Here is a 115,343-nt window from a genome sequence, read left to right as displayed (position 1 = left end):
GGTCCGCGGGGGGCAGAACGGCATGGGTGCCAACAAGCTGGGCAATCACCCCGCCTCGGTCAATGTCACCGGCCAGCACCACAGGCAGATTGGCGGCCTCGGCAAAGCCCATATTGGCGATGTCGCCTGCGCGCAGGTTGACCTCTGCTGGGCTGCCCGCGCCCTCCACCAAAACCAGATCCACGTGTGATTTCAAGCGGTTGAAGCTTTCCAACACCTTTGGCATCAGGCTGGACTTCATCTTGCCGTAATCGCGTGCGCGCAGGGTTGTCAGCCGCTCGCCCTGAACCACAACCTGTGCCCCGGTGTCCGTTTCCGGCTTCAACAGCACCGGGTTCATATCCACAACCGGGTCCAGCCCGCAGGCGCGCGCCTGCAAGGCCTGCGCCCGGCCAATTTCTCCGCCATCCACGGTGACGGCGGCATTGTTTGACATGTTTTGCGGCTTGAAAGGGGCCACGCGCAACCCGCGTTTCACAAAGGCGCGTGCCATTCCTGCGACCAGCATGGATTTACCGACATTTGAGCCTGCGCCCTGGATCATGATGGATTTTGTCATGCCTGATCCATACGGCGTTTCCTTCGCGCTGCCCAGCCCTTTGACGACAGGCAAAAGAAGGAAGACGACAAAAGAAAACGCATCCCCAAAGGGATGCGTTTTTCAGCGCTGAAATGTGCAGCGTGATCAGGCGGCTTCAGCCGCCATTGCATTGCGTCGTTCGCTTTCTTCACGCGACAGCGCAACCGAGGTCCGGATGCCTTTGCCAACAAAGTCCATGAGGCCTTTGACCACACGTTCATTGGGATCAATGCCAGCACAGCTCAACACTTCGCGCCCGTCGCGCGACCGTGCCCAGCGGGCAATCTGATCCGGCCCATTGCCGTATTTCTTGTCGTCAGCAATCGCATCATCGAGGGCAGCCAGAACAACGGCAGCAAAAAGTTTGCGCGCGCGGTTGCCCTGCTCGTGGTTGAATGCGGTACCGTCTACGGAATCCAACATGGTGATCCTTTTTTTGTTATTGCTCTTGCGCTCCCAAGGCGTTCGGCCAATATGGCGTTTTCGCCGCGATTCGGTATCCCTTGAGGCGCATGGCTGCCATGTTCCTGTTGCATGGCTGTTACCTTTCCTTCACCAATTCAGCACCGTTTGATGGGTTCGGCCCTGAACACGCACTCCGTAAGATATCGTTGTCTTGCAAGGGCAAGACCGCCAAGATATAGGTGCTTTCCAACGGATAACAACCTTTAAGGGTCAATTAACATGCCCAAGATCAACGGCAATGAAATCCGCCCAGGCAACGTGTTGGAACACAATGACGGGCTGTGGGCGGCGGTGAAAGTCGACCATGTGAAACCCGGCAAGGGGGGCGCTTTTGCACAGGTCGAACTGAAAAACCTGCGCAATGGGTCCAAGCTGAACGAGCGGTTCCGCTCTGCCGATAAGGTGGAACGCGTGCGTCTGGAGCAAAAAGACCAGCAATTCCTTTATGAAGATGACGGGATGCTGATCTTCATGGACACCGAAACCTATGAGCAGAACCAGATCCCGTCCGATCTGCTGGGGGAACGTCGCCCGTTTTTGCAAGATGGCATGACCATCGTAGTGGAATTTTACGAATCCGAAGCGTTGAACGCGACCCTGCCGCAGAAAGTGACCTGCACCATTGAGGAAACCGAGCCGGTGGTGAAGGGCCAGACCGCAGCCAATTCGTTCAAACCGGCGCTTTTGGACAATGGTGTGCGCGTGATGGTGCCGCCTTTCGTGGGCACCGGCGAGGCGATTGTGGTGAACACCGAAACCATGGAATATGCGGAACGCGCCTAAGCTGCGTTTGCGATATGTCTAACGGGGGCAGGGCCATGTGCTCTGCCCTTTTTCTTTGAGGCCCCGATGACCACGATCCTGTTCAACAAACCCTTTAATGTCCTGTCGCAGTTCACCGACAAGGGGACCGAGGGCAGTGCGCGCGAAACCCTGTCGGATTACATCGACATTCCCAAGGTCTACGCGGCGGGGCGGCTGGATCGGGACAGCGAGGGGCTGTTGGTTCTGACCGACAATGGTGGTTTGCAGGCCAAGATCGCCAATCCTAAATTCAAGCTGGAAAAGACCTATTGGGCGCAGGTTGAAGGCATCCCGGACGAGGCGGCGTTGGCCGCGCTCAGCACCGGTGTTGATCTCAAGGACGGGCGCACGCGGCCCGCCAAAGTGGCGCGGATCGAGGAACCAAAGATGCTGTGGCCCCGCACGCCGCCCATTCGCGAACGCAAATCGGTGCCGGATTGCTGGATCGAACTGACCATCCGTGAAGGCAAAAACCGCCAGGTGCGGCGGATGACGGCGGCGGTCGGGCATCCGACGCTGCGGCTGATCCGGTATCGCGTGGGGGACTGGACGCTGGATGGCATCCCGTCGGGGCACTGGACCCATGCGCCGCACCGCCCGCAGTTTGGCGGAAACCTGTGACCCTGCCGGGGCTTGACCTTGATTGGGACCAGGCCCGCGATCACACGGACATCAGGACGGCGCGTCGCCGGACCACGACACCCGGACCCCGGCCGCTTCCATATCCGGGCCCGCGCGGTCAAATCGCAGATAGGCAATGGCGTGGGTGCCGGATTGCGTAAACAGCGTGCCCACGGATTTACCGTCCAGGGTGATCTCAGATCCCACCGGGGCCGATCCGTTGACCGTCACCTGAACAAGCCCCTTGCGCAGCTCGGTTTTGTGCTTCATCCGCGCGGTGACCTCTTGCCCCACGTAACAGCCCTTGCGGAAATCCACGCCGTTCAGCCGTTCAAACCCGGCCTCCAGAATATAGGTGTCGGGGCCAAGTTCGATGCCCGAGGCGGGGATCACATGGGCCACGCGCGGGGCGTCCCAATCCACCTCTTGCGAGGGGCGGCCATCATAGCTGCGCCAGCCCATGTCAGGGTGACGGGGATCGGCAAAAGCGCCGTCCACTACGGGGCCGATGCCGCGCGACGGCGTGATGTCGGTTGCGTCGATCTGCACATCCGAGCGTAGGCGATACATGTTCAGGCGCTGCACCAGACCCGGTGCGATCGTGCTGTCCACGTCCATAAGGATCGCGTCCCGGTCGGGGGCCAGGAAGAAATCGGCCAGATATTTGCCCTGCGGGGTCAGGATCGCGGCATAAACCAGCCCGTGATCGACCCCCGTCACGTCATTGGTGACGAGGTTTTGCAGAAACGCGACACGGTCGGAACCAGTCAGGCGAAGAACAGTGCGAGGCATGGGAGCTCCTTTTACGTGCGACCAAAGCCGAACAGGCGTTTCAGGCTAAACTTGCGCGGCTTTTCCGACTTGGCAAGGGCACGTTGTTTTTCTGCGGCGGCGTCTTCTGCGGTGGGGCCGCTGTCCCTGAACTGCAACGCGTGCAGCTGAGCATAGATGCCTCCGCGGGCCAGCAGCTCGTCATGGGTGCCTTGATCCACCACTTGGCCCTGATCCATCACCACAATTTTGTCCGCGGCCTGAATGGTCGAAAGGCGGTGGGCGATGACCAGCGTGGTGCGGTTTTCCGACAGCTCGTCCAGCGCCTCTTGCACCAGCTTTTCCGATTTCGCATCGAGCGCAGAGGTGGCTTCGTCCAAGAGCAACACCGGGGCGTCGCGCAAGATTGCGCGGGCAATCGCAATGCGTTGACGTTGACCGCCTGACAGGTTCGATCCGCGCGGACCGGCCGGGGTATCAAGCCCCGCCTCCATGCGCGGCAGGAAATCGGCCACATGCGCGGCTTTCAGAGCGTGATCCAACGCGGCCTGATCCACATCTTCGCGCCCCATCAGGATATTGTCGCGCAGCGTTTCGTCAAACAACAGCGCCTCTTGGCTGACCACCGAATAGAGCGCGCGCAGTTGATCGAGCGGAAGCGCGGTGATGTCCGCATTGCCCACGGTGATCGCGCCCTCGTCGGCGTCGGCCAGACGGGTGAGCAGGTTGAAGACGGTGCTTTTCCCCGCGCCAGAGGCCCCCACAAGCGCAGTGGTCTGTCCGGCCTTGGCGACAAAGCTTGCGCCCCTCAGAACCGGCGTGTCGCCGTAAGAGAACCGCACGTCGTTCAGCACGATATCAGCTTGGCGTGCGGGGCCGGACAGTAGTTTTGGCTCCGCCGGTGACAGGATTGTAGGCCGCGTGTTGAACACGTCACGGATCCGTTCAAGCGAGGCCAGCGCGGCCTGCCACGCCCCCGACACTTTGCCCAAGTTGCGCATCGGGTCAAACACCAGCGCCATGGCGGTGAAGAAGGACATGAATTCGCCGACGGTTTTCTCGCCCGAGACGATTTCGAACCCGCCATAGACCAGCACGCCAAAGAACCCGGTGGCGGCGATGATATCGACCATGGCAATGATGGCCGCCTGGTTGGCCTGGCTTTTCAGATGCAGCTTGGCGAAAAGGCCAATGACACCCGTCACGCGACCCTCTTCGCGCTGTTCGGTGCCGGCCAGTTTGACCTGATTGATGCCGTGGAAAATCTCGTCCAGCCGGGTCGAGATCTGCGCGGCAGAGTTGCGGCTGTCGGCGGTGGTTTTGCGCACCTTTTTTTGCAGGATCTCCATCGGGATCACCAGAACCGGGGCGGCGGCCACGGCGATCAGCACCCACAACCAGTCAATCCAAAGCGCAACCCCCAGAAGCGCGAGCAGAGACACCACGTCCCGGGCAACGGCGGCCAGAACCACCTCCCAGATTGTGGCAATCGCCTGCGCGTCGCCTCGCACCCGTTCCATCAAGGTGCCGGGGGAATTGTCGCGAAAATAATTGCTGTCGAGCGTCAGCATATGCGCAACCATGTCAGATTGCAGGCGTGCAGCGACCTGTTGGCCCACATAAACCATCAAAACCTTGTGCCCAAAGGCGGAAATGGCGCGCACGATAAAGATCCCCGCCACCAGCGCAGCCACCAAAATGATCGACCCGGAGGTGCCGCCGGAAAAGGCCTGATCAAACATCGGCATGATCATGTAGCTCAGCCCACCAAGCGCCAGGCCTTCGGCGGCCATCAACATTACCGCACAGATCAGCGGCAGGCGATAGGCACGCAGGTATCCTCGCCACAGCCAGCGGATCATCGGGTCGCGCAATGTCTCACTCATCCTCGTCGCCTTTTGTCTTGCCGCGTTTGGCGTTGAACGAGGCGGTCAGGGCCTCTGGGTCATAATGGTCGCGGATCCAGTCGCGGATCGGCATCGGGTCGGTTTCGATATGTTCGGCATAGGCGGCGATCAGATGGTCCAGGATCCCGGCCTTGGACCAGTGTTGATGGGCATATTTAATCGACAGCTGCTTGGCGGCTTCCTCGACCGGGGCGCCCATATAGTCGATCATGTAAAAGGCTGCGGCCAAGCCGGTGCGATCGGCCCCCGATTTGCAGTGCAGCAGCATCGGCTTTTCCACCTCGTCCATCAGGCGAAAGAGCTCCAGATAGGTCTCGGCAGGCAGTAATTCGCGCGCCTGAAGCGGCAGGTCATAAAGCGCCATCCTGTATTCCGCGCAGGCTTCTTTTTCAAAGAGGTAATAGGAATAGATATCCGGGCCGCGCAGGTTGATGACGGATTTGATGCCAATCTCGGCCAGCTTGGGAAAATGCACCGGGTCCGGTTGGTTTGACCGCCACGTGTCCGGGGACAGTTGATACCGGTTGGGCAGGATGCGGCGCAAAAAGGCGTGATCGACAAGGTTGTTGTGCTTGCGCGCGGCGCGCCGCCCTTCGGGGGTGGAAATATCCATACCAAAGCCACGTTTCCACGCGCGTTCCTTGGCTTTGATCTTGGCATATAGGGTCGACAGCATCGCGCGCTCCGCAAACTTTATTATGGGTGTATCGTCAATACAGGGGGCAGACAAGCAGACCGCCAGATTGACCCGCGCCTAGGACGCGGCCCGCGCTTCAGAAAGCGCCTTGGGCAGGGCTGCGGCAAAAGCATCCAGATCTTCCGGTCGTCCGGCGGAGACACGGATACAGCGATCCTGTGGCGCGGCAAACGGCATCCGCACAAAGATGTCCTGTTTGATCAGCGTGGCCACGACGGCTTTTGCAAATGCCCCATCCTGCCCGCAATCAATCGCCACGAAGTTGGTGGCGGAGGGCAGGGTGGTCAGCCCGTTTGCCGCGGCGATCTCGTCGATCCGCCCCCGCGCCTCGGCGACATTCTGAATGGTCTGGCGCAAATAGGCCTGATCCTGCAATGCGGCCAGTGCGCCTGCCTGGCTGATCCGACACATGCCAAAATGATTGCGGATCTTGTTGAAAGCCGTGATCAGATCAGCATGGGCAATCGCGTAGCCGACCCGCGCGCCTGCCAACCCGTAGGCCTTGGAAAAGGTGCGAAACCGGATCACGCGGGGATCATTGGGCGCCAAGGCCGGGGCCATGCCCTCGGGGCCGAACTCCACATAGGCCTCGTCCAACACCAGAAGACAGCCCTCGGGCACCGCCTCGATCATCGCCTGAACGCGTGCCGCATCATGCCAGCTGCCCATCGGGTTGTCGGGGTTGGCCAGATAGACCAGTTTCGCCCCAACCTCTGCCGCCTTGGCAATCAGCGCCTCCGGGTCTTCGTGATCTCCCGCGTAGGGCACGGTCGCCAACTCACCGCCAAAGCCCGCCACGTGATAGTTGAAGGTCGGATAGGCCCCTTGTGAGGTCACCACCCGGTCGCCCGGCCCAATCTGCAGCCGCACCAGATAGCCCAGCAACCCGTCGATGCCTTCGCCAACCATGATATTGTCCGCGCTTACGTCGTGATGCGCCGCCAGCGCGTGGCGCAGATCATGGCTCTCGGGGTCGCCATACATCCACGCCTCCCCCGCCGCCGCCTGCATCGCGGCAATCGCTTTGGGCGAGGGGCCAAACACATTTTCATTGGCCCCCAAACGCGCCACGAACGCGCGCCCTCGCGCGCGCTCCTGCGCCTCCGGGCCTACAAAGGGAACAGAAGCCGGCAGGCTGTCGGCAAGCGGGGTCAGTCGGGCATGTCTCTTGGTCATACCCCTGTTAGAGCAGTCGTCTTTGTCTCATACAAGCCCTGCTTTCCTCTTGCGCTAAATACCTTGGGGTGAGCCTCAAGGAGGCGAGGGGCAAAGCCCCTTTCAAACAAAAAAGCCGGGCGCATGGCCCGGCTTTCTCGCGTTGTCTTTGACACTTAGTCGATTTCCTTCAACCGCTCCAGCGCGGTTTTCAGAACCTCTTCCTCCGCCTCGCGCGCGTCCAGATTGGCGCGGGTTTCCGCAACCACTTCCGCCGGAGCGCTCTCAGCAAATTTCGGGTTCTTCAGCCGCCCGCGCAGCCCGCCCAATTCCTTGGCCAGCTTGCCCAGCGTCTTTTCAAGCCGCGCGATTTCCTCGTTCACGTCGATGATATCGGCCAGCGGCAGGGCAAAGGTTCCGCCGTCCACAGCCACGGTGATACAGCCTTTGGGCAGATCGGCCATTTCGGTGATGCTGTCGACCCGCGCCATGCGCTGCACCAGCCCGATGTTTCCGGCAAGCGCTTTGCGCCCGGCCGCGTCCAGTTCCTGCTGGATCACCGGGATTTTCAACCCGGCAGGCACGTGCATCTGCGCGCGGGCAGAGCGGATGTTTTCAATCAGCGAAATCACCCAGTTCATCTCGCGCGCTGCAGCCTCATCCACCAGTTCTGCACCATATTCCGGCCAATCGGCGTGGATCAGCATCTTCGGACGTTCCGTAATCTGGCCCCACAGCTCTTCGGTCACAAAGGGCATGATCGGGTGCAGCAGGATCAGGCATTGGTCGATGACCCAGGCCATGGTCGCGCGGGTCTCGGCCACCACCGCCGCGTCGTCCGAGTTCAGAAGCGGTTTTGAGAATTCGACATACCAGTCGCAGACCTTGCCCCAGACATAGGCATAAAGCCCCTGTGCCGCGTCGTTAAACCGATAGCTCGCCAGCGCCTCGTCCACATCCGCGCGGATCTTGGCGGTTTCCGAAATGATCCAGCGGTTCACGGTTTGCGTGGCCGTTGCCGGGTCAAAGTCCGGGCTGGGTTTGCATTCGTTCATCTCGGCAAACCGGGCGGCGTTCCAGATCTTGGTGCCGAAATTGCGATAACCCGCCACGCGGTCCTTCGACATTTTCAACACGCCCCCGATCGAGGCCATGGCGGTGTTGGTAAACCGCAGCGCATCGGCGCCGTATTCGTCAATGATGTCCAGCGGGTCGATCACATTGCCCGTGGTCTTGGACATTTTCTTGCCCTTCTCGTCACGGACAAGCCCGTGCAGATATACCGTATGGAACGGGTTTTTGCCGCAAACCGCCTGTGACATCATCATCATCCGGGCGACCCAGAAAAAGAGGATATCCTGCCCGGTGATCAGCACGTCACCGGGGAAATAGGCGTTCAGCTCGTCCGTGTCCTGCGGCCAGCCCAGCGTGCCAAAGGGCCACAAGCCAGATGAGAACCACGTATCGAGCACGTCCGGGTCGCGCCAGACCGGATAGACCAGCTTGGTTGGGTCCTGCTCCATTTCGTATTGCGCCAGCGCCTCGGCAAACATGTGGATCGCGGCGGCGCGGTCTTCCACTTCCACCACGCGTGCGGCGTTCAGGGGCGTGGGCAGCCCGGCCAAACCCTCTACGAATTTACCGGCCACCTCGTCAAAATGCGCGGCACAGGCGGATTTTTCATGACCCGGCAGGAAATCCTGCTCCAGCATCAGGCGGCCCATCTCGACAATGTCGATCGCCCCGTCCTGTTCATCATCCACGAACCCATTGGCCGACAGGTCAAACCCATACCAAACCGGCACCTGATGCCCCCACCACAGCTGGCGGGAAATGCACCAGGGTTCGATGTTTTCCAGCCAGTGATAGAAGGTCTTCTCGCCGCTTTCGGGCAGGATCTTCACCTCGCCCGACCGCACCGCATCCAGCGCGGGACCGGCGATTTTTTCGGCATCCACAAACCATTGGTCGGTCAGCATCGGTTCGATCACCACCTTGGAACGGTCGCCAAACGGCTGCATGATCGGTTTGTTCTCAACATGGGGCACGGTGCCGGTGATATCTTCCCCATCCACCTCAACGGTTTGGGTGATCATCACGGCCAGCCCTTCGGCGGTGATCTGATCCACCACCAATTTGCGCGCTTCGAACCGGTCGAGGCCACGGAATTCATCCGGCACGAGGTTCATGGCGGCGATCTTCGCCTCGTCAAACCCTTCCTCGCCATTGGCAATGCGCTGGGCAATCTCGGCCTCTTCGGCATAGGGGCGACCATCCGCGCGCATGTGTCCACGCGTATCCATCAGGCTGTACATCGGGATGCCGCCGCGTTTGGCGACCTGGTAGTCGTTGAAATCATGCGCGCCGGTGATTTTCACCGCCCCCGAGCCGAAATCCTTGTCGGGGTATTCATCGGTGATGATCGGGATCAGGCGACGATGTTCTTTCGGGCCCACCGGAATTTCGCAAAGTTTTCCGACGATGGGCGCGTACCGCTCATCCGACGGGTGAACGGCCACCGCCCCGTCGCCCAGCATGGTTTCGGGCCGCGTGGTGGCGATGGAAATGTAATCGCGCTCTTCCTCAAGCACGACATTCCCGTCCTCGTCCTTTTCGACATAGGTGTAGGTGGCGCCGCCCGCGAGCGGGTATTTGAAGTGCCACATGTGACCGGCCACTTCGATGTTCTCCACTTCCAGATCAGAAATGGCAGTTTCGAAATGCGGATCCCAGTTGACCAGACGCTTGCCGCGATAGATCAGCCCCTTGTCATACATATCGACAAAGACCTTCAGAACCGCGTCGTGGAAATTGGCCGAGTTTTCATGTCCCACACGCGGGTCGCCCGGCGCGCCTGCCATGGTGAAGGCGTTGCGCGACCAGTCACAGGTCGACCCCAGACGTTTCAGCTGTTCGATAATGGTTGAGCCATATTGACCCTTCCATTCCCAAACCTTCTCAAGAAACGCTTCACGCCCCAGATCACGGCGTCCTGGCAGGCCCTTTTCGGCCAGCATCTTTTCCACCTGCAATTGGGTGGCGATGCCCGCGTGGTCCTGACCGGGCTGCCACAGCGTGTTAAACCCACGCATCCGATGCCAGCGGGTCAGGATATCCTGCAGCGTGTTGTTGAACGCATGGCCCAGATGCAGCGCACCCGTCACATTGGGCGGCGGGATCATGATGGTAAAGCTGTCCGCACCGGGGCGCGCATTTGCACCCGCCTTGAAGGCGCCCGCCTTTTCCCAGGTTTCGTAAATCCGTGCCTCAGAAGCAGCGGCGTCGAAGGTCTTGTCCATGGCCATAAGATTACCATCCCGTCATTTCACGTGTTGGAACTGGTCTTAACCGCCTGGTGGTAAAAGGGGAAGGGGGCGCAGGCTCGCCTGGCCCCTTCGCCTCTTTTTTCTTGCTTCAAATACCTTGGGGTGCGCGCGTCCCGCGCGAGGGGCAACGCCCCTTATGTCACCACATCCGGCCCCGGGCGTCCGGATCTTGTTTTGATCTCGGTGATCTCTTCACAGGCGGCAATCACATCGGCCAGCGCTTCCTGCGCATCGCGGGTATGATCCCCGTCCGGCCCTTCATAACTTTCCAGATAGACCCGAATGGTCGCCCCTTCCGTTCCCGTGCCGGACAGGCGCAACATGACCCGCGCGCCGCCTTCGAAGCTCACCATCAGACCCTGCCCATGGGTGGTGCTGCCATCCACCGGATCGGTGTAGGAAAAGCTCTCCGCCCCAGACACGGTCAGCTCGGCAAAGCTCTGACCGGGCAGAGAGGTGAAGCGCGCTTCCAGATCTGCCATCAAAGCGTTTGCAATACCCGCATCCACCGCTTCGTAATCATGACGCGAATAGTAATTGCGTCCGAACCGCGCCCAGTGATCGGCAACGACCTCGGCCACCGATGTTTTCCGCACCGCCAAGATGTTGAGCCACAACAGCACCGCCCACAGCCCGTCTTTTTCGCGCACATGGTCCGAACCGGTGCCGGCACTTTCCTCGCCACAGATACTGGCGCGGCCCGCGTCCAGAAGCGTGCCGAAGAACTTCCAGCCGGTGGGTGTTTGAAACGCCTCAACCCCCATCGCCTCGGCCACCCGATCAGACGCGCCCGAGGTGGGCATGGACCGCGCGATCCCCTTGATCCCGCTGGCATATCCCGGCGCCAGATGCGCGTTGGCCGCCAGAATGGCCAGGCTGTCCGAGGGCGTGACATAGATGCCGCGCCCCAGGATCATGTTGCGATCGCCATCCCCATCCGAGGCTGCGGCAAAATCCGGCGCGTCGTGCCCCATGACCAGATCCACCAAGGGTTTGGCCCAGACCGGGTTCGGATCGGGATGTCCGCCGCCAAAATCTTCGCTTGGCACGCCGTTTAGAACGCTGTCTGCAGGGCCCCCCAACCGGTTCACCAGGATCTTGGTGGCATAGGGGCCGGTGACCGCATGCATGGCGTCAAAGCGCAAGGTGAACCCATTGGCAAACAGGCTGCGGATCGCGTCGAAATCAAACAGCTCTTCCATCAACGCGGCGTAGTCTTCCACCGGGTCGACCACCTCGACTTCCATCGCGCCCAAGCGGGTGGTGCCACAGAGATTGATCGCCGGGGCAGGGGCGTCGATCAGGTGATATTCAGTGATGCGCTTGGTTTCGGCCACAATCGCCTCGGTCACCGGCTCCGGTGCGGGACCACCATTGGCGATATTGTATTTCACCCCAAAATCCCCGTCTGGCCCGCCGGGGTTGTGGCTGGCGGACAGGATGATCCCGCCATCAGCACCGCGTTTGCGGATCAGATGGCTGGCCGCCGGGGTCGACAAAATGCCGTCTTGCCCGACAATCACCCTGGCCACGCCATTGGCCGCTGCCATGCGCAGGATGGTGGCAATGGCCGGGGCGTTGAAAAACCGCCCATCGCCCCCCAGCACAAGGGATTTCCCCTTGGCGTCGATGGCGTTGAACAGGGACTGGATATAGGTTTCCAAATAGCCCTTTGATGCAAAAACAGCGGTTTTCTTGCGCAGCCCCGACGTGCCGGGGACCTGCCCCTCAATCGGGGAGGTAACTTGGGTGGAAATGGTCATGGAATGCCAGGTCGTTTGGATGAATGAGCTTTTGCGGGGACCCTACCCCAAACGGTCGATCCGCGTCGAGAGGTGGATCAGGCTTTCCGATCCTTTCACCCCGTCAATTTCGCCAATCACATCCAAAGCCGCGTCCAGATGGGCGGTGGATGACGCGGTCAGTTGCAGCACCATGTCAAACCGGCCGGACGCCGTGTGCGCGATTTCTACCTGTGGAAGTGTTTTGAGGCGCGCCACAACCGCAGCAGCGGAACGGGGTTCAATTGAAATCAGCACCGTGGCTCGAATCATGTCCCCGCGTGCTGCATCGCCCAGCTTCAACGCGTAACCCGCGATGATTCCCTTTTCTTCCAGGCGTTCGATCCGCGCCTGCACCGTTGAGCGCGCAAGCCCCAGGCGCCGTGCCAGCGTTGCCACCGGCATTCGGGCATTTTGTTCCAGCTGCGCAATTAGTTCACGGTCTGTGTCGTCCATTTGCCACCTATATCCGTCATTTCGCCCGTTAATTATCGTCAAATCGTTCGATGTGACACTAGCAATTGACGGGGCGGATCGGAATAGTAAATAGACCACCTCGCGCGAAAGGACGGATATGAGCAAACAACCCTTCATTTGGACCACAGCCCTGTCACATCTCAGGACAGAAGCCCCTTTGGGGCCGGTGATGTATTTTTCGCCCACCGTGCTGCAGGCCACGGCGCGCCGGTTCATGGCCGGGTTCGAAGGGTTGGTGACCTATGCGGTCAAGGCCAACGACACGCCGGTGGTGTTGGAAAATCTTGTGGCGGCGGGGCTGAAGGCCTTTGATGTGGCCAGCCCCGCGGAAATGCGCGCGCTGCGGGCCGTATCGCCTGACGTGGTGATGCATTACAACAATCCGGTGCGCAGCCCGGATGAGATCGCCGCGGCGGTCGAGCTGGGCGTGGCCTCTTATTCGGTGGATTCGGTCAACGAGTTTGAAAAACTGCGCGCCCGTGTCCCTGCCGAAGGGGTTGAGATTACCGTGCGCCTGTGTCTGCCGGTGGATGGGGCCGCCTATCATTTCGGCGAAAAATTCGGGGCGGATCCGGAAAAGGCCGCAGATCTTTTGAAACGTGTGAAAGCGGCGGGTTTCATCCCGTCGATGACCTTTCACCCCGGCACCCAATGCGCCGATCCGAAGGCCTGGGTGCATTACATCGAAACCTGTGCGGACATCGCCGAAGCATCTGGCGTGCGCCTTGCCCGTCTGAATGTGGGCGGAGGCTTTGCCTCGAACCGGGGTGTGGTGCCGGATCTGGAAGCGATCTTTGCTGCGATCCGCGCGGCTGTGAAAACCAGCTTTGGCCCGGATGCGCCGCTGTTGGTCTGTGAACCGGGCCGTGCGATGGTGGCCGAAGCGTTCACGCTTGCCACCCGCGTCAAAGCGATCCGTGACAATGGCGATGTGTTCCTGAATGACGGGATCTATGGCGCGCTGGCCGAAGCGCTGCAAATCGGTACGATAGATCGCCTGCGGGCCCTGCGCCCGGATGGAAGCGCCCTTTCCGGGCCGGTCTCGCCGCGTGTGCTTTACGGCCCGACCTGCGATTCCATCGATCGCCTGCCGGACCCGATGCCGGTGCCCGATGCGATGGTCGAAGGGGATCTGATCCTGTTTGAGGGCATGGGGGCCTATTCCATGGCCACGGTCACCCGGTTCAACGGCTACGGTGCCATTGAGCTTGTCACGGTGCAGGAACTGGCGTTCTGATTGGCGTGTCCTGCGCGACCGACGGGGCCGAGATCAGGTCATTTTCATGATGATACAGGTGGTGGAGCCGGTCGCATAAAGCCGCCCGTCTTCCACCCCGCGCAGCTCTCCCGTAGCGACGCCGGTTGACCGCCCTGCATGTTGCGTGATGCCGATGGCCTCTACTTCGGTCCCCGGGCGAATGGGGCGTACGATATTCACCTTGTATTCCAACGTGGTATAGACCGATCCCCGTGGCACCTTGGTCATCACGGCGCAGGCCATGCAACTGTCCAAAAGTGTGCCATACCAGCCGCCATGCACCGTGCCCATCGGGTTGCAATGGTCAAATTCCGGCGTGCCGCGAAATACAACTTTGCCGTCTTCGACCAGATGCAAAGCGTAGTTCAGACTGACAGAAATCGGTGGGCGGGGCAGGGTGCCTGCGAGCATGCCCTGCATGAATTCCAGCCCTGAAATCCGGGTCAGCTCCTCGCCGGTCAAAAGCTCTTCCATGGATGTTGCGGTCTGCATGTTGCCCTCGTGATCCCGTCGCCGCATCAGGGTGCGATCGACGGGGGGGAGAGGCAAGTGTGACGCAGCGGCGTTTTCGGTCAACTGAAACCGGGCGGGGCGGGGACTGGCAAAACAAAGGGCGCGGCTGTGTCGCATAAAGCACCGCGCCCCTTGCCGGGAAAGCCATGTTTGCCCATCACCCGGGCGTGCGGCCGTCAGGCCACATTTTGCAGCTGCACTTTCGGTGTGACGCCCAGTGCATGACAGACTTCGCGCGTCAGGGCGGGTTTGTTCAGGGTGTAAAAGTGCAGATCCTGCACCCCTTCGTCCATCAGGTCGGAACAGAGTTCGGTGCACAGCGCGGTGGACAGCAGCTCTTCGCGCCCGTCCCGCTTGGCCTTGGCGAAAGCGTCATCCAGCCACTTGGGCACCTGGGTGCCACAGCGGGCGGCGAATTTCTTCACCCCGTTCCAGTTCTCGATCGGCAGGATGCCCGGAATGATCGGCACGTTGATCCCGGCCGTCACGCAGGCATCGCGAAAGCGCAGGAAGGTGTCTGCCTCGAAAAAGAACTGGGTGATCGCAGAGTTCGCCCCCGCATCGACCTTTTTCTTCAGCCAATCCACGCATTCCTGCAGATTGTCGGCCTCGGGGTGGGGTTCGGGATAGGCACCGACACGGATATGGAAATCACCCGCATCAGACAGCGCTTCCACCAGCTCGACCGAGCTTGCAAACCCGTCTTTGTGGGCGGTGAAACGGTCAGACCCTTTGGGCGGGTCACCGCGCAGGGCAACAATGTCGGTGACGCCCAGCTTGGCGTAGTCGCGGGCGATTTGAAGGGTCTCTTCGCGCGAGGCGTCCACGCAGGTCAGATGCGCAGCCACGTTCAGCCCATATTGCTTGTGAATCACCCCCACCGCGTCATGGGTCAGATCGCGGGTGGTGCCGCCTGCGCCATAGGTGACGGAGACAAAATTCGGGTCCATCGGGGCCAGATCGCGCACGGTGTCCCAAAGGCGCCAGCTCGCTTCAAGCGACTGCGGCGGGAAAAACTCGAAAGAGATATTCGGCGTGGTCATTTTGGCCTCACAAATGGTGGTCTTTGTTGGTGCAGCCCTTGTGCCGGATTTTGATTTGTGAGACAAACTCATAATTCTCACGAAGAATATGAAAGCTGCACATGTATCTGGAATTTCGCCATCTGCGCACCATCCGCGCCATTCACCAAGCGGGCAATCTGGCCCGGGCGGCGGATATGTTGCACATCACCCAATCGGCACTGAGCCACCAGATCAAGGGGTTGGAGGAGCAGGTGGGGATGGAACTGTTTCATCGCCGCACCAAGCCGATGAAGCTCTCTCCCGCGGGCATGAAACTGTTGCGCCTGTCCGAACGGGTATTGCCGGAAATCGCCGCCATTGAGGAAGAGTTCCGCGCGCTGCATGAGGGCCGGTCGGGGCGTCTGCACATCGCCATCGAATGCCATGCCTGTTTTGATTGGCTGTTTCCGGTGCTGGATAAATTGCGTCATGCCTGGCCCGAAGTGGATCTGGACATCCGACAACGGCTGGCCTTTGACGCAATGGAAGCCCTACGCCGCGAAGAGGTGGATTTCGTGATCACTTCGGATCCGGTGGAGCTGCCCGGGATCACCTTTTCCCCGCTTTTTGATTACGAACCACGCTTTGTGGCGGCCGCCAACCATCCTCTGGCCGCGCGAGATTTCATCGAGGCCGAAGATTTCGAAGAAGAGATGGTTCTGACCTATCCGGTGGATCGCGCCAAAAGTGACCTTTTCTCAACCCTGCTGACCCCAGCGCGGGTGGAACCGCGTGCCGTCAGACAGGTCGAGATGACCGAGGTGATCCTGATGCTGGTGGCCGCAGGACGGGGTGTGGCGGTAATGCCCGACTGGGTGCTGCGCTCGGTCAAATCCAACCCGGATTACGTGACCAAACGCCTGACCCCCAAGGGCCTGTCAAAACGCATGTACGCGGCCACCCGCGAAGAGGATACGATGGTGCCCTTCATGGCGCATATGATCCGTTTGTGCCGGTCGGAGCCGGTAAAATTGCAGCGATAAACCCGATGTGACGCAAAATGCATGGCCCCTATGCGTTTTTCGTAGCCGATTCAGCATAAGAAAACTTGGCAACGGGCCGCGCAGGGCTTATACGCGCGTTCTGATACAAAGGAGCCCTTCCCATGCAGTTCAGCGCCAACCTCAACGTGATGATCAAAGCCGCCCGCAAGGCTGGTCGCAGCCTGGTGAAGGATTTCCGCGAGGTTGAGAACCTTCAGGTGTCGATGAAAGGGGCCGGTGACTTTGTCAGCCGCGCGGATATCGCTGCTGAAAAGATCATTCGTGAAGAACTGATGGAAGCGCGCCCCAACTATGGTTGGCTGGCCGAAGAGGGCGGCGAAGCGGAAGGCAAGGATCCGACCCGACGCTGGATTGTCGACCCGCTGGATGGCACCACCAATTTCCTGCACGGTCTGCCGCACTGGGCGATCTCGATTGCACTGGAACACAAGGGCGAGATTGTTGCCGGGGTGATCTTTGATGCCGCCAAGGACGAAATGTTCATGGCCGAAAAAGGGGCAGGTGCATGGCTCAATCAAAGCCGCCTGCGCGCCTCTGGCCGCTCGCGCATGATCGAAAGCCTGTTTGCCACGGGTTTGCCTTTTGGGGGCCGTTCTGATCTGCCGGAAACCCTGCAGGACTTGGCTCGCCTGCTGCCAGCAACTGCTGGTGTGCGCCGCTTTGGGGCCGCTTCGCTGGACCTCGCCTATGTGGCGGCGGGGCGTTACGACGGGTTCTGGGAACGCCGCCTGAACGCCTGGGATCTGGCGGCCGGTCTGGTGATCGCCAAGGAAGCAGGTGCCCTGGTTGAACCGATTGACCCGGCGGGCGACATCCTGTCGGATGGTGAAGTGATCGTCGCCAACGAACCAATCTTTGAAAAGTTTGCCACCGTGATCCGGGGCTGATCACAGTGACAGGCGGTCCAAAGCGCACCTACCGCATTATTTCCAACCCATCACCACAGTTTTGTCGCAATTGCCCGGCAAAACAGTTGCATGGAACAAGTGTATAATCATTTCACCCGATTTCGCAGTTTTCAGCGAGATGAAGATGGCGCAACCACGGTCGATTGGGTCGTGTTGACGGCAACAGTTGTATTCCTCGGCATGGGAGTGACTTTTGTCGTAAACGCGAATATTCCCGGTCTGGCCCACAAAACCAGTTCCGTGATCGCCAATCAACCGTTGGGTGAGTGACGCCCGACTTCAGAAAATCGTCAGTGTGCGCCGAAAGCGTTTCGACTTATTGTTGAGATACAATACTGCGGCGAAACGATCGAAACCCATTGATGTTGCGGGCGTTTTGGAAACAACGTCTGACTCAGGTTTGTCTCGAAACGCTTTCGCTCACTTTCGTTTGCCCCGGGTCACACCGGGAATACGGCTTTGTTGAAACTGATAGTGGGCCACCGGGTGATCCGGGTGCCCCTGCGTGATGCGCCAGTAATCCGGTCCCCCCAGACGTCGCCAATAGGGCAGCATCGCCAGGAACCCCACGACAAACCCGCCAATATGCGCCCAATAGGCCACGCCGCCTTGCGCGCCGATGCTGGCGACGCCGCCCCACAGCTGTAGCGCAAACCAGATCAGCAGCATGACCCAGGCGGGAAAGGGGATGATCTTGAAGATGATCACGATGATGAACAGCACATCCACCTGCGCGCGGGGAAACAGCAAAAGATAGCCGCCCATGATCCCGGCAATGGCACCGGATGCCCCCACAATGGGCACGGTGCTGCCCGGGTCGGCCAGGATCTGCACCAGCGACGCCCCGATCCCTGCGGCCAGGTAGAATAGCAAAAACCGCACATGGCCGAGAATATCTTCCAGATTGTCGCCGAAAATCCAGAGAAACAGCATATTGCCGGCGAAATGCAAAAACCCGCCATGCACGAAGATCGAGGTCACTAGCGTGTCCAGACCGTCCCCCGCCAACACAAATTGCGGCACGGCACCCCAAGTGTAATACACCGCGGCCAACGCGCCTTCATCGCCGCGCAGCGGCCACATGGCCAGAAACACAATCAGGTTCAGCCCCATAAGGGCAAAGGTCACGTAAGGAACACGCAAGGACGGGTTGTGATCTCGTATCGGCAGCATGGGCCGATACGAGAGGTTTTTTTGAGCAAGGTCAAGCCTTTGCGCGCGCTTCTTCGGCCTGTTGCGACGACAGCTGCAAAAGCTCGGCATTTCCGCCCGAGGCGGTCAGATCGACACAGAGGTGGCGTTCATGCCAGACGTCATTCACCGTGACGGGCCCGGTGATCAGCGGCAGAATTGTGCCTTTGCGCGCGGCCAGCGCCCTATCATAAACGCGGGCCTGATCTGCATCGCCGTCCCAGATCGCCCCGCCGATATCGGTGCGGGTGGTCAGCTCAGAAGGCGCGATCCCTTCAGCCAGTTCCGCCTCGCCACCCAAAGCGCGCACCGCCTTGGCTTGCCCCTCGGCATTCGGCCCGAGACAGAGGATGGTCGCGCGTTTGTGCATGGTCAGGCGGTTCAGCTCGCCGGTCGGGCCGGGCAATTGTTGTTCCATAACCTCGGGGGCGGTGCCGGTCTCGGCGGGGTGGCTGAACCGTTTGAGGTACAGCGGCCCACCTGCCTTGGGGCCCGTGCCCGAAAGCCCTTCGCCCCCAAAAGGTTGCGAGCCGACAACCGCGCCAATCTGGTTGCGGTTCACATAAATATTGCCCGCGCAGACCCGCTCCGCCACATGCTGCACCCGCGCGTCAATCCGCGTGTGCAGGCCGAAGGTCAGGCCATATCCGGTGCCGTTCACCGCATCAATCACCTTGTCCAGCGCGTCTGCCTTGAAGGTGCACAGATGCAGAACAGGGCCAAAGATTTCTCGCTCCAGATCGGTGATGCTGTCGATCCTGATAATCACCGGCGGCATGAAATGCCCCTTCGCGGGGGCGGTGCCTTCATAAATCACGCGGCCTTCGGCGCGGGCGGCCTCCACATGAGCGCGGATGCCGGCGAGGGCCTCGTCGTCAATCACCGGACCGATGTCGGTGGACAGGTCCCAGGGGTTGCCCATCACCATTTCTTCGGTCGCGCCGATCAGCATGTCGGTCATCGTTTTGGCCACGTCTTCCTGCACGTAAAGGCAGCGAAGCGCGGAGCAGCGCTGACCGGCGGATTGGAAGCTCGACGCCGTGATGTCACGTACGGCCTGTTCCGGCAACGCGGTGCTGTCGACGATCATCGCGTTCAGACCGCCGGTTTCGGCGATGAACGGCGCGCCGGGGTCAAGATGTTCGGCCATTGAACGGCGGATGATCTGTGCCGTGTCCGTGCCACCGGTGAAGGCCACGCCATCCACGCGGGCATCCGACGTCAGTGCCGCGCCCACTGTGGCGCCATCGCCGGGCAGAAGTTGCAGCACCTCGCGCGGCACCCCGGCCTCGTGCAGCAGCTTGACCGCCTCATGGGCGATCAGCCCGGTTTGTTCAGCCGGTTTCGCCAGCACCCCATTGCCCGCGGCCAGAGCGCCCGCAATCTGGCCGGTGAAAATGGCCAGCGGGAAGTTCCAGGGCGAAATACAGGTGAAAATGCCGCGCGCAGGCGTGGTCATATTGTGCAGCTCTTTTCCATAATAGCGCAGGAAATCAACCGCTTCGCGCAGTTCGTTCATGGCGTCCATCATGGATTTCCCCGCCTCGCGCGCCAAAAGCGCATAGAAGAGGCCAAGGTGGTCTTCGTAAAGATCCGCCGCTTTGTTCAGGATCGCCGACCGGTCTTCGGGCGAGGCATCCCAGGGTTTGGCGGCGGCCAGAGCGGCCTCGCAATCGGCGGCGCTGGCCCAGGTGATCTGGCCGACGGGCTCTTCGGTGGCCGGGTTCTTCACGTCAACAACCGGGCCGCCGGACGCAGAGGCCGCCAGCAAGGGCGCTGCGGTGAACTGCCTGTCCTGATGTGGCGCACGGGCCGCGTCGATCATTTGCAGATGCGGCTCATGGGTCAGATCATAGCCGTTGGAGTTTTCGCGCCCCGGGAACAGATCCGGCCCTTTGGCAATCGCGGGGGCGGGTTGGCTCAATTGGTCAAACGGGCAGGTGGCAACCACTTCTGGCGGCACCTCGTCATCGACGATCTGGTTCACGAAGGACGAGTTCGCGCCGTTTTCCAGCAAACGCCGCACCAGATAGGCCAGCAGATCGCGGTGTGCCCCCACCGGCGCGTAGATCCGGCAGCGGGTGTTGTTTTGTTCCATGACCAGCGTGTGCAGCGCCTCGCCCATCCCGTGCAGGCGTTGGAATTCGTAATCGCGTGGGCCGGCCCCGGTGTCATCCGCCAGATGCAGCACGGCGGCGGCAGTATGGGCGTTGTGGGTGGCAAATTGCGGATAGATCCGATCGCGCATGTCAAAGAGTTTGCGCGCGTTGGCAATATAGCTCACGTCGGTTGCGGTCTTCGAGGTGAAGAGCGGGAAATCCTCCAGCCCCATCACCTGGGCGCGCTTGATTTCCGTGTCCCAATAGGCGCCCTTCACCAGCCGGACCATGATCTTGCGGTCGTATTTCTCGGCCATCTCGTAAAGCGCATCCAATGCCTGACCCGCGCGCAGACCGTAGGCCTGCACCACCACGCCAAAGCCGTCCCACCCGGCAAGGGTCTGATCGGCCAGAACGGCGTCGATCACTTCAAAGGACAGCGACAGACGGTCGGCCTCTTCCGCATCGATGTTGAACCCCATCTGCGCCTCTTTGGCGAGACGGGCCAGTGTGGTGACACGCGGCACCAGCTCTTTCATCACACGGGCGCGCTGGGCCACTTCGTAGCGGGGAAAGAGGGCAGAGAGCTTCACTGAAATGCCCGGATTGCTGCGGATGTCCTTCGAGGTGCAGTTTTCCGCAATCTCGGAAATCGCATTGGCATAGGCCATCTGATAGCGGCGGGCATCCGCATCGGTCAGCGCCGCTTCGCCCAGCATGTCGTAGGAATAGGTAAAGCCCTTTTCCTCCATTTTTGACCCGCGTTTCATCGCGTCCTGAATATCTTGCCCCAGCACAAACTGGCTGCCCATTTCGCGCATGGCGCGGGCCACGGCGGTGCGGATCACCGGTTCACCCAGCCGTTTCACGGCGGCGCGCAGGCTGCCGACGATGCCCGGTTCACGGTCGTCCAGCACCTTGCCGGTGACCAGCAGCGCCCAGGTCGACGCATTGACCAGCGACGACGACGACCGGCCCAGATGCTTCTCCCAATCCGACGGTGCGATCTTGTCTTCGATCAGCGCATCAATGGTTTCCGCATCCGGCACACGAAGCAGCGCCTCGGCCAGGCACATCAGTGCAATGCCCTCGTCGGTCGACAGGCCGTATTCCGCCAGGAACACCTCCATCAGGCCGGGATTGTCCTGGGCGCGAATGGCGCGCACAAGATCGGCCCCCTTGGCGGAAATCTCCGCCCGGTCAGCGTCTGACAGGTTGGCCTGAGCGATCAGCGATGGCAGGAGAGTGTCCTGCGGGACATAGGTATTCTTGTCGAGCATGGCAGTCTTTCACACTTGAGTGGGGCTTTCCTTCATGCTACCCGCGAAATGGAAGGCGGAATGCCTGAATATTTCGTGGATGCAGTCGAAACGACTGAAGAAAGGCGTGATTTGTGGGAAAAGCGTGAAGTTGAACTGGATCGGTTCGATCTGGCCATCCTCGACCAGCTGTCCTCGGACGGGCGCGTGTCGATCACCGAGTTGGCGAACCGGATTGGCCTGTCGAAATCGCCAACCCAGGCGCGGGTAAAGCGGCTGGAAGCAGAAGGGGTGATCATCGGCTATCGCGCGCTGGTCGATCCGCTGCGCATTGGCCGTGATCACGTGGCCTTTGTTGAGGTGAAACTGACCGACACGCGCGAAGCCGCGTTGAAAGCCTTCAATGCCGCCGCCATCCGCATTCCTGAAGTCGAGGAATGCCACATGCTGGCCGCCCATTTCGATTACCTGCTGAAGGTGCGCTGCCGCAATATGCGCGATTTCCGCCGTGTGCTGGGCGAGGCGATTTCAACCCTGCCACATGTGGCGCAAAGTTCGACCCATGTGGCGATGCAGGCGGTGAAGGAAGAGGGGCAGGCGCTGCCCGAAGAGTGACGCCGGATGCTCACAGCTGGTTGATGTGACCGTGATTTTGGCCGGAAGCCCAAACATGTTATCCTTGCCGAATGATCAAACCTTCTGTCCATACCCTGTCGCTGTCAGCGGTTGTGTCTCTGTTTTTGCCCATTCAGGCCATGGCAGACACCTGTCCTGACCCGAGGGACATTTCGGATGAGATGGATGTGCTGCTATCTGATGTGCAATCCGCACGCACAGAGAGCGAAGCGCGGGTTTTCGTGAACCAGATGTGGGCCTTGTGGCGCGATGCCCCGGATGATTGGGCACAAGAATTGCTGCAGGAAGGGTCCGATCGCATTCGCATGTCTGACTATGCCGGGGCAGAGGCGGCGTTGAACGCGCTGGTGGAGTACTGTCCGAATTATGCGGAAGGGTACAATCAGCGTGCGTTCAGCCGATTTTTGTCCGGGCAGTTCGATCTTGCCCTGGCCGATCTGGACATGGCCCTGATGCTGCGCCCGCGCCATGTGGCGGCGATGGCCGGCCGGGTTTTGACCCTGCATGCGCTGGAGCGAGAGGACGAGGCGCAGGCCGCATTGCGCAAGGCGCTGGACCTGAATCCGTGGCTGCCGGAGCGCCACCTTCTGCGCAAACCGAAAGGGCAGGCGCTCTGACCGCCCCATGCACGCATTCCGGCCTTGCCCCCATGAAATCACACGCTATTGTCGCGCCACCGATCCAAGTGATCCAGGCGTGCCCGCGTGGTGGAATGGTAGACACAGGAGACTTAAAATCTCTAGGCCGGATAGGCCGTGCCGGTTCGAGTCCGGCCGCGGGTACCACTGATTTTCTCATCTTACGACCCATGAACGCCGCGATGATTTGCTGCGACGATTTGCTGTGGCAGATTGCCCTATAAGGGCTTGTAACCGCGTGGCTTTGCACCACATGGTAGAACAGGTGCCGCAAAGGGGGTGCCCGCTATGACAGACAGCCATTTGAAACCTTCACATGAACCGGCCCCCCTGCAAGGTGGGCGCGCGCCGGTCTTTCGTACCGAAGGCGTGACCAAGGTCTATCGCACGGGCGAGGTGGAGGTACACGCGCTGCGCGGGGTGGATGCATCCCTTTATGCGGGCGAGTTTACGGTTCTTCTGGGCGCGTCCGGATCCGGCAAATCCACGCTTCTGAATATTCTGGGCGGGCTGGACACGGCCACCTCGGGGCGGGTGTGGTTTCGCGACATGGATCTGACCCAGATGTCCGACCGGGCGCTGACCCGGTATCGCCGCGACCATGTGGGGTTTGTTTTTCAGTTCTACAATATTGTGCCTTCGTTGACCGCACGCGAAAACGTGGCGCTGGTCACGGAAATTGCCGATGATCCCATGTCGCCGGAAGAGGCGCTGGACCGTGCGGGGCTGTCGCATCGGATGGATCACTTTCCGGCGGAAATGTCCGGGGGCGAGCAGCAACGCGTGGCCATTGCGCGCGCCATTGCCAAACGCCCCGAGGTGCTGTTGTGTGACGAACCCACCGGCGCGCTCGACAGCAAAACCGGGGTGCAGGTGCTTGAGGCCTTGGAAAGTGTCAACCGCGAGCTTGGCACCTCGACCATCGTGATCACCCACAACGCGGGCATTCAGGCGATGGCGCATCGGGTCATTCGGTTTGCTGATGGCACGATCAGCGAGGTGCAGACCAACGCGCACCGCATATCCCCAGCCGAGATCGAATGGTGATGTGATGCAGGCGCTGGATCGAAAACTCCTGCGAGATCTCGCGCGGTTATGGTCGCAAAGCCTGGCGATTGCGATGGTGCTTGGGGTGGGCGTTGCGATCATGGTGATGATGGCGGGGGCCGAACGGTCGCTGCGCGAGACGCGCGATACATTTTACGAACGCAACAGTTTTGCCCAGATCTTTGCCACGGTCACCCGCGCCCCGAAGGACCTGTTGGGCCGGATCGAAGCGATCGACGGTGTGGCGCGGGCCGAAACCCGGATCAGCCGCCACGCCATTCTGGACATTGATGGCATGACCGCCCCGGCCATGGGCCAGCTTTTGTCCTGGCCCACCGAAGGCGCGCGGCTTAATCGCCCCAGCCTGACCAGCGGGGCCTTCCCCGAACAGACCCAGACGGATGCGGTGGTGGTGAATGACAGTTTCGCCAAGGCAAATGGGTTTGCTGTGGGCGACCGGTTTCACGCGGTGATCAATGGCCAGCTCAGGGCGCTGACCCTCGTGGGCACCGCGCTCAGCCCCGAGTTTATCTACACCATTGGCCCCGGATCGATCATGCCCGATGACCGCCGGTTTGGTGTGATCTGGATGGGGGAAGATGCGCTTGCCTCGGCCTTCAACCTGACCGGGGCGTTCAATGATATCAGCCTGGTGGTGGAACGGACCGGGGACCAGAACGAGATCATCCGCCAGCTTGACCTGATCCTTGCGCCTTACGGTGGCACCGGGGCCTATCTGCGCAAGGACCAGCAATCCAACACGTTCCTGGATGCCGAACTCACGCAATTGTCCAGCATGATCAAGGTGGTGCCGCCGATCTTCCTGATCATTTCGGCCTTTCTGGTGAACATGGTGCTGGGGCGGCTGATTGCGCTGGAACGCGAACAGATCGGGTTGTTGATGGCGCTGGGCTATCATAGACCAGAGATCGCTTGGCATTACATCAAGATGTCGCTTGTGATCGGCGCGGTCGGGGTGGCGCTGGGCTGGGGCTTTGGCCTGTGGGCCGGGCGCGGCATCGCGGTGCTTTATGCGCAATTCTTCCACTTTCCCTATCTGGTCTACGTGCCATACCCCTCGGTTTATGCGCTGTCGGCGCTGGCGGGGTTGGCGGCGGCCATGCTGGGGGCGGTGTTCGCGGTGCGCAAGGCGGTCGGGCTGACGCCGGCCGTGGCGATGGCCCCCCCCGCGCCGACCCGTTATCGCGCAGGCTGGATGGACCGGATGATCCACCTGATGCGGTTGCGCCAAACCAGCATGATGATCTGGCGCTCGCTGTCGCGCTGGCCGATCCGCGCGGCGCTGACCACGCTGGGCATCGCCACATCCGCCGCGGTCATGGTGGCCGCGATGTTCATGTTCGACGCGATGGACGCGTTGATGGACAAGGCTTTCGTGCAGCTCAACCGGCAGGATGCGGTGCTCAGCTTTGCCTCGGAACGTCCTGCAAGTGTGATCGACGATGTGGATCATCTGCCGGGTGTCATGGCCAGTGAAGCGGTCTGGGCGATGCCTGTTCGGCTGCGCAATGGTCAGTTCAGCAAACGCACCGCGCTGGAGGCGCGCGAAGCGGGCGCGGACCTGACCCACCTTTTGTCGGAACAGGATCACCCGATTTCGCCGGGCAGCGGTGTGGTGCTGACCCGCCGTCTGGCCCGCCAATTGGACCTCTCACTAGGCCAAATGGTCACGATCACGTTTCCCACCCTGGGCGAAGGCACCCATGTGCTGCCGGTTGTGGGCTATGCGGCGCAGAGCTTTGGCATGGGGGCCTATGTCACGCCCGACACGCTTGCCCGGCTGACCGGGCTGGCGCCGCGGGTGAACCAGGTGAACCTGCTGGTCGACCCCGCCCGGTCGGACGAGCTGTTCGCGCTGGTCAAACGATTGCCCGCGGTGTCCGGCGTGGTGGAAATGTCCGCCATTCGCGACAGTTTCAATGACACGATTGGGCAAAACGCCGGGATGATGACCACGATCAATTCCCTCATGGCGGCGCTGATCGCGATTGGCGTGGTCTATAACTCGGCCCGGATCCAGCTGTCGGAACGCGCCCGCGAACTGGCCAGCCTGCGCATCCTTGGCTTCACCAAAGGCGAGGTGAGTTATGTGTTGCTGGGCGAGTTGGCCCTGCTGACCCTGATCGCGATCCCGATCGGATTGGGGATGGGCTACGGGCTGGCCTCGGGTATGGTTGCAGGATTTGAAAGCGATCTTTACGCCGTCCCCAACCAGATCACCCGCACCACCTATGCCCGCGCGGCCTGGGTGGTGGGGGTGGCCTCAGCAGCGTCCGCGGCCATTGTCTGGCGCCGGATCGGTCGGATGGATCTTGTCGCCGTCATGAAAACAAGGGAGTGACCAGCATGTCTGGACAGCAAAGGAACAAAGGTCTGCGCAAAGTGGTCTGGGGCGGATTGGCCGTGGCGGCGCTGGCCGTCGCGATCTGGTTCACCCAACGCCCGGTGCCAGTGCCGGTCGATTTGGCTGAGGTCACGCGCGGCCCGCTTGAGGTCACGATCAACGCCGAAGGGCAGACCCGGATCCGTGACATTTATGACCTGTCGGCACCGGTCACCGGGCAACTGGCGCGCAGCCCGGTTGCGGTGGGGGACACCGTGGTGGCCGGGGAAACCATTGTGGGGCGGATTGCCCCCGGCGCCCCCGGGTTCCTGGATGATCGCGCCCGCGCCCAGGCCGAGGCCGCCGTGGCCCAGGCCGAAGCAGCCCTGTCGCTGGCCCAGTCCCAGATCGCCATGGCCGAAGCGGATCTTGGCCACGCCCAGGTCAACCTGAGCCGCCTTGTCGACCTTCATGCGCGCGGGACCGTGCCGCAGGCGCAGCTGGACGAGGCCGAGCTCGGCGTGGATCTGGCCGCCGCCAAGCTGGACGCCGCTCATGCGAGTTACGACATGCGCCAAGGCGAGCTGACGGCACAGCGGGCCACCTTGATCGAACCGGTCACGCGTGGGGCGGAGGTTGAAAACCCGGCCTGTTGTGTGGATCTGATCGCGCCCGTGTCGGGCACCGTGTTGAACGTCGCCCATGAAAGCGCGCGCATGGTGCAGGCGGGGGCCTCGATCCTGTCCATTGGCGAAACCAATGATCTGGAGATTGTCGCCGATCTTCTGTCATCAGACGCCGTGCGCCTTTCTCCCGGCGCGCCCGCCTATGTGGAACGTTGGGGCGGGGCAGGGGATCTGGCTGCCCATCTGCGCGTGGTTGAACCCGTGGGCTTTACCAAGCTTTCCGCGCTGGGCATCGAAGAACAGCGGGTAAAGGTGCTGCTTGAATTTGACAGCCCGAAAGAGGCCCGCAGCGCGCTGGGCCACGGGTTTCGCACCTATCTGCGAATCGTGGAATGGCGTGGCGAGGACGTGCTGCGCGTGCCGGTCTCGGCGCTCTTTCGCGACGGGGGCCGCTGGGCGGTCTATGTCGTGACCGCCGATCACGCCGGGCTGCGCCATGTCGAGATTGACCACCGCAACGAACGCTTTGCCGAGGTGACCGACGGTCTGGCGCCGGGCGACAGGGTGATCACCCATCCGGGCGACCGGATTGCAGATGGCGTGTTGATCGTGGACCGCGCCAGCCTGGCGGCGGAGGTCGCAAACTGACCATCGAACGGAATTGACAGGGCGTCCCAGAATCAGCCAAGGTCGCCTCATCCGCAGCGATGGCGTCGCTGCACCGGACACCGCCACATCCGCTGGGCAGGCCAAGACCTCTGGGCAGGCCCAGAATACGGGTCGGATCCCGAAGGGATTTGCGCGGTGAACCGGACCGGAGATCAACTGTCCTGAACGCCGGGGCATTGATTGGCCGGGCATGACCATCCCAAAGTCCCTCCCGGCCTCGGACATGGAGATGCTTATGCAACGTCCTCAATTCTTTGTTTGTGAAAATGGCGAAAAGGCCCCGCTGCCCTTCTCGAATGCCGAGTATGAACGCCGCCTGACCCAGCTGCGTGCGATCATGGCGGCGAAGGGGCTGGAGGCGGTTCTGTTCACCTCAATGCACAATATCGCCTATTATTCTGGCTTCCTGTACTGCGCGTTTGGCCGCCCTTATGGCTGCGTGGTGACCGCGGATCGCTGCACCACCATCAGCGCCAATATCGATGCGGGGCAGCCGTGGCGGCGCAGCTTTGGCGACAATGTGATCTACACCGACTGGGAGCGGAACAATTACTGGCGTGCGGTGCGTGATGTGGCCGGGGGGGCGACACATGTGGGCATTGAGGGCGATCACCTGACGCTCGCGCAACGTGCGCTGGCCGACGCGTTCCTGGGCGCCGAGTTTGTGGACATTGCCGGTGACACGATGCAGGCGCGCATGATCAAATCCGCCGAAGAAATCGCGCTGATCAAGGAAGGGGCCCGGGTGGCAGATATCGGCGGGGCGGCGATTCGCGATGCGATTCGTGTGGGCGCCCGCGAGATCGACATCGCCATGGCCGGGCGCGATGCGATGGAAGAGGAAATTGCCCGCGCGCACCCGAACAGCGAGATCCGCGACAGCTGGGTCTGGTTTCAATCCGGCATCAACACCGATGGCGCGCATAATCCGGTCACCACGCGCGAACTGAAAGCCGGTGACATCCTGTCGCTGAACACTTTCCCGATGATCTCGGGCTATTATACGGCGCTGGAGCGCACCCTCTTTATCGGTGACCCCGACAAGGAAAGCCTGCGGATCTGGGAGGCGAATGTCGCCGCGCATGAGCTGGGCCTAAGCCTGATCAAACCGGGCGCGACCTGTTCTGGCATCACCGCGGAAATCAACAAGTTTTTTGAGGCTGAGAACCTGCTTCAATACCGCTCGTTCGGCTATGGTCATTCGTTTGGTGTGCTGTCGCATTACTATGGGCGGGAAGCGGGGCTGGAACTGCGTGAAGATATCGACACGGTGCTGGAACCCGGCATGGTGGTGTCGATGGAACCGATGTTGTTCCTGCCGGAGGGCACCCCCGGGGCCGGGGGATACCGCGAACACGATATCCTGGTTGTGGAAGAGACGCATGCCGAGAACATCACCGGTTTTCCATACGGACCGGAACACAACATTGTTTGTGCGTAATTGTCTGTGCGTAAACCGGATTGAATGAACGGCTGGTCCTGCGACACGCGTTTTTAATCTCGATTGCGGATGAAAAACATCGTTTTTCGGGCAGATTCGATAAAAAATGTCGTGGGGCCAGCGATAAGGTCAGTGTGCAACAAGGGGTTGATGGTGTGCTACGGAATACCAGTATCGGATCCAATCTCTCCCAACACCTTGTCGTTAATGGACAAAAAATGTCGCTTTCCTGTTGCAATCCGCCGCTGCTTCGTGTTGGCTTTGGGATACGAACCAAAAGGCAGACCTAAGGGCAGCTAAGAACGCACCCGGAAAGCCGATAAAAATGATGCCTGTGATGCAAGTACAGGCGCTGCAACAGAGAGCCCGCACAGGGTACAGGGGGGTCACTTGACCGATACTGCTGCGAACGACGGTTTCGTCGTCTTTGATCGTGTTCAAAAAAGCTATGATGGCGTTAATCTGGTTGTGAAAGACCTCAACCTGTCGGTGGGCAAGGGCGAGTTTCTGACCATGCTTGGGCCGTCCGGGTCGGGCAAGACCACATGTCTGATGATGCTGGCCGGGTTTGAAACCGCGACCCATGGCGACATTCTTCTGGATGGCAAGCCGATCAACAACATCCCGCCGCATAAGCGCGGCATTGGCATGGTGTTTCAGAACTATGCCCTGTTCCCGCATATGACCATCGCCGAAAACCTGTCCTTTCCACTGGAAGTGCGCAAAATGGGCAAGTCTGAACGCGAGGCCAAGGTCAAACGTGCGTTGGACATGGTGGAGATGGGCGATTTTGGGGGGCGTCGTCCGGCCCAGCTCTCTGGTGGTCAACAACAGCGTGTGGCCCTGGCCCGAGCGCTGGTGTTTGAACCCGAACTGGTTCTGATGGATGAACCGCTGGGCGCGCTTGACAAGCAGCTGCGCGAAAAGATGCAGTTTGAAATCACCCATCTGGCGCACAGCCTGGGCATCACCACCGTCTACGTGACCCACGACCAGACCGAGGCGCTGACCATGTCGGACAATGTCGCCGTGTTTGACGATGGCCGCATTCAGCAGCTTGCCCCGCCGGACGAGCTTTACGAAAAGCCGCAAAACAGCTTTGTCGCGCAATTCATCGGGGAAAACAACACGTTGGAAGGTGTCGTGACCGAGATCTCCGGCGACACCTGCGTGGTGCGCCTGGATGACGGGGAAGAGCTGGATGCCACCCCGATCAACGTGTCGAAAGTGGGGGACCGCACCACCGTGTCGATCCGCCCGGAACGTGTTGAATACAATAAAGAACGCCTGCAGGAGGGCGCCCATACGCTGAAGGCCGAAGTGCTGGAATTCATCTATATGGGTGACATCTTCCGCACCCGTCTGCGCGTGGCCGGGAATGATGAGTTTATTATCAAAACCCGCAACGCCCCTGACGTGGAGCGTCTGGTCCCAGGCCAGCAGATCGAGATCGGCTGGCTGCCGCAGGATTGCCGCGCGCTGGACGCATAATTTGCCTTTGCTGCCTCGGGGCCAGAAAGGCCCCGGGTGCAACAGTTCGGGGCCATGCATGCCGCCCGTCTGCTGGCCCCCCACGAAAATCAACGGGAATGTAACAGGGAGAATAATATGAAAGTTGCTAAGTTCCTTGCAGCCACCACGGCACTGACGGTCGCCGCAGGTGTTGCAAACTCCGCAGAAATGTCGAACGAGCTGACACTGGTATCCTGGGGCGGTGCCTATCAGGACAGCCAGCAAAAGGCCTATGTTGAACCCTATCTGGCCGCCAATCCCGGCGTGACCGTGACCTGGGATTCCAGCTCGGCCGAAGCCGTGGCCAAGCTGCGCGCCATGGATGAAGCTGGCAATGTGACCTGGGATCTGGTGGATGCGGTTGCCTCGGATTCGATGCGCCTGTGTGACGAAGGTCTGGCCGAAGAACTGGATCACAATGCCGTTCTGGCGGCTGCCCCCGATGGCACCCCGGCCACCGACGATTTCGGCGAGCTGATCGTGTCGGATTGCTTTGTGCCGCAGATCGTGTACTCGACCACTTTCGGCTATCGCACCGACATGGTGGGGGACACCCCGCCGACTGACGTCTGTGCAATCTTTGACACCGCCACCTATCCGGGCAAGCGTTCGCTGCAAAAGCGTCCGATCGACAACATGGAATGGGCGCTGTATTGCGACGGCGTTGCCAAGGACGAAATCTATGACGTTCTGGGCACGGACGAAGGTGTAGACCGCGCCTTTGCCAAGCTCGACACGATCAAGTCGGACGTGGTCTGGTGGACCGCCGGTGCGGAAACCCCGCAGCTGCTGGCCGATGGCGAAGTTGTGTTCGGGTCGACCTTCAACGGTCGTCTGTTCTCGGCCATTGCAGAACAGAACCAGCCGATCGGGATGCTGTGGGACATGCAGTCGTTTGACCTTGACGGTTGGATCCTGCCTGCCAACCTGCCGGCAGACCGCAAAGCCCGTGCGCTGGACTTCCTGAAGTTTGCCACCGACACCCAGCGTCTGGCCGATCAGGCCGCCTACATCTCGTATGGTCCGGCCCGTAAATCATCGGCCCCGCTGGTTGGTAAGCACGCTGAACTGGGCATCGACATGGCGCCGCACATGCCGACCGACCCGGACAACTCGGGCAACATTCACGTCTATGACTACGAATGGTGGGCAGACAACCGCGATGATCTGAACGCGAAGTTCGAAGCCTGGCTGGCCAAGTAATTCCAGCATTCGGAGAGGGCCGCGCCGTATTCAGCGGCCCCTCCATCCCCTTATTTTCATTACCTTTCACGCCTTTCGTTAGTCACTTTCGACAAGCTGCAACCAAAACAAAATGGCATAAGCCAACAGGGATGATATGAGCGATATGACGGATACCGGCCCGGTTCTGGCCGCAGACGGGACCCCCCTCAAGCGAAGCTTAGCGCGGGCACTCCGGCGACAAAAAATGCGCGCTTTGATGCTGATTGCACCGCTTCTGATTTTTATTCTGGTCAGCTTCATCCTGCCGGTGGGCGATATGCTCTATCGTTCCGTGAAAAACGACGTGGTGGCCGATACGCTGCCGCGCACCGTGGTTGCCATTCAGGACTGGGACGCCACGTCGGGCGAGCTGCCGGATGAGCCGGTTTATGCCGCGATGGCCGCGGATTTGAAAGAGGCGGCCGCAGCGAAGACCCACACCAAGGTCGGGACACGTCTGAACTATGAAAACCCGGGCATTGCCTCGGCGTTTCGTAAGGCGGGCCGCAAAGCCAAGAAGTTTGACATTGAAAATGGCGGGCCCTGGAAAGAGCAGCTGATCGATATGAACAAGGCCTGGGGCGATGTGGGCACCTGGCGCACGATCCAGACCTATTCGCCGCGGGTGACACAGGGGTACTTCCTCAACGCGGTGGATATGCGTGTTGGCGTGGACGGGGCAGAGGCCCGTCCGGAAGATGAACAGATCTACATGAAGCTTCTGAAGCGGACGCTTTGGATGTCTCTTCTGATCACTTTCAGCTGTATTTTGCTGGCCTATCCGGTGGCCTGGATTCTGGCCAACCTGCCGATGCGGATATCAAACCTGTTGATGATCCTGGTGCTTCTGCCCTTCTGGACCTCGCTTCTGGTGCGCACCTCGGCCTGGAAAATCCTGCTGCAGCAACAAGGCGTGATCAACGATATCCTGGTCTGGATCGGGATCGTGGCGGATGACGCGCGGCTTGTGATCATCAACAACCAGATCGGGACGATCATTGCGATGACCCACATTCTGCTGCCCTTCATGATCTTGCCGATGTACTCGGTGATGCAGACCATCCCGCCGAGCTATCTGCGCGCGGCAAAATCTTTGGGTGCCACGGATTGGACCGCGTTCTGGCGGGTTTACTTTCCGCAGACCGTGCCGGGCATTGGCGCAGGTTCGATCCTCGTCTTTATCCTCGCCATCGGCTACTACATCACGCCGGCCTTGGTGGGGGGCACCAAAGGCACCTTCATTTCGAACCAGATTGCCTACCACATCTCGACCTCACTGAACTGGGGTCTGGCGGCGGCACTGGGCGCCATTCTCCTCGCGGTCGTGCTGGTCCTCTACTGGGCCTATGACAAGATCGTGGGCATCGACAACGTGAAACTGGGATAATTACTATGGGACTTCCTCCTTATGCCTCCACCGGCCAACGGATCTGGTACTATACGTTCCGGTTGATCTGCGGTCTGATCTTCTTCTTCCTCATCGCACCGATTGTGGTGGTGATCCCGCTGAGCTTTAACGCACAGGATTTCTTCACCTTCACGCCGGAAATGCTGCGCCTTGATCCGGAAGGGTATTCGCTGAAACACTATCGCGACTTCTTCTCGAATTCAGAATGGCAGTCGTCGCTGTGGAACTCGGTGCGGATCGCGCCTGTGGCGACGCTGCTCTCCGTGGGCTTTGGCACGCTGGCGGCCATTGGCCTCAGCCAACCGCATGTGCCGTATCGCCGCGCGATCATGGCGATCCTGATTTCGCCGATGATTGTGCCGCTGATCATCTCGGCCGCGGGCATGTATTTCTTCTACTCGCGTCTGGGCCTGCAAGGGTCTTACTGGGGGGTGGTTCTGGCCCACGCCGCGCTGGGGATCCCGTTTGTGATCATCACGGTCACGGCAACCTTGGTGGGCTTTGATCGCTCGCTGACCCGGGCTGCGGCCAATATGGGGGCGGATCCGGTGACAACCTTTTTCCGGGTGCAGATGCCGCTGATCTTGCCCGGGGTGATTTCGGGCGCACTCTTCGCCTTTATCACCTCGTTTGACGAAGTGGTTGTGGTGCTGTTTGTCGGCTCCGCCGGTCAAAAAACCCTGCCGTGGCAGATGTTCCTGGGCCTGCGCGAACAGATCTCGCCGACCATCCTCGCCGTGGCGACCATCCTTGTGGTGATCTCAATTGCGCTGTTGACCACGGTCGAGCTGCTGCGCCGCCGCTCGGAACGCCTGCGGGGCATGTCGCCGGGGTGATCCAAACGGCATGTTGGAAAACATAAAAACGGCGTCCTGATCCGGGGCGCCGTTTTTTGTGGCATTTTAGCATAACCGGGGGTGAAACGCCGTGCTGGAAGGGATTTGTTAACGCTTTTCCGGCAAGGCTCCCCCCATGGCCCGACACCGATCCCAACTCAAGCTTCCGACCCCCCTTGCAGCCCCCCGTGACCGACACTAGTCTTCCCCTAGGCTGGTCCAGAACGGGCCCTTACGCGTGAACATGAAAGCAGGCAGAATGCACGACCCTATTGATCAATTCAACAATACCCTCGTTCCCATGGTTGTAGAGCAAACCTCGCGCGGCGAACGGGCCTATGATATTTTCTCGCGCCTTCTGAAAGAACGGATCGTGTTTGTGAACGGGCCGGTGCATGACGGCATGTCGAGCCTGATCGTGGCGCAGCTTCTGCACCTCGAGGCGGAGAACCCGAAAAAAGAAATCTCGATGTATATCAACTCGCCGGGCGGCGTGGTGACCTCGGGCCTGTCGATCTACGACACGATGCAGTATATCAAACCGAAGGTCTCGACCCTGGTGATCGGCCAGGCGGCGTCGATGGGGTCGGTTCTGTCGGTCGCTGGTGAAAAAGGGATGCGGTTCTCGCTGCCCCATTCGCGTATCATGGTACACCAGCCGTCGGGCGGCTTTCAGGGCCAGGCAACTGACATCATGATCCACGCGGCTGAGACCCAAAAGGTCAAGGACACGCTGCACCAGATCTATGTGAAACACACCGGCAATACGCTCAAGACTGTCGAAAAAGCGCTGGAGCGGGATAATTTCATGTCACCGGAAGAAGCGAAAGACTGGGGCCATATCGACGAGATTGTCGAAAACCGCGCCAAGATGGATGACGAGTAAACACGCATTGGGAGCAGCCTGAGGGCTGTTCCCACGTTCGGTTTCCGGGCGCGATTGAAAATCGCATTGTGCCCAACCGGCCCCTGTCCTAAGCTAAGGCGACAGGGGGCAATTCCGGCCCTCACGGGCATTTCAGGTTTCGGGCATTGACCCAGGGAAGACAAGATGGCGAACAATTCCTCCGGTGACAGCAAAAACACCCTCTACTGCTCGTTCTGCGGAAAGAGCCAGCATGAGGTGCGCAAGCTGATCGCGGGCCCCACTGTGTTCATCTGCGACGAATGTGTCGAGCTGTGCATGGATATCATCCGCGAGGAAACCAAATCAGCGGGGCTGAAGGCCTCTGATGGGGTGCCCACCCCGCAGGAAATCTGCGGTGTTCTGGATGACTATGTGATTGGGCAGGGCCACGCAAAACGGGTTCTGTCTGTGGCCGTGCACAACCATTACAAACGACTGAACCATGCCGCGAAATCGGGTGACGATATCGAGTTGGCTAAATCGAACATCCTGCTGATCGGTCCGACCGGTTGCGGTAAAACCCTTCTGGCTCAGACCCTTGCGCGTATTTTGGATGTGCCCTTCACCATGGCGGACGCCACCACGCTGACCGAAGCCGGTTACGTGGGCGAGGATGTGGAAAACATCATTCTCAAACTGTTGCAGGCCTCCGAATATAACGTGGAACGCGCGCAACGCGGCATTGTCTATATTGACGAAGTCGACAAGATCACCCGCAAATCGGACAACCCCTCTATCACCCGCGACGTGTCGGGCGAAGGGGTGCAGCAGGCGCTTTTGAAGATCATGGAAGGCACCGTGGCGTCGGTTCCGCCGCAGGGCGGGCGCAAGCATCCGCAGCAGGAATTCCTGCAGGTGGACACCACCAATATCCTCTTTATCTGCGGCGGTGCCTTTGCCGGTCTGGACCGGATCATCGCACAACGCGGCAAGGGCTCGGCCATCGGGTTTGGCGCTGAGGTCAAAGATGATGATGATCGTGGTGTTGGCGAAATCTTCCAGGAGTTGGAGCCGGAGGACCTGTTGAAGTTCGGCCTGATTCCCGAGTTCGTCGGTCGTCTGCCGGTGATCGCGACACTGGAAGATCTGGACGCTGACGCGCTGGTTACCATTCTGACCGCGCCGAAAAACGCCCTGGTGAAACAGTATCAACGCCTGTTTGAACTGGAAGAGGCGCAGCTGACCTTCACCGAAGACGCACTGATGGCGATCGCCAAACGTGCCATTGAACGCAAAACCGGCGCGCGTGGTCTGCGCTCGATCATGGAAGATATCCTGCTCGACACAATGTTTGACCTGCCAGCATTGGAAAACGTGGATGAAGTTGTGGTGAATGAAGAGGCTGTGAATGCCGACGCCAAACCGCTGATCATCTATGCCGAAGGCGAAAAAGAAGGCGCTTCGGCCAGCTGACCGATCGCACCGTTCGCCATGAAACTGTTAGAGAAAGCCGCTGGAACCAGCGGCTTTTTTCATTTGCGGCGCAAATGCTTCGGAAAATGGCCGATCGGCGGGGATTTGGGTGCAAAGCACTGGACCTTAGCGCGCGCTTGCGCCATATGAAAGACAGACAAAACGGAGATTGACATGCGGTTCATCCTGTCCCTTCTGACCTGGTACCACGGCGAAACCATCGGCACCCGTCTGTTCACCTGGCGCAAAGGCGTCAAGGTTGGCGAAGACGCGCAGGGGAATGTCTTTTACCGCAACAAAGATGACAGCCGCCGCTGGGTTATTTACAAGGGTGAACCGGAAGCAAGCCGCGTCAGCCCGGAATGGCATGGCTGGCTGCACCACACGTTTGACAATTGTCCGACCGAGGCCCCGCTGGATCGCAAATCCTGGGAAAAGCCGCACCAGGACAATATGACCGGCACTGCGCTGGCCTATGCGCCCGCAGGGTCGCTGCGTCAGGCACAACCGGCAGAGCGTCGTGATTACGAGGCTTGGCAGCCGGAGTGATCACTCCAATCTTATTGAGTTGAAACGGGGGCGACATGAGCCAATCCCACACCACCGAAGTCATCACCGGCGGCGTCGTTCTGGCAGCCGCCGCTGCCTTTTTGATCTACGCAGGCCAGATTGTCGGGATTTCCGGCAGTGGCGGGCTCGACAGTTATTCCGCTTCGTTCCGCACTGCGGATGGGATCTCGGTGGGCACAGATGTGCGCCTGGCCGGCGTGAAGGTCGGGCAGGTGACCGGGATCACCCTGAACCCTGAAACCTTCCGCGCAGATGCCGCCTTTTCCGTGAACTCGGATGTGACCTTGCCGGAAGACACATCGGTGATCATTTCTTCAGAAGGGTTGCTAGGTGGGTCCTACGTTGAGCTTTTGCCCGGCGGATCCCCCTTCAACCTCGACCCCGGAGCCGAGATCGAAGACACGCAAGGTTCCGTGAGCTTGGTGCAACTTCTGATGAAGTTCGTCTCGGACGGCGGAGATCAAAAGTGATCCTGCGCGCGCTTGCCCTCGCTGGTGCCTTGCTGGCCCCGGTTGCTGTCTCGGCCCAAACGGCCAAGGCGCCGGGCGCATTGCTGCGCGGGTTGGACAAGGTTTCAGGCAGCTACCAAGACCTGTCTCTTGCAGCCGGAGAAACCATTCTTCTGGGCAAGTTGCAGATCACCCTTGGTGAATGTCGCTACCCCACTGACAACCCGTCAGGGGATGCTTTTGCCTGGTTGGTGATCCGGGACGGCAATGCCGAACAAACCACCTTTGAGGGCTGGATGGTGGCCTCCTCTCCTGCGCTGAACGGGCTGGACCATCAGCGTTATGATGTCTGGGTCTTGCGCTGCAGCACAGAATAAGCGTCGGGCAGAGGTTGTGACGCCAAATCCGCGGGTTTCTGGATCGCTTCCGTCAGGCGTTGATGATATTCACTGCGCGTAATTTCCTCTGCGCCAAGGCTGGCGAGATGCGGGGTGATAAACTGCGTGTCGAACAGCAGAAAGCCGCAGTTTTCCAGATGTTTGGTCAGGTAGGACAGGGCAATCTTTGACGCATCCCGGCGACGGGAGAACATGCTTTCGCCGAAAAAGGCTGCGCCCAAAGTCACACCATAGACGCCACCGACCAACAAATCTTCCTCCCAGATTTCAAGCGAATGGGCGTGCCCCATCTGGTGCAACTCGCAGTAGAGGTCGAAGATCTGGTCGTTGATCCAGGTCTCATTGCGATCCGCGCAGCCGCGGACCACGCCGGGGAAATCCTTGTTCAGAGTGATGCGGAAGGGGGCGGTGCGGATGGTCCGCGCCAGCGAGCGCGAGATGTGAAAGGCGTTCAGCGGAAACACACCACGCTCTTTTGGGTCGACCCAGAAAATTTCCGGGTCATCGCGCCCCTCAGCCATCGGAAACACGCCCATTGCATAGGCGCGCAAAAGCAAATTTGCAGTGAGGGGCGGGGGGGGAAGGGCCAAGGCCCTTACCCCATGTTTTCGTCGAGCCAGCGCTCGAGCCAGTGGATATTGTAATCCCCGGAATGAATGTCTGCCTCTTCCAACAGCGCGTGGAACAGCGGCACGGTGGTGTCGATCCCGTCGATGATCAATTCGCCCAACGCACGGCTCAGACGCGCCAGCGCCTCGTCCCGGTCACGCCCATGCACGATCAGCTTGCCAATCAGGCTGTCGTAATAGGGCGGGATCGAATAGCCATCATAAAGGGCCGAATCCATCCGCACACCCAGACCGCCCGGAGCGTGATACTGGGTGATCTTGCCCGGGCTTGGGGTGAAGTTGGGCAGGCGTTCGGCGTTCAGGCGCACTTCAATCGCATGGCCGTTCACCACCAGATCTTTCTGCGCGAAGGACAGTTTGTTGCCCTCTGCCACCAGGATCTGTTCGCGCACCAGGTCGACGCCGAAAATGCCCTCGGTGACCGGGTGTTCTACTTGCAGGCGGGTGTTCATTTCGATGAAATAAAACTCGCCATCTTCGTAGAGAAACTCGATGGTGCCCGCGCCGGAATAGCTCATTTCAGCCACGGCGTTGGCGCAGATCGACCCGATTCTTTCGCGCTCTTCCGGGCTGATCGAGGGGCCGGGGGCCTCTTCGAACACTTTCTGGTGGCGGCGTTGCAGCGAACAATCGCGTTCTGCCAGATGCACCCCACCGCCTTGCCCGTCACCAAAGACCTGCACTTCGATGTGACGTGGTTTCTGGAGGTATTTCTCCATGTAAACCTCGTCATTGCCAAAGGCGCTTTTGGCTTCGGACCGTGCGGTCGAGAAGGCCATGTCGATATCGGCCTCGGTCTCGGCAACTTTCATACCGCGACCACCACCACCGGCAGTGGCTTTGATGATCACCGGATAGCCCATATCAGCCGCAACCTTGCGGGCCGTTTCGATGTCCGGCACGCCACCATCCGACCCCGGAACAACCGGAATGCCCAGTTTGATCGCGGTTTCCTTGGCGGTGATCTTGTCGCCCATCATGCGGATATGCGCCGCCGAAGGACCGATGAAGGTGATCTCGTGATCTTCCAGAACCTGCACGAAATTGGCGTTTTCCGACAGGAAGCCATATCCCGGATGCACGGCCTGTGCGCCGGTGATTTCGCAGGCGGCGATGATCGCCGGGATGGAAAGATAGCTGTCGGTGCCTGGCGGCGGGCCGATGCACACGCTTTCATCCGCCATGCGCACATGCATCGCATCCGCGTCCGCGGTGGAATGCACCGCCACGGTCTTGATGCCCATCTCGCGGGCGGCGCGGATGACACGAAGCGCAATCTCGCCGCGGTTGGCGATGAGGATTTTATCGAACTGGGCCATGATCCGTCCCTTATTCGATGATCATGAGGGGGGCGCCGAATTCTACCGGGGCACCATCCTCGACCAGGATCCGCTTGACCTTGCCTGCACGCGGGGCGGGGATCTGGTTCATGGTTTTCATGGCTTCCACGATCAGTACGGTCTGGCCTTCCGACACAGTGTCGCCGACGCTGACAAAAGAGGGTGCGCCCGGTTCGGGCTGCAGATAGGCGGTGCCGACCATTGGCGAGGGCACAGCACCCGGGTGGCTGGCCGGATCGTCGCTGGCGGCCGGGGCTTCGGTTGCCGGAGCTGCAGCGGCGGCCACCGGGGCAGGGGCCGCTGCGGGGGCGGCCGCCACCGGGGCCATTTGCGCCACAACCTCTTTGGCGCGGCTCACGCGCACGTTCAGGCTGTCATTTTCGCCAAAATCGCGCATGACTTCCAGCTCGGTCAGGTCATTTTCCTGAAGCAGCTTGGCCAGAGCTTCGATAAAGGCCACATCGGTTTCGTGGGTTTTCTTGGACATGGGTCCTCGCCTTAATTTCCGTGCCCGCATTCGGGGCGGGTCATCACTATCTGGTAACATATAGAGCGTGACGTAAGGGGAGAAAAGCGCGAACCCTGCCAAAAGTGAATTTTGGCGATGGATCACGGCCCATGCGCAGGATTGTTGCACCCAAAGGTGGCTGAGGGGCGCAGGGTTACCGGGGCAAGTGGCAGGTCAGGTCCGATGACCGCCGAAATGCGAGCTCTGCCTTAAGGGGCCTCATGCATATGGGCACTGTCACCCGGGTCGGACACGGGTGTCGTCCCGTTCATCTGGGCCGGGGTGTGGGCATCTGCCTCTGTGCTCTCGTGAAGGTCGGCGCTGGATGGAGCAGGATCTGGCGGCACGGCCTGTTCTTCAATGCTCATCGCTTGAGCCTCCAAAACATCATCAGAGGGGGGCGGCTTCAGGGCCTCGGCATCCCGATCTTTGGCGCGACTGGCTTCGATTCGCGCCAGAATGTTCATCAAATCCTGTTCAACTTCGAGAAGCGTGATTTGAAATGTCGGGGTTGGGCCCGGTTGGGTAGATGGGTCGCGCACCCGTTCGCGATTGGCAATGATCTGCCGCGCTTCTGTCGATCGGTCGTCATTCCCATGCCCGTTCGCCGTATGCGGATCGGCACGGGTATTGCTGACATTGGTGCTGGGTGCCACTTTGGTGGCATCCGGTAGCTCGCGTAGCGCGTTGTGGGCCGCAGCCGTAGCCTGGGCACTAATCGGACTTGGAGCCGAGATATCCATTTGTTTTGCTCCGTTTTCACGAAGCCCCCACCGATCCCGACTTTAGGGTGCGAGGGTTTGGAAAGTGTTAATACCCCCAGAAAAATGAGGGATTGGTTAACGCAAACCGGGATTGGGGGCGAGCGCCGCGCGATACATCTGTTCCAGAAACTGGGCGGCCTCCTCAAAATGTGCATCCCCTTCCGGGGTCAGGATGCCACGAACCTGAGCATCAAAATCCGCGTAATGCTGGGTGGTGGCCCAGATCGAAAAGATAAGGTGATGCGGGTCCAGTCGGGTCAATCGCCCTTCGTCGGACCAACCGGATATCACCTTGGCCTTCTCATCCACCAGGATTTTCAGCGGGCCTTTGATCTGGTCAATGATCCGCGGTGCGCCCTGTACAATTTCATTGGCAAACAGGCGGCTTTCGCGGGGCAGGTCGCGCGCCATGTCAAGTTTGCGCAGCACATAGGCGACAATCTCGTCCACCGGTTCCCCATCCGGGTCCAACGCTTCAAGCGGTTCCAGCCAGCTTTCCATCAATTGCGACAGCAGGGCGGTGTGGACCGTTTCCTTCGAGGGGAAATAGTAAAGCAGGTTGGGCTTTGACAGCCCGGCCGCCTTGGCAATCTGATCCAATGTGGCCCCGCGAAACCCATGCAAGGAAAAGACGTCGAGCGCCGCATCCAGAATGGCGGCGCGATTTCGTTTCTGAATGCGGGTTTGTGGATACGAGGTCACTATTGAAATCTCCTGTTCGGGATGTGGGGATCCCACCGGCTGCTCAGAGCAACCCGGCTATAATGGCATGCCAGAGAATTTGGCAACAAGTTCAGGCAGCTTGCGGGCGCCAAATTTTTGCAACAACCGGGCGCGATGGGCCTCGACCGTGCGATAGCTGAGCCCCAGCGCGATGCCGATTTCCTTGGAAGTTTGCCCCTGGCAGGTCAGGATGGCCACGTCGCGTTCGCGCGCGGTCAGCTCCACCACCGGGCGTTCAGATGACAGGTCGGCAAAACTCCAGACGCCCTGTTTAAACGGATCGTCTGGGGTCAGGGATGTGCCACGCACGCGACACCAAAACATATCGCCATCCAGTCGGCGCATCACGCGCTCATCCTCGTAACGTCCTGTTTCCCTTAGGATATCCCCGCCAACACGTGCCACCTTTTCGTAATCGCGCAAAGAGGGGTACAATCGTTCTAGCGGCATGTTTTCGAACAGATCGACCTTGGCGCCGAACATCTCTGCAAAGCGCAGATTGCAGCGTTTCACAATGCGGTTTTCGGTCAGTGCAAGCCCGGTGGGCGCGTGCATGAATGCGATGTCCATCTGCGTCATTCGGGCATCCTGCCAGAGGTTTACCCGTATTTCTACCCGATTGCGTCAGGGAATTGGTACCGAGAATACTTGGCGCAGGAAAAAGGAGAGGGCGATGGTGCAAATCGTGGGTTGGGGCCATACCCGGTTCGGCAAGCTGGCGGATATGGATCTTGAAGCGCTGATCGTGGCGGCGGGGCGCGAGGCGCTGGAACATGCCGGTGTCACGCCTGCCGATGTGGACGGGATCTGGCTGGGTCATTTCAATGGCGGTATGGTTGGGGATGGGTTTCCCGCGTCCATGGCCTTGTCGATCCATGATGATCTGCGCTTCACCCCGGCGACCCGTTTGGAAAATGCCTGTGCGTCGGGGGCGGCGGCAATCTATGCAGCGCGCGATGCGATTGAAAGCGGGCGGGCCAAGATTGCCCTGGTGATCGGGGCCGAGAAGATGACCCATCTGCCCACGGCCGAGGTTGCCAAAGGGCTGGGTCATGCGGCCTATCAGGCCGAAGAGGCGGGGATGAGTTTCCCGCAGGTCTTCGCCGGATTTGCCCGGGCTTATTTCGATAAATACGGCGACCAGACGCAGGCGCTCGCGGAAATTGCGGCGAAAAACCATGCCAATGCCATGCACAACCCCTTGGCACAATTGCACAAAGAGCTGCCGGTGGCGTTTTGCGCCGAGGTGAGCGACAAGAACCCGATGGTGGCGGATCCGTTGAAGGTCACCGATTGTTCGCTGGTGTCGGACGGGGCGGCGGCGCTGGTCATGGTGTCGGATGATGTGGCGCGGTCCATGCCGCGAGCGGTGCGCTTTGCGGCCTCTCATCAGGTGAACGATTTCCTGCCCATGTCGCGTCGCGACCTGACCGCATTTGAAGGCCCGAAGCGCGCCATTCTGGGGGCCTTGACCGAAGCGCGAATGGGGCTTGCCGATCTGCATGTCGCCGAAGTGCATGATTGTTTCACCATCGCCGAGCTGATGATCTACGAGGCAATGGGGCTGGCCGAACCCGGGCAGGGCGCGCGGGCGTTGGACGAGGGGATCGTGCGGCCCGGCGGCGCGCTGCCGGTGAACTTGTCTGGCGGGCTGAAGGCCAAGGGGCATCCGGTGGGCGCGACCGGCGTGTCGATGCATGTTTTGATGGCCCGTCAGGTGACGGGCACGGCTGGCGCGATGCAGGCGCAGGGCGCGGAACGCGGGTTGGTTTTCAACATGGGCGGCTCCGGCGTGGCGTCCTATGCGTCCATCCTGGAGGGCGTGCGATGAACCTCGCGCTGTGGTTGGAGCGGATTTCCAAGGTGAAGGGCGACCGACCCGCGATTTTCAAAGGGTCTTCGCAAGTTTTTGATTATACCGGGTTTTGCCGGGCCTCGCTTGGCCTTTCTGCAGCACTTCGCGCCCAAGGGATCGCGCCGGGGGATCGCGTGGCGCTGTTCATGAAGAACTGCCCGGAATACCTCTTGGGCTTCTATGGGGTCTGGGCTTCTGGTGCGGCGGTGGTGCCGATCAATGCCAAACTGCATCCCAAAGAAGCCGCTTACATTTTGCGGGATTCGGGCGCGAAATTGGCTTTGGTGACGCCTGAGCTGGGGGGCGGGTTGGCGCCGGAAACGGATCTGCCACTGATCGACGTGTCGGGCGATGCGTTTGTCCAGATGTGCGGCGAAGATCCCGCGCCCATCACGCCGCGCGCGGACACGGATCTGGCCTGGTTGTTTTACACCTCCGGCACCACCGGGCAGCCCAAGGGGGTGATGATCACCCATGGCATGATCCGGGCCACCTCGCTGTCTTATCTTTTGGATTGCGACGAGGTCCACCCCGAGGATGCCGCCTTTTACATGGCCCCGATGAGCCATGGTGCGGGGATTTATGCGCCGATCCATGTGGCGAAAGGCGCCCGCCACATCACGCCCGCGTCCGGGGGATATGACGAGTTGGAGCTGCTGGAGGTGGCGCAAACCCAAGGCCCACTGTCCATGTTCATGGCCCCCACAATGGTACGTCGTCTGACCGATGTGGCAAAGGCCGCGGGCAAGACAGGCGAGGGGATCAAGACCATCATTTATGGCGGTGGCCCGATGTATGTCGCGGATATCGTCGATGCGGTGGATTGGTTTGGTCCGCGCTTTGTGCAGATCTATGGTCAGGGCGAATGCCCCATGGCGATCACCGCCCTGTCGCGTGTGGATGTGGCGGATCGCACCCATCCGCGTTGGCAAGACCGGCTTGCTTCGGTTGGGCGGGCGCAAAGCGTGGTGGAGGTGATGATTGGAGATGAAAACGGGCGGCCGCTGCCCGTTGGCGAGGTCGGCGAGATCATGGTGCGTGGCACCCCGGTCATGCCCGGATATTGGCAAAACCCTGAAGCGACGGAAAAAACACTGATCGACGGTTGGCTGCGCACCGGCGACATGGGGTTTCTGGATCAGGATGGCTATCTGACCATGCGGGACCGGTCAAAGGATGTGATCATCTCGGGCGGCACCAATATCTATCCGCGTGAGGTGGAAGAGGCCCTGCTGACCCACCCATCGGTGCATGAGGTGTCCGTGGTTGGTCGCGCCAGCGACGAATGGGGCGAAGATGTGGTGGCGTTTGTGGTCATGGCTCCCGGGCGGGCGCTGGATCCGGCGGCGCTTGACACCCATTGCCTTGCACAAATCGCACGTTTCAAGCGACCGAAAGCTTACTATCAGCTGCCGGAATTGCCGAAAAACAACTATGGGAAGGTTTTGAAGACCAAGCTACGTCAGCGGCTGGAACGCGGTGATATCTGATCGACCAGCGCGTTATCGGGGGACGCAAAAAGGTGTCGGGGGGCCTTGATGAAAGCCCCCCAACGAGATTTTAGCAGGCGCCGGTGTAATATCCGCCTTTACCATCCGCGTAAGCGCATTGGTTCTTTTCGGCGTTTTTGGCAATCAGGTTGCCAGCAGCTGCACCGGCGACGGTGCCGATCACTTTCCAGTTAGAGTTCGCCCCCAACAGGTCAGCAAGGGCCAGACCCGCAACAGCCCCTGCTCCGGTGGCAACGACGCGTTGTTGGTTGTCCGGAAGGCGCTGGCACCCGGCCAGGCCCAGGCCGGCGGCCAGGGTCAGGATGATGAGTGGTTTATACATTTTGTCCTCACAAATGATTGATACCCAAAACTTTCCCGGCTTGCGCAATGACGTAAACCCTTCTTTTGCAAATTATGAATACGGGCGAAAATACGCGCAAAAAAGCGCCGATGCGGGTGGCATCGGCGCTGGAGGTGAGAACCCGTGCCGTATCCAGGGGCCGGGTCTCTCGGGGAGTTGGTTATTTTGACATCCGGTTGTCGATCAGGTCATCCACAACAGAGGGGTCCGCAAGGGTTGAGGTGTCCCCCAGCGCACCGAAATCGTTTTCGGCGATTTTGCGCAGGATGCGGCGCATGATTTTACCGGACCGTGTTTTCGGTAGACCTGGCGCCCACTGGATGTGGTCCGGGCTGGCGATCGGGCCAATTTCCTGCCGCACCCAGTTGCGCAGCTCTCCGCGCAGGTCATCGGTGTATTCTTCACCATCCATCAGGGTGACATAGCAGTAGATGCCCTGGCCCTTGATATCATGGGGAAAGCCGACCACGGCGGCCTCGGACACTTTTGGATGGGCCACCAAGGCGCTTTCCACCTCGGCGGTGCCCATACGGTGACCGGACACGTTGATCACGTCATCCACGCGTCCGGTGATCCAGTAATAGCCATCCGCATCGCGGCGACAGCCGTCGCCGGTGAAGTAATATCCTTTGTAATCAGCGAAATAGGTGGAGACGAAGCGATCATGGTCGCCATAGACCGACCGCATTTGCCCAGGCCAGCTGTCCTTCATGCAAAGCACACCTTCGGCCTCAACCTCGTGGATCTCTTCGCCGGATTGCGGGTCGAGGATCACCGGCTGAACCCCGAAAAACGGCGTGGTGGCTGACCCCGGTTTGGTGGCTGTGGCACCGGGCAGGGGGGTGAGCAGATGCCCGCCGGTCTCGGTCTGCCACCAGGTGTCCACAATGGGGCAGCTGCCTTTGCCCACCACCTCATTATACCAGTTCCAGGCCTCGGGGTTGATCGGTTCCCCGACAGTGCCCAGCACCTTCAGATCGCTAAGATCGTGTTGTTCCACAAACTCATTGCCACGCGCCATCAGGGCGCGGATCGCGGTGGGGGCGGTGTAGAACTGGTTGACCTTGTGCTTTTCGCACACGGCCCAGAAGCGCCCCGCGTCGGGGTAGGTGGGCACGCCTTCAAACATCAGCGTGGTCGCGCCATTCGCCAGCGGGCCATAGACGATATAGCTGTGCCCTGTGACCCAGCCCACATCGGCGGTACACCAATAGATGTCACCCTCGTGATAATCGAACACATATTCATGGGTCATCGCGGCCCAAAGCAGATAGCCGCCTGACGTGTGCAGCACGCCCTTGGGCTTTCCGGTGGAACCTGAGGTGTAGAGGATAAACAGCGGATCTTCTGCATTCATCGGTTCCGCCGGGCAATCGGCCGAGGCCTCAGCCATTTTCGCGGTATAGCTCACGTCGCGGCCGTCGACCATTTTCACGTCACCGCCGGTGCGTTCCACCACCAAAACCGGGGTCTTGCCCAGATCGCCATGGTCAAGGGCGGCGTCCACATTGGATTTCAGCGGCGTGTTGCGTCCACCGCGTGGGGCCTCGTCTGCTGTGACCACCAGCGACGCGCCGCAATCTTCGACGCGACTTGCCAATGCATCCGGCGAAAATCCCGCAAAAACAATGGAATGTACCGCGCCGATCCGCGCGCAGGCGAGCATGGCATAGGCCGCTTCGGGGATCATCGGCAGATAAAGCACCACGCGGTCGCCTTTGCCCACGCCAAGGTCTTTATACACATTGGCCAGCTTGCAAACGTTTTCATGCAGCTCGCGATAGGTGATGTGTTTGTCGATATTCGGATCATCAGATTCCCAGATGATCGCGGTTTGGTCTGCCCGTTTCGCCAGATGCCGGTCAATGCAGTTGGCGGCCACGTTCAGCTGGCCATCCTCAAACCATTTGATCGACACATCCGGGTGGGCAAAACTCACGTTTTTCATGACCGACGGCGTCTTGGCCCAATCCAGCCGGGTGGCATGTTCGCGCCAGAACGCATCGCTGTCTTGCACGCTGGCGGCGTACATGTCCTTGTATTTCGCCGCATCAATATGCGCAGTTGCGGCAAAATCGGCGGAGGGGGGATAGGTTGTGTCAGTCATGGCGCACCTCTTCCTGTCATCTTATGCGTGTGGTTCGGGCAGGGGACACCAGCGGGCCTCCCCTGTCCAGCACGAAATCGACGATTTGAACGGCCATATCCGGCGTCAGATCGCGAGGTATTCGTTCCGCAGTGCTTCGTTTTCCAGCACCTCGTCGGCGCTGCCATCATAGACCACGCTGCCGGTGTCCAGGATCACCGCCCGGTCAGCGAGTTGCAGGGCACGCACGGCATTTTGTTCTACGATCACCGTGGTGATGCCCTGTTCCTTGATGATGTTGAGCGTCTTTTCGATCTCGTCCACAATCACCGGGGCCAGCCCTTCATAGGGTTCATCCAGAAGCAACACCTTGATGTCACGCACCAAGGCGCGGGCAATGGCGAGCATCTGTTGTTCGCCGCCCGACAGCGTTGTGCCTTCCTGTTTGCGACGTTCTTTCAGGCGTGGGAAGAGTTCATAGACGCGATCCAATGACCAGCCGATGGGTTCGACGATCTGCGCCAGCTGCAGGTTTTCTTCCACCGTCAAACCCTGAATGATACAACGATCTTCCGGCACCAAGGCCATGCCCATCTGCGCCGCCTCATAGCTTTTGCGGTCATGCAGATGCTGGTGATCCAGCCAGATTTCACCATGCGTCAGCATCGGTTCATCCATCCGCGCAATGGCGCGCAGGGTCGAGGTTTTGCCCGCCCCGTTGCGGCCCAGAAGGGCGAGAATCTCGCCTTCGTGCACGTTGAAACTGATACCCTGCACAATATAGCTTTCACCATAATAGGCGTGCAGATCCCAGACCGAGAAATAGGCGGGGGCCGTGGCGGCATGGTTGCGGTTTTTCGAGAAATCCTTGCGCTTCACCTTGGGTTGTTCGCTCAGCAGGTTCTCATTCATTGACGAGTCAGCCATCATCCCCTCCTTATTGCTGCGTTTCACCCAGATAGGCTTCGCGCACCTTCGGGTTGTCTTTGATGTTTTGCGGCGTGTCCTCGACCAGCGGCGTGCCCTGGGCCAGAACGGTGATGCGATCAGCCAGCGAAAAGACCACGTGCATGTCATGTTCGATGATCGCCATGGTGATGTCGCGCTTTTCCTTGATCTCTTTCAGAAGATCGATCGTGTTGTTGGTGTCGGCGCGTGCCATGCCGGCAGTGGGTTCATCAAGCAGCAGCAGTTTCGGGTCCTGCACCAGACACATCGCCATTTCCAGCCGCCGTTTGTCGCCGCGTGACATGGACGAAGCCTGCATGTGCCGCTTGTCGATCATGTTCACGTCGATCAGCATCTGTTCGGCTTTCTCGACCAGCTCTTTCTCGTTGCCGACGCTTTCGAACGCATGCATCCGAAAGGCGCCGTCCCGTTTGGCGAAACAGGGGATCATCATGTTTTCCATCACATCAAGATCGCCAAAGATCTCGGGCGTTTGAAAGACGCGACTGACCCCCATCTGGGTGATTTCATGCGGGGTGCGCCCCAGCAGGGATTGCCCGTTAAAGAGCACCGACCCTTCATCGGGGATCAACTTGCCGACGAAGCAGTTCAGCAGCGTTGATTTGCCAGCCCCATTGGGGCCGATGATTGCGTGGACCGTCTGGTCTTCAACACTCAGGTTCACGTCCCCCAGCGCCTGAAGGCCCCCAAACCGTTTGCCCACGCCTTTGACTTCAAGAATTCCCATCTGTCCGTCTCCTCTTATTCGGCCACATGGGGCGCTTGTTTCGGGTGGTGTTCCGGGTCATCCGCGTCGTCACCGCCGCGGTTCTTGAACAGGTTCTTGATGCGTTGACCACCTTCGACAAGGCCACCGGGCAGGAAGATCACAACCAGCATAAAGAGCACGCCCGAGGTCATGTGCCAGCCTGAGCCCACGAAATGTTCCGCCACATAGATGACAAAGCTCTCCAACCCATCGGGCAGCCAGCCAAACCACTGATGCAAGACCTGCTCGTTGATCTTGGAGAAGATGTTTTCCATGTATTTGATCACACCTGCGCCCAGAACCGGGCCCATCATGGTGCCAACGCCGCCGAGGATGGTCATCAGAACCACTTCGCCCGACGCCGTCCACTGCATCCGTTCCGCACCGGCCAGCGGGTCCATCGACGCCATCAGACCCCCGGCCAGACCGGCATACATGCCCGAGATCACAAAAGCCGCGAGCGTGTAGGGGCGCGCGTTCAACCCGGTATAGTTCAGGCGTTGCTGGTTCGATTTGATCGCACGCAGCATCAGCCCAAAGGGCGAGCGGAAAATGCGCAGCGAGATGTAGAAGGCGATGATCGCGATCACAGCGCAGAAGTAATAGCCATTGTTGAAGGTGAACACCCAGTCGCCCAGGTTGATCTTCGACGATTGGTTCATCACGATCCCAAACAAATGCGGGCTGGTCGGTTCGGTCGCGCCCTGCAGGATCTGCGGATCGTCCGTGTAGACCTGAAGGCCGGTTTCCCCGTTGGTGATCGGGGTCAGCACCGAATAGGCCAGGTTGAACGACATCTGCGCAAAGGCCAGCGTCAGGATCGAGAAATAGATGCCCGAGCGCCGCAGGCTGACATAGCCGATGAGAAGCGCAAACAAGCCTGACATCACCACCGCCAGCGGCAAGCCCCAGATCACGTTGTAGTCGAGCAGCTTGTACATCCAGACCACAGAATAAGATCCGATCCCCAGAAAGGCCGCGTGACCGAAGGAGAGATAGCCGGTCAGGCCGAAAAGGATGTTAAAGCCAATGGCAAAGATGCCGAAGATTGCAAAGCGCTGCATCAGGTCCGGGTAGCCCGCGTTGAACTGGGCCAGCGCAGACCCTTCCGGGAAGGGTTGCAGCAGGATCGGGGTTGCCAGCGTCAGGAAGATGACGATCAGCAGGAATTTGGTATCGCGTTTATCAAGTCCAAGCATGGATCAGTCCTCCATCACGCCTTTGCGGCCCATCAGGCCCCGTGGGCGGGTGAGCAGAATAAGAATGGCAACCAGGTAGATGATGATCTGGTCGATGCCGGGGATCAGATCTTTGATCCAGTTCATCGAGGCAAAGCTTTCCAGAACGCCCAAAAGGAAGCCCGCGGCAACCGCGCCCCGCAGGCTGCCCATGCCACCAACAACAACCACAACAAAGCTCAGCACCAGGAAATCCATACCCATGTGATAATTGGGCGAGTTGATCGGCGCATACATCACGCCCGCAAGGCCCGCGACGGCGGCGGCGATGCCGAACATGATGGTGAAGCGACGGTCAATGTTGATGCCCAGAAGACCCACGGTTTCCCGGTCCGCCATGCCCGCGCGCACGACCATCCCGAAGGTGGTGAAATTGAGGAAGGCAAAGACGGCGGAAATCACGATGGCCGAGAAGGCAAAATAGACAAGGCGCCAGTAGGGATAGATGATCAGGTTCGGATCAAAGCCCAGCATCACGCCGAAATCCAGCGACCCCTTGAAGGCCGAGGGGGCCGAGGTGGGGATCGGGTTTGCGCCGTAATAATGCTTGATGATTTCCTGCATCACGATCGCCAGACCAAAGGTCACCAGGATCTGGTCCGCGTGCGGACGCTTGTAGAAATGCTTGATCAGCCCGCGTTCCATCGCCCAGCCGACAAACAGCATGATCGGGACGGAAAAGAGGATCGCCAGTGGCACCGACCAGTCGATGATCGAGGCGCCCATTTCGGGGCCAAACCAGCTTTCGACATATGGGGTTTTGACCTTCAGCGGATTGCCCAGGAAGTCCGTTCTTTCCGGATCGACCGTCTCGAAGCTGAGGCTAAAGATGCGTTGCAGGGTGACCGCGCAAAACGCGCCGATCATGAACAGTGCCCCGTGGGCAAAGTTCACGACACCCAAAGTGCCGAAGATAAGTGTAAGCCCAAGCGCGATCATCGCATAGGCCGAGCCCTTGTCGAGCCCGTTCAGGATCTGAAGAAGAATGCCGTCCATTTTCCCCACCGAATAGGTATGTGTGACGAGCCCGGTTGCGCGATTGCACCGGCCCCAAGGCCCCGCGCATCCGGAAATGCGCGGGGTGGATTGTGAGTGGTTACAGGGGGTTAACCTGCGTTACAGGCGCCCAGATTGCCGCCAGCAAACATCGGGTGCTCGGGATCATAGGTGACCTGAGCCGCCGGGGTGACTTCGACGATTTCCAGAAGGTCAAACTCAGAGGTCGGGTTGTCCTTGCCCTTCACAACCAGCACGTCCTTGAAGCACTGGTGGTCGTCGGCGCGGTAGATGGTCTTGCCATTGCCCAGACCGTCGAACTCGAACCCTTCCAGGGCTTCGGCCACGCCGCAGGGGTTGAAGGTGCCGGCCCGCTGACAGGCGTCAGCATAAAGCAGGGTCTGGCAGTAAACCGTGTGCGCGGCCTGCGACGGCGGGAAGCCATATTTGGTGCCGAACGACTTCACGAAGGCTTGCGACCCTTCATCGGTCAGCGACCAGTGCCAGTTGGTCGAGCCAAGGATGCCTTTGATGTTCTCACCAGCACCACGGGCCATCAGGCGCGAGAAGAGCGGCACAACGATCTCGAAGTTCTTGCCGTTCACCTGCTTTTCACGCAGGCCGAACTGAACCGCGTTGGTCAGCGAGTTCACCATGTTGCCGCCGTAGTGGTTCAGCACCAGCACGTCTGCATCGGTTTGCAGAACCGGGGTGATGTAGGACGAGAAGTCGGTGGCCGACAGCGGGGTTTTCACCGCGTTGACGGTTTCCCACCCCAGCGCCTCGGTGGCGGCGGTGATCGACGCTTCCTGCGTCCAGCCCCAGGTATAGTCAGCGGTCAGGTGATAGGCCTTGCGGTCAGCGCCGTAACGGGCCGCCAGCACCGGGGCGAGGGCCGCCCCGGACATATAGGCGTTAAAGAAGTGACGGAACCCGTTGGCTTTCTTATCCTTGCCGGTGGTGTCGTTGGAATGGGTCAGGCCCGCCATGAAGATCACGCCAGCTTCCTGACACAGACCCTGCACAGCAATCGCCACACCCGAGGACGACCCGCCGGTGATCATCACCGCGCCGTCTTTTTCGATCATCGATTTTGCCGAGGCGCGGGCAGCGTCTGATTTGGTCTGGGTATCGCCGGTCACGAACTCGACCTTCTTGCCCAGAATACCGTCGCCCTTCAGCTCTTTCGACGAGAAAGTGTTCAGCATCCCGCCGTCGCCTTCGCCGTTCAGGTGCTCGACCGCCAGCTGATAGGCGCGCAGCTCGTCTGCCCCCTCATCGGCATATGGCCCGGTTTGCGGCACGTTGAACCCCAAGGTGACGGACCCGCCGGTGGGTTCGTTGGTATAGGCTGCGGCCGAAGAAGCCGTGAAAATTGTCGGCAGTGCAACGCCGGCGCCGGCCACGGCGCTGGTTTTCAGCAGGCCCCGTCGTGTGAGGTGGCGCGTGGAATTCGAATTGGACATGTAATCCTCCCGTTTGGTCATTTTGGGTCAGTGCCTCCTCCGCACCGGCCCGCGTTCCTTATTTACAGAACATGTTCAGTGTAAGGCGCGTTGTGAAAATCGATCAACAAGTCCTTTTTAAATAAGGATTTATTTGTTAAGGTATGAACTGTGCATCTGCAGTAAGTGTAAAAACATTTTCTTGCGGGTGCAGAAAGTGTTTCAAAATCCTAGGAAATCACATGGCGCAATCCCGCCTGACCGGCAGCCGCATCCGCGAAAGACGTCTGTATTTGGGCCTGAAACAGGCCGCTTTGGCCCGAGATGTCGGAATTTCCGCCGCGTATCTCAATCTGATTGAGCATAATCGCCGCAGAATCGGCGGAAAGCTCCTCAATGACCTCGCGCGCGCGCTTGAGGTGGATCCGGTGCAGTTGACCGAGGGGGCGGAAGATGCGCTGGTGGGCAGTTTGCGCGATGCCGCCGGGCGCGTGCCGCAGGCCGGGGCAGAGGTGGACAAGGTCGAGGAGCTGGCGGGCCGTTTCCCCGGTTGGACCGGCCTGGTTGCCGCCCAACATCGGCGCATTGAAGAGCTTGAACACACCGTCGAAACCCTAAGCGACCGGCTGGCCCATGATCCGCAGCTTGCCGCCAGCCTGCACGAGGTGATTTCAACCGTGACCGCCATTCGCTCCACCGCGTCGATCCTGTCGGACGGTGCGGATATCGACCCCGAATGGCAGGTGCGGTTTTTGCGGAACATGCGCGAAGAAAGCCGCCGCCTGTCTTCCTCTGCGCAGGGGTTGGTGGATTATCTGGATGCAGGGACGGAACTCGACACCGCTCCGCTGGTGCCTCACGAAGAAATGCTCGCGTTTCTGGATGCCCACGGCCATCACTTTCCGGCGCTGGAGGCCCCGGATGCAGATGCCGAAGCGCAGATAGCAGAGATGGTAAACGGGGCGGCTGCGTTGCAGACGGCCGAAGCGCGCTCAATCACCCGGGACTGGCTGCGCCGTTATGCCGAGGATGCAACGGCCTTGCCGATGGGGGAATTCGCAGCCGCATGGGAGCAGTCCCCGGGGGATGTTGCCCTGCTGGTCCAGAGGTTCCCCCAGCCGATTGCCCGGATCCTGCGCCGCGTGGCGAGCCTGCGGGTGGGCGAAGAGGGCGCGCGCGTGAAGTGTGGTTTGCTGGTCTGTGACGGGTCCGGGGCGATCACTGCACGCCAACCGGTGGCGGGCTTCGCCTTGCCGCGCTTTGGCGCTGGATGCCCGCTTTGGCCGCTGTATCACGCCCTGGCCCACCCGGGCGCACCGGTCTCCGGTCTGGTCGAAATGGGCGTACGCAATCCGCGCCGCTTCCGTTGTCTTGCCATCTCTTCTCAGGTTGGGGTTGCGCATTTTGACGTGCCCCCGCTCTATGAGGCCACGATGTTGATCCTGCCAGAAGATGAAGCCGCGCCTTTTGATGGGGCGGCGGTGCGGGTAGGCTCATCATGCCGGGTTTGCCCGCAGTCGAGATGCGATGCCCGGCGTGAGCCTTCCATCTTGTCAGGCCAGTAGGTCCCGCGCGTGTTCCAGCCACGTCAATAGTTTTGACATGGGCCAAGGATTTTCACATATTCGGTCTTGCGGAGGGCATAGATCGTCCGTTGGGGAGGATATATGACACAAATGACGGGGCAGCGATCTGATCACGCCAAGGTCCGGGCCGCAGATGATGGCATCACCTCGGGCACTGCGCGGCCTTCGGGGCGGCAGGTTCTGGTGATTGAAGACGAACCGAATATCATCGAGGCCATCAGTTTTATTCTCAGCCGCGATGGTTGGATTGTGAACACGCATACCAATGGGGAAACCGCCGTGGAAGCCGTGCATAAATTCGAACCGGATGCGCTGATCCTTGATGTGATGCTGCCGGGACGGTCCGGATATGACATTTTGCAAGAACTGCGCGCGGATGAGGCCACGCGCCAGATCCCGGTGTTGATGCTGACCGCACGTGGGCAGAAAAATGACCGCGAGCTGGCCGAGCGGCTTGGCGTAAACAAGTTTATGACCAAACCCTTTTCCAATGCTGAAGTGCTTGAGAGCCTGCGCCAGATTGTGGGCGCGTGACGCGTAGTATGGCCTTGTCACGTGAACCCCTGTTCCTCGCGCGGCAAAACTATCGCCGCCGCCGGATCGCCGATGCGGCGCGGGCGCTGCCCATGATCGGGGTTGTTCTGTTCATGATCCCACTTCTCTCTGCCGGGCAGGGGCGCAATGACACGGGTGGGTGGCTGGTTTACGTGTTTCTGGCCTGGTTTGGACTGATCGTGATTGCCGCCATTTTGTCGCGCGGGTTGGGACGGGCCAGCGAGACACCGGAAGATGAGCTGCCGCCGACAGCCCGTGAGGACCGACCCTGATGGGGTTGTCCTTCAATATTCTGGTCCTCGTCTGTCTGCTTTACGTGATCTTCCTGTTTGTGGTGGCGTTTGGGGCTGATAAACGGGCGCGCAGCGGTGGGGCAAGCTGGTTGCGAAACCCCTTGGTCTATACGCTGTCCCTGTCGGTTTATTGCACAGCCTGGACGTTTTATGGCGCCGTGGGCTACGCCGCGCGGTCGGGGTTGGAATATGTAACGATCTATCTGGGGCCAACCCTGGTCATGATCGGCTGGTGGGGCCTGTTGCGCAAACTGGTGCGGATCGGGCGCGCGCAGAGGGTGACCTCCATCGCCGACCTGATTTCCTCGCGCTATGGCAAGTCAAACGTGCTGGGGGTGCTGGTCACGCTGCTGGCTGTTGTCGGGACCACCCCATATATTGCGCTGCAACTTCAATCCGTGACCCTGTCTTTTGCGGTGTTTGCCGAACAGGGCGGTCGTGATTGGGCCGGCGGGGACTGGACCAGGGGGTTACAGCCGGTAGACCTGTCTGCAACCGCCCTTTGGGTGGCGATTGGCCTGGCGTTGTTCACGGTCCTCTTCGGGACACGCAATCTGGATGCCAACGAACGTCACAATGGCGTGGTCACGGCCATTGCGGTTGAGGCCATCGTGAAGCTGGTGGCGCTTTTGGCCGTGGGCGCCTTTGTCATCTGGGGCGTGGCCGGTGGGGTTGGGGGCATCGCCGCGATGATCTCTGACAGCAAAATCTCGACCTGGACCATTGATCCCGGGCGTTGGACCGGCCTGACCTTCCTGTCCGCGGCGGCCTTTTTGACCTTGCCGCGCATGTTTCAGGTGCTGGTGGTGGAAAATGTGGATGAGGGGCAATTGGCCACGGCCTCCTGGGCCTTTCCCGCCTATCTGCTGCTGATGAGCCTCTTTGTGGTGCCGATTGCAGCCGCGGGGCTGTCGGTGCTTCCAGACACGGCCAACCCCGATCTTTTCGTTCTGACACTGCCCCTGCATTACGAACAACAGGGCCTGGCAATGCTGTCCTTTCTGGGCGGGTTCAGTTCTGCCACCTCGATGGTGATTGTGGCCTCCATTGCCTTGTCGACGATGGTTTCAAACCACATTGTTATGCCCATTTGGCTGTCTGTCCGCCGCGGGAGCGAGGCAACGGTTTCGGGCGATGTGCGCCATCTGGTCCTGTCCGCCCGTCGCCTGTCCATCGGGGCGGTGCTGCTCTTGGGGTATTTCTACTACCAGTTTTCGGGCGGGGGCGAAGCCCTGGCCGCCATCGGGCTGATCTCATTTGTGGGCGTCTCTCAGGTGCTTCCCGCGCTTCTGGGCGGCATTTTGTGGCGCGGTGCCTCGCGTCGGGGGGCTGCCGCCGGCCTGATTGTGGGCTTTGTGGTCTGGGCGTATACGCTCTTTTTGCCGAGTTTTGGGGATGCCGGGATCATGAGCGCGCGGATGCTGGTGGATGGCCCGTGGCAAATCGAATGGCTGCGCCCCCGTGCATTGTTCGGCCTTGGGGGGATGGATCCGGTGGTGCATGCGTTCTTCTGGTCGATGCTCCTGAACAGCCTCGCATTTGTTCTGGTTTCCATGACATCTTTCCCATCCCCACTGGAGCGCCTTCAGGGCGCGCAGTTTGTGAACGTGTTTGAACATTCCGCAGGCGCCCCAAGCTGGGCCCGCGGCGGGGCCGAAGCCGAGGATCTATTGATCATGGCGCAGCGGATCATGGGCCCGGATGAGGCGCAATCCTTGTTTCGCAAACAAGCCGCGGCCCAGGGTAAGGAAGGGTTCTTGCCCGATACGACACCGGATTTCATCGCCCGTTTGGAACGCGAATTGTCCGGGTCGGTGGGGGCGGCCACAGCCCATGCTATGGTGGGGCAGATTGTCGGAGGGGCCTCGGTTTCCGTGGGTGACCTGATGGCCGTGGCCGATGAAACGCAGCAGATGCTGGAATACTCGTCGCAACTTGAAATCAAACAATCGGAACTGACCACCACCGCGCGTCGCCTGTCCGAGGTGAATGAAAAGCTGACCCAATTGTCGATCCAGAAAGATGCGTTTCTCAGCCAGATCAGTCACGAATTGCGCACCCCGATGACCTCGATCCGCGCCTTTTCCGAGATTTTGCGCGAAGGCGGGTTAGATGAGGCAGGGCAGGAAAAATACGCTGACATCATTCATGGGGAAGCGGTGCGTTTGACCCGGCTTCTGGATGACCTCCTGGATCTCAGCGTGCTGGAAAACGGACAGGTGCAGCTCAACCCGCAACGTGAAAGTCTGGCAAGGGTTCTGGATCGTGCGGTGGCGGCCACCAATTCCTTGGCGTCAGAGCAGTTTTCGATCCGTCGCGTTCCGGAGTCCGAGAAGATCATGCTGCATACCGACACCGACCGGTTGGCGCAGGTCTTCATCAACCTGATTGCAAATGCAGCCAAATATTGCGACGCGGCGAAACCGGATCTGAACATCAGAGTGTCGGTAAAGTCGGATATGTTGCGCGTGGATTTTGTGGATAACGGGTCCGGTGTGCCAGAGGAAAGTCAGGCGATGATTTTTGAGAAATTCTATCGCCTGTCTGATCAGAAAGCGGCGGGTGGGGCTGGGCTTGGCCTGGCGATCTGCCGTGAAATTATGGACAAACTGGGCGGATCTCTCAGCTATTTGCCGGGCCAGGGGGGCGGTGCCTTTCGGGTTGCCCTGCCGCGAAACGGAGAATTTGCCTGAAACCCGGGTTAAAATTTGCGATTTCAACCATTTGTAAACCTTGTCTTGGCACTTCTGGATCAGGATTGTCAGGCAAGAGATATGAGTGATCGGGACCCCAAAAGCGTAAAGCGCCGTCTTGCAGGCGAAGGTCGTCCACCCCCGGAAATCGGGCGGGTGACGCCCGAACTCGCGCTTCGGATCGCGTTGGCGCGGGCCTGCGAGGATTGTTTGTCGCTGGAGGCATTTGCCAAATCGGTCGAGATGCGGCGCGCCGTGGTGACTTCGCTGGTCGAGGAGCTGCCGGACCATGCGCTGATTGCCTTGCTGGCCGGACCCGGAAACCGGTTTGGGCTTGCGATCATGGATGGCCAGATGTTGGCGGGCGTCATTGAAAAACAGACCACCGGGCGCGTGGTGCCAAAACCCGTGGAAGGGCGCCCCCCCACGCGCACAGATGCCGTGATGTGCACTGATATCCTGAATGCCATTCTGAAGTGTTTCCAGGCCGAAGGAGATGAGGCCGCCTTGTCCCTGACCCCAACTTGGGAGGGGTTTGAATATGTGCTCCCGCTAGAGGATGCGCGCGCCATTCAGATGACGCTGGAAGATATTCCCTATCGCGTGTTCGAAGCGGTGCTCGATCTGGAAAAAGGGGCGAAAGAAGGGCGGATTTTATTCGTCTTTCCGCATGACCCGCCGCGCGTTACACCCGTGAACAAGGATGGGGATGACGCCTCCAACGCCGGTGTTTTGACTGAAATTGTGCAAGATACACAGCTGGAAATGGAGGCCGTGATCCATCGGCTGGATCTTGCATTGTCCGATGTGACCAGTCTGGAGGTGGGCAGTCTTGTGCCCGTCCCGCGCGAGGCCATCGTTCAAATCGCCCTTGAAGATATCGACGGCAAACGGGTTTGCTTCGGACGATTGGGGGCACAGACCGGGAACCGGGCCATTCGGCTGAACCTGTCTGACACGCCGGATGAACTCGATATCCCCCCGGCCGCAACCGGGACAGCGGGTCCGCCCGCAATGCCCGCTTCGCCCATGGGCCTGGACACAGAGCCAGCGATGGGCGGGTTGGATGAGGGGCCCGATGACATGCCATCAGGCCTGCCGCCGCTGGACGGCCTGCCGGACCTGCCCGCGATGGATGAAGAGGTGCCAACGATGGGAGAGCTGCCGCCACTCGACGGGCTGGGGGATCTTCCAGACATGCCAGACCTTCCAGACCTTCCAGACCTGCCGGACTTGCCCGCTCTGGACCCGGCGCAGTAGCACGGACATTGGGGTGAACGGGCGCACAAACTTCACGTTTGACTTGTGTCAAAGCCAATTTTCTGTCGGAATGTCAGCATCCTGACGAAAGGAGACACGCGATGACCGACACCGCAAAATTCCGGAAGATCCTTGAGGATCGCCTGAAGGAACTTGATGTTCGTTTGCATGAAATCGAGGATGAACTGGACAGTCACCAATCGAAAGACTGGGAAGAGCTTGCCGTTGAACGCGAAGAAGATGAGGTGCTTGAAGGATTGGGCACGTCCGGTCAGGAAGAGATCGTAAAAATCCAAGCCGCATTGGGCCGCATGGATGATGGCGAATTTGGATTTTGCGTGAAATGTGGCGATGAGATTTCAGAAGAGCGGCTGGAAGTTGTTCCCCATACCCCATTTTGCCGAAAATGCGCCTGAGCTGTGTTGCGGGGCCACTTTATGGTTCTGATGCCAACAGGTTCCCGGCTGTTGTATTTGTGACCGAGCGGTCGGGAAAACTTCGTGACATGTCCTGCTGACCATTGACAAGCCCAAGGTGACGTCGCTTTTTGGGGAGAAGAGACCAAGGAGGGGATTATGAGCGACGTGGTGAGCTGTGAAATCGATGATGGGGTGGCAATCCTGACCATCAACAACCCGCCGGTCAATGCGCTCAGCCACGCCGTTCGACAAGGCCTTTGGGACACTCTGAGCGACATCGAGGCAAACCCTGAGATCAAGGCCGTGGTGTTGCGCGCGGAGGGGCGGACATTCCCCGCAGGGGCGGACGTGCGCGAGTTTGGCAAACCACGAAAGGCCCCGATTCTGTCAGAGGTCTGTGACCGACTGGAAGCACTGAACATACCGGTTTTTGCCGAAATTCAGGGCACCGCGTTGGGGGGCGGGTTTGAACTCGCCCTCGCCAGCCACTATCGTATCGCCGACAAATCCGCCCGCTTGGGCCTGCCCGAAGTGGGGTTGGGCGTGCTTCCCGGGGGGGGCGGCACGCAACGCTTGCCGCGTTTGGTCGGAGCAGAGCGGGCCCTGGACATGATCCTGACAGGCAAACCGATCACGGCCCCCGCCGCCGAAGTTCTTGGTTTGATTGATAAAGCCGTGAACAAAAACCTGCATCAGGCGGCCATGGGATCGGCGCGTAACCTGATTGAACACCGGGCCGGGCCCCGGCCCAGCCGAGATCAGATCGCCGGGTTGAAAGATGGGCCCGCTTTTGTGGCGGCGATTGCGAAAGCCCGCAAAGCCAATGAAAATGCAGTGATGCCCAATAAGCCGCGGATTGTGGATTGCGTCGAAGCCGCCTTGCTTTTGCCCTTTGACGCCGGGATCGCCATGGAACGTCAGGCCTTTGATGAATGCGAAACCGGCCCCGAGGCAGAGGCGCTGCGCCATGCCTTTTTTGCAGAACGTCGTGCGGCAAAGGTGCCCGAGTTGGAAGGCGCCAACCTGCGCGAGGTCAATCGCATCGGCGTCGTGGGCGCCGGGACGATGGGCGCGGGGATCGCCATCTCCTGTCTGGATGCCGGGTTCCCCGTCGTGCTGGTGGAACGCAACGACGAGGGGCTTGCCGCCGGGCGCGCCAAGATCGTGACCAATTATGAACGTTCCGTCGCCAAGGGGCGGATTGACCAATCGGTTATGGATGCGCGGATGGGGCAGTTGACCGGCACCACCGACATGCAGGATCTGCAGGACGTGGATCTGGTCATCGAAGCCGTATTCGAAGACGACCAGGTCAAGCGGGATGTCTTTCAGCAGCTCGATCAGGTGATGCGCCCCGGTGCAATCCTGGCGACCAATACGTCCTATCTTGATATCAACGCGCTGGCCGACACCATTTCGCGCCCCGAAGATGTGGTCGGCTATCACTTCTTTTCGCCCGCCCATATCATGAAGCTTTTGGAAATTGTGGTGGCGGACAAGACGCACAAAGACGTTGTCGCCACCGGATTTCAGCTGGCCAAGAAGCTGCGAAAAGTCCCGGTGCGGGCAGGGGTTGCGGATGGGTTCATTGGCAATCGGATCCTCGCCGCCTATCGGTTGGCCGCGGATTTCATGCTGGAAGACGGGGCCTCCCCGGCCGAGATTGACGGTGCGATGCGCAAGTTCGGCTTTCCGATTGGCCCGTATCAGGTGCTCGACATGGCGGGGCTGGATATTTCCTGGGCGCGGCGCAAGCGGTTGGCGGCGACGCGTGACCCGAACGAACGGTACGTGGCGATCGGCGACAAGATCTGCGAGCTGGGATGGTTCGGGCAAAAGGCCGGGCGCGGGTATTACATTTATGGTGGCGAGGATGGCCCCATTGAAAACCCGGATGTTTTGTCGATCATCGCCCAGGAACGCGCGGTCAAGGATATCCGCCCGAGATCGTTCTCGGAAGACGAAATCCAGATGCGTTGCCTGGCTGCCATGGCCAATGAAGGCGCGCGCCTTTTGGACGAAGGTGTCGCGCTGCGCCCCTCAGATATCGATGTGGTGGAGCTCTTTGGCTATGGGTTCCCGCGCCATCGTGGCGGGCCGATGATGTGGGCCGATCAGACCGGGCTTTTGGCGGTGGAAAACGCGCTGAAATCCTATCAGCCCGAGGAAGAGAAATTCTGGAGCCCCAGCCCGCTTTTTGCCGAACTGATCAAGAACGGGCGGCATTTCTCGGATTTGAACGAGGGGTAGGGGTGCCGTGCCCCCAACGTGTCACGACAGGGATATGCCCAGGATCACGCACATCAGGCCCAGCACTGACAGGGCCAATGCGCCCATGTTCAATACCATCGCTTTTTGAACACGCGCGCGTAATTCGGCATCCTCAAGACCTGCGCGTTTGGCTTTCATCACCTTCAACGCGCTGGTCACCAGCCCAATCAGCCCGATAAAGGACACGACGGCCCCGATGATGATCAGCCATTCCATCTTCATACCTCATCACTTTAAAGCGTTTCGGGATAAACCTGAGACACATGTTTATTCGGAAACGCCCACGATATTGATATCTCTTGCTGCGTTTCGGCTTTTCTCTTTCTGTGATTAATGTCGAAACGCTTTAGGTGGCAATGCGCCTAACCTGCATGGCGCATGTGCGCAACCCCTTGAAGGGCCGCGCGCTTATCGGTACTCATGGCGGCCAACGACATTCAGAACACAATTCAGACGCCCGCGCGGCGCGATGAGGACAGTATGGACGACTATAATCCTGACGCGAGCTATCGTGTGACCGCCGACGAACTTCGCCAGTTTATCGAACGTTTCGAGCGGCTTGAGCTGGAAAAGAAAGACATTGCCGAGCAGCAGAAAGAGGTGATGGCCGAGGCCAAGGGGCGTGGCTATGACACCAAGGTGATGCGCAAGGTCATTGCGCTGCGCAAGCGGGATAAGGATGACATTGCCGAAGAAGAAGCGGTTCTGGAAATGTACAAGGAAGCGTTGGGCATGTCGTAAGCCCGGGGCAATACTCCCCAATAAAGAGCGCGAGACCCAAACGGTCCCGCGCTTTTTTTGTGCAGGGTGCGCGCCTGACGGGGTGTTTTCGGCAAGCCGGGTTTCCAAAACGCAACCGGATCTTCGTATTTTTGCCCGGAATGTGCCTATTCTGATCAGATATGACCAAATTCTTGCTGTTGCGGCAGGGGAAATTGTATATGCAACAGCAACGCTTACTCACGGAGAAGACCCCGTTGCTTGATCTATCGCTCGTTCGCTCCACGCTCGCCAGCCAGTATGACCTTGCGCCGTCCCCGGATCTGGCCGCCTCGATGGCCGATATCTATGGCCGGATGGACCGGGTAATTTCCCCGGCGGATTGGGCGATTTATGCGCCCTATGTCAAAGCCATCAACGACCTGAAGAAAACCCGCAACGCGGTTATTCTGGGTCACAATTATATGACGCCCGAAATTTTTCACGGCGTGTCGGATTTTGTCGGGGACAGCCTGCAATTGGCGATGAAAGCGACCGAGGTCGAGGCGGATGTGATCGTGCAGGCCGGTGTGCATTTCATGGCGGAGACGTCGAAAATCCTCAGCCCGGAAAAGACGGTGCTGATGCCTGACATGCAGGCAGGGTGTTCGCTGGCCGAAAGCATCACGGCAGATGGCATTGAAGAAATGCGCGCCAAATACCCCGGCGCCCCTGTGGTGTCTTACGTGAACACCACCGCAGAAGTGAAAGCCGCATCCGACATTTGCTGCACCTCGTCCAACGCCGTTCAGATCGTGAACGCGATGGAGAGCGACACGGTGATCATGACGCCCGATCAGTACCTGGCGCAAAATGTGGCCAATGAGGCCGATAAAAACGTGGTCTATTGGCCCGGATCCTGCATCGTGCATGAACAATACACGCCGCAAGACCTGCGTGATTTCCGCGAATGGAACCCGGACACCCGGCTGATTGCCCACCCGGAATGCCCGCCCGATGTGGTGGCCGAGGCTGACTTCTCTGGCTCGACCAGCGGGATCATCAAATATGTGACCGACGAAAAGCCCGCCCAGGCGATGCTGATCACCGAATGTTCGATGGCGTCGAATATCGCGGATGAATTGCCCGAGGTGGATTTCATCGGCCCCTGCAATATGTGCCCCTACATGAAGAAAATCTCGTTGGAGAAAATCCTCTACGTGCTGCACACGATGGAAAATCAGGTTGAGGTCGAGGAAGAGATTGCCGCAAAGGCACGCCTGTCGGTGCAGCGCATGATCGACCTGTCGAAGAAACTGGGCCTCTGATCGTCCATGCAAACCGTTACCACCGATCGTATCATCATTGTCGGGGCTGGATTGGGCGCGCTTTACGCCGCGCTGAAACTTGCGCCGCAACCGGTGGTGATGATCTCTCCTGAACCACTGGGCGAGGGGGCAAGCTCGGCTTGGGCGCAGGGCGGTGTGGCGGCGGCGATGGATGCGGCAGACAGCCCGGAAAGCCATGCAGGCGATACCGAACAGGCCGGAGCAGGGACGGTGGATGTTGCGGTGGCCAATATGGTCACCCGCGAAGCCCGTCAGCATATTCACGATCTGACCACGCTGGGCACGCCTTTTGATCGCACTGAAGACGGGGAATATGTGCTGTCGCGCGAGGCCGCGCACAGCTTTGCCCGCGTGGTGCGCGTCAAAGGCGATCAGGCCGGTGCCGAGATCATGGCCGCCCTGATCGAACAGGTGCGCGAAACCCCGTCGATCCAGGTTCTGGAAGGCACCATGGCGGTGGATCTTGAGGTCACGGAAGGCCGGGTCACCGGCGTGGCCATTTGCGAAAGTGACGATCGGCGGTCCGCCCCGGTGATGCTGCGCGGATCGGCCATTCTGCTGGCGGGCGGCGGGTCCGGCGGGCTTTATGCGCTCACGACCAATCCCCCGCGCATTCGCGGTCAGGTGATCGGCATGGCCGCACGGGCCGGGGCCGAGATTGCCGATGCAGAATTTGTCCAGTTTCACCCCACCGCAATGGATGTGGGCGAAGACCCGGCCCCGCTTGCGACCGAAGCCCTGCGCGGCGAAGGGGCGGTTTTGATCAACAAGCATGGCAAGCGGTTCATGCTGGATGTGCATCCCGACGCCGAGCTTGCCCCGCGTGACGTGGTGGCGCGAGCCATTTTCGCCGAGGTGCAGGCCGGAAATCGCCCGATGCTCGATACGCGCGCAGTGCTGGGCGAGGGGATCAAGACACAGTTTCCATCGGTGGCCGAATATTGCGCCCGCAATGGGATCGATCCAGCCTTAGAACCGATCCCCGTCGCGCCCGCCGCGCATTACCATATGGGCGGCATTTCCACCGATATGAAGGGCCGCGCCAGTTTGGACGGGCTTTGGGTCTGTGGCGAGGCGTCTTCAACCGGATTGCATGGGGCCAACCGACTGGCATCCAACGGGCTTTTGGAAGCACTGGTTTACGCGCGGCTTTGTGCGCAGGATATCCGGGCGACAACGGGTGATCTTCCCGCTGCTGATCCTGTTGATATCCGTTTTGAACCCGGCGGGGCCGCGCCGGATGAGGCTGCCGTTCTGGCCCTGCGTCGCGTGATGACCGATTTCGTCGGTGTGGTGCGCGATGAAGCCGGTTTGACGCGTGCGCTGGTTGACATTGCCCGGCTGGAACAGGACCAGGCGCACAGCCCCTCGTTCAAAAATATGTGTGCCACCGCGACCTTGATCGCAGCTGCCGCGTTGGAACGGCGTGAAAGCCGGGGCGCTCATGAACGCTCGGATTACCCCGATACATTGCCGGGGCCGGGCAAACGCTCTCGTATGACCATGACCCAAGCGCTTGATATTCGTGCGCGGGTTTTGAAGGATACCAAATGACCTACGCAACCCTTCCCGATCTTGTGCTGGAACCGATGGTGCGCAATGCGCTTCTCGAGGATCTTGGCAGCTATGGTGATGTGACCACCCGTGCGGTGATCCCGGCGGGCACCACCTATAATGCGCGGCTGAATGCGCGCGAAGATGCGGTGGTGTCGGGGATGCAGGTGGCGGCTTTGGCGTTTCGCCTGGTGGATCCGGCGTTGGAAATTGTGACCCATGTGGCGGATGGTGAAACCTGCTCGGCGGGCGACGTTTTGATGGAAATCCGCGGGTCTGCCGCGTCCATCCTCTCCGGCGAACGGGTGGCGTTGAATTTCGCGGGCCGTTTGACAGGCATTGCGACAAAAACTGCTGGGTTTGTGGCGGAAACAAAAGGCACCGAAACCCGTGTGACCTGCACGCGCAAGACCACGCCTGGTTTGCGGATCGTTGAAAAGCTGGCGGTGCTGCATGGCGGCGGGTTCAATCACCGGTATTCCCTGTCCGACGCCATCCTGATCAAGGACAACCACATCGCGGCCGCCGGTGGTGTGCGCCAGGTGCTGGAGGCCACCAAAGCCCATGCCAGCCACATGATGGCGGTTGAGATCGAAGTGGATCGTCTGGACCAGCTGGAAGAGGTGCTGGAGGTTGGCGGAGCCTCTGTTGTGCTGCTCGATAATATGGACAATGACACACTGGCGAAGGCCGTGAAGATGGTGGATGGTCGGATCAAGACCGAGGCCAGCGGCAATGTGAAACTCGACCGGATTGCATCGATTGCCGCGACAGGGGTGGATTACATCTCGTCTGGGGCGCTGACCCATTCGGCACGCACGGTGGATCTCGGGCTCGATTTCTGACCTTCGCCGATGTTTGCCCTGCCAGTTGGCACCGCTCAGGCGCTCAGCAAGGTCACCCCGGGGATCGACTTGATCTCATGCATGTCATCGTCATAGGCCTGTGAAAGCTCGGCCATAAGGTCTTCGCTCCAGCCGGGCAGGGTGATTTCCTCTTCCACCTCGTCGTCCAACGCGAATTTGTCCAGAAAGGCCGCCAGCACGCGGCGGCGCTGGATTTCATTGTGGATCGTGTGCTCAGCCATATAGTTGCGCAGCCGTTTCATGCCCTCTTTCGCCATGATCTGGCCGAGGATATCAAGCCCCCCCATCAGGCGAACCTCGGGTTCGACACCCGCCACTTCATGCAGGATCTCTGGCCAGATCAGCGGGGTGTCTTCGTTGCACCAAACCGTGATGTGGCAGTCCGGGTTGGCCTCGCGAATGGCATGGATCGTATCCGACCAGCACAGCAGCGTGGGATCCAGCCCGCCCAGAAGATGCCCCAGCTTGTCATCCGGCACCTTTTGCGCAAGCGCTGGCACCAGGGTTGAAATATCACGCATACCCATGAAAAACTCGACCTGGTGCATGGGAAACAGGTTGCGCATGCGCTGGGTGTTGCGTTCGGCCAGCGGGTAAAGCACCCCACCTTCCAGGGCGCGAAACGGCGCGCCCAGAAAGTTTTCGTGGCCAAACACGATCCGTTCCGCATCGTCGATATCCACAAAATGCTCGATCAGCATTTCCTGTGTGTCCAGATCGGCCTTTTCGCCCCCCAGCTTGTTCAGGACATCGGATAAAATGCTGCGATAGCGGCTTGGCCCCGGTACGCAGACGCCTTCTTCGGCCAAGACGCCCGCATTGCGCAACAAGGACCGAAGCAATTGATCGTCGTCCGTACAATGTGCCCCGATGTGAAACGAGATTTTCATATCTGTCCTATTTCTGCCCGGCGTCCTTTGAACGATTGAAACAAACATATGGTGCTTTTCTGGACAGTTAAACCCAAATTGGTTTATGGGCTGTGTATGGCCGAGCAAAACACTCAGATTCCTACCTCTTCCCGAGACCGTAGCCGGATTGGCAAATGGCGGATCAACCCGTGGTCGGTGGGGGCCGGCGTGATTGCCCTGATGGTCTTGATGCCAATCCTGTCGATCATCTGGATGGCGATGACGCCAGAAGAAAACGCCTGGCCCCATCTGATGGCGACCACTTTGCCGCGCTATACGATGAACACGTTGGTGATCTGCCTGTCGGTCGGGATCCTGTCTGCGGCAATCGGAACCGGATCGGCGTGGATGTTGACCATGTACCGGTTCTGGGGATCGCGCTGGATGCAGTGGCTGCTGCTCACGCCCCTGGCCATTCCGGCCTATGTCGGGGCCTATGCGATGGTGGATTTCCTTGAATATGCGGGGCCGGTGCAGACCGCCTTGCGGGATCTATTTGGCTGGCAGTCGGCACGCGATTACTGGTTTCCTGAAATCCGCTCCCGCTGGGCGGCGATTGTTGTCCTGACCGCGGCGCTCAACCCCTATGTGTTCTTGCTGGTGCGCACCGCGCTGCGGGAACAATCAGGCGATGCCTATGAGGTCGCACGTGCCTTGGGGGCAGGGCCGCTGGCCCGGTTCTGGCGTGTGGGGCTGCCGCTGGCGCGCCCCGCCATTGCCGCGGGCGTCGCGATCGTGATGATGGAAACCCTGTCGGATTTCGGCGTGGTGGATTTCTTTGCGGTACAGACTTTGACCACCGGGATCTTCTCGATCTGGTTGGAAAGCCACAACGCGGGCGGGGCCGCTCAGATCGCCATGGTGATCTTGTTGTTCGTGTTTCTGCTGGCCGCCTTTGAGAAGTTCAGCCGGTCGCGATCCCGCTTTTACCGCACATCGCGTCAAAGCCGCCCCGCAACCGCGCGGCACCTGACGGGCCCTTATGCGGCGCTTTGCCTGTTTCTGTGTGCTGTGCCCTTTATGGTTGGGTTCGTGATGCCGGTGGGCGTGCTTTTATACCACGCGATCAACAAGCCGGAGTTCTGGTTTTCAAACGGTCTGGTATCGGCGCTGCTGCACACGCTGACCGTCGGTGGGGCCGCGGCTGTGATTACCGTGATGGGTGCCCTGTTCCTGGTCTATGGGGTGCGGATGTCAGGGCGCAGCCTGCCGCGTAGGCTGATGCCGGTTACCACAATCGGATATGCCGCTCCGGGGGCGGTCTTGGGGGTTGGCATCCTGATCCCGATGGCGGCGGCTGACAATGCCTTTGCGGATGGGGTGCTTGCGCTGACCGGCTGGGATCCGGGGCTGTTGCTGACTGGGACGGCCTTTGCCGTGGTCTATGCCTATTGCGTGCGATTCTTCGCCATTGCGCAGGGGGCGGCGGATGCGGCATTTGAACGGGTCTCTCCCAACCTGCCCATGGCGGCAAGATCCCTTGGCCGCACTGCCCAGGGCGCCCTGAGAGAAATCTATGTCCCGTTGATTCGCGGATCTGTCGGCACCGCACTGCTTCTGGTGTTCGTCGATAGCGTGAAAGAACTGCCCGCCACGTTGCTGCTGCGCCCCTTCAACTATGGCACGCTGGCCACACGGGTTTACGAACAGGCCTCGCTTGAACAGCTTGAACAAGCGGCCCCTCCGGCGATCATGGTGATTGTCGTCGGGCTGGTTGCGGTCGCTTTACTTGCCCGAACCGGGAAATAGGCTTGAACCCGTCCGCGACTTTTCGTAAAGGGTTGCGCGTGCCCCTATAGCTCAGCTGGTAGAGCAACTGATTTGTAATCAGTAGGTCCGCGGTTCGAGTCCGTGTGGGGGCACCACTTAAATCCCTGAAAATAAATGGAAAATTTTGAAGTCACGTAGCGGGACGCGCGCGATTTTCAAACACTTTTCAAACGCAGGTTGGTTTTGCCGCTCATTGATTCTGTTAACGTTTTGGTAACCTCAATTGGTTAACGATTGACGAAGATGTTCGTTTAATCGTTTCTCGTCAGAGGCTTGCCAACCGCGACCATGTTGCAGACGTTCGAAAATACGCGCCCATATGCTCAACCGCTCTCGCCCATAGAGGCGAAGGGCAAACGCTATGCGCTGCCACCGGACTTTGTGAGCGGTCTCACCTTCTTGCGGCCACTGCTATCCGCCAAGGGCCAATGGCTCGACACGCAAGTTCACTTGCTCAACGGCAAGCTCTACGCCCTGACCAACAAACTGATCGTTGAGCACGATCTCGGAGACTTAGAACTCCCAAACTGGTGGTTCAACTCGAAGATGATACGAACGCTTGAGGCGTTTCAAGCTCCGCCAAGCGAGGTGTTCGTGGACGGTGTTGAGATGTGCTTTCGCTGGTGCGACGGCCAAGCGTACCATGTAAGACCTATGCACGATCTTCTGCCGGGGGATGGGCATCAACGTGCAGCGGACGATGCTTTCAACCGCTTCTGGTGCTTTGATCAAGGGATCGAACTCATAGACGAAACACGTCGCTACATTCGAAAACTGATCAACGACAAGAATTTGGCCCCCGACATTTTCATTGATGGACAGGCGATAGCTTCACGCGCGAGCAGTAACGGCAAGAATTGGACCCTTGAAAGCAGCGACCCTTTCCCGACAAACGCTACCCGCATCATGCGGTTTGACCGAAAAGCCTTCCTCGACATGATCCGCGTCGCGGATGAAATCGACTTCACAGCCTCCCCCGTTTGCTTCCGCCATGCGCATGGCCGAGGATTGCTGATCGAGCGCACTGCGACTTCCGACACTCCAGATTTCGGGGCGTTCGATGACTGAGATTCGTGACGGATTTTTCCGCCATCCTGACGGTGATGCACCCGACAAGCAGATGCAACGCCTGCTCGCGGGTGAGCACAACCCGACATACGACGGGCTTTTCTCGACCACGATCTCCGAAGTGGATGGAGAAATCAGGGAGGCCGAACTCCTGCGTCGGAAGCTGTTGTCGCAACTCGTTGAGGTGCGCAGGAAGCTCGTGTCCCTGCGTGCGGACAAAGAGGAAATCGAACAGGCGGTGAGGACGTTCGAGGAAACGGGAGAGATCGCCGAAGTGCTGCTCCCTACCTGCGACGCGATGGTCGCTAAAGAACAAGCCTCACTGCGGAAGGCGGATGAACCAATCAAGTCTGCCGAGATTGACGACGCGAAAGCGGATTTGTCGGACAAACTGCCCGACCAATGGGATATTGCCGAAACAACGGCAGACGAAGAGTTTGTCTATGTCACGATCAAACGCCGCCGTTCGGTTGTCGCTGCCGAGCGCCCTTCAAAAGAAGAAACCCGCTCTCGTATAATTGAGCGAGTGCGTCAGGCGTTCGAGGCCTATCGGACGGACTTCTTGGAACGCACGAGACCGTTACGCTTGATGGCTGTGCCCGCCAACCCGAGGGCTTCGCCGTGAACAAGATTGAATGGGACACCGTAGACGGAATTCTTGAGGAAGCCGATCTCTGGAAGTTGTTCTCTGAGCACCCCGATCAACAAAGTGAAACGATCCTGTTTTTCTCCCAGATCAAGCCTCTGCTCTCGAAAATGCGGCTTGAGGACGAGACACGGTTCTACCACGTTTATGAGCATTCGACTGTGCCCGAAGCGCCTGATCGGGCCAGAAGTCGTGCGATAGTGACTCAGCGGAACCTGCGTCGTGTAGCAAACGCTATCGCTGGGCGTGGCAACAGCGACGCCGCTATTCAATACTCGGGCACTCGCGAGGCTGTTTACTGACGGTGGATTGATGATCGTTGGATGGGAGCGAAGGGCGGGCGTGTTCGACTTCGTGGCTTTGCCCGTGCGATTTGTTGTTCCATTAGTTCCGCTTTTGTTCTACTATGAGGAATGAGCCAAGCCATCTACCATAACGTGCAACCAATACCGTTTGTTGAGGCACGTATGTCGAAAAAGTTTTTTGAAGAACGCGGAGACCAATCCGAGGTCAAAGCTAGAATTGTCCAAAAGTATTTTGTCGCTTGGGCCAATATTGTGGTTGGCGCGACAAAGCGGTGGGGAGGAGGTAAGATCGCTTATATCGACCTCTATGCTGGTCCGGGGCGCTACAAAGATGGTGCAGCGTCCACACCTTTGCTCATTCTCGAAAAAGCAATTGAAAATGACAGAATCAGAGATTCCCTTGTCGCTCTTTTTAATGATGTGGATGAAAACAACTCCAGCACCCTGACAAATGAAATTGCTGCGCTCCCGGGAATTGAGACCTTGAAGCATAAGCCGGTTGTTAATTGCAACGAAGTCGGCAAGGACGCAGAGGAATACTTTTCGACAACGGAGATCATTCCGTCATTCACTTTCTTTGACCCCTTCGGCTACAAGGGGCTTTCTTTGCGCCTCGTCAACGGTGTGATTAAAGATTGGGGATGTGATTGTGTGTTTTTCTTCAACTACAACCGCATCAACGCAGGTATCTCAAACCCGATGGTCAAGGAGCATATGGATGCGTTGTTTGGCGAAGATCGCGCAGAGCAGCTTCGTGACAGAGTAAAGGGGGCCAACCCGGCTCTCAGACAAGAAATGGTCCTTGAGGAACTCTCTAACGCACTGATCGAGATGGGTGGAAAGTTTGTTCTCCCGTTTCGGTTCAAGAACGATGAAGGGCGGCTTACGCACCACCTTGTTTTTGTCTCTAAAGACTTCAAGGGCTATGAAGTCATGAAGGAGATCATGGCAAAAGAAAGCTCAACTGAGGACCAAGGCGTCGCGTCTTTTGCGTACTCTCCCGCAGATGAGACGATGCCCTTTCTGTTCGAGTTTCAGCGGCCGCTTGATGATCTCGCAAAAATGCTGCCTGTGGCTTTTGCGGGTCAAACTCTTTCAATGCGCGAAATATACTGCGAACATAGCGTTGGACGCCCTTATCTGAGCCGCCATTACAAGAACGTTTTGGGTGAACTCGAGGCTGACGGGATCATATCGGTTTCCGACCCCCAAGGCAAAAAGCGCCGAAAAAACTCATTCGCGGACCGACTCCTTGTGACCTTTCCTGATGGTGGAACCTGATGGGGACCAACTCAAAAATTGAATGGACCGAGGCGACTTGGAATCCCGTTGCGGGATGCAGCATCATATCTCCTGGATGTACCAATTGCTATGCCATGCGAATGGCGAAGCGTCTTGATGCTATGGGGCAAGAAAAGTACGCGGGCCTAACTCGGATGTCAGGAGGGCGTCCAAAGTGGAACGGACGTATGAAGCTCGACGAGGCGTCACTGGACATTCCTCGCTCTTGGCGGCAAGGCAGAATGATCTTTGTGAACTCGATGTCTGATCTTTTTCACGAAGACGTTCCCGTGAAATTCATTCAGCGCGTGTTTGAAGTAATGCGCGATTGCCGTCAACACACCTTCCAAGTTCTCACGAAGCGGTCAGAAAGGCTGAATGAGATTTCAGCAGATCTTGAATGGTCTCCAAATATTTGGATGGGGGTTAGCGTGGAAAATTCCGATTACACCTATAGGATTGATAACCTGCGTTCTTGCGGCGCCCATGTTAAGTTTCTTTCTCTGGAACCTCTTATTGGTGACGTCGGGGAAATGAACCTCAAGGGTATCGACTGGGCTATTGCTGGTGGAGAAAGCGGACCGGGAGCAAGATATATGGACCCCGCTTGGGTTCGCTCAATCCGAGATCAATGTGTTGCGAGCAGCGTTGCCTTCCACTTCAAGCAATGGGGCGGCGTCAATAAAAAGAAGACTGGTCGAATGCTCGATGGTCGGACTTGGGACGAACTGCCGTCCAAAGCAGTGGCCTAAGCTACCCTCCAGCGTTGTCTCCGAGTAGAGCTGCGCAGAGACGGGCGATTGCATCGGTTTGGGAGTACTCGTGGGGCGCTTGCCATAATGCTGCGCTCTCGCCTCGCAGCGCCGCGCTTCTCACCACCACCCGCGCAGGGTCTGCTGCACGGCGAGGCCCGCTTGCAGGTATTGCGAGGCGAACCCGCCGAGGATCAGCGCGATGCCCAAGTCGCCGTGTCCGCCCACGCTGCGGCTCTGGCTGATGATCTGGTTGCCCGCCGCCGTTGTCGTCGTCGCGAAGGAAGCCAGGTCGGCCTCGATCTCGTCTCGCAGCGGCAAGTCAGGCGCGAACTTGAGGTCGCCCGAGGTGAACAGCACGGCGAGATTTTCGATCATGAAGGTCTTGCCAGCGTTGACATACCGCGAACCCTTCTTCAACCAGTCCTGCCCGCCTGTCATCTGCACCGCCTTGTGATCGACGCCTTGATCCCAGAGCATGTCCGAGACCACGCGCCCTATGGACGTGCCATCAATCGCGAGTTCTGACTTCCCGCCAAACGGCGGCGCGTTGCGCAGGCGGACAAGGTGATCAACAACGTCCACGTAGGACACGCCACGGAAGCGGTCAGCGTAGACCACCGTGCGCTCGCGTGGGCCGACGATGATCTTGCCATCGTCCACGATGGGCAACGCTTGGTCCTTGATCACGACGACCGCCGAGAAGTCATTTGCCTGCCCGAGGTCAGCGGACACCCAGTAGCGTTGATACCCTGAGATGCGCGGGATTGCGGGGTCTTGGTTGGTCTCGTTCACCACCTCGCCGTCAGGCAGATAGACGAAGTTCAATTCGGGTTCGTAGTTCACATCTTGGGGCATATCGCGACCTCTGTTGTGCTTGTGGCTTGTTCGATGATTGAGAGGTCGAAATACGCGTGGCCATCGCTTAACATTTCCACCTCGATTTCTTGTCGGAATTTCGTCGCGGAAAGCGTGCGGCGCATCCGTTCGACCTTTTCGGCCAGCCTTGGAATATCCGTGCCGCGCACGACGATGCGGTGGATGCCGTCGCCGGGTTTGGCGTCCAGAAACAACCGCGCGAAGTAGTTGTTCTTGCCTGCGGGTGTGCTGCTGAAAAACACCTGCCCGTCTTTGGTCAGCATCGGCAGGACGCCCGAGATCAGGTCTTCGCCGCCGCCTTCACCTTGCAAGAACGCGCATTCGTCAATGATCAGCAGCGACACCGACGGATAGCCTCGGATCGTGTCTGACGTGGACGGCAGCGCGACGACGCGCGCCCCGTTCGACATTTCGAGTTCGGTCAAGGTCGAACGCGTGATCACCAGATCCGTGCGGCGGAGCTGCTGCCCAATCTCGCGGGCGATGATCTTGGCTTGCCGTTCGGCGGGTGCAACGCAAATGGTCAGGCTGTCGGGGACGTGCAGTTCCTCGACGGCACGCGCGGCCAACACGGACGTCTTGCCCGCCTGACGCCCCACGCGCAGGGCAATCTCCGACGCCTGCGTGGTGAACGCCTCGACCTGCCACGGATCAGGCGCGTGGCCGATCCAATGGCTGAGGCGCGCGACGGGATCGAGATCACGTTCGAGGCCCACGCACCAGTCATGTAGGGCGTCAAACGGCATTCTTCTGTCGCTCGTAATAGGCGCGCATGTTGGCGACGCTGCATTGGGTGCAGTTTCGGTTGCCGTCGCGCGGCGAGACGTGCCCGTTCTTGCAGGGAATGCCCGTGAAGTAGAGCTTGCCGCCTTCCGCGAGCATCACATCGCGGCTTTGCGGCAGGCGCGCCCAATCAGGCGATCCAGCTTCCTTGGCGGCGGCAAGGCGACGGCAGTATTCGTCCCAGCCTTCGAAATCGCGGTGGGTCATAGCACCTGCTCCTCTTTCGTGACCGACAAGACGTGGTGGCGCATGTGCTTGAGGAGCACTGGCTGAGCCTCGGGCACCTCGTCACAGACGGCGCGGAGGATGCTTTTCATCGTCACCCACTCGGGCGATTCCGCGAGCGTGACCGAGACCGAAAGGTTGGTCGCGAGTTTGCCCTGCATGGTGGCAATATCGCGCAGCACCTTCCGCAGACCTTCCATCGAAGCGAGGGCGAAACCATCGTCGCCCGCTTCCTCGGCCTTGGTGATCAGCTTTTCGACGCGCCGCGCGAGGCTTTCATAGGTCCGCGCAACGTCCATCCGCTCGTCGTTGAGAACGCGCGTTGCCTCGTCCAACGGCTCGATACGCGCCTCTGCCAAGATCGCGCGTTCCATTTCCTCGGTGATATGCTGCTGGCGGTAGCGCGAAACGGAATCCGGGTGCATCCCGACGCGCTTCGCGATCTGCGCCTTCGACATACCGCCGGGCAGACCGTGTTCCCCGAGGACGATCTGCTTGATGATCGTCTTCTTCTCGGGGTGTGTGTTGATCGTGCTTGGGCGTCCGCTGCCTTTGTTCCCAGCCATATCAGGATACTCCCGAACGCGCGGTTGAGGCGGTGATGGGCAGGCACGTATCGTCGCGATACCAATTGATCCGCTCATTCAGGCGGGTCCACTCGCCAACGGAGACATCCTGCAAATGATCATGGACGCGATTTGCCGCCTCTTCCCTCATGCCCGCCGCGACGAGATCGCAGCGCAGCTTGCCAGCCTGAACGCCAGCCAGACGGAGCTTCATCACCTGCGCCAAAGCGACGATCAGCGCATCCTGACTGTTGCCTGACGGGTCGAGTTGAGCATGGTCGTGCTGCGTCACCACAGTCAGGTCGCGCAGCACGAACACCTCGTCTTCGGCAGAAAAGCCGAGGACGACGCGGTAGGCCCATTCCAAGGTTGCACGATCCTCAGGCGTCATGGGATTTCTCCATCAGTGCGAGTTTCGTTTGCATGTGCTGCGGCAGGTCGTCGGGTTGATCCCAGGATTTGACCGTCATGCCCTCGGCGCGCAGGCGCTGATACTGACGAGGGTCTGACCCCATCACATCGCGGCGCATGTAGGCGACCCGCTGATCCTCGTCCTTGATGACCGTGGTCGTTGTCGTCGCGACATTCCCACGTCCGCGACGGTGGGTGTCGTCGGCCTTGTCGGGATCGACGATTTCCAACGTCGCACCGATCTTTGCCGCTGCTTCCTTGGCCGCGCGATACTTTGCAGGGTCGCGTGCCTCCGCGCGAGTCAGGGTGTGGGCGGGCTTGGTCCCTTTGGGGTAGTAGTTGCCGTCAGCGGCGCGCTCATAGCCCATGTCAGCCAGTTGCTTGTCCGTCTCGGTCTGCTGTTCGAGTTGGCGCTGTAGGTCTTTCTTTTCGTCCAACACGCGGGCGTTGAAGTCGTGCAGCCCTTCGAGTTTCTTCTGCTGCGCACCCACGGTTTCAGTGAGCGCCGAGACCTGCTGAATGAGGGCTTTGAGAGCGGCGGATGTATCGTCGGCCATTGCGGTGTCCTTTCATGTCACAACCAAAAACGGACACAGGCGGAGGCCCATGTCCGTTTCTCTGATTGGGCATGACGAGACCACCGATCCGTCACAGGCAATGTATCAAGCGGCCTTTGCTGCCCCGACCGCAGAAGCAGGTGGAGGGCGTTTTGAAGGGGTGTTTTTCAGGTGGAGCCAACGCGCCCGGAGGGTCTCGACGGCTTGCGTGTGGCGCTTCTGGGTGGCGGGCGTTCTGTCTGTGGGCAACGGGAAGTCGGCACCCTCCATCATCCGCCGAACACGCTCGCCGAGCACGTTGCCGTCCCAGCCGATCAGGCTGCACAGGTAGGCACGGTGGCGGGCGTGTGGGCCTGTTCGATCCGTCAGGAAGGCGATTGCCTGATCCTGCTCCGCCTGTGTCGTGAAGGTCGAGTAGGTGTCGGGCTTGGCGATCACGAACAGGTCGCGGTAAGCCTGCATGATGATCGCCGTAACCAAGGCCGCTTCGGGCGATTGTGGGCCCGTCTGCGTGATCATTGCATCCAAGGCTTCGCGTCACCGGGCAGGATGTGGATGATCTTGCGGGCGACCACGATGTGTTCCGCAACCTTGATCTCGTGCTTGTTCGGAGCGAACTGCCAGTCGATGTAGACGCGCGGCGGGGTATCGACGCCGATGTGCATCGTCCACACGCCGTGGACGCTCAGATCGCGGTCTTGGAGGGTTTCGCGCGTCAGGGACAGTTCACGCCAGAGGGGTCGCACCGCCATGTCAGGCTCGCAGTTGATCGACCACGGAGGCGATGTGCTGCCACGGGATCGGGAACGAATGGGGATGCACTTCGACGGTCACACCTTCGGGCTGCACAAGCACGTTGTAGGTGTCGCGGTAGATGTTGCCCTGTTCGGGTTCGAGCGTCGATTTGAGGTCGTCCGCGAACGCGGCGGCATCGGGCACGCCGAGGTTCGACGTGGTGTTCATGCGGGTGTAGGTGAGTGTGACGGCTTCGTGCTCGTCGATTGTCGCGGTAATGGTCATTGTCATGTCCTTTGTGTTGTGGCGCGCACCGGGTCCATCGCGGCAGTCGGGAGAGCCGATGCTAGGCCATTCCCGATGCGCGCAGACCCAGCACGAAATGCGTATCACCCGCTGTCGGGGCGTTGTTCCGGGGAATGAGGTGGCGAAGCGGGAAAATCAGGTTGCGAGAAATTTTCGATTTTCACTCACTCAAGGGGTGAATGTTCAATCGGCAGTTACTATTTTCACTACCCCGGCGGGTGAGAGCAAAAGGTGATTTTATGAAAGCTGTATTGAAGAAAATCGAAGGCAACTGGGACGTTGGATATGCGCTCGACAAACACATTGTCAGCAGCACCTATACTGGTGACAATGAATACGGATACCCGACTTTTCATACTGTAAGGACCGAAGCTGGCGAGGCCGTTTACCAGTTAAAGTATCGTTCTGATTGGGATCAAGTCGAGCCTCTGGCTGACGCAGTAGTGCAGCACATCGTGCCAAATCTCGGCCCCATCGGCTTGGTGATCCCTGTGCCCGCGTCGAAGACAAGGACGCGACAGCCCGTCTACGAGGTTGCTCAGGCCGTTGCGAAGAAGACTGGTGTCAACTCTTTCGAAGGTATCGTGTCCAAAGCAGCAGCTGTGGGTGAAGCCGTTGCATTAAAGGACCTCTCCACCAAGGAAGAAAAGGTTGCCGCTCTCGACGGCAGGTTTACAATTAGTGATACCATCAAGGGTGATGGGTGCTGGAACGCCTTGGTCGTCGATGACCTTTTTGACACCGGTGCTTCAATGGAGGCAGTATGTGCGGCACTTCGCAAATACCCGAAGATCGGCAAAATATACGTCGCAGCACTAACGTGGAAATGACATGACCAAAGTATTCATCGCAGGCTCGATCAAGATAAAGAACCTCGACCCAAAATTCGTTCAACGCATTCAGAATATCGTGTCCGAACAACTTGAGGTCGTCGTTGGCGATGCAAAAGGCGCAGACACTTCCATTCAAAGCGAACTGAACAAACAGTTGGCACGCAACGTCACGGTATACTGCTCGGGTGGCGAGCCTCGAAACAACGTTGGTGGATGGCGGGTAAAGGCCATTCACACGGACGCTGAACCCGGTACACGAGCATTCTTTACTGCGAAGGACAAGGCGATGGCGCAGGATGCCGACTACGGTCTGATGCTTTGGGATGCGGCAAGCACAGGAACACTAAGCAACGCCTTGGAATTGATCAAAGGCGGGAAAACTTGCGTCGTGTTCGTGAATAAGAACAAGTCGTTTATCAACGTAAAGGAACCCGAGGATTTAAGAGATTTGGTTTCCGTTATGTCCAGTGGCGCGAGGAACCAAGCAGAGAGGAAAATCGGCTTGAGTCGTTTGCTTTCTGAAACCATTAATCCACAATTCGGGTTGCCCCTTTAAGATTTCATTGCCCTATCCAAGTTATGTCAGCCTTGGTGACGGTTTTTGAGGTCATTTCCGCAGGCCGTTTGATAGCGCGTTTGAAAAGCATATGACGAAGAGAACAACCGCTTGGCAAAACAGCGGTTTTGTCTGCCTCGGTGGATGATTGATTGTCAGTAGGTCGGGGTTTCAGGCCGTAGTTGCGACTTGCTCACAACAAGCAGGTGGAGATAGCGGGAGGAGGCCACCTGCCAAATCGCGAGGGGTTTGCCGCCTCTGCACGGTTGCACGGTTGAACCGTGATTTTCGAAACTAATGGAATTTTTAGTTGGTTGGTTGTGTCCACCCCCGTCATACAAACAACCAACCAATGGCGTTACAGAGTTTGAAAACCGACCGCGCGACCGTGCAACCGTGCAGCGCACCGAAAAATGGGCGAAGCACGCACTCGCACCCCGCCCATCAATACCAAGTCGAACAAACTCAGAATGCCGACTTCTGACTTGCCATTTCGATCACAGCATCAATCGCTTCCTGACTGCTATCATCCCATTCGAAGATGAATGTCCTGCGAGGGCCTCGCTCGACCCGAACACCGTGCTGCTTGAGCATTGGAATTGCGCGCTCTACGCGGCTACCCATGCCCTTGGGCGAGCGGGGCACATCATCGCGGGCGACCTTCAAGTGTCCGACTTCGATTTGCTCCTGCATCGACTCCCAAAGCTGTTTCGAGTTCGCCTCCCACCGCCGATCACCGACACCCGAGGATGCAATCTGCCGCGTAAGGAATTCGAAAACGCTGTCCGAGTGTTCGAGGTCAGCCATTTCTTCCGCGCTTTTTTCAGCCATGCGTTCGACGAACCAACCATCGGGTCGCCCCAAGTGGCGCGCGATCACTTCGCCCACACGGCAAAAAGTCGCAAAGCGTGACCCGCTGTACTCGATCTGATCCGCCTCATTGATACACAGCACAACGAGGTCAAGCAGCGCGCCCGTGAACCTTGCGCGCTTCTCCTTCAACATGCTCTCGAACTGCATATCGTTGAGATATTCGTCAGGGCGATTCAGCCTGATCCGCACAATGCGCTCGGATAAGTCGGCCGCGTAGAACGTCGGATCAATGCCCGCGATGATGATGGGGCGTTTGGCCGACATGGAGACGCTTTCGAAGTCGGTATACAGCTTGCGCTTCCGAATGCCGCCGCCTGTTGACAGGCGACACAACGGATCACTGATTTTCGCAATAGACGAGAAGTTGTCGCCCGATACCGTGCCCGCATTGTATGCGGCAGCGAACAGATCATCCTCGCTCTTGGGTTCGCCCGCCTGCGCGCCAACCTTCGGATCAATCGTTTCGATGATCGTCCGCAACGCCGATGACTTGCCTGAACCCGCGGGGCCGTCGAGAAGCGCGATAGGGCAGGCTTGTCCAGGGAAATACATCGCCGTGACCATCCAAGCGAGAAGGAACGGTATTTCGTCGTCGCCCACGTTCAGGAAGTCACAAAATTCCGATAGCTCGCCCTTTTGGGGGACAGGCATGGGCAGACAATCACCGCGACGGAACACCACGGGCGGATCATCGACCACGCGCCATCCCGCAGCGTCGATCTCAACGACCTGACACAGGTCATCCGCGAGGAACACGTACCGCGATGCACCTGCTTGGGCAAACCGCAGCCAAACCGCCTCTCTGTCGGTCTGTGATGCAAGTGCGTCTGCGTAGTTGACCACCGAGTTCAATGTCGTGTCGTCAGGCGTCAGCCCCTTGTCATTAAACAGACCGAGCGTGACGTGATGCTTGAACGCGGTTGAACGGATGGGCATGAAGTTGCGATCACCAATCTGCGCGTAGCCCACGCCCACGTCGTCGCGAAGGAGGCGCACATCGTCGAGGAACGATAGTGCAGTGAGCTTGCGCGATTCCGTCTTGTTGTAGGGTGTGCCGCCTGTGTAGCCGCTCTCCTTGGCATACAGCCAAAACGTGATGGGCGAAAATTGCGACGTGCCCGTGTTGAACCACTTCTGCTCGTCTCCATGCTTGTAGGCGTCGGCAGTCTTCGACCATGCTGTCCACCGTTCACGCGCCCAATCAGAGCGTGGACCGTCTTTGCGTTCGAATGCAGAGATCAGGCACAAAGCAGCTGCGCCCCATTGATCGTATGTTTCTACGTCATAGCGCGAGATGAAGGCGTCGAAGGCGGCATCGTAGTCGATGCTTGCTTCCTTCGCCTTCGGGCCTGATTTTTGCTGCCTCGCAAACTCGATCTTGAGTTCGTCGCCATCGACCAAGTGAGCGAAACCATTTTCGTCCACGCCATCGACCCGCAGTGCGCGCGACTTGCGAGAGAGCGGCAGAGCGACGTTGTAGTGGTCTTTCTGCCCCTTTGGGAAGATTTCGATCTGATGGGTGTCGCTGTCCGCAAACAAACCTTTTGTGCCGACCGTGAATATCTCGTTCGGCCAAACCGTTTGCAGGATCGTTGTCGCCGTTTCGAGAACCTTCTTTCCCGAATTGATGATCTGATCGGATGAAAATTCGCGTTCGAAGACGACCCACAGATGCACACCGCAACCACCGCCTGAGCGGACAGCGAAGAACGGAATTTTGTGCGCGCCAAGCGCGCCCGCGATTGCGCCTGACCGCGAACCGACGATTGCGGGGTCCAACTTGCCGTCGTGGTCGTCAATGTCGAAGATCAGGAAGCGGCTTTTCCGTTCTGCGCTCGCAATGTTCATGCCAAGAGGTGTGTCGCCTGACAAATGCGCGTCGATCATCTCATCCGTGATCGTGCCCTCGCGCATCGAATAACCATTCGTTCCGCGATAAAGCCAATAGTCGGGGCCACCGTAGCCAACCAACTCTTTCAATGCTGATTTGTTGTCCATGCCAATATCAGGATGGACCTGCTTCACTGGTCGCGTGCCGCTGCATCGGCGTCTATAAATCAGTTATAGCGCACAACGCTTTCCGAACCCGAAACGCGATCAGTGAGGGGCAGGCTCATACTGCCCCTCCTATTTTGTGCTCTTGCGCCCAAGCAATCACGTCGTCGCGGTCGTACCGCACAGTGCGCTCGCTCCAATAGATCGCGGGCGGCACATCGCCGTCACGTTTCCATTCGTAGAATTTCGATTCCGAAATGCCGACGAAGTCGCACACCTGCTTGGGTGTCATGAGTTTTGGGAGTTGGGTCTTCTGCTCGAGTTGTTCGATGCGCTTTTCGAGCGTGCGCAATAGGTTGGCTGAATCCATAACAACAGATCCTTTCGTCATGCCCTTAATCAGACAGACGCTCTCTGTTGCTGTGCGACGGAACGAGCTTCATAAAACCAAGCCGCATCGCGTCGCCGCGTACTTGGATATGCTGTGCACTGCCATCATGGCGCGCGCCTCACGGCGGGCATTTAGTGCAACTCCAATGTAGTGTAGGGCAAATTTTCATTCAATGTCGAAAGCAGGTTCTACCTTAATGCGTTCGAAGAATACCGTTTCAATCATGTCGGGCGCGCTCTTGCCGACGCGGGTTGTGTACTTCGAGAGCATTTTTCCATCGCCCGAAGATGACTTGTCTCCGCGCAGGTAGTGCATGATGTGATCACCCAACAGAGCCTCGTTGCACGCCTCTTGGAAAAACTTCCGCGTGTCTTTCGCCCGAATGACGGGGACGCGTTTTTCGCCGATCTTGGCTTTGAGGGTATCAAGGCCATGCCCGCCCCCAACGTATCCTGTTGCGGATGAAGCGGGGAAGACCCAATCACTGTCCGTCAGGCGTATTGCCTGCAACGCTTCGGCCACGCTTGCCCCAATAGGAATGACGTGATTGCGGATGCCTGACTTTAGTTTGGGAAACACAAGCTCACGGCGTTGCAGGTCAACGAAGCCGTGTCTGCCGTCGCGTTCCCAACGAAGCGAGCAGACGTTTTCGGAGCGGATGCCCGTGAAGAACATGACCACCCATGCCGTTCCCATAATCACATTCTGCTGCCGTTTCTCCCATATCGCGCCCCAAACGGTCGAAAGGTCTTCTCGTTCGAGATCGCGGTTGTCGTCGCATAGGTCATACCAAATCGGTGGCTGTTCATTTGCGTCGGGGACAGTCACGTTCTCAACCGGGTTCTTGCCGGGTAGGCGTTTGAATGCTGACGACAACGCCACCCGAACATGGCGCTTGGTAGCAGCAGAATTGTCCCCACGCCCCGTGTCGATGGCGTTCACCGCGCTTTGGATCATGATCGTTGAAACGTCCGTTGGTGATGCGTCCATGATCTCGGGCACCCATCGGTCGAGCTTCGTCGTCATGTCATTTCTGTGCCTGTCCGACATTTTGCCTTCCGACTGTCGCGTTGTGCAGTGATGCTCCCAAGCGTCCCGCACCGTGCGGATGTCTGAGGATGCGACGCCTGTGTGATACTCAGTCAGAGCTGCAATCTTCTCGAAGGCCTGCGCGGCAGTCGTTTCGGGGAAGGTCGCCTTGAGCGCCTTTTGCTGTGATCGCCCGTTTAAACGTCCTTTGAAATACCACGATGCTGCGCGCTTGCCGACGCCGAGGTAGAGGCACGGGTATTTGTCGCCGTCATGCGAGTACCAAATCGTGCCTTTGTCTGGTTTGTTCTTCGCGGCGTTGCGAACCTTGGGCACACTGTCGAGGTTGATGGCGGTCGTCATGGGCAATCTCCGTCTCTTTTTCAAACGCATTTTCAAACGCTACGCAACACTTAGACGGATCAACATGGACAATCAACCAACTGATTATCGTCTGAAAAATGTGGTAAAGTATTGTTTTTGCAATTTAATCGCACCAAGCTGGACTTGTTGAATAAATCTTGGTGTCTGATTTGTAATCAGTAGGTCCGCGGTTCGAGTCCGTGTGGGGGCACCATTTTCACCACAGTTTGCATTTCTGACGCGGCCTGTTTGCTGGCTGCGCTGTCCGATTGCGGGTCCCCTTGGTGGCATTCAATGAACGCCTCTTGGTTTTGGAGAAGAGGCTATGGATTTGGTCTTTGCTGACCTGTCCTGACGTGGCATGGCCGCGCTGGGGTGTTTTCATTTTTTCCTCTTTACCAACGGCTAAGTGGGCAAAACTGCGGGTTGAGTCGTGAAGGGCATCTTCTGCGACGCGGGCCGGCATATTTGTGGGCTGTCGGTTCTGAACTCAATCTTGTCCAAAAGCGCAAAAGTGCCTGTGGTGAAAATCGCTGTTTATGGGGGGGGAAAGAACAGGAGCCCCCATGCGTTATTCCGCCCTGAGATTGATCAAGGAAAGCCTGACCGGGCACAAAGGCTGGCGCCCGCACTGGCGCGATCCCGAACCGCAGGACGCGTATGATTATGTGATCATCGGCGGCGGCGGGCACGGGCTTGCGACGGCCTATTACCTTGCCAAAGAGTTTGGCGGTGCGCGGATTGCAGTTCTGGAAAAGGGCTGGATTGGGGGCGGCAATGTGGGGCGCAACACCACCATTATCCGCTCGAATTATCTGCTCGACGGGAATGAACCGTTTTACGAATTTTCGCTGAAGCTGTGGGAAAACCTGGAACAGGATCTGAATTATAACGCGATGGTCAGCCAGCGTGGAATCTTGAACCTTGTGCACACGGATGCGCAACGCGATGCGGCGCGCAGGCGTGGAAATGCGATGATCCTGAACGGGTCAGATGCGGAACTCTTGGACGTGGACGGGGTGCGCGCCATGTACCCGTTCCTGAACTTTGACGACGCCCGTTTCCCGATCAAGGGTGGCCTTCTGCATCGGCGCGGCGGCACCGTGCGCCATGACGCGGTGGCCTGGGGCTATGCGCGCGGTGCGGATCGCCGCGGTGTGGATATCATTCAGAACTGCGAGGTCACTGGCTTTCGCATTGAAAACGGTATCTGCCTTGGTGTGGAAACCTCGCGCGGGTTCATCGGTGCCAAAAAGGTCGGCGTGTCGGTGGCGGGCAATTCCAGCCGGGTGATGGCGATGGCGGGGATGCGTCTGCCCATCGAAAGCCACGTGTTGCAGGCTTTTGTGTCCGAGGGGCTGAAACCCTTTATTCCCGGCGTGATCACCTATGGCGCGGGGCATTTTTATTGCAGCCAATCGGACAAGGGTGGGTTGGTGTTTGGCGGCGACATCGACATGTATAACTCCTATGCCCAGCGGGGGAACCTGCCGGTGGTTGAAGATGTGATTGAGAGCGGCATGTCGCTCATTCCCGCGCTTGGGCGCGCGCGTCTTTTGCGCAGCTGGGGCGGGATCATGGATATGTCGATGGACGGCTCCCCTTACATTGATAAGACCCATATCGACGGGCTCTATTTCAATGGCGGCTGGTGTTATGGCGGCTTCAAAGCAACGCCTGCGGCGGGATACTGCTTTGCCCATCTTCTGAAAACCGACCGCCCGCATGACACCGCCAAAGCCTATCGGCTGGATCGGTTTATGACGGGCCACATGATCGACGAAAAAGGGCAGGGTGCCCAACCTAACCTGCACTGACCCCCTGCGACTGAAGGAACTGAAAAGATGATCATCAACCATCCGCTTCTTGGGCCGCGCGACGCGCAGGAGTTCACCTATCTGGGCGACGCCAGCCTGATCAACCGGCCCTATTGGCTGTCGGAAAACGCCCTTCGCGAATTTCACGACTATCTTTACCTGCGCGACAACCCGGCGGGTGAACATCGCGAGCTATGGTTCCACGAGCAGGGCGACCGGTCCTGGCTGGTGGTCACCCGCAACACAGTGACCCATGAGATCCTGAATGTGGAACTGGCGCGTGAGGTCGCCCGAAAACATGCCATGACCCGTCCGCAGCCGGAGCCCGCATAATGTCCCAAATAAACCGTCTTACCGGAGGTCTGATCAGTCGCGCGGCCCCTTTGAACTTCACCTTTGATGGCAAAAGCTATCAGGGGTTTGAGGGCGACACGCTTGCCTCGGCGCTGCTGGCCAATGGCGTGCGCCTGATGGGGCGTTCGTTCAAATATCACCGCCCGCGTGGGCCGCTGACCGCCGGATCAGAGGAACCCAATGCGCTGGTTGAACTGCGCTCTGGCGGGCGGCAAGAACCCAACACCCGCGCCACTGTGGCCGAGATTTATGACGGGTTTGAAGCCAATTCGCAAAACCGCTGGCCGTCACTGGAACGGGATGTCATGGCGATCAATGATCGCTTCTCAACCTTCCTGAGCGCCGGTTTCTACTACAAAACTTTCATGTGGCCCAAGGCCTTTTGGGAAAAGCTGTATGAACCGATCATCCGCAAAGCTGCGGGCCTTGGCAGCCTGACGGGCGACGCGGATCCCGATGCTTATGACAAGGGGTTCCTGCATTGCGACCTGCTGGTCATCGGTGCGGGACCGACAGGTCTGGCCGCCGCCCTGACCGCGGGACGCGCGGGGGCACAGGTCATTTTGGCAGATGAAGATTTCCAACTGGGGGGTAGGTTAACGTCGGAAACGACCCCGCTTGCTGACATCTCCGGCACGGATTGGGTGGCGCAGAACCAGGCCGAACTGGCCAGCCTGCCGAATGTCCGTGTGATGCCGCGCACCACCATCTTTGGCGCCTACGATCACGGCGTTTACGGCGCGGTGGAACGCAATGCCGACCATATGATCGCGCCCGCAGCGGGCAAACCGCGCCAGACCCTGTGGCGGATTTATTCAAAACGGGCGCTGATCGCGACCGGCGCGATTGAACGCCCGATTGCCTTTGAAAACAATGACCGCCCCGGCGTGATGCTGGCGGGGGCGACCCGCGCCTATGTGAACCGTTGGGCCTGTACCCCCGCGCAATCGGTTGTGGTTTTCGCCAACAACGACAACGCCCATCAGACCGCCCGCGACCTGATCGCCAAAGGGGTCGCGGTGCCCGCCGTGGTGGATATTCGCCCGGAGGCCCCAGCCATTGACGGCACAGAGGTGCTGGCTGGTGCGCAGATTGTGGACACCAAGGGTCGTTTGGGGCTGACTTCGGTTACGATACGCCTGTCAAGCGGCCAGACCCGCGAGATCCCCTGCGGCGCGCTCGCCATGTCGGGTGGCTGGAACCCAAACCTCGGCCTGACCTGTCATCAACGCGGTCGCCCGGTGTGGAATGACGCCATTCATGCCTTCATACCGGGGCAGGGGTTGCCGGTCGGGCAGATCGTGGCGGGGGCAGCGATGGGGGATATGTCGACCCATGCGGCCCTGACCGGCGGGACGGAAAAAGCCATCGAAGCGCTGGCGGATCTGGGGATCACGGCCAAGGCACCTGACCTGCCCAAGGCCGAGGACGCGCCTGTCGTACTTACCCCGTTCTGGCACGTTCAAGGTGCCAAACGCGCCTGGCTCGACTTCCAGAACGATGTGACCGTGAAAGATGTGAAACTGGCGCATCAGGAAAACTTCACATCCGTTGAGCATCTGAAGCGCTACACCACGCTGGGCATGGCGACCGATCAGGGCAAGACCTCGAATATGGGGGCGCTGGCGGTGATGGCGGAACTGACCGGGAAATCAATTCCGGAAACTGGCACCACCATCTTCCGCCCGCCCTACACGCCGGTCGCCATGGGCGCACTGGCGGGTCGCGCTGTGGGCAAGGAATTCCACCCGACCCGCCTCACCCCCAGCCATAAATGGGCTGAAGAACAAGGTGCGGCGTTTGTCGAGGTGGGCAATTGGCTGCGCGCGCAATGGTTCCCGCAGGAAGGCGAAACGCATTGGCGGCAATCGGTGGACCGGGAAGTGCTGCAAACCCGCAAATCGGTGGGCATCTGCGACGTGACCACGCTGGGCAAAATTGACGTGCAAGGGGCGGATGCGGCGGCGTTTCTGAACAAGATCTACGCCAACGGTTTTGCCAAACTGCCGGTTGGCAAGGTGCGCTATGGGTTGATGTTGCGCGAAGATGGGGTGGCCTATGATGACGGCACGGCCGCGCGTCTGCGGGACGATCATTTTGTTGTCACCACCACCACCGCCAACGCAGTTCTGGTCTATCGCAACATGGAGTTTGCCCGCCAATGCCTGTGGCCCGATCTTGACGTGCAGTTGATTTCGACCACCGAAGCCTGGGCGCAATATGCCGTTGCCGGCCCCAATGCGCGCAAGCTTTTGCAAAAGATCGTCGACCCGGAGTTTGACATTTCAAACGAGGTCTTCCCCTTTATGGGCTGCGGTGAAATCACAGTCTGCGGCGGCTGTCGCGCGCGTCTGTTCCGCATCTCGTTCTCGGGCGAGCTGGCCTATGAAATTGCCGTGCCGACCCGCTATGGCGACGCCTTGATGCGCGTGTTGATGGCGGCGGGGGAAGAGTTTGACGTGGTGCCTTATGGCACCGAGGCGCTGGGCGTGATGCGGATCGAAAAGGGCCATGCGGCGGGCAATGAACTGAATGGCACCACAACCGCGCTGAACCTTGGGCTGGGGCGCATGGTATCCTCCAAGAAAGACTGCATCGGCAATGTGCTGTCGCGTCGCGACGGGATGAACACAGAAGACGCGCTGAACCTTGTGGGGCTGCGTCCGGTGGATGCATCAAAACCCGTGCCAGCTGGGGGGCATCTGATGAACGCCTTTGGCCCCGTCGATGCCGCTCATGATCAGGGCTATGTGACCTCTTCCGCTTACTCGCCCATTCTTGAAAGCTCGATTGGACTTGGGTTCGTGAAATCCGGGTTTGACCGGATGGGCGAACAACTCCGGCTGGTCAACCCCTTGGAAGAGCAAGAGATTTTGGTCGAAATCGTCAGCCCGCATTTTGTGGATCCGGAAGGGGAGAAGCTCCGTGCATAAGTTGAAACCGATCACGCCCCTGGGCGCGAACAGCCCGCGCGTGGATCAGATTGGCACCATCACCTTCACCGAAGTGGTGGATCAGGCGCTGGCATCCGTGGCTGCACGCGAAGGCCAGTTGGATGCGCTTAGAAAAGTGTTTCCATTGACCTTGCCGGACGTGGGGACGTCTGTAACGCAAGGCGATTTTGCCGCGTTCTGGACCGGTCCTGATCAGTGGATGATTGCTGCTGATCACGACCAGCACGAGTTGCTGGCGGGCGAGCTGAAACATATGGTCGGTAACACGGCATCGGTTGTGGAACAGACCGATGGCTGGTGCCGGTTTGATGTGTCCGGGGCCGCGCTCTGCGACCTCTTTGAACGGCTGTCCAATGCGCCGGTGCGGATGATGCAGCCGGGCGATGTGATCCGGGGCACGGTTGAGCATTTGGGTGCGTTTTTGTGGCGGTTGGACGATACCCGCATGGCCGTGATGGGGCCGCGATCTTCGGCGGCGTCCCTGCATCACGCTTTGGTCACTGCGGCCCGATCCATCGCTTGAATGCAAGTATCATGAGGGCAGCGCGTCGCTGCCCTTGACCCGCATCGAATTCTTGGCCCGCCGGTCGCTGATCGGCGTCACGCCAAAGCTTTCGCGGTAATGACGCAGGAAGGCGCCGGGGGTGGCGTAGCCCACCATGAAGGCCACTTCGGTCACCGGCGTGTTGGAGTAAAGCACCAATTGGCGTGCCTGTTTCATCCGCATTTTTCTGTAGTATTTCAAAGGGCTCTGCCCCGTGGCGTCTTTGAAGCTGCGTTCCAGTGACCGGGTCGAGACCCCCACCGCATGCGCCACATCGCTGATCTGGATCGGGCTTTCGATATGTTCGGCAAAATGCTCGATTGCCTTGGCCACCTGCTTTGGCAAAAGATCCTGGCTTTTCGCCGTGTCATGGGCAGGCGTCTTTTGCGACGCCGCCGCGCTGCGAATATAGGGGTGCTGAAACCAACAGGCCACCTCGGCCATGATGTCGCCCCCCAGGCGCGTCTCGATCAGGCTCAGCATATGGTCGAACCCGGCAGACGCGCCAGAGATGGTGGTGAAATTGCCCTCGTCGCAGATCACCGTGCTTAGCGCTGGAATATCAGGGAATTCGCTTTGAAACGCGGCCTCGTAACACCAATGCACCGACAGCGGATCTGACCCGGTCAGCCCGGTTTCGGCCAGGGCAAACACCCCACCGCTGATGGCCCCCAAACGTGTGCCGGTGCGGCGGATCCTTTGCAGGGCGGCATTGGCGCGGGGGGGCGCGGCAAAGCGCGCGTTGGGGCCGGCTGCGAACAGAAGAAGATCCAGCTGACCCGCGTCGGACAGGATGCAGTCCGGTGCAAAACTCACCCCGGCCGAGGACAGGACCGGGGCAGTGTCTTCGGCAATCACCTTCCAGTGAAATGCCTCTTGCCCAGAAATCTCATTTGCGGCGCGCAAGGGTTCGACGCAAGAGGTCAGGCAGGCCATGGGGAAGCCGGGAAAGATCAGGATACCCAGGGTGAAGGGCACCGCAGGTGAGGCGCTGTTGCCAGTCATGTGGGGGCCCCCACCAAACGCTTTTGTGAAAATTCTGCTGCGCATTCCAGGATGTGGCTTTCGAGCAGGCGGGCGGCGGGCGACAGGGCAGAATCAGCGCGCCGCAGCAAGTGAATGTCACGTGTTGCCTGTGGGTTTGCGAGGGGGCGAAAGACCAAGCCGGCGGAATTGGAGGTTCTGACGGCCATTTCCGGCAAGATTGTGATGCCAATACCGGCATGCACCATGCCGATGATCGAGGTCAGGTTGTGGGCAGACAACAACGCTTTTTCATGCAGGGATTTGGAGGCCTCGGCGCCGATCCCGGCGGACAGGCTGTTGGCGATCAGCCGCGCGCCCGCAAGGGCGTCCCACCCCACCGGACCCGTGTCCCGCGCAAGCGGATGGGTGGGGGCACAGATGACGCCAAACCGGTCGGACATAAGATGCTGGCTGAGCAGACCCACGCTGTTTTCCCCCAGGGTGGCGACGCCGATATCGATCCTGTTGCGCGACAATTCGTGCAGGATCGAGCTGGAATCCATATCCCGCAATTCGATATCCACATTGCCGTAGTCCTTGATATGGCGGGAAAAAACCTGCGGGATGATGGTGCCCGCAACCGAGGGCACGGTGGCGATGCGCACATGCCCATGGGTGGCGCGGGCGAACCCTTCGATGGCTTTGACCGTCTTGTCGAACTGCTGCAATTCCCGTTCAGCCTGTTCCAGAACATAGCTTCCGAGCGCGGTGAGTTTGCTTTTTCGATCCGTCTCAAACAAGGGTTCCCCAAGATGGGTTTCCAATTGCTTGAGCATCATCGACACAGCCGACGGCGTGCGCCCGAGCACATCTGCAGCGTCGCTAAGATTGCCGCTGCGGGCCACCGCCGCGAAGCCGCGAAGCAGTTCGATTTTCAACGCCATTTGCAGCTCCTTTCGCGATAACTTCAAAAAATCTGAAATTACCTTCAAGAATTTGAGTTTGATTGAAGTCACAAAGAAAGTCCATACCTGTGCCAACTGAAATTTTGTGTGAGGCGACACATCATGACCGATATTCAAAAAAACCTGATTGCTGGCGAATGGCTGGCGGGCGAAGGCGAAATTGAAAACCGCAACCCGTCGGATCTGTCCGATCTGGTGGGCATCTTTGCCCAGGCCAGCAGTGACCAGCTGGAAGCGACCCTTGATCAGGCCAAAGTGGCGCAGCGCGAATGGGCGGCCTATGGCATGGAACGCAAACAGGCGGTTCTGAACGCGATCGGTAACGAGCTGATCGCGCGCTGCGAAGAGCTGGGCACGCTGTTGGCCCGCGAAGAAGGCAAGCCGTTTGCGGAAGGCAAAGGCGAGGTATACCGCGCCGGTCAGTTCTTCACCTATTATGCCGCAGAATGCCTGCGTCAGATCGGTGAAAACGCGGATTCGGTCCGCCCGGACATCGAGATCGACGTGCGCCGCGAGGCCGTGGGCACCGTCGCCATCATCTCTCCCTGGAACTTCCCGACCGCCACCGCGTCTTGGAAAATTGCACCGGCGCTGTGCTACGGCAATGCCGTGGTATGGAAGCCAGCCAATGTGACGCCCGCCTCGGCTGTTGCATTGGCCGAAATTATCAACCGTCAGGACATTCCGAAGGGTCTGTTTTCGCTGGTGATGGGCGCGGGCCGCGCGGTTGGTCAGCGTCTGGTGGAAAGCCCGAAAGTGAACGCAATTTCCTTCACCGGGTCCGTGCCGGTGGGCAAGGGCATTGCGTCTGCCGCGATCCAGAACCTGACCAAAGTTCAGATGGAAATGGGGTCGAAAAACGCCTTGGCCGTGATGGATGACGCTGATCTGGATCTGGCCGTCACGCTGGCGCTGGGGGGTGCTTTTGGCGGCACCGGGCAGAAATGCACCGCGTCCTCGCGCCTGGTGGTGCATGAAGCGATCCACGACGCTTTTGTTGAAAAACTGGTGGCCGGTACGCAAGCGATGAAGGTGGGTCATGCGCTGCACGAGGGCACCCAGATGGGGCCGGTTGTGAGCGAACAACAGCTTTCGGAAAACCTCGCTTATGTCGATCTGGGCAAGTCGGAAGGCGCTGAACTGGCCTGTGGTGGGGCACGTCTTGAGATGCCGCATGATGGGTTTTACATGTCGCCGGGCGTGTTCCTAAACACCACCAACGACATGCGCATCAACCGCGAGGAAATGTTCGCGCCGCTGACCGCCGTGATCAAAGTGGGCAGCTATGACGAGGCACTGGCCACGGTGAATGACACCAACTTTGGCCTGACCTCGGGCATTGTGACCAAATCGCTGGCCCGCGCCACGCATTTCCGTCGCAACGCTCAAACTGGTGTTGTCACCATCAACCTGCCGACGGCGGGCACCGATTATCACGTGCCGTTTGGCGGCCGGGGCGACAGCTCTTACGGGCCGCGCGAGCAGGGCAAGGCAGCGGCTGAATTCTACACCACCGTCAAGACCGCCTATATCAGCGCAGGCCCGGTCTGATGCGTTCCGGATACCTCATTGACGGTCTTCAATACGCCAACTGGTCCGAGAAGATCTTCCGCCAGCTTCGTGAAGGGGGCGTGGATGCGATCCACGTCACCATCTCGTATCACGAGAACTTCCGCGAAACGGTTCTGAACTTCGAGCGCTGGAACCGCTGGTTTGAGCAGTATCCGGATCTGATCATGAAGGGACAGTGGGCCAGCGACATTGACGTGGCCCGCGAAACCGGGCGCACCGCCGTATTCTTCGGCTTCCAGAACCCGTCGCCCATCGAAGATGACATCGGTCTGGTCGAGATTGTGCACACCCTTGGCGCACGCTTCATGCAGTTGACCTATAACAACCAGTCACTGCTGGCGACCGGCTGTTACGAGGCCGAAGATGCGGGCATCACCCGCATGGGCAAACAGGTCATCCGCGAGATGAACCGCGTGGGCCTTGTGGTGGATATGAGCCATTCGGCGGACCGCTCGACCATCGAGGCGGCAGAGCTGTCCGAGCGCCCAATTGCGATCACCCATGCCAACCCGCATGACTGGCAACCCGCGCTGCGCAACAAGAAAGATGCCGTCATTCGTGCGGTCACGGAAAACGGCGGCATGTTCGGCTTTTCGGTTTATCCGCACCACCTGAAAGACAAGGGCGACTGCACGCTGACAAGCTTTTGCGAGATGATTGCGCGCACCGCAGACACCTACGGCGTGGAGCATCTGGGGATCGGCACCGACCTGTGCCAGGACCAGCCCGACAGCATCGTGGAATGGATGCGCGTGGGTCGCTGGACCAAGGACATCGACTATGGCGAAGGGTCTGCGTCAAACGCTGGCTTCCCGCCGATGCCCAGCTGGTTCGAAGACAACCGCCATTTTGGCAACATCGACATGGGTCTGCGCGACGTGGGCATGAGTGCCGACGAGGTCGCAATGATAATGGGCGGCAACTGGTACCGCTTTTTTGCAGAGAACTTTGGTCCGCAAGCAGGACGCTGACGGATCCGGGGAGAGTGAAACCTTTGGCTTGGAGCGAACAGGACAGGCCAAATTCTGGGAGGGATAGATGTCGGAAGCATCTATGGAAACAAACGTGACGGAAAGCCGGATCAACAAACCGCTTTTCCTGATCTCGGGGGGCTTTATCGCGGCCTTCTGTATCGCCGCATTGGTCAATCTTGACGCGCTGTCGGCGGCGGTGGACTGGGGCTTTACCGTCTCGGCCACCTATTTCGGGCTTTATTGGCAGGTGCTGCTTCTGGCGACCTTCCTGATCGGTCTTCTGCTTTGCGTTCTGCCGGGCGGCAAGGCAATCATGGGCAATCTGGCGGCACCCGAGTTCACCATGTTCCAATGGGGCTCGATGATCATGTGTACGCTCCTGGCGGGCGGCGGTGTGTTCTGGGCGGCTGGCGAGCCGATTGCCCATTTCCTCTCTTCGCCGCCGCTTTACGGCGCAGAAGGGGGCACTGCGGCGGCTGTGAACCCGGCGATTGCGCAAAGCTTCATGCATTGGGGGTTTCTGGCCTGGGCCATCCTTGGCTCGCTGACCACGGTGATGCTGATGCATTACCACTATGAAAAAGGTCTGCCGCTGGCGCCGCGTACGCTGCTTTATCCGGTGTTTGGTGACAAGGCCATCAACGGACCGATTGGCCTGATTGCAGATGCCTCTTCGATCATTGCCGTTGTGGCGGGCACCGTGGGGCCGATTGGGTTCCTCGGTCTGCAAGTGAGCTATGGCCTGTCCGATCTTTTCGGCATTCCCGACGTCTTCGCCACGCAGTTTGTGGTGATCGGGGGCCTTGTGGCGATCTACACCATCTCGGCCATGACCGGCCTGTCGCGCGGCATTCAGCTTTTGTCTAAAGTGAACGTGATCCTGGCCGCCGCCCTTTTGGTGTTTGTGCTGCTGGCCGGCCCCACTGGGTTCATCTTCGGCTCGTTCTTCTCGGGCTTTGGCACTTACGTGGGCAACTTCTTTCAGATGGCGCTTTATCGCGGTGATGCTGGTATCTTTGGCGCACCCGGCTGGCTGGGGTGGTGGACCGTGTTCTTCTGGGGCTGGTTCATGGGCTACGGCCCGCTGATGGCGATGTTCATCGCGCGTGTGTCGCGGGGCCGGTCGATCCGCTCGATCATCATCATGTTGTCGATTGTCGCACCGATTGTAACCAACTTCTGGTTCACCATCATCGGCGGCACCGGCATCGCGATGGAACTGGCCGAACAAGGCGCGATCTCAACCGCGTTTGAGGGGTTCAACCTGCCCGCCGCCCTGCTGGCGATCACCAACAACCTGCCGATGGGCTTTCTCGTGTCACTCTTGTTCCTGATCCTGACCACGATCTTCGTGGCCACGACGGGCGACAGCATGAGCTACGTGATCTCGGCCACGATGAGCGAAGGGGACAACCCGCCCGCCATGGTGCGCGTCTTCTGGGGCGTGGCGATGGGGATCATGGCGGTGATCCTGATTTCGGTCGGCTCTGGCGGTGTCTCGAAACTGCAAAGCTTCATCGTGGTGACCGCGGTCCCCGTGTCGCTGATCTTGCTGCCCTCGCTGTGGGATGCCCTGCGCATCACGCTGGCCAAAGGCCGCGAAAGCTAACTGCTGTTGGGCGCCCCGTGGCGCCCAACCATCCCCTCGCATTTTGCGGCCCTGTTCGCACCCAGCCCAAAATGCGCTATCGTCCTGACTGCAAAGGCCAAGAGTATGACTGATATTCCACGCCGTGACCCAAATACCGTGATGCGGCTTGCGCGTCTGGGGTCCATCCATCAATCGCGCCTGTCTTTCATGCGCATCCTGACCCGCCGTCTGGCCCGCGAAGGCTGGCGGTTTGAACAAACCGCGTTTGAGATCAGTGACGCGGGCGAAGGTCATGCGGTCTATACCGCTTATGGTCCGGACCGCGCCTATTCGCTGATCGCCTTCGCCCATGACCTGCCGCCCGAGAAACGCTCGGACCGGGTGATTGCGGATGCGTGGGATGCGACTTTCACACTCTTTGATGGCGTGCCAACGGCGGCTGACATAGACCGCCTGTCGCATAATATCCCGGTGCAGGAAGCGGGCCGGGTGAGCGGATCGGAGCTTTCCGTCTCCCGCGCCAACCGCTCGGTGCGCCTGTGGGAACATGTGGTGTCATCACTTGCCGAAGGGCGTCAGCCCGACGCCACGCAGATCGATGCCGTGGGCTATCTGATGCGCACCACCGCTGTTTATGGCTCCGGCAAGCTGGGCGCTGCGGATCGCGAGATGATCGCCGATCGCCCCGAGTTTCGCGTGCCCTTTCAGGTCGAGATGCTTTCGGTCTACCTGACCCGCTGGTTTGTGCTGGATCTGGTGCAACATATGGCGGACCGTCGGGCCGCCGCATCCGGGGCGAGCGCATCGCAACTGGACCCTTCCATCGCCCGATCCATGGGGATTGGCAATTCCACCGGACTGGGCATGGCGCCGTTCCTTTTGAACCACCCGGTGCTTTTCAACAACTGGGTCGCCGCGCGTGAAAATGCCATTCAGACGGTGCGCAGCCTGGCTGCCGCCAGTGCCGAGGACATCACCCTGTTTCGCGCGCTGGTCGAACGCAGCAAACTGTCGATTGCCCGGTGGCGATCAGAACACCCTATTCAGATTAAGAAACTGGCCGATCTGCGCGCGGATGTGGCCAAGCTGGACGGTTATCTGGCGCAAAACGGCCTGATCGGACCCGCCCCCTGGGATGCGCTTTATTGTTGGGCCGAAGGGGCGTTGTCGCTGGAAGGGCAGGAATGGGTGGCGTCGCTGATGCTGGAACCTTACGGCGCGCTGGTGGATCAGTTCGCCGAAGAAATGGCCGCGGACAACACCGCCACCTTCCGCATTGCAGGCGCCATGAGCATTGGCGACCTGCGTGCGTTGCTCAGGGATGTCTATGCCTGGGCGCTCGACACCAACTGGCAGGCCCCGGAAAACCGGGCGCGGGCCTGGTACGTATCGGAAGAAAAGCTGGAACCCCGGTTGGGGGAACGGTTTGAAGAGCCGATTGAAGAATATGAACAGCCGCTGGCCCCGGGGCGCGATGCGGCCCAGCTTTACAAGGCGCTTTCCCATTGGCCGGATGCGGCGCAGGTGGCGGATTTCCTGCTGCGCCATCCTGAACATCGCCACGTGCTGCGCCGCGCGCAGATCGTGGGCCGTGCGCCTTATGCCGAGATCCGCGACAACACGATCTCGGATCAGGTGCTGCCCATTGATATGCTGCGCTGCAAGCTGGCCTTCTTTGGGGCCACGCAGTTTGACCCGCGATCGGATCGCTGGGTGCGGATCTGCATGTATGGCAATGCGCCGCTGCCCACCGAGCTGACACCAGACAATGCTGATTTCTGGGTGTTCCCGGACGCCCATCCCGCGCATGAGGAGGGCATCGCATGAGCCATTCACTGAATGAAATCGAAGCCATGGGCAAACGCGCGGGTCGCGGGGCGGGCCTGTCCTGGGGATTGGCCGAAGAGGCCGCGAAAGGCACGCGCTGGCTGTCATCCTTTGGCTTTCCGGGCACTGAAATGCTTGCCGAACTTCTGGTGTTGAATGACAGGATCCCGCCAATTGATGTCTCGCCCGTGTCGCTCAGCGCTGATGTCTGGCATGCGCCCGCGCGCCGGATGAGCCCGCTGATTGCCGGGGCCGCCCTGTCCGATTGCGCGGTGCGCCTGTTGGAGCGTGGATCGATCACTATGCAGGCGGTGAGCCTGCCTTTGTTGGCCGTGCCCTTCATGGGCGGTGCCGCCCTGCGCCTCGGCGTGCCTGTCGCGGCGGAATGGGACGGGGCGCGGGTTGCGACGGATGGCAAACAGCTTTGCGTGCAGGGGGAGGCCAGTGCGTTGCAGGCGAAACACGCGGATCACCTGGTGTTCTCGGCCCCTGCCGAAATGACCGGCAAACGTGAACCGGTGATGCGCGCCGAGGTCAGCGAAGACAGCTGGAATGTGCTGGGCGGCTTTGCCCATCGCACCTTTGCCCCCGCCACGGAAGAAAGCCGGTTGCGCGGGGCCGGGGCTGGCCTCAGCGACAATGACTGACAATGACTGATAACGACTGACATTGCGGATGACGCGGGGCAGGGAACTGCCCCGCGCACGCACAAATCACGGAATGAAAAGAAAGACTGACATGACCGCCACCCAAACCCTGTCCCTTGCTGAAATTGAAACCCTGGCCTTTGACGCGCTGGTCAAAGCGGGCACCTCGGAAGACAACGCCCGCCCGCTGGCTGTCGCGACCGCGATGACCGAAGCCGATGGCGTGGCCTCACACGGGCTGGCTTATATCCCGATCTATTGCCAGCATGTGGAGTGCGGCAAGGTGGATGGGCAGGCGAAACCATTGGTGGCACAGCCGCGCCCGGCGGTGGTGACGGTGGATGCGGCCACCGGCTTTGCGCACAGTGCCATTGATCTGGGGTTTGAAAAGCTGATCCCGCTGGCGCGTGAAATGGGTGTGGCAGTTCTGGCCGTGAACAACTCGTATAATTGCGGCGTGCTGGGGGTGCATACGCAGCGTCTGGCGCAAGCCGGGTTGATGGGCATCGGGTTCACCAACGCGCCTGCCTCGATTGCGCCCTCGGGTGGCGCCAAGCCTGTGGTCGGCACCAACCCGTTCTCGATCTCGGCCCCGGATGCGGATGGCAATGCAGCGCTTTTGATCGACCAATCGGCCAGCACCATTGCGAAAAGCGAAGTGATGAAACACGCCCGCGAAGGCAAGCCGGTGCCGGAAGGTTGGGTGCTCGATGCCGACGGTCAGCCAACCACCGATCCGGACGCAGGACTGAAGGGGTCCATGGTGCCGTCGGGCGGTTATAAGGGGGTGGGCATTGCGTTGACGGTCGAGCTGATGGCCGCCGCCATGGCCGGGGCCACCCTTGGGTCGGTCGCAAGCCCGTTTTCCGGCACCGCAGGTGGGCCGCCGAAAACCGGTCAGTTCTTCATTGCAATTGACCCCGAGGCCACGTCCGGTGGGCTGTTCCAGAAAAAACTGGCCGCGCTGATTGCGTCTTTCCGCGACCAGGACGGCGCGCGCCTGCCGGGGGATGGTCGTCGGGCCGCGCGGCTTCGTGCGGTGAAAGAGGGTGTTGCGGTCAATGCCGCGCTTCTGGAAAAAGTGCGGGCCCTCGTCTGAATGGCAGAGGGAGGCCCTTCTGTGACGGCTGGACTGCGCGGAAAGCAGATCTGTTCGGGGCCGGCAACGGACCCGGGAACGTGTCGAGACAGGTTTGGGCCTGACAGGTTTGGGTCTGACGGTCAAAGATATTGATCGAGTTCAGGCTGTCTGATTGTCCTAAAGCGTTTCGGGATACACATGAGACACATGTTTATGTCGAAACGCCCACGACATTGAAATTTCTTGCTGGGTCTCGGATGTCCCCTGTATCAGGTTGAAATGTGTCAGGTTGACTTGTGTCAGGTTGAAACCGGGATGCTTTATTGGGGACAGACAGCACGGAAATCAGCAGCACGTGGGCATGGAATACGATTTTATCATTATCGGGGCCGGGTCCGCCGGTTGCGTTCTGGCGGACCGGCTTAGCGAATGTGGGCGCCACACGGTGTTGGTGCTTGAGGCCGGTGGGACCGATGCGCGGTTTTGGATCAAAGTGCCGGTGGGATATGGGTTCACCTACGCCGATCCGCGTGTGAATTGGGGATATCATGCCGAGGCTGACCCCGGTCTGAACAATCGGGTGGCCTATTGGCCCAGGGGGCGGGTGATCGGCGGCTCCAGCTCGATCAACGCAATGGCGTATATGCGCGGATTGCCGGTGGATTTCGAGGATTGGGACCGGGCCGGGGCCGTCGGTTGGGGATGGGAGAATGTCCGTCGCGCGTATGAACGGCTGGAATGTCATTGGGACAGAGGCGCTGATGGGACATTGCGGATGCGTGGCGCGGGCAAGCTGCATGTCTCCGACCTTCGTGACCAGATGCATCCGTTTTCCAAGCGATTTCTGGAGGCGGCCTCTGATCTTGGTTGGCCCTGTCTGCAGGATCTCAATGATTGCGCCTCCGAAGGATTGTCTTACTACCGCAGCACGGTGCGCAACGGGCTGCGCTGGTCGTCGGTGGATGCGTTTTTGCGACCGGCCCGGACCCGACCGAATGTTAAGCTCATCAGCAAGGCCCTGGTTGAACGGATCGAGATCGAGGAGGGGCGTGCCACCGGGGTGCGCTACAGCGTGAACGGGCAATCTGTTGTGGCCCGCGCGGCGGGCGAGGTTCTGCTTTCGGCCGGTGCCATCAACTCGCCTCAGATCCTGCAGCTTTCGGGGATCGGGCCAGGGAAGCTGTTGCAATCCCACGGGATCAGGCTGTGCCAGCCGCTGGAACAGGTTGGCGAGGGGTTGCAGGATCATCTGGCGATCACCCACCATTTTGCAGCCAAGGAACACACGTTGAACGCAAGCCTCGGCCATTGGCGCGGGCGGCTTTCGGCGGGGGTGAAATATCTGCTGGCTCGGAAAGGTCCGCTGAGTGTACCGGTCAATCAGGTGGGAGGCTTCATGCGTTCGGACCCAGATCTTGATGGCCCGGACATGCAGGTTTATTGCAACCCCGCGTCCTACAGGACCGGGGAGGATGGCAAACCCCAGATGGGCCCTGATCCGGGGTTCATCCTGTCGGTACAGCCCTGTCGCCCCACCAGCCGGGGGCGCGTGCATATTACCTCTGCCGACCCGCGTCAGGCGCCAGTGATCTACCCCAATTCCCTCTCCACCCGGAAAGATCGGGAAGATGCAGTGCGGGCCTGCAAGCTGCTGCGAAAGCTTGCCAATGCACCAACGCTGAGCCGGGTGACCAAAGCCGCGATTGCCCCGGATCTCAATGGAATGAATGAGGATGACATGCTGAATAACTTCCGGGCCCGGGCAGGCACGGTGTTCCATCCGACCTGCACCTGCCGCATGGGCGAAGATGCGGAGAATTCGGTGCTGGATGCGCGGCTTCGGGTGCATGGGCTGCGCGGGCTGCGGGTGGTGGATGCCTCAAGCTTTCCCAATGTCACGTCGGGCAACACAAACGCCCCCGTCATGATGTTGGCAATGCGCGCCGCCGATCTGATTTTGGAAGATGCGCGATCTGGGGCAAGATGACCCAAAGAGGAGAGTGAAATGCGTCTGGACAAGATTGAAACCTTTGTCGTTGCCAACCCGCCGCCCCGTCACGGCGGGCGCTATTTCATCTTTCTGCGCCTGACGACCCGTTGTGGCATCACCGGGGTCGGCGAGATTTACAATGCCACTTTTGGGCCAGAGCTTTGCTGTGCCATGGCCAAAGAGGTGTTTCACCGCCATTTTGATGGCAGCGATCCGCATCATATCGAGAGGCTGTGGCGCAAGACTTATGGCGCCGGGTTCACCCAGCGCCCGGATGTGACCGTGATGGGGGTGCTCAGCGGGTTGGAAATGGCCTGCTGGGATATCATCGGAAAGGCGGCGGACCGGCCGGTTTATGACCTTCTGGGCGGGCAGGTGCATGAAAAGCTGCGCAGTTACACCTATCTCTACCCGCCACGGGGGGATGTCTATCCCGACCCGGACCGGCCCAATGTCTATAATGACCCCGATTTGGCGGCTGAGGTTGCGGTGCAACTGGTGGAACAGGGATTTACCGCAGTGAAATTTGATCCGGCAGGGCCTTATTCGATCTTTGACGGGCATCAGCCCCGGCTTGAGGATCTGGATCGAAGCGAGGCCTTTTGTCGCCGCATTCGCGAGGCGGTGGGCGGCCGCGCTGATCTTTTGTTCGGCACCCATGGCCAGTTCACCGTGTCAGGGGCCAGGCGTTTGGCGCGCCGGATAGAGGCCTATGATCCGCTCTGGTTCGAAGAGCCGATCCCGCCGGAAAACCCGGCTGACATGGCCGAGGTGGCCCGCGCCACCTCCATTCCCATCGCCTGCGGGGAACGGCTTTGCACCAAACACGAATTTGCCCGCGTGCTGGAAACAGGCGCGGCCTCGATCCTGCAGATGAACCTGGGCCGGGTTGGCGGGCTTCTGGAGGCCAGGAAAATTGCGGGGATGGCGGAAACACGGCAGGCGCAAATCGCGCCGCATCTTTATTGCGGTCCGGTGGTGGCAGCGGCCAATATCCAGATTGCCACATGTAGTCCCAATTTTCTGATCCTTGAAAGCATTGGCCGGTTTGACGGGCCTTACATGTCGCCGGTGGCGACGCCGATCAATTGGCACGATGGCTATATCATTCCCCCCACCGCCCCGGGATTGGGGGTTGAGCTGGACGATGCGTGGATCAGGGCACATCCTTATGAAGGGACCGAGCTGCATCTTGAGATGGCGCAGACCCCGGTGGTGCCATAGGTGCGGACCGGCTACTCGATCTTCAATTCAAGCGCGGCAGGGGAAAGTTCGACCCGTTGCTCAGTGATCCTTGCCGCTTCCAGAAGGACGATATCGGGGCCTCGGACTTCGGTCGAGAACACGCCCCGCTGTGCCTTCAAAGCCATCTGAACGCCCATCCGCCCCTGCACAACCGGATCGTCAAAGGCCGCGGCAACAACCGATCCGCCTTGCAAGCCGCGACGCACAGAATGGCTGATATAGGTCGACACAAACTGGGGCGCAGGGCGGTCTGAATTGGCCGCCAGCCCCATCGCCCCTTCAATGGCCGGTGCGGATCCAATCAAGATGTCAAGATCAGGCACGTCGCGCAGCGTGTCCTCGACCTGGGTCAATTGCTCGCGCAGCCCGGTGTCGGACCGGCCAATATGGCGGATGGTCACGGAAGACCCCTGAAGTGCGTTTTCCAACCCCGCTTCCAGCAAAGGTGACCAGCCGGATTGGGCAGGCCCGGTCACCAGCGCGGCGTTCACCGGGTCACTTCCCTTGGGATGAAGGCGGGTCAGATAACGGCCGATCTCTGCCCCCATATCCGACCAGTCCACGCCAACCGCGCCACTGAGTTGGGTGGCGTGCAACTCGTTCACCAATCCCACCACGGGCACGTGGCGCGCAGTGCGGCCAACCGCGGCAAGCAAGACAGGGTCATCGGCGGACACGGCCCCCAAAAGGATGGCATCTGCCTTGCGCTCGACACAGGTCTGCAAAAGGGAAATCTGCCGGGTCAGGGCATGATACCCGCCGCTTTCAAACATGATCAGCCTGGTCTCTGTCTTTGCGGCTTCTTTGATCAGCCCATAGCCCACGCTCAGCCAGTATTCATCTTTGAAATGCGGCACCACCACGCAGATTGATCTGTTTGACACCCCGCTGGTCTGGTTGTCCGCAAGGGCCGTGCCACTTGGCGGCCCCAGTGCGAGCAGGGCCACAAGGGCGATTGCGGCCCGGCGCAGGGCTGCATAAGCTGGCGCCATGCAAAGCACCCGCTTCGACACACAACTTCTGCGCATTTTCTCGTTCATCGTGGGCCTTGCCTTGCTTGCGAGTGTGGTTGCAATCGTCTCAAATACCTATCTGTCCAACCGCCAACGAACCTTGATGCAGGACAATTTACCCGCAGGTCCGCTGGCGCGCAAAGTGGTCGGGTCCTCCAACTTTATCGCCGCATTGGCCCCCTCTTTCCCGGATGTTCAGTCGCAGGCGGATCTGGACGAGCTGGCCGCGGCGCTGAAGGCTGAACTGGCTGCCATGAGCGAAGATTTACAGGCGTTGCAGGGGTTCTTTCCCGATATCACCCAAGATCAGGATGCCGCCGCCTTGGCCGCGTTGCGCAACACGATCGGGCTGTTGGTTGATGGAACACGGCGCAAGCTGGGGCTGCAAAAGCGGTTGGCCGAGAACCAGATCCGCAACTCCGAAACCCTGTCTGAACTGGCCGATATTCTGGCTGGGCAATCTGATATTGCGCGGGTGCGGGTCACGGCCACCATTGCCGATCTTTATGAAAATCCGGATCAGGCGCGCGACAATCTGGACCGTTTGGCCGATGTGGATTTCTTTGCCTATGACCGCCACGTGGAATTGGACGGGGCCATTGAACGGGCCGGGTTCCTTCTGTTGCGTGTGCCGTTGATGGAGACCGTTGAACCGTTGACGGCATTGGGTCACGAGCTGGAGAAGCAGTTTACATTTGCAAAAAGCCGTGTCCGGTTCCTGTCGTCAAAGGCCGCGCAAAGACGGGTGGCGGACCTGCTGCAGGGGCTTGAGACAGAGCTTGGCGCAACAGGAAGCATCGCGGTGCGCTCTCGGTTGCTGGAAGAGGAAACCTGGCTGCGCGCGCTGGTAAATGAGGTCCGGTCACAATCCGTGGATCTGAACCGCATCACGGATCGACACCTGCAAACCGTGGGGGCGCAGGTTCTGGCGGCTCAGGCAGATGCCGAGGCGTTGGGGCGGGGGATCTCACTGTCGCTGGTGGTGGTGTTGGCCTTGCTGGTCGGGGCCGCGATCTATGCCTGGTACCTTGCCCGCACGCGTGTGGTGGAACGGCTGCGCGGTGTGGCCGAACATATCGATGCCCTGGCGCATGAGGATTACGCCCGCGACATTCCGGTGACCGGAACGGATGAAATTGGCAGCATGGAGAAGTCTCTGCATGTGTTGCGCCGCCGGGCGGCCCGGTCACGAAAACTGCGGGACGCGCTGGAAGTGGCGGTGAAAGAGCGCACCGGTCAGATCGTGACCGAAATGGAGGCCCATGACGCGGCGCGCGCCGAGGCAGAGGCCGCCAACCGGGCAAAATCCGAGTTCCTGGCGATGATGAGCCATGAAATCCGCACGCCATTGAACGGCGTGATTGGCATGTTGCGGCTGTTGGAGGGGGATCTGGACGATGCAGAGCTGGGCGCGCGGATGTCCACGGCGCGTGTCTCGGCCGAACATCTGCTCAGCCTGTCCAATGACCTGCTGGATTACGCCAGCACGGAAAGTCGTCAAATGACCGCGCAGAATGTGCATTTTGATCTGCGGGATCTGGTGGGGCAGCTGGGGTCCTATCTGGGGGTGGCAGGCGAAGCCAAGGGGCTTGATGTGGCGGTCTCCTTGCCCACCAGCGCGCCACCTGCGCTGTATGGGGACCTGCCGAAGATCCGTCAGATTGTCGTGAACCTGCTGTCCAATGCGGTGAAATACACCAAGACGGGGCGGGTTGACCTTGCGGTAGACCATGCCGCACATCCCGAAACCGGTGCCCCTGTGCTCAGCTTTGCGGTCAGTGATTCAGGGATTGGCATTGCTGCGCGGGATATGGATTACATCTTTGATGCCTATGGGCGCGGTCATATGCGGGACGTTGGCAATATTCAGGGCATGGGGTTGGGCCTGTCGATTTCACGCCGGTTGACCGAAGTGCTGGGCGGTGCGCTCAGCGTGGAAAGCAAGCCGGGGCAGGGGTCGCGCTTTACCCTGACCGTACCCTTGGAAATGGGCGATCTGGCACAGGTTGAGGTCACCCGCGAAGAGGCGCTCCGGGCGTCGTTCGACAAACATGTGCTGCTGGTCGAGGACAATTCGGTCAATCGCATGGTGGCGCGGGGATATCTTGACCGGCTGGGCTGCCGCGTGGATGAGGCCGAAACAGGCCAGCAAGGGATTGATCTCGCGCGCAGCGGGTGCCATGACATTCTGCTTCTGGACCTCGATCTGCCCGATATGTCCGGGCAAGAGGTGGCGGTTGCGTTGGCCATGGACCGGCAGGCCGGGCTGCGCATTGTGGTTCTGACGGCCCATCACATCTCGGACACACCGGAAGAGCGGGCACGGCTGGGGGTGGATGGGATCCTGACCAAGCCGATCTCGCCACGCGCACTTTCCTCCTATCTGGACGAGGCGGCGCCAGAGGCCACGCCGGAAGAGATCACCGCGACCCACGCGGCGCTGGAAGGGGATCTGGAAGATCTGGGGCGCGAGGTGGTGGCTGAAATTCTTGGGGAATACCTTGCGCAGTCAGAGCAGTTGATGGGTGAGATCAAGCTGGCGCTTGCCAAGGCGCCGGATGCGGAACGATCTGAAACGGTGCGCAAGCTGGCCCATAAATGGAAAGGGGCGGCGGCGAATTTTCACCTGACCGCGCTGTGTGAGGCGCTGACCGGGCTGGAAGAGGCGGCGCGCAGCGGGGACGCTTTGCCGGCGGATGCGCCTGACCTGATGGCCCGCCATCAGGATGCTCAGGACCTTCTGCGCAGGCTTGCGGCCCGATATGAGATCTTGCTGCCGGGGTAGGATATGGCCGCGGGTCAGCTGGCAGCGAAGAGATAGCCTTCGCCATGCACCGTGATGATCCAATCCGGATGCGCAGGGTCCGGTTCGATCTTCTTGCGCAGCCGTCCCACCAGCACGTCGATGGTGCGATTGTCCGGGGCCCAGCGGCGGTGCTGCACCAGCTCAAGCAGCCGGTCGCGAGACAGGACAATGCCGGGATGCTGGGTGAAGGCGTGCAAGAGTTCAAATTCGGCGCGGGTCAGGGGTTCGATGCGCCCCTCGTCATCCTCCAGCCGCCGGCGCGCGCGATCCAGCGTCCAGCGCCCGAACGTCATGGCCGGGGCAGGGGGCGGCGCGGCAGAGCGGATTTCCTCAATCCGGGCCAGCAGGTTTTTCACCCGGGCAAACAGCTCGCGCTTGTCAAAAGGTTTGGTGACATAATCATCGGCCCCCATTTCAAGACCTACGATACGGTCGATCTGGTCATCGCGGCTGGTCAAGAGGATGATCCCCGCGTTTGACAGCGCGCGCTGTTCGCGGGTGATCGTCAGCCCGTCCTTGCCATCGAGGTTGATGTCAACCAACAGCAGATCTGCCGGATCCCGGGCCAGGATCTCTTCCATCTGCGCGGCATCTTCCGCCTCTGACACGCGATACATCTGCTTTTTCAGCGACGCGGCCAAACGGCGGCGGGTGACGCTGTCGTCTTCGACAATGACGATGTGCTGTGCCATGATCCCCTCCGGCCAGGCGTTTTGGTTTGCCCCGAGGTAAGGGCGAAACGCCACTCACTCCAGCCATTATTACATCCTTTTACAAACTCGCACAGCAGTTTCACGGGGTGTGGAAGACCGGTTCACACCCGGCTTTTAAGGTCGATGTCAAAGGAAATCCCTCAGACAGGAGGCTACCATGTCACTTTCCAATCCAACCCGCCGAGCGTTTATCCAAGGGGGCGCTGCCATGTTCGGGGCCACCGGGCTGATGGGGTCCACGGCACTTGCGTCAATTGACCCGAACTCCTTCTCGGGCCGCACCTTCCACGCCAGCCATTATGGCCCGTTCGAGGCCGTTGTGCGCGACGGCAAGCTGGTGGGCATCAATACGATGATGGAACTGGATGCCCGCCCGACCGAGATGTTGACCTATGGCATCATGGACCGGACCTATGACAAGACCCGCGTGAACTATCCGATGGTGCGCAAATCCTATCTGGAAGGATGGAAAACCGGCGACACCAAGCCCGAACTGCGGGGCAAGGAAGAATGGGTGCGTGTTGATTGGGATACGGCCTGGTCGCTGGCGGCCAAAGCGCTGCTGGATACGGCCACCAACCACGGCAACGAAGCCATCTTCAGCTCGTCTTATGGCGGCTGGTCCAACGCGGGCGTGTTCCGTCCCAACGTGCTGCAGGGCCGGCTTCTGAACCTCATGGGCGGTTGCACCAACACCGCGGGCGACTGGTCGGCCGGTGCCGGTCAGGTGGTCATGCCGCATATCATTGGTGATATGGAGGTCTATTCCGCCCAATCCGCATGGGAAACCATCCGCGACAACACCGAGGTTTTTGTGCTGGTCGGCTGTGACCCGATCAAGAACAACCGGATCGAATATCGCGTGGCCGACCACGGCATGTATGCCCATTGGGAAGAGATCCGCGACAATGGTGTGAAATTCATTTCGATCAACCCGCAGCGCACCGCATCTGACGAATATCTGGGGGCCGAGCGCACCGCGATCATTCCCAACACCGACACCGCGCTGTTCCTGGCCATGGCCTATCACGCGCTGGAAAACGGTTGGGATGACAAGGAGTATATGGCGAAATACACGGTCGGGGCTGACAAGTGGATTGCCTATGTGAAAGGCGAAACCGACGGCACGCCGAAAACCCCGGCCTGGGCCGCAAAAATCACCGGCATCGATGAACAACAGATCAAGGACCTCTGCGAGCTGATCGCCACGTCGAAAACCGCCATCGCGGGGTCGTGGGCGATCCAACGTGCGCAACACGGCGAAATGGCCTATTGGTCAATCGTCAACTTCCAGGCGCTCTTGGGTAAAATCGGCAAGCCGGGGCAGGGTGTTGGGTTCAGCTGGCACTATGGCAACGGCGGGATGCCGCAAGGGGGCAATGCCACCCCGGTTGGCATGAGCCAGGGCCGCAACTTCGTGAAGAAAATCGTGCCGGCAAGCCGCATCACTGAGGCGCTGGAAAACCCAGGCGTTGATTTCTTTTACAACGGGCAGACCAACACCTATCCCGACATCAAGATGATCTTCAACGCGGGCAACAACTTCATGTCACACCAGCAGGACACCAACCGGTTGATCCGTGCGCTTGAGAAGGTTGAAACCATCGTCTGTGTCGATGTCTGGTGGACGGCGGCCACCCGCTGGTCCGACATCGTGTTCCCGGCCTCCTCGACGCTGGAACAGGACGATATCACCTCGGGCGGCACCTATTCCAATGACCGCGTCTACGCGATGAAGAAGGTGATTGAACCGATTGCCGACAGCAAACCGGATTACGAGATCTTTGAAGGTCTGGCCGACAAGCTGGGGCTTTGGGCACAGTTCACCGACAGCGAAGACAAGATGTATCACATCAAGCTCGCTTACGAAGCCTCTGGGGCTGCAAAAGAAACCCCGTTTGAGGAGTTCTGGGAAAAAGGCTATGCCCGGATGCCGGTGCCAACTGAGGCCCGCAAATGGACCCGCCACGGGGCGTTCTATGACGACCCGGACGCCAACCCGTTGCACACCAGTTCAGGCAAGATCGAAATGTTCTGCGACACGATCGACAAGATGAACCTGGAAGATTGCCCGGGGATGCCGCAGTGGATGGAGAAACACGAATATCTCGGCAATGCCAAAGAAGGCCAGCTGCATGTCGTGTCACCCCACCCGTGGTTCCGTCTGCACAGCCAGATGGGCAACTCGGAACGTCTGCGGGATCTTTACATGGTCCAGGGCCGTGAACCGGTGCGCATCAACGCCGAAGACGCCGCCAAACGCGGTATCGAAGACGGCGATCTGGTTGAACTGTACAACAAGCGCGGCACGGTGATTGCCGGGGCGGTTGTGTCGGATGACATTATGCCGGGTGTGGTTTCGATCTACGAAGGCGGCTGGCCGCAGCTTGACAGCAAAGGTCGCGACAACTCGGGTCTGGCGAACTTCCTGACCTCGACCCAGCGCGCCTCTGGCCTGTCGGAAGCGACCACCGCCAACACCACGCTGATCGAGATGCGCAAATGTGAGGACCCCGAAGGGCCGAACATGGCCTATGATCCGCCCGCGATCATTGAGGATATGGACGTGGCCGCGGTTGATGATGAGGCCATTGGTGTGGAGCGTCTTGAGGCTCTGACCGCCTCGCTTTACGCCGACATGACGCCGGGCGAAAAGATGTTCTTTGAACGCTGCACCGTCTGTCACGCCCCGCGCGAAGTGACCCACTACACCCAGCAACAATGGAAAGGCATCGTGCCCTCGATGTTTGAACGCGCTGGTCTGGATGACGGGGAACGCGAACTGGTCATGGAATACCTGATGACCAACGCGGCGGATGCCGCGGCCCACTGAACCCAAGTGGTCGGCCCCAGGCAGGGGCCGACTTTCCTCCCGGAACCGGTGGTTGGCCTCTTATCCCTTGGCCAGCCGCCGGTTTTTGGTTTCAACGCACCAGTTTACGCGAGGTTCGGGCCTGCTGGGGTTGGTTTTTCTGGACAGTTTGGCCGCTCCGTGGCTCGATGCTGACAGCAGCAGTGGCGGGTAGACGCGTGATGGAATTTGACTATGTGATTGTGGGCGGCGGGTCAGCCGGATCGGTTCTGGCCGCGCGCCTGAGCGAGGATCCCAATTGCAAGGTCTGCCTGTTGGAGGCCGGTGGGGCCGGGCGCAGCATCCTGGTGCGCGCGCCTGTTGGTGTGGTGCCGATGCTGCCGGGCCGCCCGGTGAAGATCAACAACTGGGCCTATCAGACCGAACCACAGCCCGGCCTGAATGGGCGGCGGGGATACCAGCCGCGCGGAAGGATGCTGGGAGGCTCCAGTGGCCTGAATGCGATGCTTTACGTGCGCGGGCAGGCGGCGGATTTTGATGCCTGGCGTGATCTGGGCTGCGATGGTTGGGGCTGGGAGGATGTGCTGCCCTATTTCAAACGCTCCGAAGGCAACATGCGCGGCGCGGATGAATGGCATGGTGCAGATGGCCCCCTGAAGGTCAGCGATCAATTTGCTCCGCGTCCGATTTCCCGGGCTTTTGTTGCGGCCCATCACGCCATGGGTTTGCCGGAAACGGATGATTTCAACCGTGAAGACAATGAAGGGGTGGGGCTGTTTCAGGTCACCCAGTTTCATGACCCGGAACGGCGAGGGGAGCGCTGTTCTGCGGCGGCGGCTTACCTGCACCCGGTCCTGTCGCGCCCCAATCTGCATGTCATGACCCATACGCGCGCCACGCGGATTTTGTTTGAAGGCAAGCGCGCGATCGGCGTGGCCTATGCGCGTAAAGGCGAGACCGGAGACGTGCGGGCGCGGCGCGAGGTGCTCTTGTGTGGCGGGGCGTTCAACTCGCCGCAGCTCCTGCAACTGTCCGGGGTGGGGCGGCAAGAGGATCTGGCCCCGCATGGAATTGAACTGCATCACCACCTGCCCGGAGTGGGGCAGAACCTGCAAGACCACCTTGATTTCACCATGTCGTGGAAAACGAAAGATCGCGACAATATGGGGATCGGGCTGCGCGCAGGGCTGAATTTCCTGCGCCATGCAAGGCGCTGGGCGCGCGATGGCCGGTCGATGGTGGCCAGCCCGATGGCCGAGGCGGGTGGGTTCTATAAATCCTCGCTCAATGTGGATCGGGCTGACATTCAAAGCCATTTCGTGATTGGTATTGTGGATGACCATGCGCGGCGATTGCATTGGGGCAACGGGTTTTCCGCCCATGTCTGCCATCTGCGTCCGGCGTCACGTGGGCGGGTGGGGTTGCGTTCTGCAGATCCGCTGGCCGCCCCGCTGATCGATCCGAATTTTTTGGCCGAAGACGGTGATCTTCGGGCGTTGATCAATGGTATCAAGCGGTTGCGTCCGGTTATGGCAGCCCCCGAGATGGCCGCGTTTTGCCAAAAGGAATTGTTTGGAGTGCATGACGGGCTGAGCGATGCGGAGTGGGAGGAGCATATTCGTGCCCGCGCCGATTCTATTTATCACCCGGTGGGGACGTGCAAAATGGGGAAAGATGCGGATGCGGTGGTGGGCCCCGATCTGCGTGTGCGTGGGTTGGAAAGACTGCGCGTGGTGGATGCCTCGGTCATGCCGCTGTTGATCAGCGGAAACACCAACGCGCCGATCATCATGATGGCCGAGAAATGTGCGGATGTGTTGCGGCGTGGCTCTGGGGTGGGGGTAAAGGTTTGAGATCGTAAAACGCCGACAAGCAATAATCTGAGTAAAATGGTAAGAAATGCTTTACCTGACAAAAATACTCATTTAATGAACTGTCAATCAAATTGACAATGAGGACAGTCATGATCCGCAAATCCCTTTTGGCCCTTCCGTTCCTGATGGGCTCTACCGCCATGTTGCACGCCGCTGACACTGCGGCGGTTCTGGACAATTACGCCGATATCGCGCTTGCCGGCTACGAAGACAGTTTGGCCCTTGCGAAAGAGCTGAAAACGGCAGTGGATGCGCTGGTGGCCAGCCCGTCCGACGCAACCCTGACCACCGCGAAAACCGCATGGCTTGCCGCGCGGGTGCCCTATCAACAGACCGAAGCCTTCCGGTTCGGCAATCCGACGGTGGATGCGTGGGAGGGCAAAGTGAACGCCTGGCCGCTGGATGAAGGCCTGATCGACTATATTGCAGCCGATCATGGCGAAAACGAAGAGAACCCGTTCTCCACCGCCAATGTGATCGCCAATGCGAAGCTGACTGTGGGTGGGTCGATGATTGATGCCGCATCGATCACCCCGGCCCTTTTGGAAAGCCTGCACGAAGTGGAAGGCATCGAGGCCAATGTCGCCACCGGTTATCATGCCATCGAGTTTTTGCTTTGGGGGCAGGACCTGTCGGGCACCGATCATGGCGCGGGCAACCGTCCGGCGTCGGATTTTGACACGGAAAACTGCACCGGTGGAAACTGTGACCGCCGTGTTGATTACCTTGTTGCCGCAACCGATCTTCTGATCAAGGATCTCGAAGAGGCCGTGGCCAATTGGGCGGACGGCGGGCAGGGCCGCACCGATGTCACCACCGACGCGTCCAACGGCATTGTCATGGCCTTCACCGGTCTGGGCAGCCTGTCTTATGGCGAACAGGCGGGCGAGCGTATGAAGCTTGGCCTGATGCTGAACGACCCGGAAGAAGAGCATGATTGCTTCTCGGACAACACCCATAATTCGCATTATTTTGATGGTCTGGGCATCCGCAATGTCTTTACCGGGCGGTATGTGCGTGTGGATGGGTCCGTTGTCGAGGGACCGTCGCTGTTTGATCTGGTGAAAGAAAAAGACGGCGCTTTGGCGGACGCCTTGCTGGGGGATATGAACGATACCATAATCGCGCTGGGCGACATCCGTACTGCGGCAGAAGGCGGCACATCTTACGACCAGATGCTTGGAGTGGATCATCCAGGCGGTGCCCTGGTTCAAAACGCCATCGACAAGCTGGTTGCGCAGACCCGCAATATCGAACGCGCCGTGGCGATTGTCGGGGCAGAAGGCGTGACCATCGAGGGGTCAGACAGTTTGGATGATCCGAACGCAGTGTTCCAATAAGTCGAAAATACCCGAAACAAAAGGCGCCCTTCTGGGCGCCTTTTTTGTGATCTCTGGAGGTGTGGTTTAAGATAAGGCTTTGTGAAGTAATCATAAATTATCTCAGGGGCAGGTTTAAGCGTATATTCACCCCTTGCTGTCAAAACAGGGAACACCAGGGGAAAGTCGTCCCGCTGGTCATTTGGGCGCCGGGCTGGACCGGCGTGCATGGCCAGGGACGATACTCATTCAATGAATGGAGTGTTTTATGCGCCTTCTTAGCAAGTTTTCGATTGCCATTTTGCTGCCTGTTGCCATGGTGCTGTTGGTCGCATTGTCGGTCGGCATAACGACCTTTGTGTCGTACAAGGCTGAAAGCGAAGCGCTTAAAGAGCAGGTTGAAAACACTCTGGTCGCATTGCGCGAGGAACGGCGCGGCAGGTTGGAACACGAATTTCACCTGACGGCTGCAGAACTGTCCGTGACCGCCACACGTGGCGCCACGGCAAGAGCAATGACAGGTTTCGTTCGGTCCTGGCGCATTTTGGATGGTGACCCGGTCAAGGAATTGCAGCGCATCTACATCACAGAAAACCCGCACCCGGCTGGGCAAAAACATGAACTCGCCTGGTCGGGCGACAGTTCGACCTACTCCACAATACACGCACAGGCCCACCCAGAATTCAAAGCCATGCTCGAAGCCTATGGGCTATATGACATTTTCCTGATCGATACAGAGGGAAATATTGTCTACACCGTATTCAAAGAGTCGGATTTTGCCACAAACCTGAACTCGGGCGCTTATAAAACCTCCGGATTGGCAAAGGCCTTTCAGGCAGCAATGAAGCTCGAGAAAGGGAACGTTGCGTTTGAGGATTTCTCGCCTTATGCGCCCAGTGGGGACGCCCCCGCTGCCTTTGTTGCTCACCCGATATTTGATCGCCAGGGCAAACGCATCGGGGTCGTCGCCTTCCAGGTCCCCGAAGGTCCGATCTCTGCCGTGGCCAGCGCTCCAACAGGTTTGGGGCAAACCGGAGAAGTCTATTTCCTTGGGGCCGATACTCAGTTCCGTTCCAATAGTCGTGTCGAGGGGGATCCGGCACGCGTGGGCCTGCGCGGAGTTGACAATGACGTGGTTCAAAAGGCCTTGAATGGCGAAAGTGGGGTTGCGGATGCGATCGGGGACAATGGTAATCCGGTGGTTGTCGCCTATTCCCCTGTGGACGTCCTTGGGCAAACCTGGGCCATCATTGCCGAGCAGGACACAGATGAAGTGTTTGCCAGCGCGCGTGAACTGATTAAAATCTTGATCACCAATGGCATTTTGATCATCGTCGGGGTCTCGGTTATTGCCCTTCTGTTTGCGCGCAGCCTCGTTAATCCTCTTGGCAAAGTAACACGTGCAATGTCTCTGATTGCGGGTAAAAACTATGACGCCGAAGTGGAAGGGACGGCGCGCCGGGATGAAATTGGCGACATTGCCAAGTCCTTGGAACAGTTCCGCCTGTCACTTCTTGAGGCGCGCGAAGTTGCGAAAGAAAGCGAATTCAGAGGGGCGGCCTTCAACTCTTCCTCTGCTGCAATCATGATGGTCGGGAACAATCTGGATATTCTCCATATGAACCCGTCAGCTATGGATCTGATGCACGAACATGAGGCGAAGTTCAGAGAGTTGGTTCCGGATTTTTGTGCAGATGAAATTGTTGGAAAATGCGCCGATATTTTTCACCCACCGGGCTTGCGGGAAAGGGTCCGCGCCATTCTCGCAGATGATGCAAACCTACCATATAATGTCGTGATTGCGGTGGATGGTGCCAGGCTGAAACTGGAGATTAACCGTGTTTGGGGGGGGGACGGAGAACCCATTGGTTTTGTTGTGGAATGGATGGATGTTTCGGCTGATTTCCTCAATAAGGCCCTGCTTGAATCGATCGATAGCAACCAGATGAAGGCGGAGTTTACACCAGATGGGATCTGCTCGGGTGCAAACGATTTGTTCCAAGAAAAAGTCGGCCTTCATGCGCAGCGGGAAAATGTTTCTTTGGAGGAGCTTTTGAGCAGCGATCAGGCGGAGGATCTAAATGTCTCTGAACTGCTGCAATGCGTTCGAAACGGGGAAAGTGTGTTTGGGCGTTACTCCATCAATACCGAAGCCGGGCAGAGCATCATTGTTGATGGTGGGTTCACGCCTGTCGCTGACGAGAAAGGTGTCCCGCTGAGCATTGTCCTGATCGCGAATGACGTGACGGATGCGCGACGGGAGGTTGAGGCTGCGGAAGCCGAGCGGGCTGAGATGGAAGCGGCGCAAAGCCAGGTTGTTGATGCGTTGCGCGATGGTCTGAGCCA

The 115,343-nt window shown here is 59.5% G+C and carries 101 protein-coding genes, 2 tRNA genes and 2 pseudogenes (1 of these 105 running past the window's edge); 61 read left to right on the top strand and 44 right to left on the bottom strand.

The genetic code is table 11. The features are described 5' to 3' along the window. Together ACP15V_RS12125 and ACP15V_RS12120 are read right to left on the bottom strand one after the other, a co-directional pair. On the bottom strand, nucleotides 1–559 hold the 5' end (the start) of the coding sequence (locus ACP15V_RS12125) for a cobyric acid synthase (RefSeq protein WP_424943962.1). Its footprint begins 887 nt before the window's first position; 559 of the gene's 1,446 nt are visible here — the first part of the coding sequence; it begins with the start codon at nucleotides 557–559; the stop codon falls past the left edge of the window. Between the two features lie 126 nt (nucleotides 560–685). Continuing rightward, on the bottom strand, nucleotides 686–1,003 hold the full coding sequence (locus tag ACP15V_RS12120) for a DUF6280 family protein (RefSeq protein ID WP_424943961.1): 318 nt from the start codon (nucleotides 1,001–1,003) through the stop codon (nucleotides 686–688). 261 nt (nucleotides 1,004–1,264) lie between these two features. Between ACP15V_RS12120 and efp the strand changes: the two genes are divergently transcribed. Both efp and ACP15V_RS12110 read left to right on the top strand, forming a co-directional pair. Next, the gene (gene efp, locus ACP15V_RS12115) at nucleotides 1,265–1,828 is read left to right on the top strand and encodes an elongation factor P (protein WP_424943960.1); all 564 of its coding nucleotides are present in this window, start codon (nucleotides 1,265–1,267) and stop codon (nucleotides 1,826–1,828) included. A gap of 66 nt (nucleotides 1,829–1,894) precedes the next feature. Next, nucleotides 1,895–2,470: an rRNA large subunit pseudouridine synthase E gene (locus ACP15V_RS12110; protein ID WP_424943959.1), complete on the top strand. Its 576-nt coding sequence runs from the start codon at nucleotides 1,895–1,897 to the stop codon at nucleotides 2,468–2,470. A gap of 51 nt (nucleotides 2,471–2,521) precedes the next feature. On the opposite strand, the gene ACP15V_RS12105 is transcribed toward ACP15V_RS12110, so the two are convergent. From ACP15V_RS12105 to ACP15V_RS12075, 7 genes are all read right to left on the bottom strand, one after another. After that, nucleotides 2,522–3,262 carry a YgfZ/GcvT domain-containing protein gene (locus tag ACP15V_RS12105; protein ID WP_424943958.1) on the bottom strand — a complete coding sequence of 247 codons (741 nt, stop codon included), beginning with the start codon at nucleotides 3,260–3,262 and terminating at the stop codon, nucleotides 2,522–2,524. Nucleotides 3,263–3,273: 11 nt separating this feature from the next. Further along, a complete protein-coding gene (locus ACP15V_RS12100; protein ID WP_424943957.1) occupies nucleotides 3,274–5,127 on the bottom strand; it encodes an ABC transporter ATP-binding protein in 1,854 nt (617 codons plus the stop codon). Continuing rightward, entirely contained in the window at nucleotides 5,120–5,824 is a 705-nt protein-coding gene (locus tag ACP15V_RS12095) for a tyrosine-protein phosphatase (RefSeq protein WP_424943956.1), read from the bottom strand. Before ACP15V_RS12095 ends, ACP15V_RS12100 begins: the two co-directional genes overlap by 8 nt. Nucleotides 5,825–5,902: 78 nt before the next feature. Continuing rightward, nucleotides 5,903–7,021 carry a pyridoxal phosphate-dependent aminotransferase gene (locus ACP15V_RS12090; protein ID WP_424943955.1) on the bottom strand — a complete coding sequence of 373 codons (1,119 nt, stop codon included), beginning with the start codon at nucleotides 7,019–7,021 and terminating at the stop codon, nucleotides 5,903–5,905. Between the two features lie 155 nt (nucleotides 7,022–7,176). Beyond that, complete coding sequence (locus ACP15V_RS12085) at nucleotides 7,177–10,305, bottom strand: valine--tRNA ligase (RefSeq protein ID WP_424943954.1); 3,129 nt, start codon at nucleotides 10,303–10,305, stop codon at nucleotides 7,177–7,179. Nucleotides 10,306–10,460: 155 nt separating this feature from the next. After that, nucleotides 10,461–12,089: an alpha-D-glucose phosphate-specific phosphoglucomutase gene (locus ACP15V_RS12080; protein WP_424943953.1), complete on the bottom strand. Its 1,629-nt coding sequence runs from the start codon at nucleotides 12,087–12,089 to the stop codon at nucleotides 10,461–10,463. A gap of 42 nt (nucleotides 12,090–12,131) precedes the next feature. After that, nucleotides 12,132–12,563, bottom strand: coding sequence for an Lrp/AsnC family transcriptional regulator (locus ACP15V_RS12075; protein ID WP_424943952.1), 432 nt, complete (start codon nucleotides 12,561–12,563; stop codon nucleotides 12,132–12,134). A 118-nt stretch (nucleotides 12,564–12,681) separates the two neighbouring features. On the opposite strand from ACP15V_RS12075, the gene ACP15V_RS12070 reads away from it, so the two are divergent. After that, a complete protein-coding gene (locus tag ACP15V_RS12070) occupies nucleotides 12,682–13,821 on the top strand; it encodes a type III PLP-dependent enzyme (RefSeq protein ID WP_424943951.1) in 1,140 nt (379 codons plus the stop codon). A gap of 33 nt (nucleotides 13,822–13,854) precedes the next feature. Here ACP15V_RS12070 and ACP15V_RS12065 read toward each other — a convergent pair whose 3' ends face one another. Together ACP15V_RS12065 and metF are read right to left on the bottom strand one after the other, a co-directional pair. Beyond that, nucleotides 13,855–14,334, bottom strand: coding sequence for a PaaI family thioesterase (locus ACP15V_RS12065; RefSeq protein ID WP_424943950.1), 480 nt, complete (start codon nucleotides 14,332–14,334; stop codon nucleotides 13,855–13,857). A gap of 197 nt (nucleotides 14,335–14,531) precedes the next feature. Beyond that, on the bottom strand, nucleotides 14,532–15,398 hold the full coding sequence (gene metF, locus ACP15V_RS12060) for a methylenetetrahydrofolate reductase [NAD(P)H] (RefSeq protein WP_424943949.1): 867 nt from the start codon (nucleotides 15,396–15,398) through the stop codon (nucleotides 14,532–14,534). Nucleotides 15,399–15,499: 101 nt separating this feature from the next. Between metF and ACP15V_RS12055 the strand changes: the two genes are divergently transcribed. The 3 genes from ACP15V_RS12055 to ACP15V_RS12045 all read left to right on the top strand — a co-directional run bounded on the left by ACP15V_RS12055 (nucleotide 15,500) and on the right by ACP15V_RS12045 (nucleotide 17,601). Then, nucleotides 15,500–16,402: a LysR family transcriptional regulator gene (locus ACP15V_RS12055; protein ID WP_424943948.1), complete on the top strand. Its 903-nt coding sequence runs from the start codon at nucleotides 15,500–15,502 to the stop codon at nucleotides 16,400–16,402. Nucleotides 16,403–16,524: 122 nt separating this feature from the next. Further along, nucleotides 16,525–17,310 (top strand): inositol monophosphatase family protein, encoded by a 786-nt coding sequence (locus ACP15V_RS12050; RefSeq protein ID WP_424943947.1) that lies wholly within the window; start codon nucleotides 16,525–16,527, stop codon nucleotides 17,308–17,310. Between the two features lie 90 nt (nucleotides 17,311–17,400). Next, complete coding sequence (locus ACP15V_RS12045) at nucleotides 17,401–17,601, top strand: hypothetical protein (protein WP_424943946.1); 201 nt, start codon at nucleotides 17,401–17,403, stop codon at nucleotides 17,599–17,601. A gap of 150 nt (nucleotides 17,602–17,751) precedes the next feature. Here ACP15V_RS12045 and ACP15V_RS12040 read toward each other — a convergent pair whose 3' ends face one another. Continuing rightward, nucleotides 17,752–18,504, bottom strand: coding sequence for a rhomboid family intramembrane serine protease (locus ACP15V_RS12040; protein ID WP_424943945.1), 753 nt, complete (start codon nucleotides 18,502–18,504; stop codon nucleotides 17,752–17,754). Nucleotides 18,505–18,535: 31 nt separating this feature from the next. Beyond that, a complete protein-coding gene (putA, locus tag ACP15V_RS12035; RefSeq protein WP_424943944.1) occupies nucleotides 18,536–21,901 on the bottom strand; it encodes a bifunctional proline dehydrogenase/L-glutamate gamma-semialdehyde dehydrogenase PutA in 3,366 nt (1,121 codons plus the stop codon). Nucleotides 21,902–21,961: 60 nt separating this feature from the next. Here putA and ACP15V_RS12030 point away from each other — a divergent pair, with 60 nt between their 5' ends. From ACP15V_RS12030 to ACP15V_RS11955, 16 genes and pseudogenes are all read left to right on the top strand, one after another. Further along, nucleotides 21,962–22,495 (top strand): Lrp/AsnC family transcriptional regulator, encoded by a 534-nt coding sequence (locus tag ACP15V_RS12030; protein ID WP_424943943.1) that lies wholly within the window; start codon nucleotides 21,962–21,964, stop codon nucleotides 22,493–22,495. A gap of 71 nt (nucleotides 22,496–22,566) precedes the next feature. Then, complete coding sequence (locus ACP15V_RS12025; protein ID WP_424943942.1) at nucleotides 22,567–23,133, top strand: tetratricopeptide repeat protein; 567 nt, start codon at nucleotides 22,567–22,569, stop codon at nucleotides 23,131–23,133. 81 nt (nucleotides 23,134–23,214) lie between these two features. After that, nucleotides 23,215–23,301: transfer RNA gene (locus ACP15V_RS12020), tRNA-Leu, on the top strand. A gap of 141 nt (nucleotides 23,302–23,442) precedes the next feature. Next, a complete protein-coding gene (locus ACP15V_RS12015) occupies nucleotides 23,443–24,201 on the top strand; it encodes an ABC transporter ATP-binding protein (RefSeq protein ID WP_424943941.1) in 759 nt (252 codons plus the stop codon). 4 nt (nucleotides 24,202–24,205) lie between these two features. After that, nucleotides 24,206–26,563 carry an ABC transporter permease gene (locus tag ACP15V_RS12010; RefSeq protein ID WP_424943940.1) on the top strand — a complete coding sequence of 786 codons (2,358 nt, stop codon included), beginning with the start codon at nucleotides 24,206–24,208 and terminating at the stop codon, nucleotides 26,561–26,563. Between the two features lie 5 nt (nucleotides 26,564–26,568). Then, nucleotides 26,569–27,819: an efflux RND transporter periplasmic adaptor subunit gene (locus tag ACP15V_RS12005; protein ID WP_424943939.1), complete on the top strand. Its 1,251-nt coding sequence runs from the start codon at nucleotides 26,569–26,571 to the stop codon at nucleotides 27,817–27,819. Nucleotides 27,820–28,075: 256 nt separating this feature from the next. Then, nucleotides 28,076–29,281, top strand: coding sequence for an aminopeptidase P family protein (locus ACP15V_RS12000; protein ID WP_424943938.1), 1,206 nt, complete (start codon nucleotides 28,076–28,078; stop codon nucleotides 29,279–29,281). Between the two features lie 390 nt (nucleotides 29,282–29,671). Next, nucleotides 29,672–30,772 (top strand): ABC transporter ATP-binding protein, encoded by a 1,101-nt coding sequence (locus ACP15V_RS11995; protein WP_424943937.1) that lies wholly within the window; start codon nucleotides 29,672–29,674, stop codon nucleotides 30,770–30,772. Nucleotides 30,773–30,889: 117 nt separating this feature from the next. Then, entirely contained in the window at nucleotides 30,890–31,996 is a 1,107-nt protein-coding gene (locus ACP15V_RS11990) for an extracellular solute-binding protein (protein WP_424943936.1), read from the top strand. A gap of 136 nt (nucleotides 31,997–32,132) precedes the next feature. Continuing rightward, a complete protein-coding gene (locus tag ACP15V_RS11985) occupies nucleotides 32,133–33,404 on the top strand; it encodes an ABC transporter permease (protein ID WP_424943935.1) in 1,272 nt (423 codons plus the stop codon). A gap of 5 nt (nucleotides 33,405–33,409) precedes the next feature. Next, nucleotides 33,410–34,261, top strand: a pseudogene (locus ACP15V_RS11980) (ABC transporter permease); the annotation flags it as partial. Nucleotides 34,262–34,520: 259 nt separating this feature from the next. After that, complete coding sequence (locus ACP15V_RS11975; protein WP_424943934.1) at nucleotides 34,521–35,147, top strand: ATP-dependent Clp protease proteolytic subunit; 627 nt, start codon at nucleotides 34,521–34,523, stop codon at nucleotides 35,145–35,147. Between the two features lie 165 nt (nucleotides 35,148–35,312). Further along, nucleotides 35,313–36,581 carry an ATP-dependent Clp protease ATP-binding subunit ClpX gene (gene clpX / locus ACP15V_RS11970; protein WP_424943933.1) on the top strand — a complete coding sequence of 423 codons (1,269 nt, stop codon included), beginning with the start codon at nucleotides 35,313–35,315 and terminating at the stop codon, nucleotides 36,579–36,581. 174 nt (nucleotides 36,582–36,755) lie between these two features. Further along, complete coding sequence (locus tag ACP15V_RS11965; RefSeq protein WP_424943932.1) at nucleotides 36,756–37,130, top strand: NADH:ubiquinone oxidoreductase subunit NDUFA12; 375 nt, start codon at nucleotides 36,756–36,758, stop codon at nucleotides 37,128–37,130. A 35-nt stretch (nucleotides 37,131–37,165) separates the two neighbouring features. Further along, nucleotides 37,166–37,621, top strand: coding sequence for an outer membrane lipid asymmetry maintenance protein MlaD (mlaD, locus tag ACP15V_RS11960; RefSeq protein WP_424943931.1), 456 nt, complete (start codon nucleotides 37,166–37,168; stop codon nucleotides 37,619–37,621). Continuing rightward, entirely contained in the window at nucleotides 37,618–37,977 is a 360-nt protein-coding gene (locus tag ACP15V_RS11955; protein ID WP_424943930.1) for a DUF2155 domain-containing protein, read from the top strand. The genes mlaD and ACP15V_RS11955 overlap by 4 nt, the downstream gene beginning before the upstream one ends. On the opposite strand, the gene aat is transcribed toward ACP15V_RS11955, so the two are convergent. From aat to ACP15V_RS11925, 6 genes are all read right to left on the bottom strand, one after another. Continuing rightward, nucleotides 37,941–38,534, bottom strand: coding sequence for a leucyl/phenylalanyl-tRNA--protein transferase (gene aat / locus ACP15V_RS11950; RefSeq protein WP_424944137.1), 594 nt, complete (start codon nucleotides 38,532–38,534; stop codon nucleotides 37,941–37,943). The genes ACP15V_RS11955 and aat overlap by 37 nt on opposite strands. A 59-nt stretch (nucleotides 38,535–38,593) precedes the next feature. After that, the gene (gene accC, locus ACP15V_RS11945) at nucleotides 38,594–39,946 is read right to left on the bottom strand and encodes an acetyl-CoA carboxylase biotin carboxylase subunit (RefSeq protein ID WP_424943929.1); all 1,353 of its coding nucleotides are present in this window, start codon (nucleotides 39,944–39,946) and stop codon (nucleotides 38,594–38,596) included. A gap of 10 nt (nucleotides 39,947–39,956) precedes the next feature. After that, the gene (gene accB, locus ACP15V_RS11940; RefSeq protein ID WP_424943928.1) at nucleotides 39,957–40,454 is read right to left on the bottom strand and encodes an acetyl-CoA carboxylase biotin carboxyl carrier protein; all 498 of its coding nucleotides are present in this window, start codon (nucleotides 40,452–40,454) and stop codon (nucleotides 39,957–39,959) included. 230 nt (nucleotides 40,455–40,684) lie between these two features. Next, on the bottom strand, nucleotides 40,685–41,218 hold the full coding sequence (locus ACP15V_RS11935) for a hypothetical protein (RefSeq protein ID WP_424943927.1): 534 nt from the start codon (nucleotides 41,216–41,218) through the stop codon (nucleotides 40,685–40,687). Nucleotides 41,219–41,314: 96 nt separating this feature from the next. Continuing rightward, on the bottom strand, nucleotides 41,315–41,941 hold the full coding sequence (locus ACP15V_RS11930) for a TetR family transcriptional regulator C-terminal domain-containing protein (protein WP_424943926.1): 627 nt from the start codon (nucleotides 41,939–41,941) through the stop codon (nucleotides 41,315–41,317). A gap of 57 nt (nucleotides 41,942–41,998) precedes the next feature. Further along, a complete protein-coding gene (locus ACP15V_RS11925; protein ID WP_424943925.1) occupies nucleotides 41,999–42,541 on the bottom strand; it encodes a LuxR C-terminal-related transcriptional regulator in 543 nt (180 codons plus the stop codon). Nucleotides 42,542–42,635: 94 nt separating this feature from the next. Here ACP15V_RS11925 and ACP15V_RS11920 point away from each other — a divergent pair, with 94 nt between their 5' ends. Further along, entirely contained in the window at nucleotides 42,636–43,793 is a 1,158-nt protein-coding gene (locus tag ACP15V_RS11920; protein WP_424943924.1) for an acetyl-CoA acetyltransferase, read from the top strand. Continuing rightward, entirely contained in the window at nucleotides 43,790–45,307 is a 1,518-nt protein-coding gene (locus ACP15V_RS11915; RefSeq protein ID WP_424943923.1) for a class I adenylate-forming enzyme family protein, read from the top strand. Before ACP15V_RS11920 ends, ACP15V_RS11915 begins: the two co-directional genes overlap by 4 nt. Nucleotides 45,308–45,377: 70 nt before the next feature. Here ACP15V_RS11915 and ACP15V_RS11910 read toward each other — a convergent pair whose 3' ends face one another. The 7 genes from ACP15V_RS11910 to ACP15V_RS11880 all read right to left on the bottom strand — a co-directional run bounded on the left by ACP15V_RS11910 (nucleotide 45,378) and on the right by ACP15V_RS11880 (nucleotide 53,174). Then, a complete protein-coding gene (locus tag ACP15V_RS11910; protein ID WP_424943922.1) occupies nucleotides 45,378–45,650 on the bottom strand; it encodes a glycine zipper 2TM domain-containing protein in 273 nt (90 codons plus the stop codon). A gap of 181 nt (nucleotides 45,651–45,831) precedes the next feature. Beyond that, the gene (acs, locus tag ACP15V_RS11905) at nucleotides 45,832–47,778 is read right to left on the bottom strand and encodes an acetate--CoA ligase (protein WP_424943921.1); all 1,947 of its coding nucleotides are present in this window, start codon (nucleotides 47,776–47,778) and stop codon (nucleotides 45,832–45,834) included. A 105-nt stretch (nucleotides 47,779–47,883) separates the two neighbouring features. Then, a complete protein-coding gene (locus ACP15V_RS11900) occupies nucleotides 47,884–48,669 on the bottom strand; it encodes an ABC transporter ATP-binding protein (RefSeq protein WP_424944136.1) in 786 nt (261 codons plus the stop codon). Between the two features lie 25 nt (nucleotides 48,670–48,694). Continuing rightward, on the bottom strand, nucleotides 48,695–49,453 hold the full coding sequence (locus ACP15V_RS11895; protein ID WP_424943920.1) for an ABC transporter ATP-binding protein: 759 nt from the start codon (nucleotides 49,451–49,453) through the stop codon (nucleotides 48,695–48,697). 14 nt (nucleotides 49,454–49,467) lie between these two features. Continuing rightward, a complete protein-coding gene (locus ACP15V_RS11890) occupies nucleotides 49,468–50,673 on the bottom strand; it encodes a branched-chain amino acid ABC transporter permease (protein ID WP_424943919.1) in 1,206 nt (401 codons plus the stop codon). 3 nt (nucleotides 50,674–50,676) lie between these two features. Continuing rightward, complete coding sequence (locus tag ACP15V_RS11885) at nucleotides 50,677–51,708, bottom strand: branched-chain amino acid ABC transporter permease (RefSeq protein ID WP_424943918.1); 1,032 nt, start codon at nucleotides 51,706–51,708, stop codon at nucleotides 50,677–50,679. A gap of 110 nt (nucleotides 51,709–51,818) precedes the next feature. Then, nucleotides 51,819–53,174, bottom strand: coding sequence for an ABC transporter substrate-binding protein (locus ACP15V_RS11880; protein ID WP_424943917.1), 1,356 nt, complete (start codon nucleotides 53,172–53,174; stop codon nucleotides 51,819–51,821). A gap of 221 nt (nucleotides 53,175–53,395) precedes the next feature. On the opposite strand from ACP15V_RS11880, the gene ACP15V_RS11875 reads away from it, so the two are divergent. The 7 genes from ACP15V_RS11875 (at nucleotide 53,396) to ACP15V_RS11845 (ending at nucleotide 62,209) form a co-directional block, all read left to right on the top strand. Beyond that, complete coding sequence (locus ACP15V_RS11875; protein ID WP_424943916.1) at nucleotides 53,396–54,718, top strand: short-chain fatty acyl-CoA regulator family protein; 1,323 nt, start codon at nucleotides 53,396–53,398, stop codon at nucleotides 54,716–54,718. A 111-nt stretch (nucleotides 54,719–54,829) separates the two neighbouring features. Continuing rightward, the gene (locus tag ACP15V_RS11870; protein ID WP_424944135.1) at nucleotides 54,830–55,273 is read left to right on the top strand and encodes a response regulator transcription factor; all 444 of its coding nucleotides are present in this window, start codon (nucleotides 54,830–54,832) and stop codon (nucleotides 55,271–55,273) included. Then, the gene (locus tag ACP15V_RS11865; RefSeq protein ID WP_424943915.1) at nucleotides 55,270–55,566 is read left to right on the top strand and encodes a hypothetical protein; all 297 of its coding nucleotides are present in this window, start codon (nucleotides 55,270–55,272) and stop codon (nucleotides 55,564–55,566) included. The genes ACP15V_RS11870 and ACP15V_RS11865 overlap by 4 nt, the downstream gene beginning before the upstream one ends. Nucleotides 55,567–55,571: 5 nt before the next feature. Continuing rightward, nucleotides 55,572–58,280, top strand: a complete 2,709-nt coding sequence (locus tag ACP15V_RS11860) for an ATP-binding protein (protein WP_424944134.1) — start codon at nucleotides 55,572–55,574, stop codon at nucleotides 58,278–58,280. Nucleotides 58,281–58,361: 81 nt separating this feature from the next. Continuing rightward, nucleotides 58,362–59,540 carry a FliM/FliN family flagellar motor switch protein gene (locus tag ACP15V_RS11855; RefSeq protein WP_424943914.1) on the top strand — a complete coding sequence of 393 codons (1,179 nt, stop codon included), beginning with the start codon at nucleotides 58,362–58,364 and terminating at the stop codon, nucleotides 59,538–59,540. A gap of 101 nt (nucleotides 59,541–59,641) precedes the next feature. Continuing rightward, nucleotides 59,642–59,956 (top strand): TraR/DksA family transcriptional regulator, encoded by a 315-nt coding sequence (locus tag ACP15V_RS11850; RefSeq protein WP_424943913.1) that lies wholly within the window; start codon nucleotides 59,642–59,644, stop codon nucleotides 59,954–59,956. Nucleotides 59,957–60,115: 159 nt separating this feature from the next. Beyond that, nucleotides 60,116–62,209 (top strand): 3-hydroxyacyl-CoA dehydrogenase NAD-binding domain-containing protein, encoded by a 2,094-nt coding sequence (locus tag ACP15V_RS11845; protein WP_424943912.1) that lies wholly within the window; start codon nucleotides 60,116–60,118, stop codon nucleotides 62,207–62,209. Nucleotides 62,210–62,230: 21 nt separating this feature from the next. Here ACP15V_RS11845 and ACP15V_RS11840 read toward each other — a convergent pair whose 3' ends face one another. Further along, complete coding sequence (locus ACP15V_RS11840) at nucleotides 62,231–62,446, bottom strand: hypothetical protein (protein ID WP_424943911.1); 216 nt, start codon at nucleotides 62,444–62,446, stop codon at nucleotides 62,231–62,233. Nucleotides 62,447–62,710: 264 nt separating this feature from the next. Here ACP15V_RS11840 and ACP15V_RS11835 point away from each other — a divergent pair, with 264 nt between their 5' ends. From ACP15V_RS11835 to nadC, 4 genes are all read left to right on the top strand, one after another. Beyond that, the gene (locus ACP15V_RS11835; RefSeq protein WP_424944133.1) at nucleotides 62,711–62,971 is read left to right on the top strand and encodes a DUF2312 domain-containing protein; all 261 of its coding nucleotides are present in this window, start codon (nucleotides 62,711–62,713) and stop codon (nucleotides 62,969–62,971) included. A gap of 200 nt (nucleotides 62,972–63,171) precedes the next feature. After that, nucleotides 63,172–64,257, top strand: a complete 1,086-nt coding sequence (gene nadA, locus ACP15V_RS11830) for a quinolinate synthase NadA (RefSeq protein ID WP_424944132.1) — start codon at nucleotides 63,172–63,174, stop codon at nucleotides 64,255–64,257. 6 nt (nucleotides 64,258–64,263) lie between these two features. Further along, nucleotides 64,264–65,832: an L-aspartate oxidase gene (locus ACP15V_RS11825; protein ID WP_424943910.1), complete on the top strand. Its 1,569-nt coding sequence runs from the start codon at nucleotides 64,264–64,266 to the stop codon at nucleotides 65,830–65,832. Then, nucleotides 65,829–66,677 (top strand): carboxylating nicotinate-nucleotide diphosphorylase, encoded by an 849-nt coding sequence (nadC, locus tag ACP15V_RS11820; protein WP_424943909.1) that lies wholly within the window; start codon nucleotides 65,829–65,831, stop codon nucleotides 66,675–66,677. The genes ACP15V_RS11825 and nadC overlap by 4 nt, the downstream gene beginning before the upstream one ends. 35 nt (nucleotides 66,678–66,712) lie before the next feature. Here nadC and ACP15V_RS11815 read toward each other — a convergent pair whose 3' ends face one another. Beyond that, on the bottom strand, nucleotides 66,713–67,588 hold the full coding sequence (locus ACP15V_RS11815; protein WP_424943908.1) for a hypothetical protein: 876 nt from the start codon (nucleotides 67,586–67,588) through the stop codon (nucleotides 66,713–66,715). A 96-nt stretch (nucleotides 67,589–67,684) separates the two neighbouring features. On the opposite strand from ACP15V_RS11815, the gene ACP15V_RS11810 reads away from it, so the two are divergent. The 7 genes from ACP15V_RS11810 to ACP15V_RS11780 all read left to right on the top strand — a co-directional run bounded on the left by ACP15V_RS11810 (nucleotide 67,685) and on the right by ACP15V_RS11780 (nucleotide 73,431). Continuing rightward, nucleotides 67,685–69,358, top strand: coding sequence for an ABC transporter permease (locus ACP15V_RS11810; protein ID WP_424943907.1), 1,674 nt, complete (start codon nucleotides 67,685–67,687; stop codon nucleotides 69,356–69,358). Between the two features lie 40 nt (nucleotides 69,359–69,398). Then, nucleotides 69,399–69,474 (top strand) — tRNA-Thr (locus ACP15V_RS11805). Between the two features lie 193 nt (nucleotides 69,475–69,667). Continuing rightward, nucleotides 69,668–70,447, top strand: a complete 780-nt coding sequence (locus tag ACP15V_RS11800) for a hypothetical protein (RefSeq protein WP_424943906.1) — start codon at nucleotides 69,668–69,670, stop codon at nucleotides 70,445–70,447. Further along, a complete protein-coding gene (locus tag ACP15V_RS11795; RefSeq protein WP_424943905.1) occupies nucleotides 70,440–71,072 on the top strand; it encodes a hypothetical protein in 633 nt (210 codons plus the stop codon). The genes ACP15V_RS11800 and ACP15V_RS11795 overlap by 8 nt, the downstream gene beginning before the upstream one ends. Continuing rightward, on the top strand, nucleotides 71,069–71,395 hold the full coding sequence (locus ACP15V_RS11790; RefSeq protein WP_424943904.1) for a hypothetical protein: 327 nt from the start codon (nucleotides 71,069–71,071) through the stop codon (nucleotides 71,393–71,395). Before ACP15V_RS11795 ends, ACP15V_RS11790 begins: the two co-directional genes overlap by 4 nt. A gap of 111 nt (nucleotides 71,396–71,506) precedes the next feature. After that, nucleotides 71,507–72,679, top strand: a complete 1,173-nt coding sequence (locus ACP15V_RS11785; protein WP_424943903.1) for a three-Cys-motif partner protein TcmP — start codon at nucleotides 71,507–71,509, stop codon at nucleotides 72,677–72,679. Beyond that, nucleotides 72,679–73,431: a DUF5131 family protein gene (locus ACP15V_RS11780; protein ID WP_424943902.1), complete on the top strand. Its 753-nt coding sequence runs from the start codon at nucleotides 72,679–72,681 to the stop codon at nucleotides 73,429–73,431. Before ACP15V_RS11785 ends, ACP15V_RS11780 begins: the two co-directional genes overlap by 1 nt. Nucleotides 73,432–73,551: 120 nt before the next feature. Here the strand turns inward: ACP15V_RS11780 and ACP15V_RS11775 are convergent, their stop codons facing one another. From ACP15V_RS11775 to ACP15V_RS11735, 9 genes are all read right to left on the bottom strand, one after another. Further along, the gene (locus ACP15V_RS11775) at nucleotides 73,552–74,289 is read right to left on the bottom strand and encodes a hypothetical protein (protein WP_424943901.1); all 738 of its coding nucleotides are present in this window, start codon (nucleotides 74,287–74,289) and stop codon (nucleotides 73,552–73,554) included. Beyond that, a complete protein-coding gene (locus tag ACP15V_RS11770) occupies nucleotides 74,274–75,056 on the bottom strand; it encodes a terminase large subunit domain-containing protein (RefSeq protein WP_424943900.1) in 783 nt (260 codons plus the stop codon). Before ACP15V_RS11770 ends, ACP15V_RS11775 begins: the two co-directional genes overlap by 16 nt. Further along, nucleotides 75,046–75,300 carry a hypothetical protein gene (locus ACP15V_RS11765; protein ID WP_424943899.1) on the bottom strand — a complete coding sequence of 85 codons (255 nt, stop codon included), beginning with the start codon at nucleotides 75,298–75,300 and terminating at the stop codon, nucleotides 75,046–75,048. Before ACP15V_RS11765 ends, ACP15V_RS11770 begins: the two co-directional genes overlap by 11 nt. After that, nucleotides 75,297–75,884 carry a hypothetical protein gene (locus ACP15V_RS11760; protein ID WP_424943898.1) on the bottom strand — a complete coding sequence of 196 codons (588 nt, stop codon included), beginning with the start codon at nucleotides 75,882–75,884 and terminating at the stop codon, nucleotides 75,297–75,299. Before ACP15V_RS11760 ends, ACP15V_RS11765 begins: the two co-directional genes overlap by 4 nt. A 1-nt stretch (nucleotide 75,885) precedes the next feature. After that, on the bottom strand, nucleotides 75,886–76,275 hold the full coding sequence (locus ACP15V_RS11755; protein ID WP_424943897.1) for a hypothetical protein: 390 nt from the start codon (nucleotides 76,273–76,275) through the stop codon (nucleotides 75,886–75,888). Beyond that, entirely contained in the window at nucleotides 76,265–76,852 is a 588-nt protein-coding gene (locus ACP15V_RS11750) for a hypothetical protein (protein ID WP_424943896.1), read from the bottom strand. The genes ACP15V_RS11755 and ACP15V_RS11750 overlap by 11 nt, the downstream gene beginning before the upstream one ends. Before the next feature lie 105 nt (nucleotides 76,853–76,957). After that, on the bottom strand, nucleotides 76,958–77,371 hold the full coding sequence (locus ACP15V_RS11745) for a hypothetical protein (RefSeq protein ID WP_424943895.1): 414 nt from the start codon (nucleotides 77,369–77,371) through the stop codon (nucleotides 76,958–76,960). Beyond that, nucleotides 77,368–77,604, bottom strand: a complete 237-nt coding sequence (locus ACP15V_RS11740) for a hypothetical protein (protein ID WP_424943894.1) — start codon at nucleotides 77,602–77,604, stop codon at nucleotides 77,368–77,370. Before ACP15V_RS11740 ends, ACP15V_RS11745 begins: the two co-directional genes overlap by 4 nt. 1 nt (nucleotide 77,605) lies before the next feature. Beyond that, on the bottom strand, nucleotides 77,606–77,872 hold the full coding sequence (locus ACP15V_RS11735; protein WP_424943893.1) for a hypothetical protein: 267 nt from the start codon (nucleotides 77,870–77,872) through the stop codon (nucleotides 77,606–77,608). 260 nt (nucleotides 77,873–78,132) lie between these two features. Here ACP15V_RS11735 and ACP15V_RS11730 point away from each other — a divergent pair, with 260 nt between their 5' ends. Both ACP15V_RS11730 and ACP15V_RS11725 read left to right on the top strand, forming a co-directional pair. After that, a complete protein-coding gene (locus ACP15V_RS11730; protein WP_424943892.1) occupies nucleotides 78,133–78,723 on the top strand; it encodes a ComF family protein in 591 nt (196 codons plus the stop codon). 1 nt (nucleotide 78,724) lies between these two features. Further along, the gene (locus ACP15V_RS11725) at nucleotides 78,725–79,282 is read left to right on the top strand and encodes a hypothetical protein (protein ID WP_424943891.1); all 558 of its coding nucleotides are present in this window, start codon (nucleotides 78,725–78,727) and stop codon (nucleotides 79,280–79,282) included. Between the two features lie 465 nt (nucleotides 79,283–79,747). Here the strand turns inward: ACP15V_RS11725 and ACP15V_RS11720 are convergent, their stop codons facing one another. From ACP15V_RS11720 to ACP15V_RS11710, 3 genes are all read right to left on the bottom strand, one after another. After that, nucleotides 79,748–82,180, bottom strand: coding sequence for a TOTE conflict system archaeo-eukaryotic primase domain-containing protein (locus tag ACP15V_RS11720; protein WP_424943890.1), 2,433 nt, complete (start codon nucleotides 82,178–82,180; stop codon nucleotides 79,748–79,750). Nucleotides 82,181–82,268: 88 nt separating this feature from the next. After that, on the bottom strand, nucleotides 82,269–82,520 hold the full coding sequence (locus ACP15V_RS11715; protein WP_424943889.1) for a helix-turn-helix transcriptional regulator: 252 nt from the start codon (nucleotides 82,518–82,520) through the stop codon (nucleotides 82,269–82,271). 186 nt (nucleotides 82,521–82,706) lie between these two features. Next, nucleotides 82,707–83,933, bottom strand: a complete 1,227-nt coding sequence (locus tag ACP15V_RS11710) for a tyrosine-type recombinase/integrase (protein WP_424943888.1) — start codon at nucleotides 83,931–83,933, stop codon at nucleotides 82,707–82,709. A gap of 566 nt (nucleotides 83,934–84,499) precedes the next feature. Here ACP15V_RS11710 and ACP15V_RS11705 point away from each other — a divergent pair. From ACP15V_RS11705 to ACP15V_RS11690, 4 genes are read left to right on the top strand one after another with little or no spacing between them, the layout of a single operon-like run. After that, a complete protein-coding gene (locus tag ACP15V_RS11705) occupies nucleotides 84,500–85,750 on the top strand; it encodes a sarcosine oxidase subunit beta family protein (protein ID WP_424943887.1) in 1,251 nt (416 codons plus the stop codon). A 27-nt stretch (nucleotides 85,751–85,777) separates the two neighbouring features. Further along, nucleotides 85,778–86,083 (top strand): sarcosine oxidase subunit delta, encoded by a 306-nt coding sequence (locus tag ACP15V_RS11700; RefSeq protein ID WP_424943886.1) that lies wholly within the window; start codon nucleotides 85,778–85,780, stop codon nucleotides 86,081–86,083. After that, entirely contained in the window at nucleotides 86,083–89,037 is a 2,955-nt protein-coding gene (locus tag ACP15V_RS11695) for a sarcosine oxidase subunit alpha family protein (protein WP_424943885.1), read from the top strand. Before ACP15V_RS11700 ends, ACP15V_RS11695 begins: the two co-directional genes overlap by 1 nt. Then, on the top strand, nucleotides 89,030–89,581 hold the full coding sequence (locus ACP15V_RS11690) for a sarcosine oxidase subunit gamma (RefSeq protein WP_424943884.1): 552 nt from the start codon (nucleotides 89,030–89,032) through the stop codon (nucleotides 89,579–89,581). The genes ACP15V_RS11695 and ACP15V_RS11690 overlap by 8 nt, the downstream gene beginning before the upstream one ends. Before the next feature lie 9 nt (nucleotides 89,582–89,590). Here ACP15V_RS11690 and ACP15V_RS11685 read toward each other — a convergent pair whose 3' ends face one another. Both ACP15V_RS11685 and ACP15V_RS11680 read right to left on the bottom strand, forming a co-directional pair. Further along, on the bottom strand, nucleotides 89,591–90,607 hold the full coding sequence (locus ACP15V_RS11685) for a GlxA family transcriptional regulator (protein WP_424943883.1): 1,017 nt from the start codon (nucleotides 90,605–90,607) through the stop codon (nucleotides 89,591–89,593). Beyond that, a complete protein-coding gene (locus tag ACP15V_RS11680; RefSeq protein WP_424943882.1) occupies nucleotides 90,604–91,512 on the bottom strand; it encodes a LysR family transcriptional regulator in 909 nt (302 codons plus the stop codon). The genes ACP15V_RS11685 and ACP15V_RS11680 overlap by 4 nt, the downstream gene beginning before the upstream one ends. A 123-nt stretch (nucleotides 91,513–91,635) precedes the next feature. Between ACP15V_RS11680 and ACP15V_RS11675 the strand changes: the two genes are divergently transcribed. From ACP15V_RS11675 to ACP15V_RS11640, 8 genes are all read left to right on the top strand, one after another. Continuing rightward, entirely contained in the window at nucleotides 91,636–93,084 is a 1,449-nt protein-coding gene (locus ACP15V_RS11675) for an aldehyde dehydrogenase family protein (RefSeq protein ID WP_424943881.1), read from the top strand. Next, nucleotides 93,084–94,076, top strand: a complete 993-nt coding sequence (locus tag ACP15V_RS11670; protein ID WP_424943880.1) for a membrane dipeptidase — start codon at nucleotides 93,084–93,086, stop codon at nucleotides 94,074–94,076. Before ACP15V_RS11675 ends, ACP15V_RS11670 begins: the two co-directional genes overlap by 1 nt. A gap of 67 nt (nucleotides 94,077–94,143) precedes the next feature. Beyond that, on the top strand, nucleotides 94,144–95,688 hold the full coding sequence (locus tag ACP15V_RS11665) for a BCCT family transporter (protein ID WP_424943879.1): 1,545 nt from the start codon (nucleotides 94,144–94,146) through the stop codon (nucleotides 95,686–95,688). A 105-nt stretch (nucleotides 95,689–95,793) separates the two neighbouring features. Further along, on the top strand, nucleotides 95,794–97,497 hold the full coding sequence (locus ACP15V_RS11660) for a hypothetical protein (RefSeq protein ID WP_424943878.1): 1,704 nt from the start codon (nucleotides 95,794–95,796) through the stop codon (nucleotides 97,495–97,497). Beyond that, nucleotides 97,494–98,144 carry a DUF3726 domain-containing protein gene (locus ACP15V_RS11655; protein ID WP_424943877.1) on the top strand — a complete coding sequence of 217 codons (651 nt, stop codon included), beginning with the start codon at nucleotides 97,494–97,496 and terminating at the stop codon, nucleotides 98,142–98,144. Before ACP15V_RS11660 ends, ACP15V_RS11655 begins: the two co-directional genes overlap by 4 nt. A 91-nt stretch (nucleotides 98,145–98,235) precedes the next feature. Beyond that, nucleotides 98,236–99,243 carry an Ldh family oxidoreductase gene (locus tag ACP15V_RS11650; protein WP_424943876.1) on the top strand — a complete coding sequence of 336 codons (1,008 nt, stop codon included), beginning with the start codon at nucleotides 98,236–98,238 and terminating at the stop codon, nucleotides 99,241–99,243. A 343-nt stretch (nucleotides 99,244–99,586) separates the two neighbouring features. After that, nucleotides 99,587–101,212: a GMC family oxidoreductase gene (locus ACP15V_RS11645; RefSeq protein WP_424943875.1), complete on the top strand. Its 1,626-nt coding sequence runs from the start codon at nucleotides 99,587–99,589 to the stop codon at nucleotides 101,210–101,212. Nucleotides 101,213–101,230: 18 nt separating this feature from the next. After that, on the top strand, nucleotides 101,231–102,439 hold the full coding sequence (locus ACP15V_RS11640; protein ID WP_424943874.1) for a mandelate racemase/muconate lactonizing enzyme family protein: 1,209 nt from the start codon (nucleotides 101,231–101,233) through the stop codon (nucleotides 102,437–102,439). 11 nt (nucleotides 102,440–102,450) lie between these two features. Here the strand turns inward: ACP15V_RS11640 and torT are convergent, their stop codons facing one another. After that, on the bottom strand, nucleotides 102,451–103,452 hold the full coding sequence (torT, locus tag ACP15V_RS11635; RefSeq protein WP_424943873.1) for a TMAO reductase system periplasmic protein TorT: 1,002 nt from the start codon (nucleotides 103,450–103,452) through the stop codon (nucleotides 102,451–102,453). Between torT and ACP15V_RS11630 the strand changes: the two genes are divergently transcribed. After that, the gene (locus ACP15V_RS11630) at nucleotides 103,451–106,258 is read left to right on the top strand and encodes an ATP-binding protein (protein ID WP_424943872.1); all 2,808 of its coding nucleotides are present in this window, start codon (nucleotides 103,451–103,453) and stop codon (nucleotides 106,256–106,258) included. The genes torT and ACP15V_RS11630 overlap by 2 nt on opposite strands. A gap of 14 nt (nucleotides 106,259–106,272) precedes the next feature. Here ACP15V_RS11630 and torR read toward each other — a convergent pair whose 3' ends face one another. Continuing rightward, a complete protein-coding gene (gene torR, locus ACP15V_RS11625) occupies nucleotides 106,273–106,971 on the bottom strand; it encodes a two-component system response regulator TorR (protein WP_424943871.1) in 699 nt (232 codons plus the stop codon). A gap of 178 nt (nucleotides 106,972–107,149) precedes the next feature. Here torR and ACP15V_RS11620 point away from each other — a divergent pair. The 4 genes and pseudogenes from ACP15V_RS11620 to ACP15V_RS11605 all read left to right on the top strand — a co-directional run. Next, nucleotides 107,150–109,462, top strand: a pseudogene (locus ACP15V_RS11620) (molybdopterin-dependent oxidoreductase); the annotation flags it as partial. Nucleotides 109,463–110,025: 563 nt separating this feature from the next. After that, entirely contained in the window at nucleotides 110,026–111,657 is a 1,632-nt protein-coding gene (locus tag ACP15V_RS11615) for a GMC family oxidoreductase (protein ID WP_424944131.1), read from the top strand. 110 nt (nucleotides 111,658–111,767) lie between these two features. Further along, entirely contained in the window at nucleotides 111,768–113,018 is a 1,251-nt protein-coding gene (locus ACP15V_RS11610; protein ID WP_424943870.1) for an imelysin family protein, read from the top strand. 247 nt (nucleotides 113,019–113,265) lie between these two features. After that, nucleotides 113,266–115,343, top strand: a 2,078-nt coding sequence (locus ACP15V_RS11605; protein ID WP_424943869.1) for a cache domain-containing protein, incomplete at its 3' end; no start/stop codon positions are given.

The sequence above is a fragment of the Aliiroseovarius crassostreae genome, assembly GCF_049803815.1.
Taxonomy (GTDB): domain Bacteria; phylum Pseudomonadota; class Alphaproteobacteria; order Rhodobacterales; family Rhodobacteraceae; genus Aliiroseovarius; species Aliiroseovarius crassostreae_A.
This window is presented reverse-complemented; position numbering and strand designations above follow the sequence as displayed.

Coding starts and splice junctions, on each gene's coding strand:
- ACP15V_RS11615 (WP_424944131.1), top strand. CDS start 110,026: ATGGAATTTGACTATGTGATTGTGGGCGGCGGGTCAGCCGGATCGGTT.
- ACP15V_RS11775 (WP_424943901.1), bottom strand. CDS start 74,289: ATGCCCCAAGATGTGAACTACGAACCCGAATTGAACTTCGTCTATCTG.
- ACP15V_RS11755 (WP_424943897.1), bottom strand. CDS start 76,275: ATGACGCCTGAGGATCGTGCAACCTTGGAATGGGCCTACCGCGTCGTC.
- ACP15V_RS11770 (WP_424943900.1), bottom strand. CDS start 75,056: ATGCCGTTTGACGCCCTACATGACTGGTGCGTGGGCCTCGAACGTGAT.
- ACP15V_RS11740 (WP_424943894.1), bottom strand. CDS start 77,604: ATGGCGGTGCGACCCCTCTGGCGTGAACTGTCCCTGACGCGCGAAACC.
- ACP15V_RS11835 (WP_424944133.1), top strand. CDS start 62,711: ATGGACGACTATAATCCTGACGCGAGCTATCGTGTGACCGCCGACGAA.
- clpX (WP_424943933.1), top strand. CDS start 35,313: ATGGCGAACAATTCCTCCGGTGACAGCAAAAACACCCTCTACTGCTCG.
- ACP15V_RS11885 (WP_424943918.1), bottom strand. CDS start 51,708: ATGGACGGCATTCTTCTTCAGATCCTGAACGGGCTCGACAAGGGCTCG.
- ACP15V_RS12070 (WP_424943951.1), top strand. CDS start 12,682: ATGAGCAAACAACCCTTCATTTGGACCACAGCCCTGTCACATCTCAGG.
- ACP15V_RS11765 (WP_424943899.1), bottom strand. CDS start 75,300: ATGACCCACCGCGATTTCGAAGGCTGGGACGAATACTGCCGTCGCCTT.
- ACP15V_RS11895 (WP_424943920.1), bottom strand. CDS start 49,453: ATGGGAATTCTTGAAGTCAAAGGCGTGGGCAAACGGTTTGGGGGCCTT.
- ACP15V_RS11800 (WP_424943906.1), top strand. CDS start 69,668: ATGTTGCAGACGTTCGAAAATACGCGCCCATATGCTCAACCGCTCTCG.
- ACP15V_RS11850 (WP_424943913.1), top strand. CDS start 59,642: ATGACCGACACCGCAAAATTCCGGAAGATCCTTGAGGATCGCCTGAAG.
- ACP15V_RS12095 (WP_424943956.1), bottom strand. CDS start 5,824: ATGCTGTCGACCCTATATGCCAAGATCAAAGCCAAGGAACGCGCGTGG.
- ACP15V_RS12010 (WP_424943940.1), top strand. CDS start 24,206: ATGCAGGCGCTGGATCGAAAACTCCTGCGAGATCTCGCGCGGTTATGG.
- ACP15V_RS12050 (WP_424943947.1), top strand. CDS start 16,525: ATGCAGTTCAGCGCCAACCTCAACGTGATGATCAAAGCCGCCCGCAAG.
- ACP15V_RS11915 (WP_424943923.1), top strand. CDS start 43,790: ATGAACCTCGCGCTGTGGTTGGAGCGGATTTCCAAGGTGAAGGGCGAC.
- ACP15V_RS11655 (WP_424943877.1), top strand. CDS start 97,494: ATGAGCCATTCACTGAATGAAATCGAAGCCATGGGCAAACGCGCGGGT.
- ACP15V_RS12085 (WP_424943954.1), bottom strand. CDS start 10,305: ATGGCCATGGACAAGACCTTCGACGCCGCTGCTTCTGAGGCACGGATT.
- putA (WP_424943944.1), bottom strand. CDS start 21,901: ATGCTCGACAAGAATACCTATGTCCCGCAGGACACTCTCCTGCCATCG.
- ACP15V_RS11670 (WP_424943880.1), top strand. CDS start 93,084: ATGCGTTCCGGATACCTCATTGACGGTCTTCAATACGCCAACTGGTCC.
- ACP15V_RS11925 (WP_424943925.1), bottom strand. CDS start 42,541: ATGACGCAGATGGACATCGCATTCATGCACGCGCCCACCGGGCTTGCA.
- efp (WP_424943960.1), top strand. CDS start 1,265: ATGCCCAAGATCAACGGCAATGAAATCCGCCCAGGCAACGTGTTGGAA.
- torR (WP_424943871.1), bottom strand. CDS start 106,971: ATGGCACAGCACATCGTCATTGTCGAAGACGACAGCGTCACCCGCCGC.
- ACP15V_RS12040 (WP_424943945.1), bottom strand. CDS start 18,504: ATGCTGCCGATACGAGATCACAACCCGTCCTTGCGTGTTCCTTACGTG.
- ACP15V_RS12100 (WP_424943957.1), bottom strand. CDS start 5,127: ATGAGTGAGACATTGCGCGACCCGATGATCCGCTGGCTGTGGCGAGGA.
- acs (WP_424943921.1), bottom strand. CDS start 47,778: ATGACTGACACAACCTATCCCCCCTCCGCCGATTTTGCCGCAACTGCG.
- ACP15V_RS11710 (WP_424943888.1), bottom strand. CDS start 83,933: ATGACGACCGCCATCAACCTCGACAGTGTGCCCAAGGTTCGCAACGCC.
- ACP15V_RS11725 (WP_424943891.1), top strand. CDS start 78,725: ATGACCAAAGTATTCATCGCAGGCTCGATCAAGATAAAGAACCTCGAC.
- ACP15V_RS11660 (WP_424943878.1), top strand. CDS start 95,794: ATGACTGATATTCCACGCCGTGACCCAAATACCGTGATGCGGCTTGCG.
- ACP15V_RS11810 (WP_424943907.1), top strand. CDS start 67,685: ATGGCCGAGCAAAACACTCAGATTCCTACCTCTTCCCGAGACCGTAGC.
- ACP15V_RS11920 (WP_424943924.1), top strand. CDS start 42,636: ATGGTGCAAATCGTGGGTTGGGGCCATACCCGGTTCGGCAAGCTGGCG.
- ACP15V_RS12080 (WP_424943953.1), bottom strand. CDS start 12,089: ATGACCATTTCCACCCAAGTTACCTCCCCGATTGAGGGGCAGGTCCCC.
- ACP15V_RS12090 (WP_424943955.1), bottom strand. CDS start 7,021: ATGACCAAGAGACATGCCCGACTGACCCCGCTTGCCGACAGCCTGCCG.
- mlaD (WP_424943931.1), top strand. CDS start 37,166: ATGAGCCAATCCCACACCACCGAAGTCATCACCGGCGGCGTCGTTCTG.
- ACP15V_RS12045 (WP_424943946.1), top strand. CDS start 17,401: ATGGAACAAGTGTATAATCATTTCACCCGATTTCGCAGTTTTCAGCGA.
- ACP15V_RS11935 (WP_424943927.1), bottom strand. CDS start 41,218: ATGGATATCTCGGCTCCAAGTCCGATTAGTGCCCAGGCTACGGCTGCG.
- nadC (WP_424943909.1), top strand. CDS start 65,829: ATGACCTACGCAACCCTTCCCGATCTTGTGCTGGAACCGATGGTGCGC.
- ACP15V_RS11650 (WP_424943876.1), top strand. CDS start 98,236: ATGACCGCCACCCAAACCCTGTCCCTTGCTGAAATTGAAACCCTGGCC.
- ACP15V_RS11785 (WP_424943903.1), top strand. CDS start 71,507: ATGAGCCAAGCCATCTACCATAACGTGCAACCAATACCGTTTGTTGAG.
- ACP15V_RS12030 (WP_424943943.1), top strand. CDS start 21,962: ATGCCTGAATATTTCGTGGATGCAGTCGAAACGACTGAAGAAAGGCGT.
- ACP15V_RS11750 (WP_424943896.1), bottom strand. CDS start 76,852: ATGGCCGACGATACATCCGCCGCTCTCAAAGCCCTCATTCAGCAGGTC.
- ACP15V_RS11780 (WP_424943902.1), top strand. CDS start 72,679: ATGGGGACCAACTCAAAAATTGAATGGACCGAGGCGACTTGGAATCCC.
- ACP15V_RS11680 (WP_424943882.1), bottom strand. CDS start 91,512: ATGGCGTTGAAAATCGAACTGCTTCGCGGCTTCGCGGCGGTGGCCCGC.
- ACP15V_RS11900 (WP_424944136.1), bottom strand. CDS start 48,669: ATGAATGAGAACCTGCTGAGCGAACAACCCAAGGTGAAGCGCAAGGAT.
- ACP15V_RS11875 (WP_424943916.1), top strand. CDS start 53,396: ATGGCGCAATCCCGCCTGACCGGCAGCCGCATCCGCGAAAGACGTCTG.
- ACP15V_RS12025 (WP_424943942.1), top strand. CDS start 22,567: ATGATCAAACCTTCTGTCCATACCCTGTCGCTGTCAGCGGTTGTGTCT.
- ACP15V_RS11910 (WP_424943922.1), bottom strand. CDS start 45,650: ATGTATAAACCACTCATCATCCTGACCCTGGCCGCCGGCCTGGGCCTG.
- ACP15V_RS11760 (WP_424943898.1), bottom strand. CDS start 75,884: ATGGCTGGGAACAAAGGCAGCGGACGCCCAAGCACGATCAACACACAC.
- ACP15V_RS11610 (WP_424943870.1), top strand. CDS start 111,768: ATGATCCGCAAATCCCTTTTGGCCCTTCCGTTCCTGATGGGCTCTACC.
- ACP15V_RS11730 (WP_424943892.1), top strand. CDS start 78,133: ATGAAAGCTGTATTGAAGAAAATCGAAGGCAACTGGGACGTTGGATAT.
- ACP15V_RS11705 (WP_424943887.1), top strand. CDS start 84,500: ATGCGTTATTCCGCCCTGAGATTGATCAAGGAAAGCCTGACCGGGCAC.
- ACP15V_RS11695 (WP_424943885.1), top strand. CDS start 86,083: ATGTCCCAAATAAACCGTCTTACCGGAGGTCTGATCAGTCGCGCGGCC.
- ACP15V_RS12105 (WP_424943958.1), bottom strand. CDS start 3,262: ATGCCTCGCACTGTTCTTCGCCTGACTGGTTCCGACCGTGTCGCGTTT.
- ACP15V_RS12015 (WP_424943941.1), top strand. CDS start 23,443: ATGACAGACAGCCATTTGAAACCTTCACATGAACCGGCCCCCCTGCAA.
- ACP15V_RS12120 (WP_424943961.1), bottom strand. CDS start 1,003: ATGTTGGATTCCGTAGACGGTACCGCATTCAACCACGAGCAGGGCAAC.
- ACP15V_RS11845 (WP_424943912.1), top strand. CDS start 60,116: ATGAGCGACGTGGTGAGCTGTGAAATCGATGATGGGGTGGCAATCCTG.
- ACP15V_RS12055 (WP_424943948.1), top strand. CDS start 15,500: ATGTATCTGGAATTTCGCCATCTGCGCACCATCCGCGCCATTCACCAA.
- ACP15V_RS12075 (WP_424943952.1), bottom strand. CDS start 12,563: ATGGACGACACAGACCGTGAACTAATTGCGCAGCTGGAACAAAATGCC.
- accB (WP_424943928.1), bottom strand. CDS start 40,454: ATGTCCAAGAAAACCCACGAAACCGATGTGGCCTTTATCGAAGCTCTG.
- ACP15V_RS11815 (WP_424943908.1), bottom strand. CDS start 67,588: ATGAAAATCTCGTTTCACATCGGGGCACATTGTACGGACGACGATCAA.
- ACP15V_RS11735 (WP_424943893.1), bottom strand. CDS start 77,872: ATGACCATTACCGCGACAATCGACGAGCACGAAGCCGTCACACTCACC.
- ACP15V_RS12065 (WP_424943950.1), bottom strand. CDS start 14,334: ATGCAGACCGCAACATCCATGGAAGAGCTTTTGACCGGCGAGGAGCTG.
- accC (WP_424943929.1), bottom strand. CDS start 39,946: ATGGCCCAGTTCGATAAAATCCTCATCGCCAACCGCGGCGAGATTGCG.
- ACP15V_RS11645 (WP_424943875.1), top strand. CDS start 99,587: ATGGAATACGATTTTATCATTATCGGGGCCGGGTCCGCCGGTTGCGTT.
- ACP15V_RS11640 (WP_424943874.1), top strand. CDS start 101,231: ATGCGTCTGGACAAGATTGAAACCTTTGTCGTTGCCAACCCGCCGCCC.
- metF (WP_424943949.1), bottom strand. CDS start 15,398: ATGACCACGCCGAATATCTCTTTCGAGTTTTTCCCGCCGCAGTCGCTT.
- ACP15V_RS11990 (WP_424943936.1), top strand. CDS start 30,890: ATGAAAGTTGCTAAGTTCCTTGCAGCCACCACGGCACTGACGGTCGCC.
- ACP15V_RS12000 (WP_424943938.1), top strand. CDS start 28,076: ATGCAACGTCCTCAATTCTTTGTTTGTGAAAATGGCGAAAAGGCCCCG.
- ACP15V_RS11685 (WP_424943883.1), bottom strand. CDS start 90,607: ATGACTGGCAACAGCGCCTCACCTGCGGTGCCCTTCACCCTGGGTATC.
- ACP15V_RS11795 (WP_424943905.1), top strand. CDS start 70,440: ATGACTGAGATTCGTGACGGATTTTTCCGCCATCCTGACGGTGATGCA.
- ACP15V_RS11985 (WP_424943935.1), top strand. CDS start 32,133: ATGAGCGATATGACGGATACCGGCCCGGTTCTGGCCGCAGACGGGACC.
- ACP15V_RS11880 (WP_424943917.1), bottom strand. CDS start 53,174: ATGTCCAATTCGAATTCCACGCGCCACCTCACACGACGGGGCCTGCTG.
- ACP15V_RS11715 (WP_424943889.1), bottom strand. CDS start 82,520: ATGGATTCAGCCAACCTATTGCGCACGCTCGAAAAGCGCATCGAACAA.
- ACP15V_RS12005 (WP_424943939.1), top strand. CDS start 26,569: ATGTCTGGACAGCAAAGGAACAAAGGTCTGCGCAAAGTGGTCTGGGGC.
- aat (WP_424944137.1), bottom strand. CDS start 38,534: ATGGGCGTGTTTCCGATGGCTGAGGGGCGCGATGACCCGGAAATTTTC.
- ACP15V_RS11665 (WP_424943879.1), top strand. CDS start 94,144: ATGTCGGAAGCATCTATGGAAACAAACGTGACGGAAAGCCGGATCAAC.
- ACP15V_RS11840 (WP_424943911.1), bottom strand. CDS start 62,446: ATGGAATGGCTGATCATCATCGGGGCCGTCGTGTCCTTTATCGGGCTG.
- ACP15V_RS11745 (WP_424943895.1), bottom strand. CDS start 77,371: ATGATCACGCAGACGGGCCCACAATCGCCCGAAGCGGCCTTGGTTACG.
- ACP15V_RS11700 (WP_424943886.1), top strand. CDS start 85,778: ATGATCATCAACCATCCGCTTCTTGGGCCGCGCGACGCGCAGGAGTTC.
- ACP15V_RS11870 (WP_424944135.1), top strand. CDS start 54,830: ATGACGGGGCAGCGATCTGATCACGCCAAGGTCCGGGCCGCAGATGAT.
- torT (WP_424943873.1), bottom strand. CDS start 103,452: ATGGCGCCAGCTTATGCAGCCCTGCGCCGGGCCGCAATCGCCCTTGTG.
- nadA (WP_424944132.1), top strand. CDS start 63,172: ATGCAACAGCAACGCTTACTCACGGAGAAGACCCCGTTGCTTGATCTA.
- ACP15V_RS11855 (WP_424943914.1), top strand. CDS start 58,362: ATGAGTGATCGGGACCCCAAAAGCGTAAAGCGCCGTCTTGCAGGCGAA.
- ACP15V_RS11965 (WP_424943932.1), top strand. CDS start 36,756: ATGCGGTTCATCCTGTCCCTTCTGACCTGGTACCACGGCGAAACCATC.
- ACP15V_RS11890 (WP_424943919.1), bottom strand. CDS start 50,673: ATGCTTGGACTTGATAAACGCGATACCAAATTCCTGCTGATCGTCATC.
- ACP15V_RS11825 (WP_424943910.1), top strand. CDS start 64,264: ATGCAAACCGTTACCACCGATCGTATCATCATTGTCGGGGCTGGATTG.
- ACP15V_RS11630 (WP_424943872.1), top strand. CDS start 103,451: ATGCAAAGCACCCGCTTCGACACACAACTTCTGCGCATTTTCTCGTTC.
- ACP15V_RS11975 (WP_424943934.1), top strand. CDS start 34,521: ATGCACGACCCTATTGATCAATTCAACAATACCCTCGTTCCCATGGTT.
- ACP15V_RS12110 (WP_424943959.1), top strand. CDS start 1,895: ATGACCACGATCCTGTTCAACAAACCCTTTAATGTCCTGTCGCAGTTC.
- ACP15V_RS11675 (WP_424943881.1), top strand. CDS start 91,636: ATGACCGATATTCAAAAAAACCTGATTGCTGGCGAATGGCTGGCGGGC.